The 114,465-nt window shown below is 59.3% G+C and carries 106 protein-coding genes (2 of these 106 cut by a window edge); 73 read left to right on the top strand and 33 right to left on the bottom strand.

The window, feature by feature from the left end:
- Positions 1-1,085, top strand: the 3' portion of a protein-coding gene (locus ACVHNU_RS16825; RefSeq protein ID WP_338802674.1) for an MFS transporter. The gene continues 220 nt to the left of window position 1, outside the view; the window shows 1,085 of its 1,305 coding nt (coding positions 221-1,305); the start codon falls outside the window, past its left edge; it ends in the stop codon at positions 1,083-1,085.
- A gap of 60 nt (positions 1,086-1,145) precedes the next feature.
- Positions 1,146-1,949, top strand: coding sequence for an IclR family transcriptional regulator (locus ACVHNU_RS16820; protein ID WP_473017872.1), 804 nt, complete (start codon positions 1,146-1,148; stop codon positions 1,947-1,949).
- On the opposite strand, the gene ACVHNU_RS16815 is transcribed toward ACVHNU_RS16820, so the two are convergent.
- The gene (locus tag ACVHNU_RS16815; protein WP_473017871.1) at positions 1,946-2,998 is read right to left on the bottom strand and encodes an NAD(P)-dependent alcohol dehydrogenase; all 1,053 of its coding nucleotides are present in this window, start codon (positions 2,996-2,998) and stop codon (positions 1,946-1,948) included. The two genes, ACVHNU_RS16820 and ACVHNU_RS16815, sit on opposite strands and share 4 nt — an antisense overlap.
- Before the next feature lie 190 nt (positions 2,999-3,188).
- Here ACVHNU_RS16815 and ACVHNU_RS16810 point away from each other — a divergent pair, with 190 nt between their 5' ends.
- Positions 3,189-4,079: an AraC family transcriptional regulator gene (locus tag ACVHNU_RS16810; protein ID WP_003226986.1), complete on the top strand. Its 891-nt coding sequence runs from the start codon at positions 3,189-3,191 to the stop codon at positions 4,077-4,079.
- A gap of 183 nt (positions 4,080-4,262) precedes the next feature.
- Here ACVHNU_RS16810 and ACVHNU_RS16805 read toward each other — a convergent pair whose 3' ends face one another.
- Positions 4,263-5,927 carry an electron transfer flavoprotein-ubiquinone oxidoreductase gene (locus ACVHNU_RS16805; protein WP_473017870.1) on the bottom strand — a complete coding sequence of 555 codons (1,665 nt, stop codon included), beginning with the start codon at positions 5,925-5,927 and terminating at the stop codon, positions 4,263-4,265.
- A gap of 525 nt (positions 5,928-6,452) precedes the next feature.
- Here ACVHNU_RS16805 and ACVHNU_RS16800 point away from each other — a divergent pair.
- The 10 genes from ACVHNU_RS16800 (at position 6,453) to ACVHNU_RS16755 (ending at position 15,894) form a co-directional block, all read left to right on the top strand.
- A complete protein-coding gene (locus ACVHNU_RS16800) occupies positions 6,453-7,202 on the top strand; it encodes an electron transfer flavoprotein subunit beta/FixA family protein (protein ID WP_003226982.1) in 750 nt (249 codons plus the stop codon).
- Positions 7,203-8,132, top strand: coding sequence for an electron transfer flavoprotein subunit alpha/FixB family protein (locus ACVHNU_RS16795; protein WP_007961977.1), 930 nt, complete (start codon positions 7,203-7,205; stop codon positions 8,130-8,132).
- 80 nt (positions 8,133-8,212) lie between these two features.
- Positions 8,213-9,034 (top strand): substrate-binding periplasmic protein, encoded by an 822-nt coding sequence (locus ACVHNU_RS16790; protein ID WP_103521832.1) that lies wholly within the window; start codon positions 8,213-8,215, stop codon positions 9,032-9,034.
- A 9-nt stretch (positions 9,035-9,043) separates the two neighbouring features.
- A complete protein-coding gene (locus ACVHNU_RS16785; RefSeq protein WP_201136892.1) occupies positions 9,044-9,400 on the top strand; it encodes a DUF4398 domain-containing protein in 357 nt (118 codons plus the stop codon).
- Complete coding sequence (locus ACVHNU_RS16780) at positions 9,397-10,209, top strand: OmpA family protein (protein ID WP_103484710.1); 813 nt, start codon at positions 9,397-9,399, stop codon at positions 10,207-10,209. The genes ACVHNU_RS16785 and ACVHNU_RS16780 overlap by 4 nt, the downstream gene beginning before the upstream one ends.
- Positions 10,210-10,410: 201 nt before the next feature.
- Positions 10,411-11,850 carry an aminotransferase-like domain-containing protein gene (locus tag ACVHNU_RS16775; RefSeq protein ID WP_003226969.1) on the top strand — a complete coding sequence of 480 codons (1,440 nt, stop codon included), beginning with the start codon at positions 10,411-10,413 and terminating at the stop codon, positions 11,848-11,850.
- Positions 11,851-11,928: 78 nt separating this feature from the next.
- The gene (locus ACVHNU_RS16770) at positions 11,929-12,420 is read left to right on the top strand and encodes a translation initiation factor 2 (RefSeq protein ID WP_201136893.1); all 492 of its coding nucleotides are present in this window, start codon (positions 11,929-11,931) and stop codon (positions 12,418-12,420) included.
- A gap of 164 nt (positions 12,421-12,584) precedes the next feature.
- Entirely contained in the window at positions 12,585-12,839 is a 255-nt protein-coding gene (locus ACVHNU_RS16765) for a YkgJ family cysteine cluster protein (RefSeq protein ID WP_473017869.1), read from the top strand.
- Between the two features lie 41 nt (positions 12,840-12,880).
- Entirely contained in the window at positions 12,881-13,486 is a 606-nt protein-coding gene (locus ACVHNU_RS16760) for an START domain-containing protein (RefSeq protein ID WP_003226964.1), read from the top strand.
- A 314-nt stretch (positions 13,487-13,800) separates the two neighbouring features.
- Complete coding sequence (locus ACVHNU_RS16755; protein WP_103521835.1) at positions 13,801-15,894, top strand: LTA synthase family protein; 2,094 nt, start codon at positions 13,801-13,803, stop codon at positions 15,892-15,894.
- Between the two features lie 57 nt (positions 15,895-15,951).
- On the opposite strand, the gene ACVHNU_RS16750 is transcribed toward ACVHNU_RS16755, so the two are convergent.
- A complete protein-coding gene (locus tag ACVHNU_RS16750) occupies positions 15,952-16,110 on the bottom strand; it encodes a DUF3309 family protein (protein ID WP_169432680.1) in 159 nt (52 codons plus the stop codon).
- A 258-nt stretch (positions 16,111-16,368) separates the two neighbouring features.
- On the opposite strand from ACVHNU_RS16750, the gene ACVHNU_RS16745 reads away from it, so the two are divergent.
- The 3 genes from ACVHNU_RS16745 to csrA all read left to right on the top strand — a co-directional run bounded on the left by ACVHNU_RS16745 (position 16,369) and on the right by csrA (position 17,912).
- Positions 16,369-17,184: an SDR family oxidoreductase gene (locus ACVHNU_RS16745; protein ID WP_003226958.1), complete on the top strand. Its 816-nt coding sequence runs from the start codon at positions 16,369-16,371 to the stop codon at positions 17,182-17,184.
- A 63-nt stretch (positions 17,185-17,247) separates the two neighbouring features.
- A complete protein-coding gene (locus ACVHNU_RS16740; protein WP_003226957.1) occupies positions 17,248-17,580 on the top strand; it encodes a YnfA family protein in 333 nt (110 codons plus the stop codon).
- Positions 17,581-17,726: 146 nt separating this feature from the next.
- Positions 17,727-17,912: a carbon storage regulator CsrA gene (csrA, locus tag ACVHNU_RS16735; protein WP_003226955.1), complete on the top strand. Its 186-nt coding sequence runs from the start codon at positions 17,727-17,729 to the stop codon at positions 17,910-17,912.
- A gap of 5 nt (positions 17,913-17,917) precedes the next feature.
- Here the strand turns inward: csrA and ACVHNU_RS16730 are convergent, their stop codons facing one another.
- The 5 genes from ACVHNU_RS16730 to mnmC form a co-directional block, all read right to left on the bottom strand.
- Positions 17,918-18,145, bottom strand: coding sequence for a YheU family protein (locus ACVHNU_RS16730; protein ID WP_003192759.1), 228 nt, complete (start codon positions 18,143-18,145; stop codon positions 17,918-17,920).
- Positions 18,146-18,309: 164 nt separating this feature from the next.
- Positions 18,310-19,500: an osmoprotectant NAGGN system M42 family peptidase gene (locus tag ACVHNU_RS16725; RefSeq protein ID WP_003226953.1), complete on the bottom strand. Its 1,191-nt coding sequence runs from the start codon at positions 19,498-19,500 to the stop codon at positions 18,310-18,312.
- A gap of 162 nt (positions 19,501-19,662) precedes the next feature.
- Complete coding sequence (ngg, locus tag ACVHNU_RS16720) at positions 19,663-21,411, bottom strand: N-acetylglutaminylglutamine synthetase (protein WP_108588841.1); 1,749 nt, start codon at positions 21,409-21,411, stop codon at positions 19,663-19,665.
- 3 nt (positions 21,412-21,414) lie between these two features.
- Complete coding sequence (locus ACVHNU_RS16715) at positions 21,415-23,187, bottom strand: N-acetylglutaminylglutamine amidotransferase (RefSeq protein ID WP_473017868.1); 1,773 nt, start codon at positions 23,185-23,187, stop codon at positions 21,415-21,417.
- A gap of 149 nt (positions 23,188-23,336) precedes the next feature.
- Entirely contained in the window at positions 23,337-25,316 is a 1,980-nt protein-coding gene (gene mnmC, locus ACVHNU_RS16710; protein ID WP_473017867.1) for a bifunctional tRNA (5-methylaminomethyl-2-thiouridine)(34)-methyltransferase MnmC2/FAD-dependent 5-carboxymethylaminomethyl-2-thiouridine(34) oxidoreductase MnmC1, read from the bottom strand.
- A 355-nt stretch (positions 25,317-25,671) separates the two neighbouring features.
- Between mnmC and pap the strand changes: the two genes are divergently transcribed.
- Positions 25,672-27,186: a polyphosphate:AMP phosphotransferase gene (gene pap, locus ACVHNU_RS16705; RefSeq protein ID WP_201136897.1), complete on the top strand. Its 1,515-nt coding sequence runs from the start codon at positions 25,672-25,674 to the stop codon at positions 27,184-27,186.
- 103 nt (positions 27,187-27,289) lie between these two features.
- Positions 27,290-28,474 carry a thiolase family protein gene (locus ACVHNU_RS16700; protein ID WP_473017866.1) on the top strand — a complete coding sequence of 395 codons (1,185 nt, stop codon included), beginning with the start codon at positions 27,290-27,292 and terminating at the stop codon, positions 28,472-28,474.
- Positions 28,475-28,593: 119 nt separating this feature from the next.
- Here the strand turns inward: ACVHNU_RS16700 and ACVHNU_RS16695 are convergent, their stop codons facing one another.
- Positions 28,594-28,788, bottom strand: a complete 195-nt coding sequence (locus ACVHNU_RS16695; RefSeq protein WP_003226944.1) for a DUF6316 family protein — start codon at positions 28,786-28,788, stop codon at positions 28,594-28,596.
- 209 nt (positions 28,789-28,997) lie between these two features.
- On the opposite strand from ACVHNU_RS16695, the gene ACVHNU_RS16690 reads away from it, so the two are divergent.
- Positions 28,998-29,957 (top strand): DMT family transporter, encoded by a 960-nt coding sequence (locus ACVHNU_RS16690; RefSeq protein ID WP_103521653.1) that lies wholly within the window; start codon positions 28,998-29,000, stop codon positions 29,955-29,957.
- A gap of 123 nt (positions 29,958-30,080) precedes the next feature.
- On the opposite strand, the gene ACVHNU_RS16685 is transcribed toward ACVHNU_RS16690, so the two are convergent.
- Positions 30,081-31,475, bottom strand: a complete 1,395-nt coding sequence (locus tag ACVHNU_RS16685) for a class II fumarate hydratase (RefSeq protein WP_473017865.1) — start codon at positions 31,473-31,475, stop codon at positions 30,081-30,083.
- Between the two features lie 193 nt (positions 31,476-31,668).
- Between ACVHNU_RS16685 and ACVHNU_RS16680 the strand changes: the two genes are divergently transcribed.
- The 5 genes from ACVHNU_RS16680 (at position 31,669) to ACVHNU_RS16660 (ending at position 36,127) form a co-directional block, all read left to right on the top strand.
- Positions 31,669-32,187, top strand: coding sequence for a DUF2059 domain-containing protein (locus ACVHNU_RS16680; protein WP_003226938.1), 519 nt, complete (start codon positions 31,669-31,671; stop codon positions 32,185-32,187).
- A 12-nt stretch (positions 32,188-32,199) separates the two neighbouring features.
- On the top strand, positions 32,200-32,499 hold the full coding sequence (locus ACVHNU_RS16675; protein ID WP_003226935.1) for a BolA family protein: 300 nt from the start codon (positions 32,200-32,202) through the stop codon (positions 32,497-32,499).
- 238 nt (positions 32,500-32,737) lie between these two features.
- The gene (gene trhO, locus ACVHNU_RS16670; protein ID WP_108592511.1) at positions 32,738-33,679 is read left to right on the top strand and encodes an oxygen-dependent tRNA uridine(34) hydroxylase TrhO; all 942 of its coding nucleotides are present in this window, start codon (positions 32,738-32,740) and stop codon (positions 33,677-33,679) included.
- A gap of 35 nt (positions 33,680-33,714) precedes the next feature.
- Positions 33,715-34,317, top strand: coding sequence for a DsbA family protein (locus ACVHNU_RS16665; protein WP_171061881.1), 603 nt, complete (start codon positions 33,715-33,717; stop codon positions 34,315-34,317).
- On the top strand, positions 34,310-36,127 hold the full coding sequence (locus ACVHNU_RS16660) for an ABC transporter ATP-binding protein (protein WP_003226931.1): 1,818 nt from the start codon (positions 34,310-34,312) through the stop codon (positions 36,125-36,127). The genes ACVHNU_RS16665 and ACVHNU_RS16660 overlap by 8 nt, the downstream gene beginning before the upstream one ends.
- On the opposite strand, the gene ACVHNU_RS16655 is transcribed toward ACVHNU_RS16660, so the two are convergent.
- The 3 genes from ACVHNU_RS16655 to ACVHNU_RS16645 all read right to left on the bottom strand — a co-directional run bounded on the left by ACVHNU_RS16655 (position 36,128) and on the right by ACVHNU_RS16645 (position 40,746).
- Entirely contained in the window at positions 36,128-38,014 is a 1,887-nt protein-coding gene (locus tag ACVHNU_RS16655) for a deaminase domain-containing protein (RefSeq protein ID WP_473017863.1), read from the bottom strand.
- The gene (locus ACVHNU_RS16650; protein WP_473017862.1) at positions 37,978-38,238 is read right to left on the bottom strand and encodes a hypothetical protein; all 261 of its coding nucleotides are present in this window, start codon (positions 38,236-38,238) and stop codon (positions 37,978-37,980) included. The genes ACVHNU_RS16655 and ACVHNU_RS16650 overlap by 37 nt, the downstream gene beginning before the upstream one ends.
- A 174-nt stretch (positions 38,239-38,412) precedes the next feature.
- Positions 38,413-40,746, bottom strand: a complete 2,334-nt coding sequence (locus ACVHNU_RS16645; RefSeq protein WP_473017861.1) for a hypothetical protein — start codon at positions 40,744-40,746, stop codon at positions 38,413-38,415.
- A 175-nt stretch (positions 40,747-40,921) separates the two neighbouring features.
- Between ACVHNU_RS16645 and ACVHNU_RS16640 the strand changes: the two genes are divergently transcribed.
- Both ACVHNU_RS16640 and ACVHNU_RS16635 read left to right on the top strand, forming a co-directional pair.
- A complete protein-coding gene (locus ACVHNU_RS16640) occupies positions 40,922-43,381 on the top strand; it encodes an EAL domain-containing protein (protein ID WP_003226926.1) in 2,460 nt (819 codons plus the stop codon).
- 79 nt (positions 43,382-43,460) lie between these two features.
- Entirely contained in the window at positions 43,461-44,222 is a 762-nt protein-coding gene (locus ACVHNU_RS16635) for a TenA family transcriptional regulator (protein WP_207199023.1), read from the top strand.
- Positions 44,223-44,360: 138 nt separating this feature from the next.
- Here the strand turns inward: ACVHNU_RS16635 and ACVHNU_RS16630 are convergent, their stop codons facing one another.
- The 5 genes from ACVHNU_RS16630 to ACVHNU_RS16610 form a co-directional block, all read right to left on the bottom strand.
- Entirely contained in the window at positions 44,361-45,287 is a 927-nt protein-coding gene (locus tag ACVHNU_RS16630; protein ID WP_473017859.1) for a GGDEF domain-containing protein, read from the bottom strand.
- A gap of 362 nt (positions 45,288-45,649) precedes the next feature.
- Positions 45,650-46,390, bottom strand: a complete 741-nt coding sequence (locus ACVHNU_RS16625; protein WP_003226924.1) for a YciK family oxidoreductase — start codon at positions 46,388-46,390, stop codon at positions 45,650-45,652.
- Positions 46,391-46,557: 167 nt separating this feature from the next.
- On the bottom strand, positions 46,558-47,229 hold the full coding sequence (gene mupP / locus ACVHNU_RS16620) for an N-acetylmuramic acid 6-phosphate phosphatase MupP (RefSeq protein WP_003226921.1): 672 nt from the start codon (positions 47,227-47,229) through the stop codon (positions 46,558-46,560).
- Positions 47,230-47,233: 4 nt separating this feature from the next.
- On the bottom strand, positions 47,234-47,932 hold the full coding sequence (gene ubiG / locus ACVHNU_RS16615; RefSeq protein ID WP_003226919.1) for a bifunctional 2-polyprenyl-6-hydroxyphenol methylase/3-demethylubiquinol 3-O-methyltransferase UbiG: 699 nt from the start codon (positions 47,930-47,932) through the stop codon (positions 47,234-47,236).
- Between the two features lie 58 nt (positions 47,933-47,990).
- Positions 47,991-49,325: a TRZ/ATZ family hydrolase gene (locus ACVHNU_RS16610; protein WP_103484387.1), complete on the bottom strand. Its 1,335-nt coding sequence runs from the start codon at positions 49,323-49,325 to the stop codon at positions 47,991-47,993.
- Positions 49,326-49,433: 108 nt separating this feature from the next.
- On the opposite strand from ACVHNU_RS16610, the gene mtnA reads away from it, so the two are divergent.
- From mtnA to ACVHNU_RS16525, 17 genes are all read left to right on the top strand, one after another.
- Positions 49,434-50,510 (top strand): S-methyl-5-thioribose-1-phosphate isomerase, encoded by a 1,077-nt coding sequence (gene mtnA / locus ACVHNU_RS16605; protein WP_003226912.1) that lies wholly within the window; start codon positions 49,434-49,436, stop codon positions 50,508-50,510.
- A 426-nt stretch (positions 50,511-50,936) separates the two neighbouring features.
- Positions 50,937-53,591: a DNA gyrase subunit A gene (gene gyrA / locus ACVHNU_RS16600; RefSeq protein WP_103484385.1), complete on the top strand. Its 2,655-nt coding sequence runs from the start codon at positions 50,937-50,939 to the stop codon at positions 53,589-53,591.
- 240 nt (positions 53,592-53,831) lie between these two features.
- Positions 53,832-54,917, top strand: coding sequence for a 3-phosphoserine/phosphohydroxythreonine transaminase (gene serC / locus ACVHNU_RS16595; RefSeq protein ID WP_103484384.1), 1,086 nt, complete (start codon positions 53,832-53,834; stop codon positions 54,915-54,917).
- On the top strand, positions 54,917-56,011 hold the full coding sequence (gene pheA, locus ACVHNU_RS16590; protein ID WP_003226907.1) for a prephenate dehydratase: 1,095 nt from the start codon (positions 54,917-54,919) through the stop codon (positions 56,009-56,011). Before serC ends, pheA begins: the two co-directional genes overlap by 1 nt.
- A 12-nt stretch (positions 56,012-56,023) precedes the next feature.
- Positions 56,024-57,136: a histidinol-phosphate transaminase gene (gene hisC, locus ACVHNU_RS16585; protein ID WP_003226905.1), complete on the top strand. Its 1,113-nt coding sequence runs from the start codon at positions 56,024-56,026 to the stop codon at positions 57,134-57,136.
- A gap of 28 nt (positions 57,137-57,164) precedes the next feature.
- Complete coding sequence (locus tag ACVHNU_RS16580; RefSeq protein ID WP_338802653.1) at positions 57,165-59,372, top strand: bifunctional prephenate dehydrogenase/3-phosphoshikimate 1-carboxyvinyltransferase; 2,208 nt, start codon at positions 57,165-57,167, stop codon at positions 59,370-59,372.
- Entirely contained in the window at positions 59,369-60,058 is a 690-nt protein-coding gene (cmk, locus tag ACVHNU_RS16575; RefSeq protein ID WP_473017857.1) for a (d)CMP kinase, read from the top strand. Before ACVHNU_RS16580 ends, cmk begins: the two co-directional genes overlap by 4 nt.
- Before the next feature lie 119 nt (positions 60,059-60,177).
- Entirely contained in the window at positions 60,178-61,866 is a 1,689-nt protein-coding gene (rpsA, locus tag ACVHNU_RS16570) for a 30S ribosomal protein S1 (protein ID WP_003226898.1), read from the top strand.
- A gap of 211 nt (positions 61,867-62,077) precedes the next feature.
- Positions 62,078-62,356, top strand: coding sequence for a hypothetical protein (locus ACVHNU_RS16565; RefSeq protein ID WP_473017855.1), 279 nt, complete (start codon positions 62,078-62,080; stop codon positions 62,354-62,356).
- Positions 62,357-62,508: 152 nt separating this feature from the next.
- On the top strand, positions 62,509-62,805 hold the full coding sequence (gene ihfB, locus ACVHNU_RS16560; protein ID WP_003189779.1) for an integration host factor subunit beta: 297 nt from the start codon (positions 62,509-62,511) through the stop codon (positions 62,803-62,805).
- A gap of 27 nt (positions 62,806-62,832) precedes the next feature.
- Entirely contained in the window at positions 62,833-63,072 is a 240-nt protein-coding gene (locus tag ACVHNU_RS16555) for a LapA family protein (protein ID WP_473017853.1), read from the top strand.
- Positions 63,073-63,297: 225 nt separating this feature from the next.
- On the top strand, positions 63,298-64,374 hold the full coding sequence (rfbB, locus tag ACVHNU_RS16550; protein WP_473017852.1) for a dTDP-glucose 4,6-dehydratase: 1,077 nt from the start codon (positions 63,298-63,300) through the stop codon (positions 64,372-64,374).
- Entirely contained in the window at positions 64,371-65,264 is an 894-nt protein-coding gene (rfbD, locus tag ACVHNU_RS16545; protein ID WP_473017851.1) for a dTDP-4-dehydrorhamnose reductase, read from the top strand. The genes rfbB and rfbD overlap by 4 nt, the downstream gene beginning before the upstream one ends.
- Positions 65,261-66,151 carry a glucose-1-phosphate thymidylyltransferase RfbA gene (gene rfbA, locus ACVHNU_RS16540; protein WP_473017850.1) on the top strand — a complete coding sequence of 297 codons (891 nt, stop codon included), beginning with the start codon at positions 65,261-65,263 and terminating at the stop codon, positions 66,149-66,151. Before rfbD ends, rfbA begins: the two co-directional genes overlap by 4 nt.
- A 53-nt stretch (positions 66,152-66,204) precedes the next feature.
- Positions 66,205-67,128 (top strand): glycosyltransferase, encoded by a 924-nt coding sequence (locus tag ACVHNU_RS16535; RefSeq protein WP_473017849.1) that lies wholly within the window; start codon positions 66,205-66,207, stop codon positions 67,126-67,128.
- Positions 67,125-68,087, top strand: a complete 963-nt coding sequence (locus ACVHNU_RS16530; protein ID WP_473017848.1) for a UDP-glucose 4-epimerase family protein — start codon at positions 67,125-67,127, stop codon at positions 68,085-68,087. The genes ACVHNU_RS16535 and ACVHNU_RS16530 overlap by 4 nt, the downstream gene beginning before the upstream one ends.
- The gene (locus tag ACVHNU_RS16525; protein ID WP_473017847.1) at positions 68,084-69,094 is read left to right on the top strand and encodes an MraY family glycosyltransferase; all 1,011 of its coding nucleotides are present in this window, start codon (positions 68,084-68,086) and stop codon (positions 69,092-69,094) included. The genes ACVHNU_RS16530 and ACVHNU_RS16525 overlap by 4 nt, the downstream gene beginning before the upstream one ends.
- A 31-nt stretch (positions 69,095-69,125) precedes the next feature.
- Here the strand turns inward: ACVHNU_RS16525 and ACVHNU_RS16520 are convergent, their stop codons facing one another.
- On the bottom strand, positions 69,126-70,115 hold the full coding sequence (locus ACVHNU_RS16520; RefSeq protein WP_473017846.1) for a glycosyltransferase family 2 protein: 990 nt from the start codon (positions 70,113-70,115) through the stop codon (positions 69,126-69,128).
- Positions 70,116-70,409: 294 nt separating this feature from the next.
- Here ACVHNU_RS16520 and ACVHNU_RS16515 point away from each other — a divergent pair, with 294 nt between their 5' ends.
- The 7 genes from ACVHNU_RS16515 to ACVHNU_RS16485 all read left to right on the top strand — a co-directional run bounded on the left by ACVHNU_RS16515 (position 70,410) and on the right by ACVHNU_RS16485 (position 79,120).
- Positions 70,410-72,404, top strand: coding sequence for a polysaccharide biosynthesis protein (locus ACVHNU_RS16515; protein ID WP_473017845.1), 1,995 nt, complete (start codon positions 70,410-70,412; stop codon positions 72,402-72,404).
- 416 nt (positions 72,405-72,820) lie between these two features.
- Positions 72,821-73,639 (top strand): ABC transporter permease, encoded by an 819-nt coding sequence (locus tag ACVHNU_RS16510; protein WP_473017844.1) that lies wholly within the window; start codon positions 72,821-72,823, stop codon positions 73,637-73,639.
- Positions 73,629-74,939: an ABC transporter ATP-binding protein gene (locus ACVHNU_RS16505; RefSeq protein WP_473017842.1), complete on the top strand. Its 1,311-nt coding sequence runs from the start codon at positions 73,629-73,631 to the stop codon at positions 74,937-74,939. Before ACVHNU_RS16510 ends, ACVHNU_RS16505 begins: the two co-directional genes overlap by 11 nt.
- Positions 74,932-75,840: a class I SAM-dependent methyltransferase gene (locus ACVHNU_RS16500; RefSeq protein WP_473017841.1), complete on the top strand. Its 909-nt coding sequence runs from the start codon at positions 74,932-74,934 to the stop codon at positions 75,838-75,840. Before ACVHNU_RS16505 ends, ACVHNU_RS16500 begins: the two co-directional genes overlap by 8 nt.
- Positions 75,841-75,862: 22 nt before the next feature.
- Entirely contained in the window at positions 75,863-76,945 is a 1,083-nt protein-coding gene (locus ACVHNU_RS16495; RefSeq protein WP_473017840.1) for a DegT/DnrJ/EryC1/StrS family aminotransferase, read from the top strand.
- Between the two features lie 142 nt (positions 76,946-77,087).
- Positions 77,088-78,044 carry a glycosyltransferase gene (locus tag ACVHNU_RS16490; protein WP_473017839.1) on the top strand — a complete coding sequence of 319 codons (957 nt, stop codon included), beginning with the start codon at positions 77,088-77,090 and terminating at the stop codon, positions 78,042-78,044.
- Positions 78,041-79,120: a glycosyltransferase gene (locus ACVHNU_RS16485; protein ID WP_473017838.1), complete on the top strand. Its 1,080-nt coding sequence runs from the start codon at positions 78,041-78,043 to the stop codon at positions 79,118-79,120. The genes ACVHNU_RS16490 and ACVHNU_RS16485 overlap by 4 nt, the downstream gene beginning before the upstream one ends.
- A gap of 63 nt (positions 79,121-79,183) precedes the next feature.
- On the opposite strand, the gene ACVHNU_RS16480 is transcribed toward ACVHNU_RS16485, so the two are convergent.
- Complete coding sequence (locus ACVHNU_RS16480) at positions 79,184-79,753, bottom strand: acyltransferase (protein WP_473017837.1); 570 nt, start codon at positions 79,751-79,753, stop codon at positions 79,184-79,186.
- Positions 79,754-80,052: 299 nt separating this feature from the next.
- On the opposite strand from ACVHNU_RS16480, the gene ACVHNU_RS16475 reads away from it, so the two are divergent.
- The 3 genes from ACVHNU_RS16475 (at position 80,053) to fabF (ending at position 82,681) form a co-directional block, all read left to right on the top strand.
- Positions 80,053-80,382, top strand: coding sequence for a ComEA family DNA-binding protein (locus tag ACVHNU_RS16475; RefSeq protein ID WP_473017836.1), 330 nt, complete (start codon positions 80,053-80,055; stop codon positions 80,380-80,382).
- A 209-nt stretch (positions 80,383-80,591) separates the two neighbouring features.
- Positions 80,592-81,389 (top strand): SDR family NAD(P)-dependent oxidoreductase, encoded by a 798-nt coding sequence (locus ACVHNU_RS16470; RefSeq protein WP_473017835.1) that lies wholly within the window; start codon positions 80,592-80,594, stop codon positions 81,387-81,389.
- Between the two features lie 17 nt (positions 81,390-81,406).
- Positions 81,407-82,681, top strand: a complete 1,275-nt coding sequence (gene fabF, locus ACVHNU_RS16465) for a beta-ketoacyl-ACP synthase II (protein WP_473017834.1) — start codon at positions 81,407-81,409, stop codon at positions 82,679-82,681.
- On the opposite strand, the gene ACVHNU_RS16460 is transcribed toward fabF, so the two are convergent.
- The 3 genes from ACVHNU_RS16460 to eat form a co-directional block, all read right to left on the bottom strand.
- The gene (locus ACVHNU_RS16460; RefSeq protein ID WP_473017832.1) at positions 82,678-83,235 is read right to left on the bottom strand and encodes a TetR/AcrR family transcriptional regulator; all 558 of its coding nucleotides are present in this window, start codon (positions 83,233-83,235) and stop codon (positions 82,678-82,680) included. The two genes, fabF and ACVHNU_RS16460, sit on opposite strands and share 4 nt — an antisense overlap.
- 136 nt (positions 83,236-83,371) lie before the next feature.
- Positions 83,372-83,539 (bottom strand): DUF2897 family protein, encoded by a 168-nt coding sequence (locus ACVHNU_RS16455; RefSeq protein ID WP_003226857.1) that lies wholly within the window; start codon positions 83,537-83,539, stop codon positions 83,372-83,374.
- Between the two features lie 230 nt (positions 83,540-83,769).
- Positions 83,770-85,134: an ethanolamine permease gene (eat, locus tag ACVHNU_RS16450; RefSeq protein ID WP_003226855.1), complete on the bottom strand. Its 1,365-nt coding sequence runs from the start codon at positions 85,132-85,134 to the stop codon at positions 83,770-83,772.
- Between the two features lie 414 nt (positions 85,135-85,548).
- On the opposite strand from eat, the gene kdpF reads away from it, so the two are divergent.
- The 6 genes from kdpF (at position 85,549) to ACVHNU_RS16420 (ending at position 93,709) form a co-directional block, all read left to right on the top strand.
- Complete coding sequence (gene kdpF, locus ACVHNU_RS16445) at positions 85,549-85,638, top strand: K(+)-transporting ATPase subunit F (protein ID WP_003226853.1); 90 nt, start codon at positions 85,549-85,551, stop codon at positions 85,636-85,638.
- An 8-nt stretch (positions 85,639-85,646) separates the two neighbouring features.
- Entirely contained in the window at positions 85,647-87,341 is a 1,695-nt protein-coding gene (gene kdpA, locus ACVHNU_RS16440; protein ID WP_473017831.1) for a potassium-transporting ATPase subunit KdpA, read from the top strand.
- A 10-nt stretch (positions 87,342-87,351) separates the two neighbouring features.
- On the top strand, positions 87,352-89,409 hold the full coding sequence (gene kdpB / locus ACVHNU_RS16435) for a potassium-transporting ATPase subunit KdpB (RefSeq protein WP_103484360.1): 2,058 nt from the start codon (positions 87,352-87,354) through the stop codon (positions 89,407-89,409).
- Between the two features lie 228 nt (positions 89,410-89,637).
- Positions 89,638-90,183 carry a potassium-transporting ATPase subunit KdpC gene (gene kdpC, locus ACVHNU_RS16430; protein WP_003226848.1) on the top strand — a complete coding sequence of 182 codons (546 nt, stop codon included), beginning with the start codon at positions 89,638-89,640 and terminating at the stop codon, positions 90,181-90,183.
- A 127-nt stretch (positions 90,184-90,310) separates the two neighbouring features.
- Complete coding sequence (locus tag ACVHNU_RS16425; protein WP_226499707.1) at positions 90,311-92,962, top strand: sensor histidine kinase; 2,652 nt, start codon at positions 90,311-90,313, stop codon at positions 92,960-92,962.
- Between the two features lie 48 nt (positions 92,963-93,010).
- On the top strand, positions 93,011-93,709 hold the full coding sequence (locus ACVHNU_RS16420; protein ID WP_123587451.1) for a response regulator: 699 nt from the start codon (positions 93,011-93,013) through the stop codon (positions 93,707-93,709).
- 142 nt (positions 93,710-93,851) lie between these two features.
- Here the strand turns inward: ACVHNU_RS16420 and ACVHNU_RS16415 are convergent, their stop codons facing one another.
- On the bottom strand, positions 93,852-94,898 hold the full coding sequence (locus tag ACVHNU_RS16415) for a patatin-like phospholipase family protein (protein WP_473017829.1): 1,047 nt from the start codon (positions 94,896-94,898) through the stop codon (positions 93,852-93,854).
- 216 nt (positions 94,899-95,114) lie between these two features.
- Between ACVHNU_RS16415 and ACVHNU_RS16410 the strand changes: the two genes are divergently transcribed.
- The 3 genes from ACVHNU_RS16410 to ACVHNU_RS16400 all read left to right on the top strand — a co-directional run bounded on the left by ACVHNU_RS16410 (position 95,115) and on the right by ACVHNU_RS16400 (position 97,261).
- Complete coding sequence (locus tag ACVHNU_RS16410; protein ID WP_007963692.1) at positions 95,115-95,393, top strand: hypothetical protein; 279 nt, start codon at positions 95,115-95,117, stop codon at positions 95,391-95,393.
- A gap of 79 nt (positions 95,394-95,472) precedes the next feature.
- Positions 95,473-96,240, top strand: coding sequence for a CHAD domain-containing protein (locus ACVHNU_RS16405; RefSeq protein WP_226499708.1), 768 nt, complete (start codon positions 95,473-95,475; stop codon positions 96,238-96,240).
- 226 nt (positions 96,241-96,466) lie between these two features.
- Positions 96,467-97,261: an acyl-CoA thioesterase gene (locus ACVHNU_RS16400; protein ID WP_003226833.1), complete on the top strand. Its 795-nt coding sequence runs from the start codon at positions 96,467-96,469 to the stop codon at positions 97,259-97,261.
- Position 97,262: 1 nt separating this feature from the next.
- Here ACVHNU_RS16400 and ACVHNU_RS16395 read toward each other — a convergent pair whose 3' ends face one another.
- The 3 genes from ACVHNU_RS16395 to ACVHNU_RS16385 form a co-directional block, all read right to left on the bottom strand.
- Positions 97,263-97,628 (bottom strand): Mpo1-like protein, encoded by a 366-nt coding sequence (locus ACVHNU_RS16395; RefSeq protein WP_473017828.1) that lies wholly within the window; start codon positions 97,626-97,628, stop codon positions 97,263-97,265.
- Positions 97,629-97,841: 213 nt separating this feature from the next.
- Positions 97,842-99,323 (bottom strand): methyl-accepting chemotaxis protein, encoded by a 1,482-nt coding sequence (locus ACVHNU_RS16390; RefSeq protein ID WP_003226828.1) that lies wholly within the window; start codon positions 99,321-99,323, stop codon positions 97,842-97,844.
- 213 nt (positions 99,324-99,536) lie between these two features.
- Complete coding sequence (locus ACVHNU_RS16385) at positions 99,537-100,343, bottom strand: TatD family hydrolase (protein ID WP_473017827.1); 807 nt, start codon at positions 100,341-100,343, stop codon at positions 99,537-99,539.
- 239 nt (positions 100,344-100,582) lie between these two features.
- Between ACVHNU_RS16385 and ACVHNU_RS16380 the strand changes: the two genes are divergently transcribed.
- The 3 genes from ACVHNU_RS16380 to ACVHNU_RS16370 all read left to right on the top strand — a co-directional run bounded on the left by ACVHNU_RS16380 (position 100,583) and on the right by ACVHNU_RS16370 (position 103,102).
- Positions 100,583-102,004: an MltF family protein gene (locus tag ACVHNU_RS16380; RefSeq protein ID WP_103483842.1), complete on the top strand. Its 1,422-nt coding sequence runs from the start codon at positions 100,583-100,585 to the stop codon at positions 102,002-102,004.
- Between the two features lie 106 nt (positions 102,005-102,110).
- A complete protein-coding gene (locus tag ACVHNU_RS16375; RefSeq protein WP_003226822.1) occupies positions 102,111-102,545 on the top strand; it encodes a DoxX family protein in 435 nt (144 codons plus the stop codon).
- A gap of 248 nt (positions 102,546-102,793) precedes the next feature.
- Complete coding sequence (locus tag ACVHNU_RS16370; RefSeq protein WP_103483841.1) at positions 102,794-103,102, top strand: hypothetical protein; 309 nt, start codon at positions 102,794-102,796, stop codon at positions 103,100-103,102.
- Between the two features lie 5 nt (positions 103,103-103,107).
- Here the strand turns inward: ACVHNU_RS16370 and greB are convergent, their stop codons facing one another.
- From greB to ACVHNU_RS16355, 3 genes are read right to left on the bottom strand one after another with little or no spacing between them, the layout of a single operon-like run.
- A complete protein-coding gene (greB, locus tag ACVHNU_RS16365; protein ID WP_003226818.1) occupies positions 103,108-103,605 on the bottom strand; it encodes a transcription elongation factor GreB in 498 nt (165 codons plus the stop codon).
- 34 nt (positions 103,606-103,639) lie between these two features.
- Positions 103,640-106,144, bottom strand: a complete 2,505-nt coding sequence (locus tag ACVHNU_RS16360; protein WP_473017826.1) for an ABC transporter permease — start codon at positions 106,142-106,144, stop codon at positions 103,640-103,642.
- Positions 106,144-106,827, bottom strand: a complete 684-nt coding sequence (locus tag ACVHNU_RS16355) for an ABC transporter ATP-binding protein (RefSeq protein ID WP_103483839.1) — start codon at positions 106,825-106,827, stop codon at positions 106,144-106,146. Before ACVHNU_RS16355 ends, ACVHNU_RS16360 begins: the two co-directional genes overlap by 1 nt.
- Positions 106,828-106,837: 10 nt before the next feature.
- On the opposite strand from ACVHNU_RS16355, the gene ACVHNU_RS16350 reads away from it, so the two are divergent.
- The 3 genes from ACVHNU_RS16350 to ACVHNU_RS16340 all read left to right on the top strand — a co-directional run bounded on the left by ACVHNU_RS16350 (position 106,838) and on the right by ACVHNU_RS16340 (position 108,902).
- Entirely contained in the window at positions 106,838-107,443 is a 606-nt protein-coding gene (locus ACVHNU_RS16350; RefSeq protein ID WP_003226814.1) for an arylesterase, read from the top strand.
- Between the two features lie 57 nt (positions 107,444-107,500).
- A complete protein-coding gene (locus tag ACVHNU_RS16345; RefSeq protein ID WP_003226812.1) occupies positions 107,501-107,794 on the top strand; it encodes a hypothetical protein in 294 nt (97 codons plus the stop codon).
- Between the two features lie 136 nt (positions 107,795-107,930).
- On the top strand, positions 107,931-108,902 hold the full coding sequence (locus ACVHNU_RS16340) for a L,D-transpeptidase family protein (RefSeq protein WP_262142622.1): 972 nt from the start codon (positions 107,931-107,933) through the stop codon (positions 108,900-108,902).
- 123 nt (positions 108,903-109,025) lie between these two features.
- Here ACVHNU_RS16340 and oprI read toward each other — a convergent pair whose 3' ends face one another.
- Positions 109,026-109,277 carry an outer membrane lipoprotei OprI gene (oprI, locus tag ACVHNU_RS16335; RefSeq protein WP_003199355.1) on the bottom strand — a complete coding sequence of 84 codons (252 nt, stop codon included), beginning with the start codon at positions 109,275-109,277 and terminating at the stop codon, positions 109,026-109,028.
- A gap of 635 nt (positions 109,278-109,912) precedes the next feature.
- Here oprI and ACVHNU_RS16330 point away from each other — a divergent pair.
- Complete coding sequence (locus ACVHNU_RS16330) at positions 109,913-110,194, top strand: GNAT family N-acetyltransferase (protein ID WP_003226804.1); 282 nt, start codon at positions 109,913-109,915, stop codon at positions 110,192-110,194.
- Positions 110,195-110,253: 59 nt separating this feature from the next.
- On the opposite strand, the gene ACVHNU_RS16325 is transcribed toward ACVHNU_RS16330, so the two are convergent.
- Together ACVHNU_RS16325 and ACVHNU_RS16320 are read right to left on the bottom strand one after the other, a co-directional pair.
- The gene (locus ACVHNU_RS16325; RefSeq protein WP_003226802.1) at positions 110,254-111,330 is read right to left on the bottom strand and encodes a 3-deoxy-7-phosphoheptulonate synthase; all 1,077 of its coding nucleotides are present in this window, start codon (positions 111,328-111,330) and stop codon (positions 110,254-110,256) included.
- Between the two features lie 129 nt (positions 111,331-111,459).
- A complete protein-coding gene (locus ACVHNU_RS16320; RefSeq protein ID WP_003226800.1) occupies positions 111,460-111,903 on the bottom strand; it encodes a PilZ domain-containing protein in 444 nt (147 codons plus the stop codon).
- On the opposite strand from ACVHNU_RS16320, the gene ACVHNU_RS16315 reads away from it, so the two are divergent.
- From ACVHNU_RS16315 to ACVHNU_RS16300, 4 genes are all read left to right on the top strand, one after another.
- Entirely contained in the window at positions 111,902-112,288 is a 387-nt protein-coding gene (locus ACVHNU_RS16315; RefSeq protein WP_473017824.1) for a YbbN family protein, read from the top strand. The two genes, ACVHNU_RS16320 and ACVHNU_RS16315, sit on opposite strands and share 2 nt — an antisense overlap.
- A complete protein-coding gene (locus ACVHNU_RS16310) occupies positions 112,289-113,245 on the top strand; it encodes a putative 2-dehydropantoate 2-reductase (protein WP_103483837.1) in 957 nt (318 codons plus the stop codon).
- Between the two features lie 29 nt (positions 113,246-113,274).
- A complete protein-coding gene (locus ACVHNU_RS16305) occupies positions 113,275-114,180 on the top strand; it encodes a 5'-nucleotidase (protein WP_103483836.1) in 906 nt (301 codons plus the stop codon).
- Positions 114,181-114,277: 97 nt separating this feature from the next.
- Positions 114,278-114,465, top strand: partial view of a universal stress protein gene (locus ACVHNU_RS16300; protein WP_003226793.1) — the beginning only. 316 nt of this gene lie beyond the right edge of the window; only the first 188 of its 504 coding nucleotides appear in the window; it begins with the start codon at positions 114,278-114,280; the stop codon falls past the right edge of the window.

Below are 114,465 nucleotides of genomic sequence, written 5' to 3'. Positions count from 1 at the left end.
TCCCCGGTGGCTGGCTGGTGGATCGGGTACCGCCGCGCATTTTGTATAGCGTCGCGCTGCTGCTGTGGTCACTGGCCACGGTGCTGCTCGGTTTTGCCGCGAGTTTCATTGCGCTGTTCGTCTTGCGCATGGCGGTCGGTGCGCTGGAAGCACCGGCCTATCCGATCAACAGCCGCGTGGTGACCACCTGGTTTCCCGAGCGTGAGCGGGCCACGGCGATTGGCTTCTACACCTCCGGGCAGTTTGTCGGCCTGGCGTTTCTGACTCCGGTGCTGGCCTGGCTGCAACATCAATTCGGCTGGCACATGGTGTTTGTCGCGACCGGTGTGGCGGGCATTATCTGGGCGGCCATCTGGTACGCGGTGTATCGCGAACCGCGTGATTTCAAAGGTGCCAACGACGCGGAAATCGATCTGATCCGCGAGGGCGGCGGACTGGTGGATATTCAAGCGCAAACGGCCAAGGCCTCGTTCAGCTGGACCGATCTCGGCATTGTCCTGAGCAAACGCAAGTTGTGGGGCATCTACCTCGGCCAGTTTTGCCTGAACTCGACGCTGTGGTTCTTCCTGACGTGGTTCCCGACTTATCTGGTGAAATATCGCGGCATGGACTTCATCAAGTCCGGCCTGTTGGCCTCGCTGCCGTTTCTCGCGGCGTTCGTGGGTGTGCTGTGCTCGGGGTTCTTTTCCGACCTGTTGATCCGCCGTGGCTGCAGCGTGGGCTTCGCGCGCAAGTTGCCGATCATTGGCGGACTGTTGATTTCCACTTCGATCATCGGCGCCAATTTCGTTGAGTCGACGCCGCTGGTGATTGCCTTCCTGGCGCTGGCGTTTTTCGGCAACGGGCTGGCTTCGATCACCTGGTCGCTGGTTTCGACCCTGGCTCCGGCGCGTTTGCTCGGCTTGACCGGCGGGGTGTTCAACTTCATCGGCAACCTGTCGGCGATTGCCACGCCGATCGTCATCGGTTTCCTCGCCAGCGGTGATTCGTTCGCTCCGGCGATCACCTACATCGCGGTGCTGGCGCTGATCGGTGCATTGTCTTACGTGCTGCTGGTAGGCAAGGTCGAGCGTATCGAGTTGTAGTCGTCTGCGTCGGGCGACCATAATGCCGCCCGTTCCCTCGCTCAACGGTAAAGGCTGGATATGCAGGAAGACGCCCCGGAAAAAACCAAGGACGCCGCGCCCACCGGCACCCAGACGCTGCTTCGCGGACTGGGTGTGGTGCAGGCGGTGGCCAGTGGCGCCCGCGATCTGAAAGAGATCGCCCGGCTGATCGGCACCACGCGCAGCACCACCCATCGTCTGGCCAGTTGCCTGGTCGACGAGCGCTACCTGCGCGTGGTGCCGCAAATCGGCTATCTGCTGGGGCCGAAGCTGATCGAGCTGGGGTTTCAGGCGCGCGAAGAGTTGCCGCTGGTGAGTCTGGCTGGGCCGTACCTGGACGAGTTGTCGGCGTTGACCGGGGACACCGTGCACCTGGGGATTCGTGAGGGCGACGAGGTGTTGTACCTGCTGAAGAATCCGGGGCGTAACGGCCCGGAAATGCGTTCGCGGGTCGGCCACCGGATGCCGTTGGCGCGCACCGGGATCGGCAAGGCGTTGATGCTCGATGATTCGCCGCAGGATTGGCAGCGCCTGTACGACGTCAGCCTGCCGGCGGGTGGGAAAAGTCAGTTCTGGCCGCAGCATCCGCAGCAGTCGTGGGAACAGCTCGAACAACGCATGACCGAGTACGTGGCCGGTGGCTACGCCTTCGATCTGGAAGACAACGAACCGTCGATCCGCTGTGTGGCGGCGCCGATTCGCGATGCGAGCAAGCGCATTGTGGCGGCGATCAGCATCGCCAGCACCGTGCCGTACATGCCGCTGGAAAAAATGGCCGAGCTGATTCCCCTGATCAAAGGGGTCACAGCCCGGCTCTCGGCAGAACTCGGTCTGAAGGTTTAAAGCTTCAGCGTCGCCATGTCGATCACGAAGCGATACTTCACGTCACCGGCGATCATCCGCGCGTAAGCCTCGTTGATCCGGCGGATGTCGAGCATTTCGATGTCGCAGGTGATGTTGTGTTCGGCGCAGAAATCCAGCACTTCCTGGGTTTCAGCGATGCCGCCGATCAACGAACCGGCCAGTACGCGGCGGCCCAGCACCAGGTTGGCAGCATGCACCGGCGGGTCGATCGGTTCGATCAGGCCGACCAGGATATGCACGCCATCAAAGCGCAGGGTTTGCAGGTACGGGTTGAGGTCGTGCTGCACCGGAATGGTGTCCAGCAGGAAGTCGAAGCGGCCTGCAGCGGCAGCCATTTGTTCGGCATCGGTGGAGACGATCACATGATCGGCGCCCTGCCGACGACCTTCCTCGGCCTTGCTCGCCGAACGGGTGAACAGCGTCACTTCCGCGCCCAGCGCCTTGGCGAACTTGATGCCCATGTGGCCGAGGCCGCCCATGCCGAGAATCCCGACCTTGTCACCGGCCTTGACCCCGTAGTGCTTGAGCGGCGAGTAGGTGGTGATGCCGGCGCAGAGAATCGGCGCAGCGCTGGCCAGATCCAGCTTTTCAGGGATGCGCACGACGAAGTGCTCGCTGACGACGATGCTGTCCGAATAACCGCCCATGGTGTTGCTGCCATCGACCCGGTCCGGGGTGGCGTAGGTCATGGTCGGGCCTTCGAGGCAGTATTGCTCAAGGTTCTGCTGGCAGGCGGCGCAGGTGCGGCAGGAGTCGACCATGCAGCCGACACCGACCAGATCGCCGACTTTATGTTGGGTGACATTCGCACCGATGGCGGTGACTTTTCCGACGATCTCATGGCCGGGCATCAACGGATAAACGGCGATGCCCCATTCGTTGCGGGCCTGGTGGATATCGGAGTGGCAGACGCCGCAGTAGAGGATCTCGATCGCCACGTCGTCAGCGCGTGGGCTGCGGCGTTCGAATTTCATCGGGGCGAGGGGAGTGGTGGCCGATTGGGCGGCATAACCGATAGCGGTGTACATGAGGAACCTCGCAGAAGCAGTGACAGGTGAGGTGGCGCATTTTGGGCGCCGTCTGCTGCTGCGGCCATGACGATTCCTCCGGGTCTCATGCCTAATCCTCCGGCATGCAGGTCTGGGCAAGCGCATTGGCAAAAGGATCTGCGATGATGCTTGCATGCCTTTTTCCGTGACTTTTTTGAAGACCCCTCCGATGCAGTTGACCCGTCACCTTGATGCCAATGCCACCCTGGTTTCGCTGATCGAGCCGCTGGCGCTCCGCGATGGTTACAGCCAGACCGGGCTGCCCGGCGTGCAGGTATTGCGTGCCAGTTGCGACGTGGCGCGTGGCCCGCACATTTATGAGCCGAGCCTGATGATCATCGCTCAGGGCAGCAAACTGGCGTTTCTCGGCCCGCGCACCATGGAGTATGGCGCCGGGCATTACCTGATTCAGGCGCTGCCGGTGCCGTTCGAGTGCGAAACCTTTGCCTTGCCGGATGCGCCGTTGCTCGGCGTGTCGGTAGCGATTGACCGGGTGTTGCTCGGCGAGCTGGTGCTGGCCATGGGGCTGGCGCCGGGGCGGCACATTCCGGCGCAGACCCCGGAGTCGATGACCTCGGTGGTGCTCGACGATGACATGCGTGGTTGTGTCGAACGCTTGCTGCGTTGCCTGCATGATCCGCTGGAGCGGCAGATTCTCGGGCCGGCGCGGGTGCGTGAATTGTTGTTCACCGCGCTGCGCGGACCGCAGGCCGATGTGTTGCGCGCGCTGGTGGAACAGCAGGGGCAGTTTGCCCGGGTGGCGGCGTCGATCAGCCATCTGCATGCGCATTACACCGAGCCGCTGAATGTCGAGACATTGGCCGGTTGCGCCAACATGAGTGTTTCGTCGTTCCATGAGCACTTCAAGCGCAGCACGCTGTTGTCGCCAGTGCAGTATCTGAAACGCTTGCGGTTGCTCAAGGCGCAGACGTTGCTGGTGGCCGAAGGGCTGGGCGTGGCGCAGGTGGCGCATCGGGTGGGGTATCAGAGTACGTCGCAGTTCAGTCGTGAGTACAAGCGCTATTTCGAGCGTAGCCCGGGGGACGAGCGCGTAGCCTGATTCGACGATGATCCCTGTGGGAGCGGGCTTGCTCGCGAAGGCTGCGTGTCAGGCAACCTATCCGTCAACTGACACACCGCATTCGCGAGCAAGCCCGCTCCCACATGAGTCATGCGCTGTGGAAAAAATCCTAGGCAACAAAAAGGCCCCCATTTCGGGAGCCTTGATGTTCAGCGGTTCAGCTTACATGTTCGGGTAAGTCGGGCCGCCAGCGCCTTCCGGCGTGACCCAGGTGATGTTCTGCGAAGGGTCCTTGATGTCACAGGTCTTGCAGTGCACGCAGTTCTGGGCGTTGATCTGGAAGCGTTTTTCGCCGTCTTCCTTGGTGATCACTTCGTACACGCCGGCCGGGCAGTAGCGCTGCGCCGGTTCATCGTACAGCGGCAGGTTCTTGCTGATCGGGATGCTCGGGTCGGTGAGCTTCAGGTGGCACGGCTGTTCTTCTTCGTGGTTGGTACCGGAGATGAACACCGAGCTCAGCTTGTCGAAGCTGAGTTTGCCGTCCGGCTTCGGATAGTCGATCTTCTTGCAGTCGGCCGCGAGCTTCAGGCAGGCGTAGTCCGGCTTGGTGTCGTGCAGGGTGAACGGCAGTTTGCCGCCGAAGATGTTCTGGTCCAGCCAGTTGAAACCGCCGCCGACGATCGCGCCGAACTTGTGGATCGCCGGGCCGAAGTTGCGGCTGGCGAACAATTCTTCGTAGAGCCAGCTCTTCTTGAACGCGTCGACGTAGGAGGTCAGCTCTTCAGTGCCATCCTTCTCGGCGAACAGTGCGTCGGCCACCGATTCAGCGGCGAGCATGCCGGACTTCATCGCGGTGTGGCTGCCTTTGATCTTGGCGAAGTTCAGGGTGCCGAGGTCGCAACCGATCAGCGCGCCGCCCTTGAAGACCATTTTCGGCAGCGAGTTCAGGCCACCCTTGCAGATCGCGCGGGCGCCGTAGCTGACGCGCTTGCCGCCTTCCAGGTACTGAGCCAGCACCGGGTGGTGCTTGAGGCGCTGGAACTCGTCGAACGGCGACAGGTAGGTGTTGCTGTAGGACAGGTCAACGATCAGGCCGACCACCACCTGGTTGTTTTCCAGGTGATAGAGGAACGAGCCACCGGTGTTTTCGGTGCCCATGATGTCCAGCGGCCAACCGGCGGTGTGCACCACCAGGCCTGGCTGGTGTTTGGCCGGGTCGATTTCCCAGATTTCTTTGAGGCCGATGCCGTAGTGCTGGGCGTCGGCATCGCTGTCGAGGTTGTAGCGCTTGATCAGTTGCTTGCCGATGTGACCACGGCAGCCTTCGGCGAACAGCGTGTACTTGCCACGCAGTTCCATGCCCGGGGTGTACAGGCCTTCTTTCGGGTTGCCTTCGCGGTCGACGCCCAGATCACCGGTGATGATCCCGCGCACGATGCCGTTTTCGTCGATCAGCGCTTCCTGAGCGGCGAAACCCGGGTAGATTTCCACACCCAGGTTCTCGGCCTGCTGGGCCAGCCAGCGGCACAGGTTGCCGAGGGAAATAATGTAGTTGCCTTCGTTGTGCATGGTCTTGGGCACAAAGAAGTCAGGAATTTTCTGCGCGCTTTCGGCGTTTTTCAGCACGAAAATGTCATCGCGGGTGACCGGGGTGTTCAGCGGGGCGCCGAGTTCTTTCCAGTCCGGGAACAGTTCGTTCAGAGCGCGTGGTTCGAACACGGCACCGGAAAGGATGTGTGCGCCGACTTCGGAGCCTTTTTCGACCACGCAGACGCTGATTTCCTTACCGGCTTCGGCGGCCTTCTGCTTCAGACGGCAGGCGGCGGACAGGCCAGCGGGGCCGGCACCGACGATGACCACGTCGAATTCCATGTATTCGCGTTCCACAGGCTATCTCCTACTCAAGGCTCAACAGTTTTTTTTCTAATTTGGAGGTTCGGTGTCGCATCCGTTATTGCCTTTACGTTAACGTCAAGGGTAATAATGGGAAACCACCTTTCTCTCTAGGCGGCGCATTATATCTACACCACTCTGAGCGTCCAATACAAACGTTTGTTTGAATCGGCTCCAGCCCAGAGAAATCAAAGAAGCGCGGCTTATGAACGACCATTTTGCCGTATTGACCGGAATAGGCGTTCCGGTCAAGATACGGGCGGTTTTGCGCTCGCCGTAGGCAGACTGGCGGTTTCAAGAGCACCTCTAAAGACAGGGCACAGGCAGTACAAGGTGATGCGCAGCGCAAGTCCGGCGCGCAGTTTACACACCGTGCAGATCCAATGACTTGTTGGTCACCACTGACGAACGGTCATCGCCCCCAGCCGGCGTTTTTAGAGGTGCCCTTGTGCTCGATGAGCATCAACCGCCAGGTTCGCCTAGGCGACTTTCTTTTCACCGGAGAGTAACGAGGAATCCATGAAGGTTCTTGTAGCTGTCAAACGCGTTGTGGATTACAACGTCAAGGTCCGCGTCAAGGCGGACAATTCCGGCGTAGACCTCGCCAACGTCAAGATGTCGATGAACCCGTTCTGCGAAATCGCAGTGGAAGAAGCCGTACGCCTGAAAGAGAAAGGTGTTGCGACTGAAATCGTCGTCGTCTCCATCGGCCCGTCCACCGCTCAGGAACAGCTGCGTACCGCACTGGCTCTGGGTGCCGACCGCGCCATCCTCGTCGAATCCGCTGAAGACCTGACTTCGCTGGCCGTGGCCAAGCTGCTCAAGGCAGTGGTCGACAAGGAACAGCCTCAGCTGGTGATCCTGGGCAAACAGGCGATCGACAGCGACAACAACCAGACCGGCCAGATGCTCGCTGCACTGAGCGGCTACGGTCAGGGCACTTTCGCCTCGAAAGTCGAAGTCTCCGGCGACAGCGTTGCCGTGACCCGCGAAATCGACGGCGGCGCGCAGACCGTTTCCCTAAAACTGCCAGCGATCGTCACCACCGACCTGCGTTTGAACGAGCCGCGTTATGCGTCCCTGCCAAACATCATGAAAGCCAAGAAGAAGCCTCTCGAAGTGCTGACTCCGGACGCTTTGGGCGTTTCCACCGCCTCCACCAACAAGACCCTGAAAGTCGAAGCGCCGGCTGCACGCAGCGCGGGCATCAAGGTCAAGTCGGTGGCTGAACTGGTCGAGAAACTGAAAAACGAAGCGAAGGTAATCTAAATGACTATCTTGGTTATTGCTGAACACGACAACAAAGTGCTGGCCCCGGCCACACTGAACACCGTGGCTGCTGCAGCCAAAATCGGCGGCGACATCCATGTGCTGGTTGCAGGTCAGGGCGCTGGCGCCGTGGCTGAAGCCGCTGCGAAAATCGCTGGCGTGAGCAAAGTCCTGAACGCTGACAATGCCGCTTACGCGCATCAGCTGCCGGAAAACGTCGCTCCTCTGGTTGCAGAGCTGGGCAAGGGCTACAGCCACATCCTGGCTGCCGCCACGTCCAACGGCAAAAACATCCTGCCGCGCGTTGCCGCTGCGCTGGACGTTGACCAGATCTCCGAGATCATCTCGGTAGAAAGCGCCGACACCTTCAAGCGTCCGATCTACGCCGGTAACGCCATCGCTACCGTGCAATCGACCGCAGCGATCAAAGTGATCACCGTGCGTGCCACCGGTTTCGACCCGGTTGCCGCTGAAGGTGGTTCGGCGGCTGTTGAAGCCGTAGCGGCTGCGCACGACGCCGGCACTTCCAGCTTCGTCAGCGAAGAACTGGCCAAGTCCGATCGTCCTGAGCTGACCGCTGCCAAGATCGTCGTTTCCGGCGGCCGCGGCATGCAGAACGGTGACAACTTCAAACACCTGTACGCCCTGGCCGACAAGCTGGGCGCTGCCGTCGGTGCTTCGCGCGCTGCGGTCGACGCAGGTTTCGTACCGAACGACATGCAGGTCGGTCAGACCGGCAAGATCGTTGCGCCACAGCTGTACATCGCCGTCGGTATCTCCGGCGCGATCCAGCACCTGGCCGGCATGAAAGACTCCAAAGTGATCGTTGCGATCAACAAGGACGAAGAAGCGCCGATCTTCCAGGTGGCCGATTACGGTCTGGTGGCGGATCTGTTCGAAGCGGTACCTGAGCTGGAGAAGCTGGTCTAATCCGGCGGCTTCACTTATAAAGAGCCCGACCTTCTGGTCGGGCTTTTTTTTGTCTCGGATTTGAGTGGGAGCGTTTTGCCATGGATCTGCGCCGCAGGTTGTTATTGGGATTGATCCTGTTGCCGGGGATGGCTGCGGCTGCCGGCAAGTGTGAACGCCTCGTCGTCACCGGCAGCCCGGATGCGCCGCCGTACCTGTGGCAGGATCCGCAGAATCCCAGGCACTTGATCGGCGCCAGTGCCGACCTGTTGCAGCAAGTGGCCAAGGATCTGGGGATCAAGGTCGAACTGCTCTACGCCGGCAAACGCTCGCAGGCCCTCGATGAGGTGCGCAGCGGGCGCATGGACATGCTGGCCGACACGCCGCTGATGTTCAACGAGCTGGAAAACCTCGACTACATCTATCCGCCGTTGCTGGAAAACGACTATCTGGTGTGGACACGCAAAGGCTCGACGCTGGTCTACAGCGAAGCCAAGGATCTGCACGGGCACACCGGCGGGTTGTCGGAAAAGTCTCGTATGACCCAGGCATTCGGCACTTTCGCCGAGCAGAATCTGACCCTGACCCGGACGGCAAACATCACTCAAGCCTTTCAGAAACTTCTGCTGGGTGAAGTCGAATATGTACTCGCCGGGCGCTACTCGGGCATGGCTGCCGCGCAGGCATTGGGCATGGCCAATGATCTGCTGGCCTTCGAGCAACCGATCGACCGACCGGGGCTGTTCCTCGCGGTTTCGCACAACTCGGCCTGCAACGATCCGTGGTTGCGCGGACAGCTCGCTAAAAAGATGACAGAATTGCCCGCGTCCGGACTGACCGAAGCCGCGCTGCAACGCAACATCGAGCGCTGGAAGGCTCAGCAGCAACAGCCGCAGCCATCTGTCAGTGCCCCAAAACAGTAGGGATTCTTAGTGAGTATTCGACCTCTTTTCGCGGCCATGGCCGTTCTGGCCCTGGCCGGCTGCGCCAACGATCCGGCACCCAACGAGCAAATGCGCCTGACCGAGCAGGCCATCACCCAGGCCAAGGCTGTCGGTGCGACCGCCGAAGAAATGCCGGAAATGAAACTGGCTGAAGACAAGTTCAACCGGGCCAAGGGCAACATGGCCGACGAGTCTTACAAGAACGCCCGCATGCGTTCCGAACAGGCCGAGCTGGACGCACGTCTGGCAGAAGCCAAGGTGCTGACGCAAAAGAGCGAAGAGCAACTGAACGTGCTGAATACCCGCATCATCCGCCTGCGCAAGCAACTGGGAGATGCCCAATGAGCCTCAAGTCCAAAGCCCTTGGCGGGTTGGTTCTGGCTGGCTGCGTGAGCCTTTTCGGGTGTGCCGGTCAGCACAGTGAAAGCGCATTGCAACAAGCCAGCAGCGACTTCCAGAAGGTCAAGGAAGACTCCAATGTGCTGCGCATCGCTCCCAAGGACGTGATCCGTGCCGGTGAGTCCCTGGCCCGTGCCGATCGCCTGTCGACCTATTGGGGCAGTGGCTCCGACGTGGTGCATTACGCCTACCTGAGTCAGCGTTACAGCGAAATCGCTCGCGAACACACCAATCTGGTGCTCAACGAAGAGCGCGCGGCGAAGCTCGAGCTGGAACGCCAGCGTCTGCAACTGGCTCTGCGTGAGTCCAAACTGCTGAGCGTGCAGCAGCAGGGCAAGTGGCTCGAAGAGCAGATTGTCGCGCTGGCCACCACGCAAACCGATCGCGGGCTGGTGATGACCCTCGGTGACGTGCTGTTCGACACTGGCGAGGCGGAGCTGAAGAACTCGGCCAATCGCGTGGTGTTGAAGATCGTGCAGTTCCTGCAGCTCAACCCGAAACGCGTGGTGCGTATCGAGGGCTACACCGACAGCACCGGTGGCAAACAGGAAAACCTCAAGCTGTCGCGTGATCGCGCGCAAGCCGTGGCCGATGTGTTGATGGACCTCGGAATTGAGGACAAGCGCATTCAGGTCGAAGGTTACGGCGACGAGTACCCGGTGGACGCCAACGCTTCCGAGCGCGGGCGGGCACAGAATCGTCGGGTGGAAATTGTATTTTCCGACGAAAAAGGCCAGCTCGGCGCCGCCCGCTGAGGGCTGCGTCTCTGGAAAGCCCGGCCTGTCATGCAGCGCCGGGCTTTTTTACGTCTGTCGAATAGCGCGCAAATCCGTACAGTTGTAGCTGACACTGCACTGTACGGTCGACTATGGTGGCAACTGTCCCAGTACACTTCTAAACTGTTCCGGTATTGTTTCACACAAGAATAAAATGCCCGTGAAATCGAGTGCTGCGTCATGACCAACCTCTTGCTCTACCAACGTATTGCTCAACAACTGGCGGAAGATATCCGGCGCGGCGTCTATCAGCCCGGCGAACGCGTGCCGTCGGTGCGCAAGATGAGTTCGCAGCTCAATGTCAGCCATGCAACGGTGTTGCAGGCTTACGCCAATCTTGAGGATCAGGGGCTGATCCGCGCACGGCCGCAGTCCGGTTACTACGTGCACCAGACCCCGGCCCTGACGGCGCCGACACCGGATATCGCCCGGGTCGAACGCCCAGGCCTGGTCACCCGCGCCAGCATTATTCAGCAAGTGTTGGTCGAATCGCGGCGCGAGGGGGTTTTCCCGTTGGGCGCGGCGGTGCCGAGTGTCGATTACCTGCCGGTGCGCGCATTGCATCAGCAGTTGGCCAAGGTCACCCGATTCCATAGCCCTCGCGCTTTCAGCTACATGTTCAGCCCCGGTTTCGAACCGCTGCGCCGTCAAGTGGCGATCCGCATGCGCGATGCTGGCGTGGTGGTCGATCCGTCGGAAGTGGTGATCACCCACGGTTGCGTCGATGCGCTGCAGATGTCGCTGCGGGTTTTGACTCGTCCGGGTGATCTGATCGCCGCCGAGTCGCCAACCTATTACGGCCTGCTGCAACTGGCCGACCTGCTGGGCCTGAAAGTGATCGAGATTCCCAGCGACCCGGCCACGGGCATGAGCCTGGAAGCCTTGCAACTGGCCGCCAACCAATGGTCGATCAAGGCGCTGGTGCTGACCACCCGGCTGAGCAATCCGCTGGGTGGCACCATGCCCGAAGAGCGGCAGAAACAACTGCTGCGTCTGGCCTCGGACTTCGATATCCAGATTGTCGAAGACGACATCTATGGCGAGTTGATGTTCGAACAGGGTCGCACCAAAGCCCTCAAGGCCTACGATCGACTGGATCGGGTGATCTACTGCTCGAGTTTTTCCAAGACCTTGTCGCCGGGCGTGCGGGTCGGCTGGATGATCGCCGGCAAGTATCAGCAAGAAATCCAGCGTCTGCAGACGTTCACCACGCATTCGGCGTGCAGCGTCACGCAGATGGCGATTGCCGCTTATCTGGAAAATGGCGGTTATGACCGGCATTTACGGTACATCCGCCAGGAATACCGGAAAAACCTCAGCGCGTTCCAGCTGGCGGTGCAGCAGTACTTCCCCGAAGGCACGCAAATGACCCGGCCCACGGGCGGTTTCATCCTCTGGGTGAGCCTGCCGGGCAGGGTCAACACCCAGGAATTGCACGTCCGCGCCTTGCAGCAGGGCATCAGCATTGCACCGGGGCTGATCTTCAGTAATACCGAGCAGTTCAACCACTGCATCCGCCTGAACTGCGGCACGCCGTGGAATCGCGAAGCGGAAAGGGCGCTGATGACCCTCGGCTTGCTGGCGACTCAACTGTGTCAGGAAACGGCTGGCGGATTCTGAACGAGCGGTGCGTCATGCTTGTCTTGTGACGCTCAACAGGCGAGCATATGGCCCTCTGCCGTTAGTGTTGTAGGGCTCATGAAAGCGATTTTGCCTGCTGCCTGGATTTTGTTTGGTGTGTTGACGATGGGCCATGCGCCCGGTGTCATGGCAGCCGCCGTTCAGGAAAAGCCTGCGGCGTCAGCACCGGCGAGCAAAACGGCCAGCAACAAAGCCGTTGCGGATAAGAAAGCTCAAGTTAAAAAAGCCCCGCAAAAGAAGGCTGCCCCGGTGAAGAAACGGCCCCCGGTCGCTTCCAAGTCGAAACCGGCCAGTGAGGTGGCGAAAACCCGATTGCCGCCGGCCAAGCTCGATCTGAGCCTGCCCAAGGACATGGTGCAGCAGCTCAAACCGGCCGGTACCGTCACGCTGCCTAAACACGACGCTATCCTGCCGCAGATGTTCGGCGAGAAGAACAGCGGCTTCCAGCTCAACGGCCGTCTGCTCAGTAACGAAATGCAGCTGCAACTGCGCAACGAAGAGCGTCGTGAAGTCGAAGGCGCGGCGCTGGATTTCGAATTCAAGCAGTAAATCAAATCGATCCGTGACCCGCAGACCAGACGCTTTGTCGGAGACTGGTCAGTCACTTTCGTTTCTGCGTAAAAACCCCGGTTCAGGGAATTTGAAACAACCGTTTTAGCGGTTACTCTGTGGCCGTCCCTTTAACACATTGCCCGTCGCGAGGACTCGTCGTCATGAAATGCCGTGAAGGCTGTGGCGCTTGCTGTATTGCCCCCTCCATCAGTTCTGCCATTCCAGGCATGCCCAATGGCAAACCTGCTGGCGAACGTTGCGTGCAACTCTCGGTCGAAAACCTGTGCAACATTTTCGGTCAGCCGGAACGCCCGGCGGTCTGCTCGGGATTTGCCGCCGATGTCGAAGTCTGTGGCAGCAGCCGGGAAGAGGCGATCAAGTTGATCGGCTGGTGGGAGCAGATGACGGCGGCGTGATGTGTCAAACGAACGGAACTTCAACAATAAGGAATAAGACTATGGGTTCGCTGCATCGTATCGCTGTGTTGTGTGGTTTGACGGCTGTGCTGGCCACTTCGGTTGCTCAGGCTGAGGACTGGAAAGTCGCCAAGGAGCAGGACGGGATCAAGGTCTCGCTGGCCGAAGTGCCGGGTTCGGATTACAAGTCCTATCAGGGTGTTGCCCTGATGAAGACCACCGTTGCCAAACTGCGTGCCTTGCAGGAAGACGTGTCCGGAGCCTGCGCCTGGATTCACGAGTGCAAAACCCAGAAGCTGCTCAAGCACGAGGGCGATCAGAGCTGGACCTACACCCAGTTCAATACGCCGTGGCCAGTCACCCCACGCGATTCGGTGCTGCACATCACCACCGTCGAAGGCGCTGATGGCAGCCTGACCCGCAACCTCGAAGGCGTGCCGAAGTACATTCCCGAAGAGAAAGGCTTTGTTCGCGTTGCGCAGGTCAAAGGCTTCTGGAAGTTCGTGCCCAAAGGTGATCAGGTCGAAGTGACCTATCAAGTGCACACCGAGCCAGGCGGCAGTGTGCCGAGCATGATTGCCAACAAGTTTGTGGTCGACGCGCCATTCAACACCCTGAAAGCCCTGAAAGAACGCGCCGAGAAGTAATTCGCGCGCTGACAGCAAAACGCCCCGACTGATTCGGGGCGTTTTGTTTTGTCGTTATATTGTGTTTCCAGATATGCGCTGCACGAAATTTTCACAAAGCGTTCCAGACAATTCGCCCGCGCTCTTTGCAGTTGTCCCCGTATCCCCGCGCCTTGAATGAAAGAGTCCGACGGTGGGACAGTAATCAATGGCAATGCTGCCGTTGATCGTGCAACATTTGCGCACCGCGCACGCCCCGGGGCCTGGAATGGCCAATAGAGGGCATGGCGCCGCCGTATTTTGCAACTTCAACTTCCAATGGGTCCTAAAACGACATGGCAAACCCGGACGCCCTGAATCAGCAGCGATCTTCCACTCGCCTGCTGCAACCGACCGTCAAATCGCATCTGGCCTACACGCTGCTGTGTGCCCTGGTCATGATGGTGATGTTTTCCGTGCTGCGCCTCGCGCTGCTGGTCTACAACCGCGAGATGATCCTCGATACCCCGGCTTCGACCTTCCTCGAAGCTTTCGCCAACGGCCTGCGTTTCGACCTGCGCCTGGTGGTCTACATCTGCGTTCCGCTGGTGCTGGCACTGTTCAGTGCCCGGGCGATGGCCGCGCGCGGCTTTTTCCGTCTGTGGCTGACCGTCGCCTCGAGCATCGCGCTGTTCCTCGGCCTGATGGAGATGGACTTCTACCGTGAGTTCCACCAGCGCCTCAACGGCCTGGTGTTCCAGTACGTGAAAGAAGACCCGAAAACCGTGATGAGCATGCTCTGGTACGGTTTCCCGGTGGTGCGTTACCTGCTGGCGTGGGTCGTCGGCACCGTGATCCTGACCCTGGCCTTCAAGGGCGCCGACCGTGCAACCCGTCCACGTGGCCCGTTCAGCGGCGGCAACGTCGGTACGCGTCAGGTGGCGCCGTGGTACACGCGTCTCGCGGTATTCGTGGTCTGCCTGCTGATCTGCGTGGTGGCTGCCCGTGGCACCCTGCGTCAGGGCCCGCCGCTGCGCTGGGGTGACGTCTACACCACCGAATCGAACTTCGCCAACCAGTTGGGTCTCAACGGCACGCTGTCGCTGATCGCCGCTGCCAAGGACCGCATGGGCGAGGATCGCGACAACATCTGGAAAGCCACACTGCCGCAGGAACAGGCGCAGAAAGTGGTTCGCGAGATGCTGGTGATGCCGGACGACAAACTGGTCGATGCCGACATCGCTGCCGTGCGTCGTGACTACACGCCACCGGCCGACAAGACCCTGCCGATCAAGAACGTGGTCGTGATCCTGATGGAAAGCATGGCCGGTCACTCGGTCGGCGCCCTGGGCGCACCGGGCAACATCACGCCGTACCTCGACAAACTGTCGAAGGAAGGCCTGCTGTTCGACCGTTTCTTCTCCAACGGCACCCACACCCACCAGGGCATGTTCGCCACGATGGCGTGCTTCCCGAACCTGCCGGGCTTCGAATACCTGATGCAGACACCGGAAGGCAGCCACAAGCTGTCCGGCCTGCCGCAGTTGCTCAGTGCGCGCAAGTATGACGACGTGTATGTCTATAACGGCGACTTCGCCTGGGACAACCAGTCGGGCTTCTTCAGCAACCAGGGCATGACCAACTTCGTTGGCCGTAACGACTTCGTCAATCCGGTGTTCTCCGATCCGACCTGGGGCGTGTCCGACCAGGACATGTTCGACCGTGGTCTGCAGGAGTTGAAGGCACGGGAAAACGGCAAGCCGTTCTACGCGCTGCTGCAAACCCTGTCCAACCACACGCCGTACGCCTTGCCGACGCCATTGCCGGTGGAGCGCGTGACCGATCGTGGCAGCCTCAACGAACACCTGACCGCCATGCGTTACGCCGACTGGGCACTGGGTCAGTTCTTCGAGAAGGCGCGTAAAGAGCCGTACTTCAAGGAAACCCTGTTCGTGATCGTCGGCGACCACGGTTTCGGCAACGAGCGCCAGATCACCGAAATGGACCTGGGCCGCTTCAACGTGCCGATGCTGATGATCGCGCCGGGCATCCAGGAGAAGTTCGGCACCCGCGACCACACCGTGGGCACCCAGATCGACATCGTGCCGACCATCATGGGCCGTCTGGGTGGCGAAGTACGTCATCAGTGCTGGGGCCGCGACCTGCTGAACCTGCCGGCCGGCGACACCGGTTTCGGTGTGATCAAGCCGTCGGGCAGCGAGCAGACCACGGCCATCGTCACCGCCGACCAGATCCTGGTGCTGCCGAAAGAGAAGGAAATGGCGCCGAAGATCTACCAGTACCAACTGGGCGCGAACCCTTCTGCCGAGATCATTCCGGACGCACCGCGTACCGCCGAACTGAAGCTCAAGCTTGAAGCGTTCCTGCAAACAGCGACCAAGAGCCTGATGGACAACACTGCCGGTGTTGTCAACGGCAAGCCTGACTGATAAAACCGCTGCATGAAAAAGAGGCCCCTGAGGGCCTCTTTTTTTTGTCTTGGGGTTTTATATCCTGCCAAGTAACAGCAAGACCAGCAGCACCACCAACACCACGCCGATAATGCCCGAAGGACCATAACCCCAACTTCTGGAGTGCGGGAAGACCGGCAGACCACCGATCAGCAACAGGATCAGGATAATGATAAGAATTGTGCCCATGTCGATTTTCCTTGTTAAAAGTGTTCGAGAAGTCTTGGTGTTCAAGGGCGACTGGAGGCTAACTAATTCCAGACGGCTTACAAATTCCGACTGGTGCGAATGAAAGAAAATTCAATGTTTTTTTAATGTATTTGGGCCGCAGACTTATTTCCTTTAAGCGCAAGATCTTTTGATCCTGTATTCAGCATTCTGATGGAGCGTGGGATACCCAGGTTCCTTCGCTACACTCCGCGTATCTCCTACGAAACAACAAGGCTGTCGGCTATGCAAAATCGCATGATGATCACTGGCGCGGGTTCAGGTTTGGGTCGCGAAATCGCGCTGCGCTGGGCGCGTGAAGGCTGGCAGTTGGCTTTGTCGGATGTCAGCGAGCCCGGCCTGCTGGAAACCCTGAAACGGGTGCGTGAGGCCGGTGGCGACGGTTTCACCCAGCGTTGCGATGTGCGTGATTACAGCCAGCTCACCGCGTTTGCCCAAGCCTGTGAAGTGAAGCTGGGAGGCATCGATGTCATCGTCAACAATGCTGGTGTGGCGTCAGGCGGATTTTTCAGCGAGTTGTCGCTTGAGGATTGGGACTGGCAGATCGCGATCAACCTGATGGGCGTGGTCAAGGGCTGCAAGGCGTTCCTGCCGCTGCTGGAACAGAGCAAAGGCAAGATCATCAACATCGCCTCGATGGCGGCCTTGATGCAAGGCCCGGCGATGAGCAACTACAACGTGGCCAAGGCCGGTGTGGTGGCGTTGTCGGAAAGTTTGCTGATCGAACTGGCGCAGCAGGAAGTCAGCGTGCATGTGGTTTGCCCGTCGTTCTTTCAGACCAACTTGCTCGATTCGTTCCGTGGCCCGACGCCGGCGATGAAAGCCCAGGTCGGCAAATTGCTGGAAAGTTCGCCGATCACTGCTGCTGACATCGCTGACTATATCTATCAGCAAGTATCCGCGGGCGAGTTCATGATTCTGCCGCACGAGCAAGGGCGCATGGCCTGGGCGATCAAGCAGAAGAACCCGCAACTGATCTACAACGAAATGACCACCATGGCCGATAAAATGCGCGCCAAGGCCAAACAAACCAACGGTTGAACTTGCCCGGCGGGTATCGCGTCGTTAGGGTGGCCGCATTGGTCACCCTGTCGAGACGCATCAATGCTCAATTACCTGTGGTTCTTCCTCGCGGCGCTGTTTGAAATCGCCGGTTGTTTCGCCTTTTTCATGTGGCTGCGTCAGGGCAAAAGTGCCTTGTGGGTGATCCCGGCACTGCTCAGCCTGACCCTGTTCGCGCTGTTGTTGACCCGGGTCGAAGCGGCTTACGCCGGGCGCGCCTATGCCGCGTATGGCGGAATCTACATCGTCGCGTCGATCGGCTGGCTGGCGGTGGTCGAGCGCGTGCGCCCGCTGGGTTCGGACTGGATCGGCGTGGCGTTATGCGTGATCGGTGCCAGTGTGATTCTGTTCGGGCCGCGATTTTCCGCCGCTTGAGGCGAGACTGTTTAGCCATTTGCAGGAAACGTCTGAAGGGCGCAGCGACTCACGGTGTAGGGCAAGACTGAATTGCTCGCGACCCATTGTAGAGCGCCCGTCCGCCGCGCATCTTCAGGGCTGGCTAACCCTGAAGGACGAACTCCATGCTTGTACTCAGCCGTGTTGTGGGCGAGTTGATTTCCATCGGTGACGATATTTCCGTGCGCGTATTGTCAGTCAACGGTTCCAGCGTGCGCTTCGGCGTCGAGGCGCCGCAGAAGGTCAATGTGCACCGCTCTGAAGTTTACGAGCGGATCCAGCGCAAACAGATCAGCGAAAAGGCTCGCTGAAGTTTTCAGTCGAACAGATGCTTGGGCACATCGTGCTTGAGCATCAACTGGCATTGCTCGCTTTCCGGGTCGAAAACAATCAGCGCCTGGCCTTTGGTCAGTGCCTGGCGGACGCGCAGTACACGGGTTTCCAATGGGGTGTCATCACCGTTGTCGGTACCGTCGCGAGTGACGAAATCCTCGATCAGGCGGGTGAGGGTGTCGACTTCAAGAGCGTCGTAGGGAATCAGCATGGGCACCTCGGCTAAATCAATGGCGGGATGCTACGGCGATTACGTTATCCCCGCCAGTTTTCGTGGCGTGCCAATTCGCGAGCAGGCTCGCTCCCACATTTGGAATGCGTGTCCCCTGTGGGAGCGAGCCTGCTCGCGAAGGTGCTTGGTCTGCCAACAAGGATTCAGCTGTCCGAGCGCTGCCCCACCAGACTGTCCACCGACGGCACCCGCGTATCGCTCTCCATCTGCGTCTCATGCTCGATCTGATGACTGAAGCGATCCAGCGAAGCATTGGCCGGCGCCGCATCGCTGGCGAATACCGGCGGACTCAGAATGTACGCCCCAAGCAAACGACTGAGCGCCGCCAGACTGTCGATGTGCGTACGTTCATAACCATGGGTTGCGTCGCAGCCAAAGGCGAGCAGGGCGGTGCGGATATCGTGCCCGGCAGTCACCGCCGAATGCGCATCGCTGAAGTAATAGCGGAACAGGTCGCGCCTTACCGGCAGTTCGTTTTCGCTGGCCAGACGCAGCAAATGCCGTGACAAGTGATAGTCATAAGGGCCACCGGAATCCTGCATCGCCACGCTCACCGCGTGTTCGCTGGAATGCTGGCCCGGCGCAACCGGGGCAATATCGATGCCGACGAATTCGCTGACATCCCACGGCAATGCCGCCGCCGCGCCACTGCCGGTTTCTTCGGTGATGGTGAACAGCGGGTGACAGTCGATCATCAACTCCTGACCGCTGTCGACGATGGCCTTGAGCGAGGCCAGCAACGCGGCAACGCCAGCCTTGTCATCGAGGTGACGGGCGCTGATGTGGCCGCTCTCGGTGAACTCCGGCAGCGGGTCGAACGCCACCACGTCGCCGACGCTGATGCCCAGCGATTCGCAATCGGCCTTGGTCGCGCAGTAGGCATCCAGACGCAGTTCGACGTGATCCCAGCTGATCGGCATCTCGTCCACCGCGGTGTTGAACGCGTGCCCGGACGCCATCAGCGGCAGCACGCTGCCACGAATCACGCCGTTGTCGGTGAACAGGCTGACCCGACTGCCCTCGGCAAACCGGCTCGACCAGCAACCGACCGGGGCCAGGGTCAGACGACCGTTGTCTTTCACCGCACGCACGGCGGCGCCGATGGTATCGAGGTGCGCGGAGACAGCGCGGTCGGGGCTGTTTTTCTTGCCCTTGAGCGTGGCGCGGATCGTGCCGCGACGGGTCATCTCGAAAGGGATGCCGAGTTCTTCCAGACGCTCGGCGACGTAACGCACGATGGTGTCGGTGAACCCGGTGGGGCTGGGAATGGCGAGCATTTCCAGCAGGACTTTTTGCAGGTAGTTGAGATCCGGTTCAGGGATTTGAGTGGTCATGGAAACTCCTGATGAGTTGAGGCGCATCGATGGTTTCGATGAGGGGTGATTTAGGGTGTCTGTTGCGGCCCCTTCGCGAGCAAGCCCGCTCCCACATTTGGAATGCGTTCAACCTGTGGGAGCGGGCTTGCTCGCGAAGGCGTCAGTCCAGACGCCTCGGAATCAAGAAACAGCCGGCTGACTGTGCGGAAACAACAAATCGACAAAGCGCTCCGCCGTCGGCTGCGGCTCATGATTGGCCAGCCCCGCGCGTTCGTTGGCTTCGATAAACACGTACTCCGCTTGATCCGCCGCCGGCACCATCAGGTCGAGGCCGACCATCGGAATGTCCAGCGCTCGCGCCGCACGGACGGCGGCATCGACCAGGGTCGGATGCAGAATCGCCGTAACGTCTTCCAGCGTGCCACCGGTGTGCAGATTGGCGGTGCGGCGCACGAACAGATGTTCGCCCGCCGGCAGGATGCTGCTGTAGTCATAACCGGCCGCATGCAGGGTGCGCTGGGTTTCATGATCCAGCGGAATCTTGCTCTCGCCACTGGTGGCGGCTTGCCGACGGCGGCTCTGGGCCTCGATCAATGCACCGATCGAATGATGGCCGTCACCGACCACTTCCGCGGGACGGCGAATCGCAGCGGCCACCACTTCAAAACCGATCACCAGAATCCGCAGGTCGAGACCTTCGTGGAAGCTTTCGAGCAGCACACGGCTGTCAAAATGTTTGGCGGCTTCGATGGCCTGCTGCACCTCTTCGATGCTCTGCAGATCGACCGCCACACCCTGGCCCTGTTCGCCGTCGAGCGGCTTGACCACCACACGTTGATGCTCGTCGAGAAACGCCAGGTTGTCGTCGGCGTTACCTGCCAGTTGCTGCGAAGGCAGTTTCAGCCCGGCGGCCTTCAACACCTTGTGGGTCAGGCTCTTGTCCTGGCACAGACTCATGCTGATTGCGCTGGTCAGGTCGCTCAGCGATTCGCGGCAACGCACCCGGCGCCCACCGTGGCTGAGGGTGAACAGCCCGGCTTCGGCATCATCCACCTGCACGTCGATGCCGCGCCGATGGGCTTCCTCGACGATGATCCGCGCATAAGGGTTGAAGTTGGCTTCCGGGCCGGGACCGAGGAACAGCGTCTGGTTGATGCCGTTCTTGCGCTTGATCGCGAAGGTCGAGAGGTTGCGAAAACCGAGTTTGGCGTAGAGGTTCTTCGCCTGACGGTTGTCATGCAGCACCGACAGATCCAGATAACTCAGGCCGCGACTCATGAAGTGCTCGATCAAATGCCGCACCAGCACTTCACCGACACCGGGCCGCGAGCACTGCGGATCCACCGCCAGGCACCACAGGCTGCTGCCGTGTTCCGGATCGTTGAAGGCTTTCTGGTGATTGAGGCCCATGACGCTGCCGATCACCGCGCCGCTGTCTTCGTCTTCGGCGAGCCAATAAACCGGGCCGCCCTGATGATGCGGAGTCAGCCGCGTGGCATCGATCGGCAGCATGCCGCGTGCCTGATACAGCAGATTGATCGCCTGCCAGTCGGCTTCGCTCTGTGCGCGGCGAATGCGGAAGCCGCGAAACACGCGGGTGGCCTGGCGGTAATCGCTGAACCACAGGCGCAGGGTGTCGGAAGGGTCGAGAAACAGTTGTGTCGGTTCCAGACCGAGAATCTGCTGCGGCGCGGCGACGTACAGGGCAATATCGCGCTCGCCGGGTTGTTCGTTGAGCAGTTCCTGCGCCAGCGTCGCCGGGTCAGGAAAGGTGTGACCGATCAGCAGTCGGCCCCAGCCGCAATGCACGGCAATGGGGTCGGCGCCGAGTTCGCTGCCGTCTTCGGCCAGACGCGCCTGCAAGCGTTCATACGACGGTGTCTGACCGCGTAACAGACGTTGGTTGATCGCCGTGGCGTGAGGTTTCATCAATCAGATTCCTTGTTCACTGAGCCACAGGTTCAGGGCCGCCAGTTGCCACAGTTTCGAGCCGCGCAGCGGCGTCAGTTGGCCTTGCGGATCAGTCAGCAGTTTGTCGAGCATGGCCGGGTTGAACAGGCCGCGATCCTGACTCGGATCCAGCAGCAGTTCGCGCACCCAGTTCAGCGTGTCGCCCTGCAAATGCTTGAGGCCCGGTACCGGGAAGTAACCTTTCTTGCGGTCGATCACTTCGCTCGGAATCACCAGGCGCGCGGCTTCTTTCAACACTTGTTTGCCGCCATCGGGCAGCTTGAACTGGCCGGGAATTCGCGCCGACAGTTCCACCAGGCGATAGTCGAGAAACGGCGTGCGCGCTTCCAGGCCCCAGGCCATGGTCATGTTGTCGACGCGTTTGACCGGGTCGTCCACCAGCATCACCATGCTGTCCAGACGCAGGGCTTTATCCACCGCCGCATCAGCGCCGGGTTGTGCGAAGTGTTGCTTGACGAAGTCGCCGGCCGCGTCATTCGCGGTCAGCCATTTCGGCTGTACGGTGGCCGCGTAGTCGTCGTAGCTGCGGTCGAAGAACGCCGCGCGATAGGCTGCATACGGATCTGCTGCGCCGTCGACTTGCGGATACCAGTGATAACCGGCGAACAGCTCATCCGCGCCCTGGCCGCTCTGCACCACTTTGCAGTGCTTGGCCACTTCGCGGGACAACAGGTAGAAGGCGATGCAGTCGTGGCTGACCATCGGCTCGCTCATCGCGCGGAACGCGGCGGGCAATTGCTCGATGATCTCTTTTTCGTCGATGCGCAATTGATGGTGTTGGGTGCCGTAGTGCTTGGCGATCAGATCGGAATACTGGAATTCATCACCACGCTCGCCGCCGGCATCCTGGAAACCGATGGAAAAGGTCGACAGGTTCTCCACGCCGACTTCGCGCAGCAGGCCGACGAGCATGCTCGAATCGACACCGCCGGAGAGCAGCACACCGACATCCACCGCCGCCCGTTGCCGAATCGCTACCGCTTCACGGGTGCTGTCGAGCACACGGTCGCGCCAGTCTTCGAGCGTCAGGTTTTTCTCGTCGTCGTGTGGGCCGTAGGGCAGGGTCCACCAGGTTTTCTGTTCGGTGCGACCATCGGCTTCGACGCGCATCCAGGTCGCTGGCGGCAGCTTTTCGATGCCCGCGAGCAAGGTGCGTGGAGCCGGCACTACTGCATGGAAATTCAGGTAGTGATTGAGCGCCACCGGATCGAGGATCGGGTTGATGTCGCCGCCCTTGAGCAGCGCCGGCAGGGCCGAGGCAAAGCGCAAACGCTGGCCGGTGCGCGACAGGTACAAAGGCTTCACGCCGAGACGGTCACGGGCGATGAACAGGCGCTGGGCATCGCGCTCCCAGATGGCGAACGCGAACATGCCGTTGAGTTTCGGCAGCAGTGCTTCGCCCCAGGCGTGATAGCCCTTGAGCAGCACTTCGGTGTCACCGCCGGAATAGAACGCATAACCCAGCGCTTCGAGCTCGGCGCGCAGTTCCGGGAAGTTGTAGATCGCGCCGTTGAAGGCCAGCGACAAGCCCAATTGGCTGTCGATCATCGGCTGCGCCGAGCCATCCGACAGGTCCATGATTTTCAGGCGACGATGGCCCAGGGCAATCGGTCCTTGGGCATGGAAGCCCCACGCGTCGGGGCCGCGGGGGGCCAGGTGATGGGTGATTCGCTCAACCGCTGCAAGGTCTGCAGGTTGATGATCAAAACGTAACTCGCCAGCTAGTCCGCACATAAAGTCCTTACCGGTTTTTCCGTTGGGGAGGGGTGATTCAAGTCAGGCCAAAATGGCCGCTACTCAGAAACTGACCCGCTGCAGATGTGGGAGTTTTAGAACGATGAGTTATAAGAGGGGGCGACTGACCAGCGGCCAGTCGCGATTTTTCATTTGCCGCGAATCAACGTGCGCAGTGCAAAACGATTGGGGTGGCAGGCTTCGGCGACGCTTCTGGGCAGTGGCAGCGGCTCGTTGTCCAGCCACGCCGCGAGCAGTTCGCCAGACAGCGGCGCGGTGATCAGCCCGCGTGAACCGTGGCCGCTGTTGACGTACAGGCCATCGAGCCACGGGCAGGCGATGTCCGGCACTTGTCGTGCATCCTTGCTCAACGCGGCATAGGCCTGAGCGAAAGCTGCGCGGTCGGCAAGCGGGCCGACGATCGGCAGGTAGTCGGGGCTGGTGCAGCGGAACGCGGCGCGTCCCTCCAGTGTTTCCGGGGGCAGTTCATCGACGTGCAGGCGCGCCACCAGATCGCTGGAAATCTCTTCGAGCATCGCCAGATTGCCGAGGTGTTCGGCGGTGGTCGGGGTCAAGTCGTCACTGTTGAAGTCGAAACTCGCGCCGAGTGTGTGTTCGCCCAAGCGAGCCGGCGCGACATAACCTTCGGCGCAGACCACGGTGCGCAGCGCCTGACTCTCGGCAGTTTGCGGCAGGCGCGTGATCTGCCCGCGGATGCGTTTGAGCGGCAGCTCGGCACTTTGCGCAAAGCGTTTTATTTCCGCAGCACCGGCTAATACCACGACCGGGGCGCTGGCGAGCAGGCGGTCGCCGTCGAAGGCTTGCCACTGATCATCGACCTTGCGCAGTTCCAGCACGTCGTGATGCTTGAGCAGTTCGATGTTCGCTTGCGCGGCTTGTGCCTGGCACAGCGCCGGCGGATGCACCCAGCCGCCTTCGGGGTAGAACAGCCCGCCATGGGCCACGGCGATACCGGCCTGAGTTTCGGCCTGGGGCTGATCAAGCCAGTGCACCAGATCCTCCGGGAACGCCGCGGCAAGTTGTGCCTGACGCTCGGCTTCCTTGGTATTGAAGGCCAGTTGCAGCACACCGCAATCGTCCCAGTCGGTGCCGCGTTGCAGGGTTTCCAGCAGACGGCGGGTGTAGCCGAAACCGCTGACGATCAGTTGCGACAACGCGGTGCCGTGGGCCGACAATTTCAGATAGAGCACGCCCTGCGGATTGCCCGACGCCTCCTGCGCCACGGCCTCGTGACGCTCCAGCAGGCTGACTTGCCAGCCGCGTGCGGCGAGGCTGGCAGCGGTCGCACAACCGGCCAACCCGGCGCCGATCACCAGCGCGCGGCGTTCGCCGGTCAGCGGGGCAGGGCGGGCAAACCACGGTTTGTCCGGCAGCGGTGGCGCGACGTCCTGTGGCCAGCCGAGAAACTCGCCACGCAGGATTTCCCATTTGTGGCCGATGCCCGGGGTGCGCTTCATCTTGAACCCGGCGGCGTTGAGCAAGCGTCGCACCCAACCGGTGCTGGTGAAGGTGCTGATGGTCGAGCCGGGCGCGGCCAGCCGCGCCAGTTCGGCGAACAGTTCGGCGGTCCACATGTCGGGGTTTCTCGCCGGGGCGAAACCGTCGAGAAACCACGCGTCGATCTGCGCATCGAGTTGCGGCAGTTGTTCCAGCGCATCGCCGATCAGCAGCGTCAGCGTGACCCGGCCATTACCCAGAATGATCCGCTGAAAGCCCTGATGGATCGCCACGTAATGCGTCAACAACTGATCGGCCAGCGGCTTCAGATCCGGCCACAAGGCCAGTGCCCGTTGCAGATCCGCCGGGCTCAGCGGGTACTTTTCGACGCTGACAAAATGCAGCCGCGCACCGGCCACCGCGTGCTGCTCGAACAGCTGCCAGGCGCAGAGAAAATTCAGCCCGGTGCCGAAGCCGGTTTCGCCGATCACCAGTCGACCATTGGCCGGCAGCGCGGCAAAACGCTCGGCCAGACGGTTCTGTTCGAGGAACACGTAGCGGGTTTCATCCAGCCCCGACTGGTCGGAAAAATACACATCATCGAACACCCGCGAGCGCGGACGTCCGTGGTCATCCCAGTCAAGTTGGGCGTGGGGCAATACAGGTTTCATGGCAGGCTCGGCAACGACAAGGCGGCCATTCTAGCTGATCGGGCGCAGGGTGCTTGATCCATGGCAAGGCTGGGTTGAGGGGGTTCAAGGACAATTCACTGTTTGTGGCTGAAAGTGAGCTTTTCTGTGGCGAGGGAGCTTGCTCCCGCTCGGCTGCGCAGCAGTCGTAAAGCCGGCGCACGCGGGTTAACTGGAGTAACCGGGGTGAAAGGTTTTTCGGGTTGCTGCGCAACCCAGCGGGAGCAAGCTCCCTCGCCACAGGGTTCGTTCCTTCAGCTTGTTGTGGTGGGGAATTTCTGCCCTGCATCTGTGCCCAATCCGCTAGTCTTGCTGAATCCTGGAAGGAGCCGTCCCCATGTTTGAATCCGCCGAAATCGGCCATGCCATCGACAAAGAGACTTACGACGCGGCGGTGCCTGCGCTGCGTGAAGCACTGCTGGAAGCGCAGTTCGAGTTGCAGCAGCAGAAACGTTTTCCGGTGATCGTGTTGATCAACGGCATCGAGGGCGCCGGCAAGGGCGAGACCGTCAAGTTGCTCAACGAGTGGATGGACCCGCGCCTGATCGAGGTGCGCACCTTCGATCAGCAGACTGACGAAGAACTGGCGCGGCCACCCGCGTGGCGTTACTGGCGGATGCTGCCGGCCAAGGGCCGGATGGGGATTTTCTTCGGCAACTGGTACAGCCAGATGCTCCAGGGCCGGGTCCACGGTCTGTTCAAGGATCCACGGCTGGATCAGGCAATCAACGCCGCCGAGCGTCTGGAAAAGATGCTCTGCGATGAAGGCGCGCTGATCTTCAAGTTCTGGTTCCACCTGTCGAAGAAACAGATGAAGGCGCGGCTCAAGGCGCTGGCCGATGATCCACTGCACAGTTGGCGCATCAGTCCGTTGGACTGGCAGCAATCGCAGACTTACGACAAGGTCGTCAAATACGGCGAGCGCGTGTTGCGCCGTACCAGTCGCGACTATGCACCGTGGCACATCATCGAAGGGATGGACGCCAATTACCGCAGCCTCGCGGTCGGCAAGATTCTGCTCGAAGGTCTGCAGAACGCCCTCAAGCGTCCGCAAGTAGAGGCCGATGAGGTCAATGCCGCGCCGCTGAGCACGGCTGTCGATCAGTTGAACCTGCTCGACAGTCTTGATCTGACCCAGCGTCTGGAAAAGAAAGACTATGAAGAACAATTGATCACCGAGCAGGCGCGGCTGTCCGGGCTGATGCGCGATAAACGCATGCGCCGTCACGCCTTGGTGGCGGTGTTCGAAGGCAACGACGCGGCGGGCAAGGGCGGGGCGATTCGGCGGGTGGCGGCGGCGCTCGATCCGCGTCAGTACAACATCGTGCCGATTGCCGCGCCGACCGAAGAGGAGCGCGCGCAACCGTATCTGTGGCGCTTCTGGCGACACCTGCCGGCACGGGGCAAATTCACCGTGTTCGACCGTTCCTGGTATGGCCGGGTGCTGGTCGAGCGGATCGAGGGCTTTTGCAGTCCGGCCGACTGGCTGCGGGCCTACAGCGAGATCAACGACTTCGAAGAGCAGATCGCCGACGCCGGGGTGATCGTCGTCAAGTTCTGGCTGGCGATCGACAAGGAGACGCAGATGGAGCGTTTTCAGGCCCGGGAGCAGATCCCCTTCAAGCGCTTCAAGATTACCGAGGACGACTGGCGCAATCGCGAAAAGTGGGATGCCTACCGCGCCGCCGTGGGCGACATGGTCGACCGCACCAGCACCGAGATCTCGCCGTGGACGCTGGTCGAGGCCAATGACAAGCGCTGGGCCCGGGTAAAGGTGCTGCGCACGATCAACCGGGCGCTCGAAGAGGCGTTCGCGAAGTCCGACAAGCACGCGAAAAAACACAAGGACTGAAGCGATGGACGCGCATACGCGGGGTGAATGATTGTCGCGGTCGGCGGCAGGGTGGACTTATGCTCGGTTCACTCTCCTGCGACAACAACAATTGAGGTATGCCATGCGTGAAGTGGTGATCGTCGACAGCGTGCGGACCGGCCTGGCCAAGTCCTTTCGCGGCAAGTTCAACCAGACCCGTCCCGACGACATGGCGGCCCATTGCGTCAACGCGCTGCTGTCGCGCAACGACGTCGATCCGGCCAGCGTCGAGGATTGCATCGTCGGTGCCGGCTCCAACGAGGGTGCGCAGGGTTACAACATCGGGCGCAACGTCGCGGTGTTGTCGCGTCTGGGCACTGGTGTTGCCGGCATGACCCTTAATCGCTTTTGCTCCTCGGGGTTGCAGGCGATCGCGATTGCCGCCAACCAGATCGCTTCCGGTTGCAGCGACATCATTGTTGCCGGTGGCGTCGAGTCGATCAGCCTGACCCTCAAGAGCGTCAACACCGATCACCTGATCAACCCGCTGCTCAAGCAGCAGGTGCCGGGCATCTACTACACGATGGGCCAGACCGCGGAAGTGGTCGCGCGCCGTTATGGCGTCAGCCGCGAGGCACAGGATCGTTACGCGCTGCAAAGCCAACTGCGCACCGCCCAGGCGCAGGCGGCCGGGCTGTTCGATGATGAAATCGTGCCGATGGCGGTCAAGTATCGGGTCGAGGACAAGAACAGTGGCGATGTACAGATCCTCGACGGCATCGTCGATCGCGACGACTGCAACCGCCCGGATACCACTTATGAAAGCCTCGCCGGGCTGAAACCGGTGTTTGCCGAGGACGGCTCGGTAACGGCCGGCAACTCGTCGCAGCTGTCGGACGGCGCGTCGATGACCCTGGTGATGAGCCTGGAAAAAGCCCTGCAACTGGGACTCAAACCGAAGGCGTTTTTCCGTGGCTTCACCGTGGCCGGTTGCGAGCCGGACGAAATGGGCATCGGCCCGGTGTTCTCGGTGCCGAAACTGCTCAAGGCCAAGGGCTTGCAAGTGGCGGATATTGATCTGTGGGAGCTGAACGAGGCGTTTGCTTCGCAATGCCTGTATGCCCGCGATCGTCTGGAGATCGATAACAGCAAGTACAACGTCAATGGCGGCTCGATTTCCATCGGCCACCCGTTCGGCATGACCGGGTCGCGGCAGGTCGGGCATCTGGTGCGCGAGTTGCAGCGGCGTGATTTGCGTTACGGCATTGTGACCATGTGCGTGGGGGGCGGGATGGGGGCGACGGGGTTGTTTGAGGCGGTGCGCTGACCCTGCAGATTTGTATTGCCTGTCAGGATGCCTTCGCGAGCAAGCCCGCTCCCACATTGGTACGGTGTACACCGATCAAAATGTGGGAGCGGGCTTGCTCGCGAAGGCTTCAACTCGGTTCATCGGTTGGAATCCACACCCTGCATCCGCGCGATATACGCCTGAATTTCCTGCTCAGCCTTTTCGGCGCTGTCGAACGGCCCCTCAAGGGTGTTCTCCCGCGTGCAGAAAAACAGCTCTCCATTGACCCGACACATCCGCTCGCTGCGAAAGTGTGTGGCGGGGGCGCTGTCCTGGGCGCGCATTCCGTACATGATCCGGCTCCTTGAGTGATCCGTTGCAGGGATCCAATCAGCTTATGCCTGAAGCACTTGGCGCGCCTCACCAGCCGATCAACGGCAAAGCGTCAATTTAATGCTGCGACCTGCACAGTTTCATTAGCGGCCTGGCCCGAACTGTCCCTGTGTTGCATCTGGCGCCGGGCCTAGAATGATCGCTCTCGTCAGCAGGCATTGGGGTTCGCATGCACATTTCATCCGGTCGCTGGGTCTACGGTCTGTTCCTGGCACTGCTGACGGCGGTTTTGTGGGGCATCCTGCCGATCAAGCTCAAGCAGGTGCTGCTGGTGATGGACCCGATCACGGTGACCTGGTTTCGCCTGTTGGTGTCGGGTGGCTGCCTGTTCATCTACCTGGCGGCCACACGCCGCCTGCCGAGCCGCAAAATGCTCGGTCCCCGAGGCGGCTGGCTGGTGTTGATGGCGGTGCTCGGGCTGGTAGGCAACTACGTGCTGTACCTGATGGGCCTCAATCTGCTCAGCCCCGGCACCGCGCAACTGGTGGTGCAGATGGGGCCGATCATGTTGCTGATTGCCAGTCTGTTCGTATTCAAGGAGCGCTTCAGCATCGGTCAGGGCATGGGGCTGGCGGTGTTGCTGATCGGCTTCGTGCTGTTCTTCAACCAACGGCTGGCCGAATTGCTCACCTCGTTGTCGGACTATACCGCCGGCGTATTGCTGGTGCTGTTGGCCTCGACGGTTTGGACCTTCTATGCGCTGGGCCAGAAGCAATTGCTCACGGTGTGGAATTCGTTGCAGGTGATGATGGTGATCTACCTGTTCTGCGCGCTGTTGCTGACACCGTGGGTGCATCCGCTCGAAGCACTGGAACTGAGCCCGGTGCAGGGCTGGCTGCTGCTGGCGTGCTGCATGAATACCCTGATTGCCTATGGCGCATTTGCCGAGGCGCTGGCGCACTGGGAGGCTTCACGGGTCAGTGCGACGCTGGCGATCACGCCGCTGGTGACCTTTGGCGCGGTAGCGATTGCCGCCGGGGTGTGGCCGGAATATGTGCATGCCGAGCAGATCAATGGACTGGGTTATGGCGGAGCGGTGCTGGTGGTGCTGGGGTCGGCGCTGGTGGCGTTGGGGCCGTCGTTGATTGCCGGGTTGAAGGCGCGGCGGATGAAGATGGCTGCCAGTTAAACCGCGTTGGCCTTATTCGCGAGCAAGCTCGCTCCCACAATTGACCGCGATCCCATGTCAGGAATGCGATCGAATGTGGGAGCGAGCTTGCTCGCGAAGGCGGCCTGTCAGGCGCTACAAATCTCAGCCCTTGGCGCCAGCCTCGATCATGTTCTCCGGCCGCACCCAGGCATCGAACTCTTCACTGGTCAGATACCCCAGCTGCAGCGCCGCCTTGCGCAATGTCAGGCCTTCACCGTAAGCCTTCTTGGCGATTTCCGCCGACTTGTCGTAACCGATGTGCGGATTCAGCGCGGTCACCAGCATCAGACCGCGTTCCAGGTGCTGGGCCATGACCTGCGCGTCCGGTTCAAGACCGGCGATGCAGTGCTGCTGGAAGTTGCTGCAGCCATCGGCGAGCAGGCGGATCGATTGCAGCACATTGTGGATGATCACCGGTTTGTAGACGTTCAGTTGCAGGTGACCCTGACTCGCCGCGATGCCGATGGTGACATCGTTGCCCAACACCTGACAGGCCAGCATCGACAGCGCTTCGCACTGGGTCGGGTTGACCTTGCCGGGCATGATTGAACTGCCCGGCTCGTTGGCCGGCAGCCTCACTTCGGCCAAACCTGCGCGAGGACCGGAGCCGAGCAGACGCAGGTCGTTGGCGATTTTCATCAGCGCCACGGCGAGGGTCTTCAGGGCGCCGGACAGGCTGGTCAGCGGCTCATGCCCGGCCAGCGCGGCAAACTTGTTCGGCGCGGTGACGAACGGCAGACCGGACAGCGCGGCGAGTTCTGCAGCAATCGCTTCGCCAAAGCCGTGCGGCGAATTCAGACCGGTGCCGACGGCAGTGCCGCCCTGCGCCAGTTCACACACCGCCGGCAGTGCGGCGCGAATCGCCCGTTCGGCGTAATCCAGCTGCGCGATGAACCCTGACAGCTCCTGACCGAAGGTGATCGGCGTCGCATCCATCATGTGCGTGCGGCCGGTCTTCACCAGTTTCATATGACGTGCGGCCAGTTCGGCCAGGCCGCCGGACAGCTCGGCGATCGCCGGCAGCAATTGCTCCTGCACGGCTTTGGCGGTGGCGATGCTCATGGCGGTGGGGAAGCAGTCGTTGGAGCTTTGCGAGCGGTTGACGTGATCGTTCGGGTGCACCGGCGACTTGCCGCCGCGCGGGTTGCCGGCCAGCTCGTTGGCACGGCCGGCGATCACTTCGTTGACGTTCATGTTGCTCTGGGTGCCGCTGCCGGTCTGCCAGACCACCAGCGGAAACTGGTCGTCATGCTGACCGTCGAGCACTTCGTCGGCGGCTTGTTCGATCAGGCGGGCGATGTCGGCGGGCAAATCGCCGTTGCGGTCGTTGACCCGGGCAGCGGCTTTCTTGATCAGGGCCAGGGCGTGCAGGACCGGCAGCGGCATGCGTTCCTGACCGATGGCGAAGTTGATCAGCGAGCGTTGCGTCTGAGCACCCCAGTAGGCGTCGTCCGGGACTTCGATCTGGCCCAGGCTGTCGGTTTCGATACGGCTCATCGTGCACACTCCTGTTGGTCTGTTTGCGCAGTTTAGGCCCGGTCGGGGCCAGGTGGTTCCATCGAGCTGATTGTTGACCGCTGCGGCATGGCCAATCAAGCGCGGCAAGGCTCGGGGGTTGAGCCGTGGCGTTATTCAGGCGCAGAATGGGCGCCCTTGGGGTTTTACCTCGCCTGCTAGAAAAGGAAACTCGATGACTCGTCTTCGTGCCATCTGTACCGCGGTTGCACTGGTTTGCGCCAGCGGCCAGGTGCTTGCCGATACCGCCAGCCACAACGCCAGTGCCGAAGCTTTCCTGACCCTGGCGCACGCGGACAAACTGGGTACGCCGGTTTACATGCAAGTGCAGCAAATGTTCGCCCAGCGCTTTGAACAGACCAAAGCCCCGGAATCCAAGAAAGCCGTACTGGAAACCTACCAGGCCAAGGCCAATGCCGCTCTGGACCAGGCCATCGGCTGGAACAAGCTCAAGCCTGACATGGTCAAGCTCTACACCAGCAACTTCAGCGAATCCGAGCTGAAAGATCTGGTCGCGTTCTACCAGTCGCCACTGGGCAAGAAAGTCCTGGAAAAAATGCCGCAGCTGACCCAGCAATCGGCCCAGATGACCCAGGCCAAGCTGGAAAGCGCCGTGCCGGTGGTCAACAAGCTGCTCGACGACATGACCAACGAGCTGGCACCGAAAGGCGCAGCCCCGGCCAAGAAGAAGTAAGCGGAGTTCGTGATGACCATGCAACAACGCATCGAATCGACGCTGGGCCTGCTGCAGCCTGAGCATCTGCAAGTGCTGGACGAAAGCCACATGCACAGTCGCGGGTTACAGACGCACTTCAAGGCAGTGGTGGTCAGCGCGCAGTTCGAAGGCCTGAACCGGGTCAAGCGCCACCAGAAAGTCTACGGCACGCTCGGCGAGCTGATGGGCGAGTTCCATGCGTTGGCGCTGCACACCTACACCCCGCAGGAATGGGCAGAAGTCGGCGCCGCCCCGGCGTCGCCGACCTGTGCCGGCGGTAGCAAACACTGAGGATTGCGAGGGCTGCTGTGGCGAGGGAGCTTGCTCCCGCTGGAGTGCGCAGCACTCCCAAGATCCGAGTTTTGCGACTGCTTCGCAGCCGAGCGGGAGCAAGCTCCCTCGCCACAGGGTTTCGTCAGATCCTAAAACTGCTGTGTTTTTGCTAGAATCCGCAACGCGCCGCTCAGCCGGCGCGTTTTTTTTGAATCCGGTTCACCCTTTGCGAGGGTAGCCACCTGGAGAATTACCCATGACACAACCGATTGTCGTGGCGGCACTGTATAAGTTCGTCACCCTCGAAGATTACGTCAACCTGCGCGAGCCACTGCTGCAAGCGATGGTCGACAACGGTATCAAAGGCACCCTGCTGATCGCCGAAGAAGGCATCAACGGCACCGTGTCCGGCAGCCGCGAAGGCATCGATGGCCTGCTCGCCTGGCTGAAGAACGACCCGCGCATGATCGACATCGATCACAAAGAGTCGTATTGCGACGAGCAGCCGTTCTACCGCACCAAGGTCAAGCTGAAGAAAGAGATCGTCACCCTCGGCGTCGAAGGCGTGGACCCGAACAAAAAGGTCGGCACCTACGTCGAGCCGCAGGACTGGAACGCGCTGATCAGCGACCCGGAAGTGCTGCTGATCGACACCCGCAACGACTACGAAGTGTCGATCGGCACCTTCGAAGGCGCCATCGATCCGAAAACCACCAGTTTTCGCGAATTCCCTGATTACATCAAAGAACACTTCGACCCGGCCGTGCACAAGAAGGTCGCGATGTTCTGCACCGGCGGCATTCGCTGCGAGAAAGCCTCCAGCTACATGCTGGGCGAGGGTTTCGAAGAGGTTTACCACCTCAAGGGTGGCATCCTGAAGTACCTCGAAGAAGTGCCGCAGGAAGAAACCAAGTGGCAGGGCGACTGCTTCGTGTTCGACAACCGGGTGACCGTGCGTCACGACCTCAGCGAAGGCGACTACGATCAATGTCATGCCTGCCGCACACCGGTCAGTGTTGAAGATCGTGCTTCCGAACATTACGTGGCCGGCATCAGCTGCCCGCATTGCTGGGACAAGCTGAGCGAGAAAACCCGCCGCAGCGCCATCGATCGGCAGAAGCAGATCGAACTGGCCAAGGCGCGCAACATGCCGCACCCGATCGGCTACAACTATAAACAAGCATCCACCGAGGCTTAATCATGTCTGCGCGCCTGCTCTATGTGATGGATCCGATGTGTTCCTGGTGCTGGGGGTTCGCCCCGGTCGCCAAGGCATTGGTCGAGCAGGCGCAGGCAGCCGGCGTCGAGTTGCACCTGGTGGTCGGCGGGCTGCGCACCGGCAGCGGTGCGGCGCTGGAACCGACCACGCGGCGCTACATCCTCGAGCACTGGCAAGCGGTCACCGAAGCCACCGGCCAGCCGTTCAAATTCGACGGCGCGTTGCCCGACGGTTTCGTCTACGACACCGAGCCAGCCTGCCGGGCGATTGTCACCGCGCGCAGTCTGGCGCCGGATTGTGCGTGGACACTGGTCGGGCTGATCCAGCAGGCGTTTTACGCTGAAGGTCGCGATGTCACCCAGGCCAGCGTGTTGGTCGAGCTGGCGGAGCAGGCCGGCGTGCCGCGTATCGAGTTTGCCGCGCTGTTCGATCATGCCGATCAGCACAAAGCGACTCAGGCTGATTTCAGCTGGGTGCAGGATCTGGGCATCGCCGGGTTCCCGACCCTGCTCGCCGAGCGCAATGGCCAACTGGCGCTGCTGACCAACGGCTATCAACCGCTCAGCGAACTCTCGCCGCTGCTTGGTCGCTGGCTGGAGCGCGCCGCCTGTGCCTGACCTGGCCGATGACACGCCAGCCGTAAAGCGTGTCGACCGGCTGAGCTGGGCAGAAGTCCGGCGTCTGGCGCTACATCACAAGAAATCCCTGTGGATCGCCAACGGCGTGGCCGTGCTGGCGACGCTGTGCAGCGTGCCGATTCCGTTGCTGCTGCCATTGCTGGTGGACGAAGTCCTGCTCGGCCATGGCGACGCTGCGTTGAAAGTCATGAACCATGTGTTGCCGTCGATGTGGCAACAGGCGGCGGGCTACATCGGCCTGATGCTGGTGGTCACTCTGACCCTGCGTTGCAGTGCCCTGTGCTTTGGCGTGTTGCAGGCGCGGCTGTTTGCGCGGCTGGCCAAGGACATCGTCTACCGCATTCGTGTGCGGCTGATCGAGCGCCTGAAAAGGATTTCCCTCGGCGAATACGAAAGCCTCGGCAGCGGCACCGTGACCACGCATCTGGTCACTGACCTCGACACTCTCGACAAATTTGTCGGCGAAACCCTCAGCCGTTTTCTGGTGGCGATGCTGACCCTGGTCGGCACCGCGAGCATCCTGATGTGGATGCACTGGAAGCTGGCGCTGCTGATCCTGCTGTTCAACCCGTTGGTGATCTACGCCACGGTGCAATTGGGCAAACGGGTCAAGCACCTGAAGAAGCTGGAGAACGACAGCACCTCGCGTTTCACTCAGGCCTTGAGCGAAACCCTCGATGCGATCCAGGAAGTGCGCGCCGGCAACCGTCAGGGTTTCTTCCTCGGCCGCCTCGGTCTGCGCGCGCAGGAAGTGCGCAATTACGCGGTCAACTCGCAGTGGAAAACCGACGCTTCGAACCGTGCCAGCGGTCTGCTGTTCCAGTTCGGTATCGACATCTTCCGCGCGGCGGCGATGCTCACCGTGCTGTTCTCCGACCTGTCGATCGGCCAGATGCTCGCGGTGTTCAGTTACCTGTGGTTCATGATCGGTCCGGTCGAACAACTGCTCAATCTGCAATACGCCTACTACGCGGCGGGCGGGGCGCTGGCACGGATCAACGAACTGCTGGCGCGGGCCGACGAGCCGCAATATCCCGGTGGTGTCGATCCGTTCAAGGGCCGGGAAACCGTGGGCATTGAGGTGCAGGGGTTGAGCTTCGGTTACGGCGATGAGCTGGTGGTGGACCAGATGAACCTGTCCATCGCCCCCGGTGAGAAAGTCGCGATTGTCGGCGCCAGCGGCGGCGGCAAAAGCACTTTGGTGCAACTGTTGTTGGGGCTGTACACGCCGTTGTCCGGGACCATCCGTTTCGGCGGTTCGACCCAGCAGGAAATCGGCCTCGAACTGATTCGCGAAAACGTCGCGGTGGTGCTGCAACACCCGGCGCTGTTCAACGACAGCGTGCGCGCCAACCTGACCATGGGCCGTGATCGCAGCGACGAAGCCTGCTGGCAGGCGCTGGAAATCGCCCAACTGGAAGCGACGATCCGCGCCTTGCCCGACGGTCTGGACAGCATCGTCGGACGTTCCGGCGTACGCCTCTCCGGTGGTCAGCGCCAGCGTCTGGCGATTGCGCGGATGATCCTCGCCGAACCGAAAGTGGTGATTCTCGACGAGGCTACTTCGGCCCTCGACGCCGCCACCGAATACAACCTGCATCAGGCCATGGCGCGCTTCCTCAGCGGCCGCACCACGCTGATCATTGCCCATCGCCTGTCAGCGGTGAAGCAGGCAGACCGCGTGCTGGTGTTCGACGGCGGGCAGGTGGCCGAGGATGGCGACCACCAGCAACTGATCGCCGATGGCGGTCTCTACGCCAAGCTTTACGGCCACTTGCAGCGCCTGTAATCAGGCCCAGAGCACTTGCAATGCGGCATCCCCGCCGTCGTGGGCGAACTGTTTCATCAGCACCGAACAGGACCTGCACGGCTCCAGGGTCGTCGCGATGTCGATGGAGCGGTACTCCGCAGGATCGGGATATTTTTCGCGCAGGACCCGAATCAGCTTGCTTTCACTGTCCAGTGAAGTCGGGCGAAAGGTTTTTGTCTGCTCATAGGCCTCCAACTCCTTGATCGTCAGCGGCACGGCCAGCAGGTGCTCCTGTTCGTTCACGTCCAGCGAGGTTCGCGGAAAGCTCGGGTTGTAGTCGATATTGATGTAGGTCGTTTGGCCAATGCGCACAGATTCGGGGCCCAGGTGCCGAAACAACGGCAAGCGCTGGGTGGTGCCCTGGGCACCGGAAACGCTGACGTAGATTTCCCGCTGGCCGCTCGCAGTGATGACTTCGGCGTAGGCAATGTTGCGCATGTTGGACGTTTTTTCACTCACAGGCAGCAGTTTCTGTAGCTCGCGCATGGCGTTATCGATGCGCAGCGCTGTTTTTTTGATCCCGGTAATGGTCGACGACAAGAAGAGGGTTTCGAAAATCTCTGCGGTTTTGAGTTGAAAGGCTGCCGGTGCGTCTTTTTTACGCGACCAGGTCGCGGCCCCTTCAGGCAACTGGGCAACGATCATCCGGGTCAATTCATCGAACATCACCGCCTCGCCCGGGCTGGTGTCGAGCTTCAGCCATTTCATGTTGGCGGGAGGATTGGCCGTGCCGCCGATGGGGATCGCGATCCGTTCCATGGTGCGCACCGCACGCTGCACTTTTTCCAGACCGTGCAGGCGCACCATGGTGTTGGCATGCAGCGAGCCGGAGTAGGCCCTCACCAGTTCCGAGCCGCATGTGCCCTCGGCCAGCTCTTGCTCGGAGAGACGATTAAAGGTCAATCGATTGGGCGGTACTTCGCCTTTGGCGATGGTGGCCTGGTAGTTCTCCATGCGATTGACCCGGAAGAATACGTAGTCGGCCGAGTCGTCGATGGCCGGCACCAGGATTGCGCCGACCTGATGCGAATCATCGATCCCCTCATACGTGCCGCCAGTCTTGATCCGGGCAAAAATCCCTTTGCGAAACTGCAGCGTCGCTTGAATCTGCTGCCTCGGTACCAGACGGCTACTACCGAACCCAAGATGTTTGAGGTCGCCAGTGAGCAGTTTCGGTCTGTTGCCGATGATCTGGTAAAGCTTGGCATCGACCGCCAGGAATGTGCCTCGATGTTCGGGCAGGCCGCCAGGCTCCGAGATCCGCTCGCCGAACCATGGTGCGTAGCCTTTTTCCTTGTCGATGGAGCCGAGCGGTGGCACAGGTGCCGGCTCACCGGTGATGTAACTGACGCGGCAATCACCCCCGCTACCCGGCGCACGGCGGATCCGGCAGGGCAGCGTGGTCCAGTGCGCACTTTCGTCGAGCAGATCGACCCGGCGCAGTTCATCGCCGTCGAGTCGGTAGGGCACGTCGTCGATCAGCAACGTGGTACGCCCGTCGACCTCAGGCAGGTGCTCTATCCGGCTGTTTTGCGGGAGTTCGATGACGATCTGCTCATCGCCTTTGCGGGTGCCACTGTAGTGCGAGCGACCCAGCGACAGGTCGTGGTCCTGCACGGTCAGCCGGGGGCCGTAGGGCTGGCCAGAGAACGGATCCAGCACGTGATGGCGCGTGCCGTCCACCGCCACATTGCGCACCGGTACGTCATCAATGCCCTTGACCACCGCGAGTTGGTCGGCCTGACTCAGCGGTTTCCAGTGTCCCGCCTCAAGCGTCTGCGGCAACCCCTGCAAAAGATCATAGCTGCCGCTCCTGCCGGCGAGTCTTTTCAGGCGCGACACGGCGAGGCGTTCGGCATGCGCCACGGCCCGCACCGCACCGTGCCGCGCAACGCGAGCTTGAGCAGGGCGGGGGCGGCGTCCAGTGGATTGAGGTTGCGCAGGCTGGAAACCAGCAGGGTTTTGCTCAGTTGCGCCATGCTCGGCAGCGCCGCGCGAATCGCCAGTTTGCCGGCCGAGACCGCCAGGCGAATACTGCCGGCGACGAATTTGCCCAGGGGGATCGCGAACGAAACGATGTCGAGCAGCAAGCCGATGGCCCCCAGCAGGCGTGTGCCGGGCTTGTCCGATTGCAGATCGTCGAGGCTGCCCCAGAACGGAATGAACGCTTTGAGTACGTGGATCCAGTGTTGCTTTTTGTCCTCTCGCTCGAAGCGGGTTTCTCCCCATGCTTCGCGGCGCAGTGCCTGCTCGTCGATGTAGAGCTACCGGGTGGCGATGAAACGGCTGATCTGTGCGGTCCGGGCCGAGGTGAAGGTCAGACTCGGCAGGCTCTCGTGATGGATGGGAGGCAGCGCTGACGCTTTGAGGGCGTCGCCCAGCGGCTCAAGAATCGCCGTGCATTTGGCGCCGGTTTTGGGGGGTGCGCCGTCCTTGTGCGCATTGCGATCGAACGGCAGCGTGCGTGCGACGATACGGGTGATGCTCTGGCCTTTGGTTCTGCCGCGTTTTGGCGGCAGGGGCGGTATGCGTTGACCACCGATATGCCACGTCGTCACGTCCCCGCGCTTGCGGATGATGCCGGCGCGAGGCAGGCATTCGTAGAAATGTGAGACTGTCTGATAAGTCGCCTGCAGGACGAAGCCCATGCGCATGCGCAGCGGCAGGTGAATCTCGGCGGTTTCGAGGTCGGCATGCAGGTGCCGGGTCTCGTTCCTGAGGCTGAGAATCCGTACTTCGCCGTGCTCCAGGGCGCGTCGGTCGGTCGAGGGCAGGGTGACCAGCAGGCTTTTGATCAGGTATTCATAAGCGGCTCGGGTATCGCTCAGGTACTTGTCGAACTGCTCGTCGAATGCTTTTTTGACATCGGGTAATTTGCGCTTGCGTGGAAATCGCGACAGCGGCCGCCCCGGGCCTTTGCTGGCGACGAAACCGCTGTCGAGTGTGCGTTCGGCGCTCAGGCTGATCCATTCCTGGGCGATCTTGCCGTCGTCACTGACATACCACTTCATGTCGGGTTCGAGCCCGCCGCTGGCATAGACCTCCAGCAGCGGCCAGGCGGGTTGCTTCACGTCCGGGGTGTCGATAATGCTGCGGCGCACGCGCCTGGTATCTTCATGAGGGTGACGCTTGAGCTGGATGTTGCTGTGTTCGTACAGGTCGTTGGCCAGCGCGCGCTCCAGCATTTGTTTCGCCAGGGGCAGGCGTTGCGGTGGTTCGACATCCAGTTGCAGGATCGCCGTGTTCATCTGCTTGCGGTGATCCTCCAGCGCTTGCAGGGCGAGGGTCGCGGTGGGTGCTTCGTCTGAAGGTGCCAATGCGCCGGTCGCCAGGGCCCAGGTATGCGCAGCCGCCACGCGTGAGACGGCGATCAGGGCTTGCAGGTCATTGCTGGCGTTTTCGCTTTTCTTCAGCGGCAGGCCGACCAGTTGTTCAAAGTTCAGAAAGTGCAGCAGCTCTGGATCAAGGGCATGGGCGAGGTGGACGCCATGCACGAAATTGACCCAGACCGCCGAGCTGGCGTAGGGCAAGTCGTCCGGAATGTCGCGCAACTGAAACTCCAGCGGAAACCGCGTCAGGCAAAGCCATCCCAACAGGTGTTGCTCGGTTTCTGTCGAAGTCCGCTTTGAGGTATCGAGATGGAACAAAAAATCCCTGCGGATGGCTGCGTAGCTTTTCCCGTATTGCGCGCGAGATTGCGGGGCGAAACCGGCGACTTGGGGCGAGCCGCGCTCTTCGGGCACCTCGTACCACAGGCACAGCGCTTCGAGCAGCAGGCGCGCACCGATGTCCGGGACGGTCTGTTCATCGGCTCGGGCGCCGTACCACTGCAGTTTTTGCAGCAGGCGCTGGCCCAGATCCCGGGCCTGGGCGCTGTCGAGCAGGCGTTCCAGGCAAGTGGCGGGATGCCTGGCAATCTGCATGCGCGTCAGCGAGGGGGTTGTCGCATTGGCGAGGCAGTCGAGGGCTGACAGGGTTTTACCGTTGAGCCAATCGCCGATTACATCGTGGATCGCCGCTTTATCGTCCGCACTCATCAATATTGCGAGCGCCGGGGCCTGTCGCAGATTCAGGCGGTGGCTGGCGCGCTGTTCTTCGACGGCGTCGATCAGGCTGGTCAGCGCCAGGGCATCCACGGTGCCCGGCAAGGTGAACCCGGACTCGCGCAACAGCTGCGACAGCGGCAGCAGCCTGTCGGAACGCAGGTGTGCGCCTATACTCAGCAACGCTTGGTGGAAGCGGCGAATCGCCGCCGATGCCTTGGCCATGTCCTTGAGGGTGTGGCTGGCAATGCTTTGATCGCGACGGGTGAAGGTAAAGCTGCATTGATCGGCCACGGCGCTGACTTGCAGCAGTGAGCCTTTGGACGCTTGCAGGTGCGCGGTCAAGGCGGGTGCGCCGCTGTCTGCGAACAGTGCTTGCAGCAGGTTTTGCGCCTGGTCATGGGCTGTACCCAGGCGTGAATGGGTCTGGGGCGCGAGGTAATAGGTCTCCAGTGAACTCGAAGCGCTGAGCACGGCGCGCAGGGCGCTGGTCATTGCGCGGTATTCGCTCTGTTGGGCGGTATGGCGTTGCAGCGCGGAAGCAGGTGACGGCATGGGAAACGGCTCTTGAATGATTGAAAGCCGTCAGTGTCGAAGTATCGCTGACCCGGGGTGCGGTACATATGTATCGTCGCTTGAAAGTGTTCCGGCTTGCCGGAAGGGGGATCGCCCCCTAGTCTGGCTCTAGCGGTCTCCTCTTGATGATGGCAGTGCATGTGCAAAGGACCTCATGAAGCAAAAAAGGACTCTCGGAACGCCACGGTTGTTGGGCATCGTCTGGCCATTTATTGCCGTCGTGTTATTTCAGGCTTTATTGGGGGGCGTGAGTCTTTACGTCCTGTCGGCCGTTCGCGGCTATGTCGCCGGTGAAAGTCTTTGGTCCAAGGGCCAGAAGGACGCCATCTATTATCTGAACCTCTACGCCGACAGCCGTGACGAGGCGATCTTCCTCAAGTACAAGGAAGCGATTGCCGTGCCGCAGGGTGGTCACCAGTTGCGCCTGGCGCTCGATCGTCAACCGCCGGATCTGCAGGCGGCGCGCGAAGGTATTCTCAAGGGCGGCAACCACCCCGACGACGTCTCGAGCCTGATCTGGCTGTACCTCAATTTCCGCCATTTCAGTTATCTGGAAACCGCGATCGACCGTTGGACGATTGGCGATGCCTATCTGGTCGAGCTGGACAATGTCGCTCGCGAGATGCATCAGCGCATCAGCGACAACGCTGCGACGCCGGCTGACATTCAGCGCTGGAAGGCGCGGATTTTCGCCATCAATGACGGTGTGACACCGGCGGCCAGAGCGTTCAGCGATGCTTTGGGCGAAGGCTCGCGGATGATCCTGCGCCTGCTGTTGTTCACCAACCTGGCCACAGCGCTGGGGTTGATCGTGCTGGCATTGTTGCGCACCCACAAACTGCTCAAGCAGCGCCATGCCTTTGCCCAGGCGCTGCAGCTGGAGAAGGATCGGGCGCACATCACTCTGCAATCGATTGGCGACGGGGTGATCACCACCGATGTCAACGGCGCGATCGATTACATGAACCCTGCGGCCGAAGCCATGACGCACTGGAAGTCCGAGCACGCAGCGGGCCTGCCTCTGGCCGCGTTGTTCAATCTCCTGGACGACAACGCGCAGGCCGAAGGGCTGACGCTGATCGAACATATTCTCAGCGGCCAACTGGTCGGCGGCAGCGAGCACTCCAAGCTGATCCAGCGCCTGGACGGCAGTACGGTTTCTGTGACACTGGTGGGCGCGCCGATCCGCAATGCCGAGAAAGTCAGTGGCACGGTGCTGGTGCTGCATGACATGACTCAGGAACGGCAGTACATCGCCAACCTGTCATGGCAGGCGACCCACGATGCCCTGACCGGTCTGGCCAACCGCCGCGAATTCGAGTATCGCCTGGAGCAGGCCCTGCACAATCTGACGCGCCAGCCCGGTCGGCATGCGCTGATGTTCCTTGATCTGGACCAGTTCAAACTGGTCAACGACACCTGTGGTCACGCCGCCGGCGATGAGTTGCTGCGGCATATCTGCACGCTGTTGCAATCGGGCTTGCGCGAGAGCGACACCCTCGCGCGGCTCGGCGGTGACGAGTTCGGTATTCTGCTGGAGAACTGCGCCCCGGAAGCCGCCGAGAAAATCGCCGAGAGCCTGCGCCAGACCGTGCAGAACCTGCACTTCGTATGGAAGGGGCGGCCGTTCCTCACCACCGTGAGTCTCGGCTTGGTGCACATCGCCCAGACCCCGACCACCCTCGAAGCGTCATTGCGCGCGGCCGACATGGCTTGCTACATGGCCAAGGAAAAGGGCCGCAACCGGGTGCAGGTCTATCACGCCGATGATTCCGAACTGTCCCTGCGTTTCGGCGAAATGGCCTGGGTGCAGCGCCTGCACATGGCACTGGAAGAAAACCGCTTCTGCCTTTATGCCCAGGAAATCGCTCCGCTGGGTTCCACGGCGGAGGGCGGCGGGCACATCGAAATACTCCTGCGTCTGCATGACGAGGCCGGGCGGATGATCCTGCCGGACAGTTTCATCCCGGCGGCCGAACGATATGGCCTGATGAGTCAACTGGACCGTTGGGTCGTCGAGAATGTTTTTAAAGTCATTGCCCAATGTATTGCCGAACAACATGAAGGTCCGTTGGCAATGTGTGCGATTAATCTTTCAGGCATTACTATCGGAGATGACGCGTTCTTGCACTTCCTGCGTGAACAGTTTGTTGTTTACGCCATACCACCTGAAATGATTTGTTTTGAAATTACTGAAACCAGTGCAATTGCAAATCTCGGGAGTGCAATTCGATTTATTAATGAACTCAAAGGCTTAGGTTGTTACTTCTCCCTTGATGACTTTTGTGCCGGAATGTCTTCATTCGCTTATTTGAAACATTTGCCTGTAGACTTCCTGAAGATCGACGGGAGTTTCGTAAAGGATATGCTGGACGACCCGATTAACCGCGCTATGGTCGAAGTGATCAATCACATCGGGCATGTCATGGGTAAGCAGACAATTGCCGAGTTTGTCGAGACAACCCAGATCGAGCAGGCATTGCTTGAAATCGGGGTGGATTACGCTCAGGGTTATGTCATCGAACGCCCGCAGTTGTTTACCTGCGACAGTTTGCAAAGTCGGCCCGCCAGACCGCAGCCGTTGTTGTTCAAGGCGCCTGGCACGTTCCGTTGAAAGCTCTTGCCGATCCTTACAATCACAAATCAAAAGGAGCCGAACAGTGATCGACACATTCAACCGAACCGGACCACTCATGGAAGCTGCAAGTTATCCTGCCTGGGCACAACAGCTCATTACGGATTGCAGCGAGAGCAAGCGCCGGGTTGTCGAACATGAACTGTACATGCGCATGCGCGATAACAAGCTCAGCGCGAAAACCATGCGCCAGTACCTGATCGGGGGCTGGCCAGTTGTTGAACAGTTTGCGTTGTATATGGCACAGAACCTGACCAAGACCAAGTTTGCCCGTCATCCTGGGGAGGATATGGCGCGCCGCTGGCTGATGCGCAACATCCGCGTCGAACTCAATCATGCCGACTACTGGCTGAACTGGAGTCGCGCGCATGGCGTCAGCCTGGAGGATCTGCAGGCCCAGCAAGTCCCGCCGGAACTGCATGCCCTGAGCCACTGGTGCTGGCATACGAGCTCGGCAGATTCGCTGATCGTCGCCATCGCCGCCACCAACTACGCCATCGAGGGTGCGACCGGGGAGTGGTCGGCGCTGGTCTGCTCTACCGGGGTGTACGCCGCGGCGTTCCCGGAAGAAGACCGCAAGCGTGCGATGAAGTGGCTGAAGATGCATGCCCAGTACGACGACGCCCACCCATGGGAAGCGCTGGAAATCATCTGCACGCTGGCAGGCATGAACCCGAGCAAGGCGTTGCAGACCGAACTGCGTCAGGCGGTGTGCAAGAGTTACGACTACATGTACCTGTTCCTTGAGCGCTGCATGCAACTGGAAACCGCCGAGCGGGCGTTGCATGGACGTGAGCGTCGGGCGCTCGTAGAGAGCTGATTTTCGGCAAAACGCCAAACCAAATGTGGGAGCGGGCTTGCTCGCGAAAGCGCTGTGTCAGTCAGCAATTGTTTGACTGACACAGCGCTTTCGCGAGCAAGCCCGCTCCCACAGTGGTTTTTGGGTGTCTGGAAGAACTCAGCCAGCCATCGCCAGGCGGTTACGCCCCTCGCGCTTGGCCACATACAGCGCACTGTCGGCCCGGCGCAGCAGGCTGTCGGCCGATTCCCCGGGCAGCAGCGTCGAGCAGCCAAGGCTCACGGTCAGGTCGATCAACTGGCCGTCCGCGAAGTATTCCGCAGTCTGTGCGGCATGGCGCAGACGTTCGCCCACCATGGCCGCCGCGTCCCGGCCGGTGTTGGACAGCAGGATCACAAACTCTTCCCCGCCATAGCGAAACACCATGTCGACGTTACGCAACTGACCCTTGATCGACGCCGCCACCGCTTTGAGTACGCTATCCCCGGCGCTGTGCCCGTGGCTGTCGTTGACCCGTTTGAAGTGATCGATGTCGAGCATCAGCACCGACAACGGTTGCAGGTGTCGACGTGACATGTCGATCTCACGTTGCAGGGTCTGCTCCATGGCGATGCGGTTGCCGGTTCCGGTCAACGGGTCGCGCAGCGCACTTTGCGTCGCGGCGCGATAGAGCAGGGCGTTGCGCATCGGGAATAACAGCGACGACAGCAGGGACTCGAGGTTGCCCTGGTCCTGCTCGCTGAAACGCTGGTTACGACGAAACACCAGTTCGCCCAAGTGCTCGCCTTCGTGGCTGAGGCTGTAGCTGACCGAATGGTGACCGCGCGCACCGAATTCCAGGCGCAGATCACTGGCCGAATGCACATACACCAAGGCATCCAGCGGCACTAGGCGCTGAACTTCGCGAAAAAACAGACCGAGTATTCGTTGCGGCTCAAGACTGGTTTGCAGTTGCAGGCTCATTTGCTGACGCAATTGCGCCAGGCTGGCCGGGCGTTCCAGAAGCGGAGGCAGCTGACCAAAGCCCAGGCGTTGCAATTTGGCACTGTCAAAGTCAATTGCATTGGTCTGGGAAGGTGATTTCATATGGCGTGAGCCCCTAAGCAGTAAGTCTGTCTTACAGGCTGGGTGAGAGCGGCTATGGGCTGCGCGTCATACTGATCCATCAGTCCCGTAGGACATTTGGCGTAAGTTTAGTCTGCCTGATGACGATTAGTCAGCTATCGAAATCGGCCTTGCCCCAGTGCCTTCACACGGCATGCTTTGAGGAAAATTAGAGCGAAAGTCGTGCCATTCGGTTCATCTAAATTAAAACCGTTATGAATCAACAGGATGGCGTTTTTCTTTGGGGTTGGGTGGCGGATATTTGACTGGGATGTGACGCTGGCAGGCGGCAAATGTATGCCGCGACGGGAATCCGCCACGGCAACAAAAGCGACGTATGGCAGTTATTGCGCGTTGAACGCCTGGCCGTTGATGCCCGTGCTGTCCGGGCCCATCAGATACAGATACACGGGCATGATCTCTTCCGGGGTCGGATTGTTCAGCGGATTTTCCCCTGGGTAGGCTTGAGCGCGCATGCTCGTACGAGTGCCGCCCGGATTGATGCTGTTGGAGCGTACCGGTGCCACGCCGTCGACTTCGTCGGCCAGGGTTTGCATCAGGCCTTCGGTGGCGAACTTCGAAACCCCGTAGGCGCCCCAGTAAGCGCGACCCTTGCGCCCGACGCTGCTGGAGGTGAACACCACCGAGGCATCCTGCGACAGCTTGAGCAGCGGCAGCAGAGTGCTGGTCAGCATGAACATGGCGTTGACGTTGACCTGCATGACGCGCATGAAGTTTTCGCCTGACAGCTGTTCGATCGGCGTGCGTGGACCAATGATCGAGGCATTATGCAGCAGGCCGTCGAGGTGGCCGAACTCGGTTTCGATCATCGCCGCCAGTTCATCGTACTGATGGGGCAGGGCGGTCTCGAGGTTGAACGGGATCACCGCTGGCTGCGGATGGCCCGCTGCTTCGATCTCGTCGTAGACCTGAGTCAGATTGGCCTCGGTCTTGCCCAGCAGCAGCACGGTGGCGCCATGGGCGGCGTAGGTTTTGGCGGCAGCCGCACCGATGCCACGACCGGCACCGGTGACCAGAATGACCCGATCCTTGAGCAATTCGGGACGGGCGGTGTAATCAAACATAAAAACCTCACAATCCATTCATGAAGACCTGCTTCCCTGTGGTGAGGGGATTTATCCCCGACCGGCTGCGAAGCAGTCGTAAACCTGCATGGCGAATCGACCTGAAAGAATGCGGGGGCTGCTTCGCAACCCATCGGGGATGAATCCCCTCGCCACAGGGGCCGTTTTCAGCAGCTGCAGAGCGCGCTGTCGAGCACCTTGCGCAATTCCAGCGGATGATCCACCACCACGTCCGCGCCCCAGTGCCGCGGGTTGTCGTCCGGGTGGATATAGCCGTAAGTCACGGCGCAGGTCTTGGTGCCGGCATCGCGGCCCGATTCGATATCGCGCAGATCATCGCCCACAAACAGGACTGTCGATGGATCCAGATCAAGCATCTTGCACGCGAGGATCAGCGGCTCCGGATCCGGCTTGCTGTTCTTCACGTGATCCGGGCAGATCAGCAGCGCCGAGCGCTCGGCCAGCCCCAGTTGCTGCATGATCGGCTCGGCAAACCGTACCGGTTTGTTGGTGACCACGCCCCAGATCAGGTTGGCCCGCTCGATGTCGGCCAGCAGCTCGCCCATGCCGTCGAACAGCTTGCTGTGTACGGCGCAACCGGCCAGGTAGCGTTCGAGGAATTCCTGGCGCAGTTCTTCGAAGCCCGGCGATTCCGGGTCCATCGAGAACGTCACCGCGACCATGGCCTTGGCGCCGCCGGAGATCTCGTCGCGGATGTGCTTGTCGTTCATCGGCGGCAAACCGCGATCCGCGCGCATCGCCTGACAGATGGCGATGAAGTCCGGCGCGGTGTCGAGCAGGGTGCCGTCCATGTCGAAAAGGACTGCTCTGATGGCCATCGGCTTACTCCTCGCGCAGGGTCTGGATCATGTAGTTGACGTCAACGTCGCTGGCCAGCTTGTAGTGTTTGGTCAGCGGGTTGTAGGTCAGGCCGATGATGTCTTTGACGGTCAGGCCGGCAACGCGGCTCCAGGCGCCCAGCTCGGACGGACGAATGAATTTCTTGAAGTCGTGGGTGCCGCGCGGCAGCAGCTTCATGATGTATTCGGCGCCGATGATGGCGAACAGGTACGCCTTCGGGTTGCGGTTGATGGTCGAGAAGAACACCTGGCCGCCGGGCTTGACCATGCGGTAGCAGGCGCGGATCACCGACGACGGATCCGGTACGTGCTCGAGCATTTCCAGGCAAGTGACCACGTCGAACTGCTCGGGCATTTCCTCGGCCAGGGCTTCGGCGGTGATCTGTCGGTATTCGACGCTGACGCCGGATTCCAGCTGATGCAGTTGCGCGACCGCCAGTGGCGCTTCGCCCATGTCGATGCCCATGACCGTGGCGCCGCGTTGGGCCATGGCTTCGCTGAGGATGCCGCCGCCGCAACCGACGTCGAGGACTTTCTTGCCGGCCAGGTTGACCCGCTCGTCAATCCAGTTGACCCGCAACGGGTTGATATCGTGCAGCGGTTTGAATTCGCTCTCACGATCCCACCAGCGATGGGCCAGGGCTTCGAATTTGGCGATTTCGGCGTGGTCGACGTTGCTCATGATCTATTCCTCGAAAAACTTGAAAAGGGCTGTAGCCGCAGAGTCCGCTCCGCGGTGTTTACGATTCGGTGTGGCCGCTGATGCGCTGGCCCCAGGCCCGGGCAGTGACGCCCAGCTGTTGTTCGTCCAGGCGGGTCAGGCGCCGGTCGTCGAGTAACTGTTTGCCGGCGACCCACAGGTGTTTCACGCAGTCGCGGCCGGTGGCATAGATAAGCTGCGACACCGGGTCGTAGACCGGTTGCTGGGCCAGGCCGGACAGGTCGAACGCGACGATGTCCGCAGCCTTGCCGATCTCCAGCGAGCCGACCTGCGCCTCGATGCCCAGGGCACGGGCGCCGTTGAGCGTGGCCATGCGCAGCGCGCGATGGGCGTCCAGCGCGGTGGCCGAGCCAGCGACGGCTTTGGCCAGCAGCGCGGCGGTGCGGGTTTCGCCGAGCAGGTCGAGGTCGTTGTTGCTGGCGGCGCCATCGGTGCCGACGGCGACGTTCACGCCAGCCTGCCACAGACGCTCGACCGGGCAGAAACCGCTGGCCAGCTTCAGGTTCGATTCCGGGCAGTGGATCACGCTGGTGTTGCTTTCTACCAGCAATGCCAGATCGTCATCGCTGATCTGAGTCATGTGCACGGCCTGGAAGCGCGGGCCGAGCAGGCCGAGACGACCGAGACGGGCCAAGGGGCGCTCGCCGCGATGCTCCAGCGATTGCTGGACTTCGAAGGCAGTTTCGTGGACGTGCATGTGGATCGACGCGTCCAGCTCTTCGGCGATCACACGGATTTTTTCCAGGTTCTCGTCGCCCACGGTGTAGGGTGCATGTGGGCCGAAGGTGATCTTGATCCGTTCGTGATGCTTCAGATCGCCGAACAGCTCGACGCCCTGACGAATGGCCTCGTCGGCACTGGCGGCGCCGGGGATCGGGAAATCGAGGATCGGAATCGCGATCTGCGCGCGAATGCCGCTGTTGTGCACGCGCTCGCTGGCGACTTTCGGGAAGAAATACATGTCGGAAAAGCAGGTGATGCCACCCTTGATCTGCTCGGCAATCGCCAGATCGGTGCCATCACGGACGAACTCTTCATCGACCCATTTGGCTTCGGCCGGCCAGATGTGATTTTCCAGCCAGGTCATCAGCGGCAGATCGTCGGCCAGGCCACGGAACAATGTCATCGCCGCGTGGCCGTGGGCGTTGATCAGGCCCGGGCTGAGCAGCACGTCCGGCAACTCGCGGATTTCCGTGGCGTTACACTTCAATGCTTCGGCGCGCGGGCCGATAAACACGATGCGACCGTCGCGAATGCCCAGGCCATGCTCCTTGAGCACAACGCCTGCGGGTTCGACGGGTACCAGCCAGGTCGGCAGCAATAATAAGTCGAGCGCAATGGCAGGTTTCGGCATCGAGGGTCGGTTCCAGTGCTTTTGTAAAGGATGGCGAAGTATACCCGAGCGTCTTCGCGGGGGGATCGCTATAATCGGCGGCTTTTGTTCATGAGTGCGGGGTGAGGGATGCGCGATCGACTGTTGGCTGCGGAGAAAGTAAAGGCCATCGATTGGCGTGACGGCGCGCTTTACCTGCTGGATCAGCGTATTTTGCCGTTCGAGGAAACCTGGATTGCCTACACCAGCGCCGCCGGCGTGGCTGAGGCCATTCGCTCGATGGTGGTGCGTGGCGCGCCGGCCATCGGCATCAGCGCGGCTTATGGCATTGTGCTGGCGGCCCGTGCCCGGGTGGCCGAGGGCGGTGACTGGTACGCGGCGCTGGAGGAGGATTTCGCGCTGCTGGCCGATTCCCGCCCGACGGCGGTCAATCTGTTCTGGGCGCTCAATCGCATGCACGATCGACTGGATCGCCTGAAGGACAATGCCGATCCGCTGGCGGCGCTGGAAGCCGAGGCCATCGCCATTCATGAAAGTGATCGCGAAGCCAACCTGACCATGGCTCAGCTCGGTGTCGACCTGATCCGCAAACACCAGGGCAATGCCCAGGCGATTCTCACCCACTGCAATACCGGCGCCCTGGCCACTGGCGGTTTCGGTACGGCGCTGGGGGTGATTCGCGCCGCTTATCTTGAAGGCATGGTCGAACGCGTCTACGCCGATGAAACCCGGCCATGGCTGCAGGGCTCGCGCCTGACCGCGTGGGAGTTGGCGAACGAAGGCATCCCGGTAACGCTCAACGCCGACTCGGCTGCTGCGCACATCATGAAAACCAAGGGCGTGACCTGGGTGATCGTCGGCGCTGACCGCATCACCGCCAATGGCGACGTGGCGAACAAGATCGGCACCTATCAACTGGCGGTCAACGCCATGCACCACGGTGTGCGTTTCATGGTGGTGGCGCCGAGTTCGACCATCGACATGCATCTGGCCAGTGGCGACGACATCCCGATCGAGGAGCGTGACGGCGCCGAGCTGCTGGAAGTCGGTGGCAAGCGCGTGGGGGCGGACGTCGAGGCGTTCAACCCGGTGTTCGATGTGACGCCGGCGGATCTGATCGATGCGATCGTTACCGAGAAGGGCATCGTCGAGCGACCGGATACGGCGAAGATGGCCCAGTTGATGTGCCGCAAGCGCCTGCATTGATGGGCTGTGGCGTCTGAAAGGACGCCATCGCCAGCAGGCTGGCTCCTACATTGATTGGTGTCGAGCGCAAACCCTGTAGGAGTGAGCCTGCTCGCGATGGGGCCATCAAAGTCAATAAACATCTCCAAATCAAGCCCCAAATCTGCATTCAAAGAAGCTCTGAGCCTCTCTCGTCCCCTTTACGCCTGTCATCGGTCAACTAACTATGCTCCATGCGCATCTGGGGGATAGGTGCGTGGCGGCTCTTGTGATAACATCCGGCGTTTTCCGAGGCAGCTTCACGGAGCTGTCTTTACTGCGCAAATCCACGGTCCGAATTGTTGATTTGTCGTAAGTCGGCGCATGGCACTCAGCCTGCCCCGACGAGCTTCGTACATCCCATATGGATATGACGAAGTTTCACCAGAAAAAGGAATCAGGCTTCTCATGGGCGAACTGGCCAAAGAAATCCTCCCGGTCAATATCGAAGACGAGCTGAAACAGTCCTATCTCGACTACGCGATGAGCGTAATCGTCGGCCGTGCACTGCCGGATGCGCGCGATGGCCTCAAGCCCGTGCACCGTCGCGTACTGTTCGCGATGAGCGAGCTGGGCAACGACTTCAACAAGCCGTACAAGAAATCTGCCCGTGTTGTCGGTGACGTAATCGGTAAGTATCACCCGCACGGTGATACCGCGGTGTACGACACCATCGTCCGCATGGCTCAGCCTTTCTCCCTGCGCTACCTGCTGGTTGACGGTCAGGGCAACTTCGGTTCGGTCGACGGCGACAACGCCGCCGCCATGCGATACACCGAAGTGCGCATGACCAAGCTGGCGCACGAGCTGCTGGCCGACCTGCACAAGGAAACCGTGGACTGGGTGCCGAACTACGACGGCACCGAAATGATCCCGGCGGTGATGCCGACGCGTATCCCCAACTTGCTGGTCAACGGTTCCAGCGGTATCGCCGTGGGCATGGCGACCAACATTCCGCCGCACAACCTCGGTGAAGTCATCGACGGTTGCCTGGCCCTCATCGACAACCCTGAGCTGACCGTCGATGAGCTGATGCAGTACATCCCCGGTCCGGACTTCCCGACTGCCGCGATCATCAACGGTCGCGCCGGCATCATCGAAGCCTATCGCACCGGTCGCGGCCGCATTTACATGCGTGCCCGCTCGATCATCGAAGACATCGACAAGGTCGGTGGCCGTCAGCAGATCGTCATTACCGAACTCCCTTACCAGCTGAACAAGGCGCGTCTGATCGAGAAGATCGCCGAGCTGGTAAAAGAGAAGAAACTCGAAGGCATCACCGAGCTGCGCGACGAGTCCGACAAGGACGGTATGCGCGTCGTGATCGAACTGCGTCGCGGCGAAGTGCCTGAGGTGATCCTCAACAACCTCTACGCCCAGACCCAGCTGCAATCGGTATTCGGCATCAACATCGTCGCGCTGATCGACGGCCGTCCACGTATCCTGAACCTCAAGGATCTGCTGGAAGCCTTCGTCCGTCACCGTCGCGAAGTCGTCACCCGTCGTACCGTGTTCGAGCTGCGCAAGGCCCGCGAGCGTGGTCATATCCTCGAAGGCCAGGCCGTTGCCCTGTCGAACATCGACCCGGTGATCGCCCTGATCAAGGCGTCGCCGACCCCGTCGGAAGCCAAGGAAGCGCTGGTCAGCACGCCTTGGGAATCTTCGGCGGTGGTGGCGATGGTGGAGCGTGCCGGTGCCGATTCGTGCCGTCCGGAAAACCTCGATCCGCAATACGGTCTGCGCGAAGGCAAGTACTTCCTGTCGCCAGAGCAGGCGCAAGCCATTCTGGAACTGCGTCTGCACCGTCTGACCGGTCTGGAACACGAGAAGCTGCTGGCCGAGTATCAAGAGATCCTCAACCAGATCGGCGAGCTGATCCGCATCCTCAACAGCGCCGTGCGCCTGATGGAAGTGATCCGCGAAGAGCTGGAAGTGATCCGCGCCGAATACGGCGACGTGCGCCGCACCGAGATTCTCGATGCGCGCCTCGATCTGACTCTGGGTGACATGATCCCGGAAGAAGAGCGCGTCGTGACCATCTCCCACGGTGGCTACGCCAAGACCCAGCCGCTGGCTGCGTACCAGGCTCAGCGTCGTGGCGGTAAAGGCAAGTCGGCGACCGGCGTCAAGGATGAGGACTACATCGCTCACCTGCTGGTCGCCAACAGCCACACCACGCTGCTGCTGTTCTCCAGCAAGGGCAAGGTGTACTGGCTGAAGACTTACGAAATTCCGGAAGCGTCCCGCGCCGCCCGTGGTCGTCCGCTGGTCAACCTGCTGCCGCTGGATGACGGTGAATACATCACCACCATGCTGCCGGTCGAGGAATACACCGAAGGTCACTTCATCTTCATGGCGACCGCCAACGGCACCGTCAAGAAGACCCCGCTGGAATCCTTCAGCCGTCAGCGCAGCGTCGGTCTGATCGCGCTGGAGCTGGACGAAGGCGACGTGCTGATCTCCGCGGCCATCACCGATGGCGAGCGCGAAGTGATGCTGTTCTCCGACGGCGGCAAGGTGACGCGCTTCAAAGAGTCCGATGTACGTGCCATGGGCCGTACCGCCCGCGGTGTGCGCGGCATGCGTCTGCCGGAAGGGCAGAAGCTGATTTCGATGCTGATCCCGGAAGAAGGCAGCCAGATCCTCACCGCTTCCGAGCGTGGTTATGGCAAGCGCACCGCGATCACCGAGTTCCCTGAGTACAAGCGTGGCGGCCAGGGCGTGATCGCCATGGTCAGCAACGAGCGTAACGGCCGTCTGGTCGGTGCGGTGCAGGTGCTCGACGGCGAAGAAATCATGCTGATCTCCGATCAGGGCACTCTGGTGCGTACCCGTGTCGACGAAGTGTCGAGCCTGGGTCGTAACACCCAGGGCGTGACCCTGATCAAACTGGCCAAGGATGAAACCCTGGTCGGTCTGGAGCGGGTTCAGGAGCCATCGGAAGTCGAAGGCGAAGAGCTGGAAGGTGAAGAGGGTGCCGTGTTCGAGGGGGATGTCGTGATCGACGACGTTGCCGAGGACCAGCAACTCGACGCCGCAGCTGACGAAGAGCCGCAGGAATAAGCGGACAAGCGAGGGGGCGGATGAAAATTCGCCCCCTTGTTATTTGTCCGGTATGAAACATCGGAGATCTCTTGTAGGAGTGAGCCTGCTCGCGATGCAGGCGCCGCGGTGCATCTGAACTACCGCAGTGATGCAATCGCGAGCAGGCTCACTCCTACAGGTTGATGCGCTTCCCGGCCGTTCCGGTGTCGACGATTAATGCGATTTAATGCGTGATATCAAATCAGAGCGAGATTGGATGTGAGCAAGCGAGCCTATAACTTCTGTGCCGGTCCTGCGGCGCTTCCTGAAGCTGTACTGCAACGTGCCCAGGGTGAACTCCTTGATTGGCACGGCAAGGGGCTGTCGGTCATGGAAATGAGCCATCGCAGTGATGAGTTCGTGTCCATTGCCACCCAGGCCGAGCAGGACCTGCGTGACCTGCTGAATATCCCGTCGAACTATAAAGTGCTGTTTCTGCAGGGTGGCGCCAGTCAGCAGTTTGCGCAGATCCCGCTGAATCTGTTGCCGGAAAACGGCAGCGCCGACTATATCGACACCGGTATCTGGTCGCAGAAAGCCATCGAAGAAGCCTCGCGCTACGGCCACGTCAACGTTGCCGCCACCGCCAAGCCTTATGACTATTTCGCCATTCCGGGCCAGAACGAGTGGAGCCTGTCGAAAGACGCCGCTTACGTTCACTACGCGCCGAACGAAACCATCGGTGGTCTGGAATTCCAGTGGATCCCGGAAACCGGCGACGTACCGCTGGTGGCCGACATGTCGTCGGACATTCTCTCGCGTCCGGTCGATATCTCGCGTTTCGGCATGATCTACGCCGGCGCGCAGAAGAACATCGGCCCGAGCGGCATCGTCGTCAACATCATCCGTGAAGACCTGCTGGGCAAAGCGCGTTCGCTGTGCCCGACCATGCTCAACTACAAGGTCGCGGCCGATAACGGCTCGATGTACAACACGCCGCCGACCCTGGCCTGGTACCTGTCCGGCCTGGTATTCCAGTGGCTGAAGGAGCAGGGCGGCGTCGAAGCGATCGCTAAACTCAATGACGTCAAGCAGCGCACGCTGTACGACTTCATCGATGCCAGCGGTCTCTACAGCAACCCGATCAACAAGTCGGACCGCTCGTGGATGAACGTGCCGTTCCGTCTGGCTGACGATCGTCTGGACAAGCCGTTCCTCGCCGGTGCCGACGCGCGTGGCTTGCTCAACCTCAAGGGCCACCGCTCCGTGGGCGGTATGCGCGCCTCCATCTACAACGCCGTCGACATCACCGCCGTCAATGCGCTGGTGGCGTACATGGCTGAATTCGAGAAGGAACACGGCTGATGTCCGAGCAAGAACTCAAGGCACTGCGCGTTCGCATCGATGCTCTGGACAGCAAGGTCCTCGAGCTGATCAGCGAGCGTGCCCGCTGCGCCCAGGAAGTCGCGCGAGTAAAGATGGCCTCGCTGGCCGAAGGCGAAGTGCCGGTGTTCTATCGTCCCGAGCGTGAAGCTCAGGTGCTCAAGCGCGTGATGGAGCGCAATCAGGGGCCGCTGGGTAACGAAGAGATGGCGCGGTTGTTCCGCGAAATCATGTCCTCGTGCCTGGCGCTCGAGCAGCCGCTGAAAGTGGCTTACCTCGGCCCTGAAGGCACCTTTACCCAGGCGGCGGCCATGAAGCACTTCGGTCACGCGGTGATCAGCAAGCCGATGGCGGCGATCGACGAAGTGTTCCGTGAGGTGGCGGCGGGGGCGGTGAACTTTGGCGTGGTGCCGGTGGAAAACTCCACCGAAGGTGCGGTCAACCACACCCTCGACAGCTTCCTTGAGCACGACATGGTGATCTGCGGCGAAGTCGAGCTGCGCATTCACCATCATTTGCTGGTCGGTGAAAACACCAAGACTGACAGCATCAGTCGCATCTACTCCCATGCGCAATCGCTGGCCCAGTGCCGCAAATGGCTGGACGCGCATTACCCGAATGTCGAGCGCGTTGCGGTATCGAGCAACGCCGAAGCGGCCAAGCGGGTCAAGGGTGAGTGGAACTCGGCGGCGATTGCCGGCGACATGGCGGCAGGCCTGTATGGCCTGACCCGTCTGGCCGAGAAGATCGAAGACCGTCCGGACAACTCGACGCGCTTCCTGATGATCGGTAACCAGGAAGTGCCGCCGACCGGCGACGACAAGACCTCGATCATCGTCTCGATGAGCAACAAGCCCGGTGCGCTGCATGAGCTGCTGGTGCCGTTCCATGACAACGGGATCGACCTGACCCGGATCGAAACCCGTCCGTCGCGCAGCGGCAAATGGACTTACGTGTTCTTCATCGACTTCGTCGGCCACCACCGTGATCCGTTGATCAAGGGCGTGCTGGAAAAGATCAGTCAGGAAGCAGTAGCACTCAAAGTGCTGGGTTCCTACCCGAAAGCAGTTCTCTAAGGGCGTTAGCAAATGAGTGGCAACTTCCTCGCTCTGGCACAGCCGGGCGTGCAACAACTTTCGCCGTACGTTCCGGGCAAGCCTGTGGACGAACTGGCGCGCGAGCTGGATCTGGATCCGGCGAAAATCGTCAAACTGGCGAGCAATGAAAACCCGTTGGGCGCCAGCCCGAAAGCGCTGGCAGCGATTCGCGAAGAGCTGGCCGAGCTGACCCGTTATCCGGACGGCAACGGCTTTGCGCTGAAATCGCTGCTGGCCGAGCAGTGCCGTGTCGAGCTGAATCAGGTGACCCTGGGCAACGGCTCCAACGACATTCTTGAGCTGGTAGCGCGCGCCTATCTGGCGCCGGGCCTCAACGCCGTGTTCAGTGAGCATGCGTTTGCGGTGTATCCGATTGCCACTCAGGCGGTCGGCGCGCAGGCCAAAGTGGTTCCGGCCAAGGATTGGGGGCATGACCTGCCTGCGATGCTCGCGGCCATCGACGCCAATACTCGTGTGGTGTTTATCGCCAACCCGAACAACCCGACCGGCACCTGGTTCGGCGCCGAAGCGCTGGACGAGTTCCTGCAGGACGTGCCGGAGCACGTGCTGGTGGTGCTGGACGAGGCGTACATCGAATACGCCGAAGGCAGCGATCTGCCAGACGGTCTGGACTTCCTCGCGGCGTACCCGAATCTGCTGGTATCGCGCACGTTCTCCAAGGCCTACGGTCTGGCGGCGCTGCGCGTAGGTTATGGCCTGTCCACTGCGGTGGTGGCGGACGTGCTGAACCGCGTGCGCCAGCCGTTCAACGTCAACAGCCTGGCCCTGGCCGCGGCCTGTGCGGCGTTGAAGGACGAGGAGTATCTGGCGCAAAGCCGTCAGCTCAACGAATCCGGCATGCAGCAGCTGCAGGATGGTTTCCGTGAGCTGGGCCTGAGCTGGATCGAGTCCAAAGGCAACTTTATTTGCGTCGACCTCGGTCAGGTGGCAGCGCCGATTTTCCAGGGCCTGCTGCGTGAAGGCGTGATCGTGCGTCCGGTGGCCAACTACGGCATGCCGAACCACCTGCGGGTGACCATCGGTCTGCCGGCGGAAAACAGCCGCTTCCTCGAAGCGCTGCGTAAGGTTCTGGCTCGTGGGTGATGTCACTGCTCTGCAATCTGCTGCACCTATGATCGGTCGCCTTGTGGTCGTCGGTCTGGGATTGATCGGTGGTTCGTTTGCCAAAGGTTTGCGTGAAAGCGGTATCTGCCGTGAGGTGGTCGGGGTCGATCTCGACCCGCAATCGCGCAAGCTGGCGGTCGAGTTGGGCGTGGTGGATCGTTGCGAGGATGACCTGATCGCTGCGTGTCAGGGCGCCGACGTGATTCAACTGGCGGTGCCGATTCTGGCCATGGAGAAGGTGCTGGCCCGTCTGGCGAGCGTCGATCTGGGTCAGGCGATTCTGACCGATGTCGGCAGCGCCAAGGGCAATGTGGTGCGCGCGGCGACCGAGGCGTTCGGCGGCATGCCGGCGCGTTTCGTCCCGGGGCATCCGATTGCCGGTTCCGAGCAGAGTGGGGTGGAAGCTTCCAATGCCGAGCTGTTCCGTCGGCACAAAGTGATTCTGACGCCGCTCGAGCAAACCGACCCGGCCGCACTGGCGGTGGTCGATCGCTTGTGGCGCGAACTGGGTGCCGACGTCGAGCACATGCAGGTCGAGCGCCACGATGAAGTGTTGGCCGCGACCAGTCATCTGCCGCACCTGCTGGCCTTCGGTCTGGTCGACTCGTTGGCCAAACGCAATGAAAACCTTGAGATCTTCCGTTACGCTGCGGGCGGTTTCCGCGATTTCACAAGAATCGCCGGAAGCGACCCGGTGATGTGGCACGACATCTTCCTCGCCAACCGCGAGGCTGTCCTGCGCACACTCGATACATTTCGCAGCGACCTCGACGCCTTGCGCGACGCGGTCGATGCAGGGGATGGGCACCAATTGTTGGGCGTCTTCACGCGCGCCCGGGTTGCCCGCGAGCATTTCAGTAAAATCCTGGCCCGCAGGGCCTATGTGGACGCTATGAATTCCAACGATCTGATTTTCCTGGCTCAACCTGGTGGCCGCCTGTCCGGTCGGATTCGCGTACCAGGTGACAAATCGATTTCCCACCGTTCGATCATGCTCGGCTCGCTGGCCGAAGGCGTGACCGAGGTTGAAGGGTTCCTCGAGGGCGAAGATGCCCTGGCGACCTTGCAGGCATTTCGCGACATGGGCGTGGTCATCGAAGGCCCGCACCACGGTCGTGTGACCATTCACGGCGTCGGCCTGCATGGCTTGAAGCCGGCGCCGGGTCCGATCTATCTGGGCAACTCCGGCACTTCGATGCGTCTGTTGTCCGGCCTGCTGGCGGCGCAGAACTTCGACAGTACCCTGACCGGCGATGCGTCGCTGTCCAAGCGTCCGATGAATCGCGTGGCCAACCCGCTGCGTGAAATGGGCGCCGTGATCGAAACCGCTGCCGAAGGTCGTCCGCCGATGACCATTCGTGGCGGTCACAAGCTCAAGGGGCTGACCTACACCATGCCGATGGCCAGTGCTCAGGTGAAGTCCTGTCTGCTGCTGGCGGGCCTGTACGCCGAAGGCAAGACCACCGTCACTGAACCGGCTCCGACCCGCGACCACACCGAGCGCATGCTGCGTGGTTTCGGCTATCCGGTAAGCGTCGATGGCGCTACGGCGTCGGTCGAATCCGGCGGCAAGCTGACTGCGACCCACATCGAAGTGCCGGGCGACATCTCGTCGTCGGCGTTCTTCCTGGTGGCGGCCTCGATCGCCGAAGGTTCCGAGCTGGTGCTGGAACACGTCGGCATCAACCCGACCCGTACCGGTGTGATCGACATCCTGCGCCTGATGGGCGCTGATATCACCCTGGAAAACCAGCGTGAAGTCGGCGGCGAACCTGTAGCTGACCTGCGCGTGCGAGCGGCTAAACTGAAAGGTATCGAGATTCCGGAAGCGCTGGTGCCACTGGCCATCGACGAATTCCCGGTGCTGTTCGTGGCGGCGGCCTGCGCCGAAGGCCGTACCGTGCTGACCGGTGCCGAAGAGCTGCGCGTCAAGGAATCGGATCGTATTCAAGTCATGGCGGACGGCTTGCTGGCGCTGGGCGTCAAGTGCCAGCCGACCCCGGACGGCATCATCATCGATGGCGGCCAGATCGGTGGTGGCGAAGTGCATGGTCACGGTGATCACCGTATCGCCATGGCTTTCAGCGTCGCTTCGCTGCGCGCCACTGCCCCGATCCGCATTCATGATTGCGCCAACGTCGCGACGTCGTTCCCGAACTTCCTCGCGCTGTGCGCGCAGGTCGGCATTCGTGTGGCTCAAGAGGCTCAGTCGTGAAAAACATTGCACCGGTCATCACCATCGATGGGCCAAGCGGTTCGGGCAAAGGCACGGTCGCCGGGATTCTGGCCAAGCGTCTGGGCTGGAACCTGCTGGATTCCGGTGCGCTGTATCGCCTGCTGGCGTTCGCTGCGCACAATCATGGTGTCGACCTGACCAATGAAGAACTGTTGAAGAAACTGGCCGCTCATCTGGATGTGCAGTTCATCGCGGCGACCGACGGTCAGCTGCAGCGCATCATTCTGGAGGGTGATGAAGTCAGCGATGTCATCCGCACTGAAAGCGTCGGTTCCGGTGCTTCTCAGGTGGCCGCGTTGCCGGCAGTCCGCGAGGCGCTGCTGCAGCGCCAGCGTGCTTTTCAGGAGGTGCCGGGCCTGGTGGCCGATGGTCGTGACATGGGTACTGTGGTTTTTCCTGATGCACCGTTGAAGATTTTCCTCACCGCCAGTGCCGAGGAACGGGCGCGCCGCCGATATTTGCAGTTGAAGGGCAAAGTCGAGGGTGTTAGTCTGTCGAGTCTGCTAGATGAGATCCGTGCACGCGACGAGCGTGATATCCAGCGCGCAGTAGCCCCGCTCAAACCGGCGGCAGACGCGATACAGCTGGATTCCACGGAGTTGTCCATCGATCAGGTGCTTGAACGCATCATGAGCGAGATCGCCATTCGCGATATCGCCGGGTGACCAAGAAGGCCGCAGGGGACCAGTCATAGTCCTGCAGCGCTTCTTTTAAATGAAACTAACCCACGCCGTCTGGGGTGTGGAGATGGGCGTATTCTTCGCCCTCATCTACAGGAATTAAAATGAGCGAAAGCTTTGCGGAACTCTTTGAAGAAAGCCTAAAGACCCTGAACCTTCAGGCAGGCTCCATCATCACCGGTGTTATCGTTGATATCGATTACCAGGCTCGCTGGGTAACCGTTCACGCTGGTCTGAAGTCTGAAGCACTCATCCCGCTGGAACAGTTCTACAACGATGCTGGTGACCTGACTATCAATGTCGGTGACGAAGTTCACGTTGCTCTGGATTCGGTTGAAGACGGTTTCGGTGAAACCAAGCTGTCCCGTGAAAAAGCCAAGCGCGCTGAATGCTGGATCGTTCTGGAAGCAGCCTTCGCAGCTGAGGAAGTGGTCAAGGGCGTTATCAACGGTAAGGTTAAAGGCGGCTTCACTGTCGACGTTAACGGCATCCGTGCGTTCCTGCCAGGTTCCCTGGTTGACGTCCGTCCAGTGCGCGACACCACGCACCTGGAAGGCAAAGAGCTGGAATTCAAGGTCATCAAGCTGGACCAGAAGCGCAACAACGTTGTCGTTTCCCGTCGCAGCGTCCTGGAAGCCGAGAACTCCGCCGAGCGTGAAGCTCTGCTGGAATCCCTGCAGGAAGGCCAGCAAGTCAAAGGTATCGTCAAAAACCTCACCGATTACGGCGCATTCGTCGATCTGGGTGGCGTGGACGGCCTGCTGCACATCACCGACATGGCCTGGAAGCGCATCAAGCATCCTTCCGAGATCGTCAACGTTGGTGACGAAATCGACGTCAAGGTTCTGAAATACGATCGCGAACGCAACCGTGTTTCCCTGGGCCTGAAGCAACTGGGCGAAGATCCATGGGTTGCTATCAAAGCCCGTTACCCAGAAAGCACTCGCGTTACCGCTCGTGTAACCAACCTGACCGACTACGGCTGCTTCGCTGAGCTGGAAGAAGGCGTTGAAGGTCTGGTACACGTTTCGGAAATGGACTGGACCAACAAGAACATCCACCCTTCGAAAGTCGTACAAGTCGGCGACGAAGTGGAAGTCATGGTTCTGGACATCGACGAAGAGCGTCGTCGTATCTCCCTGGGCATCAAGCAGTGCAAGTCGAACCCATGGGAAGACTTCTCTGGCCAGTTCAACAAGGGCGACAAGATCTCCGGCACCATCAAGTCGATCACCGATTTCGGTATCTTCATTGGTCTGGACGGCGGCATCGACGGTCTGGTTCACCTGTCCGACATCTCCTGGAACGAAGTGGGCGAAGAAGCCGTACGTCGTTTCAAGAAGGGCGACGAGCTGGACACCGTCATCCTGTCGGTTGACCCAGAGCGCGAGCGCATCTCCCTGGGCATCAAGCAACTGGAAAGCGATCCGTTCTCCGAGTACGTCTCGGTTAACGACAAAGGCGCTATCGTTACTGGCACCGTGAAAGAAGTTGACGCCAAAGGCGCCATCATCGTTCTGGCTGACGACATCGAAGCGACTCTGAAAGCCTCCGAAATCAGCCGTGACCGCGTTGAAGACGCGCGCAACGTTCTGAAAGAAGGCCAGGAAGTTGAAGCCAAGATCATCAGCGTTGATCGCAAGAGCCGCGTAATCCAGCTCTCGATCAAGTCGAAAGACGATGCTGAAGAGAAAGAAGCTATCCAGAGCCTGAAATCGGCTCCGGCAGCTGAAGGCGAAGCAGACACCACTATGGCTGCACTGCTGCGTCAAGCAATGGCCAAACAGAACTAAGTTCTGCTTGATCATGAAAAAGGGCGACTTCGGTCGCCCTTTTTTGTGCCTGCGATTTGGTAGAGAAGGGTGCTTGAGATGTATCCGGTTTGTCGTGAAACCAATCCTTCTGCCTGGTTGTCTGTTTCTTTAATCGGATCAATCGCCTATTCGCGACTAAGCTGGGTATTAGTCGTGCAGTAGTCGGGCATTGCCTGACATAAGGAAGTGGATGAACAGATTTATTGTCTTGATGGCGTTGTTGGTATTGGCTGGCTGTACCACGAGTGCCAAGACTCATGCTGTGCGAGGTGCCAGTGGTATAGAAATTGACTGCTCTGGTCTGGGGTCAGGGTGGGAAAAATGTCAAAGGCGCGCGGCGAAGGAGTGCAAGGGGGCAGGTTACAAAGTGATCACCCGATCTGATCAGGCGAAGGATGAAGATGAATATCCGTTTGGCTTCAATCCCGCAGGCTACGTCACTCGAACCATGCTGGTCATGTGCCGTTGAGTGTGCGCGGCTTCGGCTTGTGCTTTTGTGCGCTGAAAACGGGCGTTTCGGCGCCAGGGAAGATATGTCAATCCCTGGGCTGTTCAAAATCTTCCGGGCGTGCTAAAACCTTTCAAGCGCTGATCTAGCTGCTTGAAAAAGAAGGGAAAAATATGACGAAGTCGGAGTTGATCGAACGAATTGTCACCCATCAAGGGCTACTCTCATCCAAGGATGTGGAGCTGGCCATCAAGACCATGCTTGAACAAATGTCCCAGTGCCTGGCTACCGGTGATCGCATCGAGATCCGTGGGTTTGGCAGCTTTTCTCTGCACTATCGTGCGCCGCGCGTAGGTCGCAATCCGAAGACTGGTCAGTCGGTCAGTCTGGACGGCAAGTTCGTTCCGCATTTCAAGCCGGGCAAGGAATTGCGTGACCGGGTGAATGAGGAAGAGGAGGAGGGGGTTTGACAGTCGCTAGCCTGAAGGGAGTTAGTCATGCGTAACATCAAGCGCATACTTCTTGGCGCTTTCAGTATTTTGCTTGTATTGGTGGTTCTGGCGTTTGTGCTTGAGAATCAGCAGTCAATTTCGTTGATGTTTCTGGGATTGACCGGGCCGCAGCTTCCAGTGTCATTGGTGGTGGTCATCGCACTGCTCGTTGGCATGCTGATTGGTCCGATTCTGGGGTGGTTTCTGGGACGTTCGTCCAGAGCGGCGCGCAAGCGTCTGGTCTGAGGTCGACGGCCACTGGCTATCATTCAAATTTGGTTCGTCGCCTGTCCATATCCATTAGTAAAAGATTCATTAAGCTGTAAAATGTTACCCTTGTTCGATAGTGGCATATTCCCACATCGATTTAGACTGACTCTGACGGAAGTCTCAGGTTTGATGGCTTCTGCATTCATGGATTAGACGGTGCTCGTTGGTGTCACTGTCCGCAGCTCAAGGGTATGGTTTCGCGTGAAAATTCTAGTTACCGGCGGCGCCGGGTTCATCGGCTCGGCAGTCATCCGTCACATCATTTCCAACACTACCGACTCTGTGGTCAACGTCGATAAGTTGACTTATGCCGGTAACCTGGAGTCCTTGGCAGAAGTTAGCCAGGATCCGCGTTATGCATTTGAGCGCGTTGATATCTGCGATCGTGATCAGATCGACCGTGTTCTGCGTGAACATCAGCCGGATGCGATAATGCACCTGGCTGCTGAGTCCCACGTAGATCGTTCGATTACTGGTCCATCCGAGTTTATCCAAACCAATATCATTGGCACCTACACACTGTTGGAAGCTGCACGCCAATATTGGATGGCGCTGGATGATGTGCGCAAGGCCAGCTTCCGCTTCCATCACATTTCTACTGATGAAGTTTACGGAGATCTTGAAGGTCCGGAGGACCTCTTCACGGAAACGACGCCATATCAGCCAAGCTCACCGTACTCGGCGAGCAAGGCCAGTTCTGACCACCTCGTTCGCGCTTGGGCCCGTACGTATGGCTTGCCGACATTGGTCACGAACTGCTCGAACAACTACGGTCCTTGCCATTTCCCTGAGAAGTTGATCCCGCTGATCATTCTCAATGCGCTTGAAGGAAAACCATTGCCGGTTTATGGCAAAGGTAATCAAGTACGTGACTGGTTATACGTAGAAGATCATGCGCGTGCGTTGTACAAAGTTGTTACCGAGGGTGTCATCGGTGAGACGTACAACATCGGTGGACACAACGAAAAACAGAACATAGAAGTGGTTCACACTCTCTGTGTACTGCTGGACGAATTACGTCCTGACTCTGCGCATCGCCCGCACGCCAGCCTGATCACATACGTGCAAGATCGCCCGGGGCATGACCAGCGCTATGCGATCGATGCGAGCAAGATTCAGCGTGAGCTGGGTTGGACGCCGCAAGAGACGTTTGAAACCGGTATTCGCAAGACCGTCGAGTGGTACCTGAACAATGCCGAGTGGGTAGCCCATGTAAAGAGCGGAAGTTATCAGCAGTGGATCGACGAGAACTACGCGGATCGCTCGAGCAAGGCATGAAAATCCTTCTGCTGGGTAAGAATGGTCAGGTAGGCTGGGAGCTGCAACGCTCCCTTGCCCCACTTGGTGAATTGGTCGCTTTGGATCGTTCCGTTGTCGATGGGTTGACTGGTGATTTGTCTGATCTGGAGGCTTTGCGTGCAACGATTCGTCAGGTAAAACCCGACTTGATTGTTAACGCAGCGGCCTATACGGCGGTCGATAAAGCTGAGTCAGAAACCGACTTGGCTGAGCGTGTGAACGCTCATGCACCTGGTGTCTTGGCAAAAGAGGCCGCGTTGCTGGGGGCATGGCTGGTCCATTACTCAACGGATTACGTCTTCAGCGGTGAAGGTCTGGAGCCGTGGCAGGAGATGGATCCCGTCAATCCGGTCAATTACTACGGTGCCAGCAAACAGGCTGGCGAGCAGGAAATCATTGCCTCCGGTTGTAAATACCTTATTTTCCGGACTAGCTGGGTCTATGCTGCCCGTGGCAATAATTTCGCCAAGACAATGTTGCGTCTGGCAAAGGATCGCGAAACTCTCAATGTCATTGCCGATCAGATTGGTGCGCCGACCGGTGCTGATCTTATTGCCGACGTGACGGCATTGGCAGTTCAGCAGGTCTTGCGATCCCCTGAGTTGACGGGGGTCTATAATCTGGCGGCCGCTGGCGAAGTGTCATGGCACGGGTATGCGTGCTACGTGATCGATCTGGCGAGAACCTATAATGAAGAGCTTGCTGTTACTGCGGTCAATCCGATTGATACAACTGCTTACCCAACACCTGCGCGCCGCCCTCTGAATTCTCGACTGAATACTCAGAAGTTGCGCGACAATTTTTCTCTACACTTGCCGGATTGGCAAAGTGGCGTAAATCGAATGTTAAGGGAAGTTCTGAACAAATGACCACGACAAATCGTAAAGGTATCATCCTCGCTGGCGGTTCGGGCACGCGCTTGCATCCGCTGACCCTTGGTGTTTCCAAGCAGATGCTGCCGATTTACGACAAGCCGATGATCTTCTATCCGTTGTCGGTATTGATGCTCGCCGGCATGCGCGAAATCCTGATTATCTCTACGCCGGAAGACCTGCCGTGCTTTAAAAAGTTGCTTGGTGATGGCAGCCTTTATGGTATCAAGTTGAGCTATGCCGAACAGCCGTCTCCGGATGGTCTGGCACAGGCATTCATCATTGGCGAAGAATTCATCGGCAAGGATCCCTGCTGTTTGATTCTGGGCGACAACATTTTTTATGGTCAGCACTTCTCGGATAACCTGCGTTCTGCCAGCGTCCAGGCCTCGGGTGCAACCGTGTTTGGCTATCACGTTTCCGATCCGGAGCGTTTTGGTGTCGTCGAGTTCGACGAAACGGGCCAGGCGCTGAGCATTGAAGAGAAGCCTCTGAAGCCGAAGTCCAATTATGCTGTGACCGGCCTGTATTTCTACGACAATGATGTGGTTAAGATCGCCAAAAGCATCAAGCCGTCTGAGCGCGGTGAGCTGGAAATCACTGACGTCAATCGTGCCTATCTCGAGCAGAAAACGCTCAAGGTCGAAATGTTGGGTCGTGGTTTTGCCTGGCTCGATACTGGTACACATGACTCGTTGCTTGAGGCCAGTCATTTCGTCCACACAATCGAGCAGCGCCAGGGTCTGAAAGTCGCGTGCCTTGAAGAGATTGCCTACCACAATGGTTGGATCACGGCCGAGCAGCTGTCCGCTCAAGCCGACGCTCTGAAAAAAACTGGATACGGGCAGTATCTGCAGAAATTGCTGGATTCACCAGCTCGCTGATTAGAAAGTCGTCTTTTTTTCAACGCTACGTTTAACCGGTAAGCAGAATAGGCATGCCAGTAAAACCTACTAAAGTTGCCGTTTTGCTGGCGGCCTACAATGGCATGCAATGGATCGAAGAGCAGCTCTGCTCGATCCTTTCACAAGAAGACGTTGATGTGAGCATTCACATCAGCGTCGACCCCTCTAATGATGGCACCGAATCATGGTGTGCATCTTTTGCTGCCGTGTATTCGAATGTTGTGCTGCTGCCATCCGCAGGACCTTTCGGAGGGGCATCGCGCAACTTTTTTCGCTTGATGCGTGATGTTGACCTGAGTATCTATGACTATGTCGCTTTTGCCGATCAGGACGATATTTGGCATATCGATAAGTTGGGGCGTGCCTGTCGTCTATTGCAACAGGTGGGTGCGGATGCCTATTCAAGTAACGTCCTGGCTTTTTGGCCGGATGGTCACACTCGCTTGCTGGACAAGGCGCAGGCTCAAGTTGAGTGGGATTATCTTTTTGAAGCTGCCGGCCCGGGCTGCACTTATGTTTTTACTCAGTCATTAGCAAGTGCGATCAAGGCCTCGATGGTCGCCAACTGGCAGTTATTGCAGGGGGTCAGTTTGCATGACTGGTATTGTTATGCGTTTGCCCGTAGTCATCGGTACACATGGCTGATTGATCGTGAACCGACCTTGCATTATCGACAGCATGAGCGCAATCAGGTGGGAGCCAATACCGGATTTGGTTCAAAGATTGCCCGATACAAAACCATCCACAATGGCTGGTGGTTTTCCCAGGCTCGACTGATTGCCGTGTTGATCGGGAGGGAGCAGGATCCTTTTGTTCGTGGGTGGCAGGATCTTCGCCGTCATCAGTTGCTGAAGCTGTCGTTGAGTGCCAACAAGTGTCGGCGCAGAGGCAGGGATAAACTGTTTTTTTTCATTGTGTGCTGGCTTACCGCACTGTTTGGGAACAAGGCTCAATGAACGCACCGCGGGTGTTGGTGACCGGCGCTCGAGGGTTTGTCGGTGAGGCAGTGGTTTTCAGATTGCTGCTTGATCGGCGATTTATTCCGGTGGCCGCCACCAGAGGCGAGACGCGCCTCAAAGGTTTGTGCTCGATCGTGTTGCTGGATCTGGCGGGGCGTAATGCGCTGCCTGATTTGAAAGGGATTGATGTCATTATTCATGCAGCTGCGCGGGTTCACGTCATGGACGAATCTTCTTCGGATCCACTCGCCGAATATCGGCGGATCAATGTCGAGGGCACTGTCCAACTGGCCCTAAAGGCGGCGGCGAGTGGAGTGAAGCGGTTCATTTTTATCAGCAGCATCAAGGTTAATGGCGAGCAGACGGAAGTTGGCAGACCGTTTACAGCGCTGGATCAGCCAGCACCTCAAGATTCGTATGGTTTGTCCAAGTTCGAGGCCGAGATTGCCTTGCAGGAAATCGCTCAAGACACCGGGATGGAGGTGGTCATTATCCGACCGCCTCTGGTGTATGGGCCGGGAGTCAGAGCCAATTTTCTCAGCATGATGCGTTGGCTGGATAAAGGCGTCCCGTTACCGCTTGGTGCGATTGGCAATCTCCGTAGTATGGTTTCTCTGGCCAATCTTGTTGATCTCGTGGTGATCTGTATCGATCATTCAAGGGCAGGTGGACAGGTGTTTCTGGTCAGTGACGGTGAGGACCTTTCAATAACCGCACTCCTGAAAAGCATGGCGCATGCACTCGGCAGAAAAGCCTCGCTGATACCGCTGCCTGCGGCAATGCTGATATGGCCTGCGACGTTGCTCGGAAGAAAAGCATTGGCTCAGAGACTCTGCGGCTCTTTGCAAGTCGATATCAGTCATACGCGAAAGATTTTGGGCTGGGCGCCACCTTTCGCGATGGAAAGGATCCTCCGTCAGACTGCCGACCATTACCTGGATAATAAGAACAGATGATTTTCTGGAGCATTTTGCTGGTCGTTTTTTTCCTGTCTTGGTGGCTGACACTGTTGTTGCGACGTTATGCGTTGGCCAGAAGTATGATGGACGTACCCAATGAGCGCAGTTCTCATTCTGTTCCAACACCCAGGGGGGGCGGTGTAGCCATAGTGGCGGCATTTACTTTGGCCTTACCGGTGCTTGCCTCTATAGGTCTTATGGATCAGGCTGCGATGATCGGTATTCTGGGGGGGGGAGGGCTGGTCGCCGTAATTGGTTTTGCTGATGATCATGGGCATATCGCTGCCCGATGGCGGCTGCTCGGGCACTTTGTTGGTGCAGGCTGGGTGTTGTTCTGGATCAAAGGCTTGGCGCCTGTACCGCTGTTTGGGGAGCTGGTCGACCTGAGATGGCTGGGTGACCTGCTCGCCTTGATCTATCTGGTCTGGATGCTCAATCTCTATAACTTCATGGATGGCATTGATGGCTTGGCCAGCGCTGAAGCGATCAGTGTTGGTGTGGCGGCCTGCCTGGTTTACGCAGGGTGCGGACATTCCGACTTGATGTGGAGTGTCTTGGTTCTGGCGGCAGCCGTCGCGGGTTTTCTTTGCTGGAATTTCCCTCCCGCACGGATCTTCATGGGGGATGCTGGCAGCGGATTTCTCGGGGTGGTGCTGGGAGCCGTGGCGCTTCAGGCGGCTTGGGAAAAACCGGAGTTGCTGTGGAGTTGGTTGATTCTGCTGGGAGTGTTCATTGTCGACGCTACTTGGACGCTGTTGCGGCGATTGCTCAGAGGTGACAAGGTGTATCAGGCTCACCGCAGTCATGCCTACCAACATGCTACTCGGCGAACTTCCAGCCATCTGGTCGTGACTTCAACTGTAGTGTTGATAAATGTAGTCTGGCTACTACCGTGGGCGTTGCTGGTAGGAATCGGCCTCATACCGGGTGTTCTGGGTTGTTTGATAGCCTACGTGCCCTTGGCATTCATCGCCTGGAAGTTCAAAGCGGGTATAGCTGCGTAAATCAGGGCGCCGGCGGGCGCGGCGCGGTCGGTCAAATCTTGTTCATTAGCGTAGCAACGATCAGGCTGATGTTGCCCCTCAGCGTCTGGCGATGAACACCACTTTTGCGCATCCAATAAATTCGTGAAAACAGGTTGCCGTGCCGGGCTGTTTCGAAAAGCTTGAGTATATGCCTGTTTCTATCTGTAAGCTGGTCGCGGACGGCATTCAGAATGCTCAGGTTCTGGGTGCTCCACTGGCTGAAACGACCGGTCAGCATTTTGCGCAGTCTCAGTATCTGGTTTTTCAGGTTGGCATTGGCACCAATCAGATTCCCTTCATGCTGGCGGTAATGAAGGGATGGTCTCGGATCGTAAATCACCTGTCCGCCGCAACCGGTCACTAATAAATAGGCCAACCAGTCATGCGCGACGACCGGGGCGTCGTCAGCTACTTGCAGTATGAGTGCGCGAGCTGCAGTATTGATCAGCATTGTGTTGGCTCCGGCAATGCTCTGAACCAGTGCATTCTCGAAACAAGGCGTTCGCAAAAACAGCGGCGAATATCCGATAGGTTTCAGGTCCGAATTTACCAGCGCTGTTCGGGAGCAATAGAGCGCCGGAGTATTTCCAAGTTCGAGTAATAAGTCGAGACTTCGGGTCAGTTTGTCTTTAAACCATATATCGTCTTGATCGCTGAAGCAGAAGTAGTCCGCGGCTACTGTTGGGTTTTTTACAAGGGACAGAAAGTTTTTGGCAAAACCCTGTCGGGGGCCGTGCAAAATTACCAATCGTTCAGGGTTGAGCCGAAGTTGGTAGCATTTTAATATATCGAGAGTTTCGTCAGTCGAGCCGTCATCCGAAACATAAATCACCCAGTTTTGATGGGATTGCTCAATAAAAGAATCGAGTTGCTCTTTCAGAAAGCGAGCGCCGTTATAGGTGCAGATCAATATTGCAATTTTTTTGTTGTTTTTGTCTGGCTTGTTGGTGGTTGAGGTGTGCTGCATTTCGGGGCTGAATTCTTTGTTCGGCTTATCCATGATCTTAATCTCTGGCTCCCTGATCATGCAGCGGTTTGTCATGAAAACATTGCAGGGCGAAAAAGGCGGTATTGGCAAACTTTGAAGTTTAGCGGTGCGCGGAGCTGCGGGCGTCGAATGCCCGCGAAGGGCACCAGCTTAACAGACGCGCTTGGGCGCTGACGAGCGGTTAGGGCGCAGAAGGTGTGGCTGAGAGTATCTACTGGTCACTTGGCAGTCGTATTCTCGGACTGAAGAGGGCTACAATGCGACCAGGTTTGAGTTCATGGAGTGGGACGGTGATCGGGCGAGTCAATGGATAAAGTGCGAGTGTATTTGCTGGGATTGCCGCGTCGTCAAAAACGACTGCTGCAGGTGGCTACCGACGTCGTTCTCGTCTGGGGGGCGCTGTGGCTGGCGTTCATCGTTCGCCTCGGAATCGATGACATGTACAACCCCATCAAGGTTCATGCCTGGCTCTTCGCATGTGCCCCGCTTGTTGCCATCCCCCTGTTTATTCGTTTTGGCATGTACCGCGCGGTCATGCGTTACTTTGGCAACGACGCACTTATCGCCATCATCAAAGCGGTCAGCCTTTCTTCGCTGATACTTGCAGTAGTTGTCTATTGGTATAGCAACCATGAAAGCGTTGTCCCCAGATCCATAATTTTCAACTATTGGTGGCTGAGTCTGGTGATCATTGGCGGATTGCGCTTGTGCATGCGTCAGTATTTCATGGGTGACTGGTTTACCGCAGCCCGGCACGTACCGTTCACCAGTCGTGACGACGGTCTGACCAAAGTGGCCATCTACGGGGCAGGTGTCGCTGGCAATCAGTTAGTTGCTGCTCTGCGAATGGGACGGGCGATGCGGCCGGTAGCCTTCATCGACGATGATGCGAGTATCGCTGATCGGTCCATATCAGGTCTGCAAGTCTATAAGCCCAAGCATATTCAGCAAATGATTGATGTGACCGGGGCGCAGGAAATTCTCTTGGCCTTGCCTTCCTCCACCCGAGCCCGTCGCCGAGAAATTCTCAATTTTCTGGAAGGTTTTCCGCTGCATATCCGCAGCGTGCCTAACTTTACCGACTTGGCTAGCGGGCGGGTAAAGGTCGACGACATTCAGGAAGTGGACATCGCGGATCTGCTGGGGCGCGATTCCGTCCCTGCTCAATCGGACCTGCTGGCTCACTGCATAGCCGGCAAAGTGGTACTGGTGACGGGGGCGGGGGGGTCGATCGGCTCTGAACTCTGCCGGCAGATTTTTCTGCTGGGCCCGATCACACTTCTGCTGTTCGACCATAGTGAATTCAATCTTTACAGTATTTTGTCCGAGCTGGAGCGGCGTATCGCGCGCGAATCCGTTTCCATTCGTCTGCTGCCGATACTGGGGTCCATCCGGCACCCCCACAAGTTACTGGATGTGATGAAAACGTGGCGTGTGGATACGGTTTATCACGCTGCCGCCTACAAGCATGTGCCGATGGTCGAACACAATATTGCCGAAGGCGTGCTTAATAATGTGATTGGTACCTTGTATACCGCACAGGCTGCATTACAGGCTGGTGTTTCCAACTTTGTACTGATTTCCACCGACAAGGCTGTCCGTCCCACCAATGTTATGGGGAGTACCAAACGACTTGCTGAATTGACCTTGCAGGCTCTGAGTCGCGAGATGGCTCCGGTGTTATTTGGTGACAAGGCCAACGTGTCTCGTGTCAACAAGACGCGTTTTACCATGGTGCGGTTCGGAAATGTGCTGGGTTCTTCGGGGTCGGTGATCCCGCTGTTTCATAGTCAGATCAAGTCCGGTGGCCCTCTGACGGTCACTCATCCCAAGATCACTCGCTACTTCATGACAATTCCGGAAGCTGCGCAGTTGGTGATTCAGGCCGGTTCCATGGGTCAGGGCGGGGATGTTTTTGTATTGGATATGGGAGACCCAGTCAAAATCGTCGAGCTTGCGGAAAAGATGATTCACCTGTCTGGTCTCAGTGTTCGCTCCGAAAAGAATGTGCATGGTGATATTGCCATCGAATTCACCGGATTGCGGCCTGGGGAAAAACTCTACGAAGAGCTTCTGATTGGCGACAATGTTTCGGCCACAGAACATCCGATGATCATGAGCGCCAATGAAGATCTCATTTCCTGGGATGTGCTCAAGATTCGCCTGGCGGAATTGCTGGCTGCGGTCGAAGAGGACGACTACTCGCGAGTTCGGCAAATTCTTCGGGACACGGTCAGTGGTTATTCGCCTGATGGTGAGATTGTCGACTGGATCCACCAGCAGCGTCGTCTCGATCCCTGACCCGCACTTGCTGCAAAGGGATGCCTGCAAGCTTGCAAGCGTACCTTGGGTCATTGTCTGGAGAGCGGAGTCAAGTCCGTTATCCGGTGTTCTGCGGAGGCGTTTTACGGTATCCTCGACGGTCATTCTGACCGTGGTCGGAACGCCGATTTTTATATTCTCAAAGGGTAGCGCGGATGTTCAGATTCAAAAAACTCAAGCTTTTCTGTAATATCGGTGGCATGGGTTTTTTATGTTCCGAAAAACTTTCGAGCCGCGAACAATAATTACTTTTTCTCGCTCAGGGACTCCAATAGGAGAGGCGCTGTTGTTATGTTTTTGTTGTTCGAATTTATATACAAAGAATGGAAGAAGCGCGGTATGACAGGCAGTGCGGTCCAGCGTAAGTTCGGTATCAACTCAGAGGCCATTGCCTGATGCAAGATTTTTCTACATTGCCGCGAGAAATGTTTGCCAGTCTTGTTCGTAATCGAACATTGATAAAAGCGTCGATCAAGCGGGAAGTATTGGGACGGTACCGAGGTTCGGTTCTTGGGGTGCTCTGGTCGTTCTTCAATCCGGTCTTCATGCTCGCAGTTTACACATTTGTCTTCAGCGTTGTGTTCAAAGCGCGGTGGAGCGGTGGCAGTGATTCTAAAACTGAGTTTGCCCTGATTCTGTTCGCTGGTCTGATGGTGTTCAGTCTCTTCGCGGAGTGTATCAATCGGGCGCCCGGTCTTATCGTCTCCAATGCTAACTACGTCAAAAAGGTAGTTTATCCCCTGGAAATTCTTCCCTGGGTCAGCCTCGGTGCAGCCATGTTTCATGCGTTGATCAGCCTGGGTGTATGGATCCTGGCCTACCTGATTTTCTTTGGGATGCCGCACCTCACTGTCTTGTATCTGCCCTTGGTGGTCATGCCTTTGGTATTAGTGATGATGGGGCTCTCCTGGGGATTGGCGTCTCTGGGTGTCTATTTGCGAGATATCGCCCAATTCATCGGTATCCTCACATCCGTACTAATGTTTCTGTCGCCGATTTTCTATCCGGCGAGCGCATTGCCTGAGGCGTACAGGCCGGTACTGATGCTGAACCCGCTCACCCCTGTCATCGAGCAAGCTAGGGATGTGCTGTTTTTCGGTCGTGCTCCGGACTTTTCGATTATTGGAATCTATTTCCTTATAGGACTGTTGGTCATGTGGTTAGGCTTCGCCTGGTTCCAGAAAACACGTAAGGGGTTTGCCGATGTCATCTAATTCTGATATCGCAATCAAGGTTGAGAACCTCAGCAAGTGTTATCAGATTTACGATCAGCCCCATGATCGTCTGAAACAGTTTCTGGTGAAGGGCCGTAAATTCTATCGAGAGTTCTGGGCGCTCAACGACGTCTCTTTTGAAATCAAGAAGGGCGAAACGGTTGGAATTATCGGGCGTAATGGCAGTGGCAAGTCCACGCTGTTGCAGATGATCTGCGGCACGCTCAATCCGACCAGTGGCAGTGTGCAGACGAATGGTCGAATCGCCGCGCTTCTGGAACTCGGTTCTGGGTTCAATCCCGAGTTTACGGGCCGTGAAAACATTTATATGAACGCCGCTGTATTGGGGCTGAGCATCGGTGAGACCGATGCCCGCTACGACAAGATCGTCGAGTTCGCAGACATCGGTAACTTCATCGGGCAGCCGGTTAAAACCTATTCCAGCGGGATGATGGTGCGCTTGGCGTTTTCGGTGGCAATTCATGTCGAGCCGGACATCCTGATCGTCGATGAGGCGCTGTCGGTTGGTGATGCCTACTTTCAGGCCAAGTGCGCAAAAATGATTCAGGGGATCATTGCCAAAGGGTCGACGGTGCTATTTGTCAGCCATGACACTGCTTCGGTAAAGTCTCTCTGCAGTCGCGCACTTTTACTTGAGTCTGGACGTAGCAGATATCTAGGTGATGTGAATACTGCTGTAGAGAAATATTATTCTGCCCTGATCGAAAGTCAGCGTACTGATCGTGGTGCTGAAGAGTTCACGCCCCAAGTAAAGCTTGTGTCTTCCGAATTTACTGACGGTGTGGAATCATTTCAATCCATGGCCAGTTTTCAGCGAATTCAGAATGGTGCTGCCGAATTCGTCAATGTGGGACTAGTAAACGAAAACGGCCAATTAATTGATTCTGCCGATTTCGGGCAGACGGTAGTGCTGCGTCAGATAGTGCAAGCCCATAAAGATCTCCCAATTCTTGGTCTGGCATATCACATTAGAGATAAAAACGGCCAGGATATTATCTATTCAGACACCGGTATTGAAGGCAATAAACATTTGATCGATGTCCGCGCCGGTAGCGTGTACGTGGTTGAATGGGCATTTACCGCTTATTTGCGGGAAGGCAGTTATGTCATTTCTTCGATGCTCGCTGAACCAGTCAACTTAAATATTGGCGATGTCGTGGTTGTGGATTTTGTCCCTATTTCGACGAAGTTCACCCTATCCAGTGCAGGGCACCCGCAAATCTATGCAGCTGCGTACTGGAACAATAAGATCAGCGTGCGAGAAATTCAAAATGACTGATACGGATAAGAAGCTTCACCTCGGATGTGGTTCTGTCACATTTCCAGGCTGGGTCAATATTGATCTTGATTCGCCAGAGGCTGACCTATTACTGGATCTCACTGAGCCTCTGCCTTTCGCCGAGTCATCCGTCAGCCACATGTTCAATGAGCATTTCATTGAGCATATTACTCGTGAGCAAGCAGTCTCGTTCCTGAAAGAGTGTTTTCGGGTGTTAACGCCGGAAGGCGCGATACGAATTACCACACCCAATCTGCGTTTTTTGACCCATTGCTATTTTTCAGACAGCATCAACGAGTGGGGTGATCTTTGGCAACCCAACTCAAGGTGTCAAATGATGAACGAAGGAATGCGTTCTTGGGGCCATCAGTTCGTATACGACGCTGAAGAGCTTGCAAGAGTGATCACTGAGGCTGGGTTCAAATCAATTATCTTCCAGACGTATCGTCAGAGCGATGACAAGGATTTATCCGGGCTTGAGTCCCGCCCATTTCATAATGAATTGATTGTTGAAGCACGTAAGTCGTCGGCTGTCGAAGTCACTATCGATTTTCACGCCGTTAACGATAATGAAGCTGCATGGGCAGAGCAAAGTGGCGTTAGCGAGCAGGCAGCAGTTGCCGCGGAGTCTGCGGCACGAGCTGAATATATTGAGCACCAGTCCAACCATATACGGGAGCTGGAAGCCGCGTTAGCTCAAAAGGACAAAGCAATTCAGCATCAGTTGGAGTGTTTCGCGGCACAAGCAGCGGAGATCGCCAAAGCGAACGAATCGCTCGCTACGCAAATGCAAGCGAATGACGCGCTGCGGTCTCAATTTGATAATGCCGACGCCCAGCTCAAGGTTTTTCAATCTTCCTGGTACGGAAGACTAAAGTCTTTTTTTAACAGAACTGCATAATAGTTTCGCTTTCGGGGCGCACATGAATATTACTGTTACGAAGCCGTTTATACCTCCTTTTGCTGAGTATCAAAAATACCTTCAGGGGGTTTGGGAGCGTGAATGGTTCACCAATAACGGGCCATTGGTGAACGAACTTGAGTTAAAGCTCAAGGAGAAGCTCGAGGTTGACCATTTGCTGTTTCTGAGCAATGGCACCATAGCGCTTCAAATTGCAATTCGTGCGCTTGATCTGCAAGGCGAAATCATCACTACACCCTTCAGCTACGTAGCAACAACGTCCAGTATCGTCTGGGAGCGTTGTATTCCGGTGATGGTGGATATTTGCCCGGATACATTAAATATCGATCCTGAAAAAATAGAAAAGGCGATCACTACGGAGACTTCGGCAATTCTGGCCACCCACGTTTTCGGTAACCCTTGTGATGTCGAAGCTATTGAGGGCATCGCAAAAAAGCACGGCCTTAAAGTCATCTACGATGCCGCACACGCTTTCGGCACGAAATACAAAGGTCGCTCCTTGCTGGCATATGGAGACATTGCCACCTGTAGTTTCCATGCTACTAAGCTTTTTCACACAATCGAGGGTGGCGCCGTAGCGACTTCCAATCCCGCGATTCTGAAAAGTATGGCGATGATGCGAAACTTTGGGCACTCCTCGTTGACTGAGTTTGGTGGCGTTGGTGTAAACGCCAAGAACTCAGAGGTTCATGCGGCGATGGGGCTTACCAATCTCAAGTATGTTGATGAGATTCTGCGTGTCAGGAAGGAGTTGTGCGACCACTACAAATTGTCTCTGAATGGGTTGCCATTAAAATTCCAGAAGATCGCTGATGGCGCGGAGTACAATAACTCCTACTTTCCAATAGTGGTTGAAAGTGAAGAAGTGCTGTTGCGAATTATTGAGGCTCTAAATCTGAGCAGTGTTTATCCGCGTCGGTACTTTTACCCTTCGCTTTCCGAGTTGCCTTATGTTCATGAGCAGAGTTCTCCTGTTTCTGAAGATATCTCGCGGCGAATCATTTGTTTGCCGCTTTATCACACTCTCTCCTTCGAGGAGATAGACATGATATGTCGTGTAATAAAAAGAATAATAAGGTACTAAGTCTTTTTTTGACTGTTTGTATGATGGCTGTCGATGCCGTTTGCCAGTTTATGAAAGGGTAAGCAGCACAAGTGAGTTTTTACGAAATGTAAGTTTTTCGGTTCAGTCTTAGATTGGATTGGCCGATCAGAGGAATATTTAAGTGCTAAACGATATGGTCGGTGTGTCGGTTCTTCTGGTTACCTATAATCATGAGAAACATATTCGACGAGCGCTAGATGCGTTGTTGGGGCAGGAGTTGCCGGGCACGGTCGAAGTTGTTGTTGCAGATGATGCTTCTACAGACAGTACTCGCGCTATTATTAAAGAATACGAAAGTCTGAATGAGCGTTTTTTGTTCAAGTATTTGGATTCAACTGTAAATCTTGGGATTACTAAGAATTATCAACGTGGTTTTGCAGCGTGCAGTGGTAAATACGTAGCGGTATTGGAGGGTGATGACTATTGGGTAAACCCTTTCAAGCTGAAGCGTCAAGTCGAGTTTCTGGAGAATCACTGGGAGTGTAATCTCTGCTCGGTAAACTATTTTGTGTTTGAAGAGACTCGGTCTCAGTTTACTCCACGCACACCTATCGGTACAGGGCATCGCTTTTTTGGTGCGCGTGATTTGATCGCTGATAATATTGTCGGAAACTTTTCCACCTGCATGTATCGGCGGAGTGCTCTCAATACGTTGCCGTCTGAACTTTTCGAAATCAAGTCGTATGACTGGATCACAAATATTTACTTGGCCCGTGAAAGTTTGATTGGCTATTTAGATGAGCCAATGTCTGTATATCGACTTCATGATGCCGGTGTCTGGACGCAGACTCCACATATTGAAAAATTGAAGTCACAACTCGAAATTCTTCCTGCGTATGACGAATTGACAGATTATCTGTTCCATGATGATTTTGAACATCTGGCCAGTCGTTTGCGTCACGTGATAACCGCTTCGCAAATTGGCAATGTTACTGAAAACCTCAGTCAGCCAGTATTGAGGGTTATACCCTTTATTATCAGCTGTACGCCACCCTTTATCATGAGCATCTTGCGTGCCGTCATTCCTGTCGCTGTAAAGAATTTTCTTGTCAAGATTATAAAGAGGAGTCGGGCATGAGTAAGCCAACGATTTCCGTCATTATGGCGACTTACAACCATGCGGGATTTGTGGCGCAAGCAATAGAAAGTGTGCTGGGGCAGCTTGGTGTGGATTTCGAGTTTCTCATCACAGATGACGGTTCTTCTGATGAGACCAGAGACGTAGTAGCTGCTATACATGATGAGCGAATCAAGTTCTATCCTAATGAAGTCAATCGTGGCGCTTGCGTAGTAACAAACGAGTTGATCGAGCGCGCGTCCGGAGAGTTTATCGCACTTATCAATTCGGACGATTACTGGTGTGATGCCGATAAGCTGGCGTATCAGCTCGAATTTATGCGTGAAAACCCGGAAGTGGGTGCGTGTTTCGGCCAGGCACGATTTGTGGACAAGGATGGCACACCCATCGAAAAGTCAGCGTTGCCTTTTGGTAGTGTGTTCAACCAAGAGAACCGTTCTCAAGGTGCTTGGTTGAGGCGCTTTTTTGAATTGGGTAATTGCATTTGTCACCCTTCGATGCTGATTCGGAAGGCGTGCTTTGATGAGCTGGGCATGTACAATAACCGGTTGCGTCAGTTGCCTGATTTGGATATGTGGATTCGATTGGTTAAAAAGTATCCGATTCATATTTCTGATCGAGAGCTTATAAACTTTCGAATTATGCCCGGTGAAAATGCGAGCAGTCAGACAGTCACTAACTCGATTCGCACAATTAATGAACATTACCTGATTGCAGATACTTTTTTTGATGGGGTGACTGCGGAGCAAGTAGCTGACGGATTTGGTGATTTGCTCGAAGGGCGAAGCATCCAAAGTCCTGAACATCTGGACATTGAAAAGGCATTGTTGTTTATGAAATACAATCAATGGCTTGGAAAACCTTACCAGATGATAGGGCTCTTGAAGCTGAATAAATGTCTGAACAGTCCTTTACATCATGATATCATGGTTAATGAATTTGGCTTGACTGATCGTTGGTTTCAGAATGAGTTGGGCAATGTCGATGTATTGCGCCCTAAAGTAGTTGCCGTGATGAGTCAGCAAAAATCCAAAATCCTAAGCATGTGGAGCAAAATTTCATCACGTTTGAAGTAAAATTAAGAGTTGCTATTTAAAGTGGCAAGATGCTCTTGAGCTCTTGCCATTTTTTATTTTTTTTCAGACTTTCAAACTCTCGATGAGTTTCTCTTCAATCTCCAAGAGTTTTTTGCTTCGCTCTGAAATTCTTTTAGCTGGTGTTCCTGAGTATATTCCAAAGGCGTGGCAGTGTTTCGTAACCATACTGAGTGCACCGACTGCGACACCTTCCTCTAGATTTACGCCTGGAAGAATGATACTTCCGCAACCAATGATGACATGGCGGCCAATAATGATTTCTTTGGTTTTTACGTTTGTAAATTCCGCAGGTACAGTTGGATTGGTCATGCTCGAACCACTGTAATCATCACTGCTGCTATACACTGAAACTCGGGAAGATAGCCCGCTGTAATCTTCAAGCGTAATTTTGGCAGCGCCTTGCAGCAAACTATACACAGCAATATGTACGTAATTACCTATTCTGATTCCGCCTTCTCCGGCCGAGATAACCGAAAAGTCATCGATGCGCACATTATCCCCCAGTGAAATGTTTCCACAGTTGTAATAAGAGGCTTTATCAGACAGGCGTGGATTTTTACCTACATGTAAAAAACCCATTTTTTCAATCTGTTCCAAGCTGAGCATGCCCATTTGAGTATCCTTGATGTATGGGATGAAAGTGTCGTAATTATACCGTCCTCTACGTCTTTTGAGAAAGCACGTCGGGTTGCGGCTATTTCCTTCCTATGAGGAAAGTCGTCAAGATTAATGTGTTTCAGATCCCTTCGCTCAGACGTTTGTGTAGTAGCTCTGCCTTCCGACGAATACTCGCAGATTAAGACTATTACATATTCTGCAAAGAATGCATTTTTGACAGCTACCCACCGTGGCCTAAGTTTAGGGAGCAGCTGCGGAAAGCTGTATTCTTAAACGATGATGGAGCGTCACTTATGCGTAACGGCTACTTTTATTCTCTGATTTTCACCCTGCTCACCAGTGCGTCGATTGCTTCAATTGCGGCGCCCGTGACACCTTCAGAGCCTGCAAGCGTAACCAGTGCGGCAACGATGATGTCGCAAGGTGAAAAAGTCGATCTCAACGGCGCCGACGCAGCAACTCTGCAAAAACAGTTGTCCGGAGTAGGCGAGGCGAAAGCCAAAGCGATTGTTGCGTATCGTGATACTAATGGGCCATTCGCCTCGGTGGATGAGCTGCTGGAAGTGAAGGGCATCGGCAAGGCGATCCTGGATCGCAATCGCGACAAGCTGGAAGTGAACTAAGCTGATTATTCAACGCCAAGGGGCCGGTCATTGACCGGCCTTTCTGCTTTCTAGTGGCAGATATGCGACAGAGGGAGCGGCGTCGCGTTTGTCGGTGAGCTGAAAATTATGGGTATCATATTGCCGTGAGATTATGCATATAATAATTTCCGCCGCCTTCATGCAAACAACGCTGAGGGCCAATCCCAAAGTATTTCAGGAGCGCTCTCATGAGTTCAGTCCAGTCTCAAGGTACGGCCGTCGTCACCGGGGCATCATCAGGTATCGGTGCCATCTACGCGCAGCGGTTGGCAGCACGTGGCTTTGATTTGCTGTTGGTCGCCCGCGATCAGCAGCGTCTGGAAAATGCTGCGAGCCAGTTGCGCGAGACCCATGGTGTCCAGGTCGAAGTGCTCAAAGCCGACCTGACGCAAAAGGATGATGTCCTCAAACTCCAGCAACGCCTGCGCAGTGATTCGCGCATCAGCCTGTTGGTGAATAACGCCGGGGTTGCAGCCGATGGTTTGCTGGCCAATTCCGACGCCGAGCAACTGGAGCGTCTGATCCAGTTGAACGTCACCGCCGTTACGTTGCTGGCCTCAGCAGCAGCCGCCAGTTTCGCCAAGGCTGGACGCGGCACGATCATCAACATCGCGTCGGTGGTGGCGCTGTTTCCTGAACGCTTCAACGCGACCTACAGCGCCAGCAAAGCCTACGTGTTGAGCCTGACTCAATCGCTCAACGCCGAACTCGAAGGTACTGGCGTCAAGGTGCAAGCGGTGTTGCCCGGTGTTACCCGTACTGAAATCTGGGAGCGCTCGGGCATCGACGCCAGTGGTATTCCGGCGGAGATGGTGATGGAGGCCGGTGAGATGGTGGATGCGGCGCTGGCCGGTCTGGATCAGGGTGAGTTGATCACCATCCCGTCGCTGCCTGACGAAGGTGAATGGCAGGCATTCGTGCGTGCACGGCATGTCATGGCGCCGAATCTGTCGCGCAGCTCGGCGGCGCAACGCTACAAAAATTGATCAGAGGTAACTGCGGTATGAGTCAGCGTCGAATTGTTGTCACCGGTATGGGCCTGGTTTCTCCTTTGGGCAGTAACGTCGAGGTTGTCTGGCAGCGCTTGCTGGACGGGCGCTCCGGCTTGCGCAATTTGCCGGACGCGGTGAGTGCAGATCTGCCGACCCGGGTCGCCGGGATGGTGCCAACGGCGGCAGAGGACGTCGAGGCCGGTTTCGATCCGGACCTTGCCACGCCACCCAAAGAGCAGAAGAAGATGGACCGCTTCATCCTGTTCGCCATGGAAGCGGCGCGCCAGGCGTTGGCGCAGGCCGAATGGCAGCCGTCCGAGGCCAGGGATCAGGAGCGCACCGCAACGATCATCGGCTCCGGTGTTGGCGGGTTCGGGGCAATAGCCGACGCCGTGCGCACCACCGACAGTCGTGGCCCGCGTCGTCTGTCGCCGTTCACCATCCCATCGTTTCTGGTCAATCTGGCGGCCGGGCATGTGTCGATCCAGCATGCTTTGAAAGGCCCGTTGGGTGCACCGGTAACTGCTTGTGCTGCCGGGGTCCAGGCGATCGGCGATGCTGCACGGATGATTCGTGCCGGTGAAGCGGATATCGCGGTTTGCGGCGGGGCGGAAGCCTGCATCGATCGGGTCAGCCTGGCCGGTTTTGCCGCCGCGCGAGCGCTGTCCAGTGGCTACAACGACACTCCCGAGCGCGCTTCGCGGCCCTTTGACAGCGGTCGCGATGGCTTTGTGATGGGGGAGGGCGCGGGTTTGCTGGTGATCGAGTCGCTTGAGCATGCGCTGGCACGTGGTGCACAGCCATTGGCCGAGTTGGTGGGTTATGGCACCAGTGCCGACGCCTATCATCTGACCGCCGGTCCGGAGGACGGCAGTGGTGCACGACGGGCGATGCAGTTGGCGCTGGCTCAGGCCGGTATCGCGCCGGATCAGGTGCAACATCTCAACGCACATGCCACCTCCACCCCGGTCGGCGATCTGGGAGAGTTGGCGGCGATCAAAAGTGTGTTTGGCGAGCAGAACAAAATCGCCGTCACTTCCACCAAGTCCGCTACCGGGCATTTGCTCGGCGCGGCCGGCGGGCTGGAGGCGATCTTCACGTTACTGGCCATCCGCGATCAGGTGGTGCCGCCGACGCTCAACTTCGACAATCCCGATCCGGCGAGCGAGGGCGTGGACATCGTTCACGGCCAGGCGCGGTCGATGCCGATTGAGTATGCGTTGTCCAACGGCTTCGGTTTTGGCGGGGTGAATGCCAGCGTGCTGTTCAAGCGCTGGGAAGGCTAGTCCTGATCTTTCTTCAGGGCGTCACGTGTGACGTCGAGAATCCGTTGGGCCAACTGCGGATTTTCGACGCTGCGTGCGAGCACCAGTGCACCAACCAGTGTGGCCATGATGACAATGCTGCGATCAGCGGCGGATGGGCCTTCCAGCGTGTTTTGCACTTGTTCCAGTCGACTGTTGAGCATCGCGTCGGTGGTCGGGCTGGGCTGACCGCGCAGACCCATTTCCGAGGACATGGTCGGCAAAGGGCAGCCTTCGTGCGCAGAGCTGTAGTGCCATTCGGAGAGGTAACTGTCGATGAACGCCTCCAGCGGGCGTTCCTCGGAGAACAGCATGGCGCAATGCGCGTCCAGCTGCGCGCCAGCCTCCTGCAAGGCTTTTTCCACCAATTCGTCCTTAGACTTGAAATGCGAATAGAACCCGCCATGGGTCAGCCCGAGCGCTTTCATCAATGGTTGCAAACCGGTGGCGCCGATACCGTCCTGGCGAAAGCGTGCCGAGGCTTCCTTGATGATGCGCTGATGGGTCTGGGCTTTGTGATCCTGCGAGTAACGCATTTCGACTCTCCGCGACAAGGCCACCATCTTAACCACGGAAAATTAAATGGTGACTGTACTTCTACTTCTAAAAAGCGTGCGGATAAGTCCAAAGCCATAAAAAACAAACCCCGCCGATTCAGGCGGGGTTTTTCATTCAGCGATCCTGCGCGTCCTTGATGTCCGCTTCGGCGTTGCGCTGCGCAACGCGTTTGCGTTCTTCATCGGTCAGTTCAACCTTGTTGGCGGTGTCGCGCAACATCATCAATCCGCCAACGATCGAGCCGATTGCAACGACCAGAATCAACCAGGCATACCAGGGCATAACGGCTCTCCTTAAGGGCAGTTCGACGGGCGAGGATTTCGCCGTGCGACGCTGCATACCACTTTTGAGCGAAGTGAGTTCGCAGTGGTTCCATTCTAGGTCCGATATCCCCGGTGCACCTTAAATCCCTGTAGGAGCTGTCGAGTGAAACGAGGCTGCGATCTTTTGATCTTTAAACATCAAAGGATCGCAGCCTCGTTTCACTCGACAGCTCCTACAGGAGGCATGGGTTATCGTCCCGTGAGCATCGCATCGGCCGGAGCGTCAGCGCGCAACTGCCCGGTGAGCAGGAAGTAGCCGAAGCCGACCGCCATGAAACCGAGGAAAATCAGCCCGATCAGTGCGTTGAACCAGGCCATGGCGATCAGGCACACCACCGCCAGCACCAGTGCGATCAGCGGAATCAGCGGGTAGCACGGCGCACGGAAAGTACGCTCGAGATTCGGTTCGGATTTGCGCAGTTTGAACAGGCTGAGCATGCTCATGATGTACATCACGATCGCGCCGAACACGGCCATGGTGATCATCGCGGCGGTGAGGGTCATGCCGCCGAGATTGATCAAGCCGTCGCTGTAAATCGCGGCGATGCCAATGATGCCGCCGGCGATGATCGCCCGGTGCGGGGTCTGGAAGCGCGAGAGTTTCGCCAGCGACGCCGGCAGGTAGCCGGCGCGGGCGAGGGCAAAGAACTGCCGCGAGTAGCCGAGGATGATCCCGTGGAAACTCGCCACCAGACCGAACAGGCCAATCCACACCAGCATGTGCAACCAGCCGGAGTTGTCGCCGACCACAGTCTTCATCGCCTGCGGCAACGGATCGTTGATGTTCGCCAGGGTGCGCCAGTCACCGACGCCGCCCGCGAAGAACATCACGCCCATCGCCAGCAACACCAGGGTCAGGATCCCGCTGATGTAGGCCTTGGGGATCGTGCGTTTGGGATCCTTGGCTTCTTCGGCGGCCATCGCCGCGCCTTCGATGGCGAGGAAAAACCAGATCGCAAACGGAATCGCGGCGAACATCCCGGCAATTGCCGGCACACCGAACACATCGGAACCGGCCCAGCCGTTCAACGCAAAACTGCTGAAGCTGAACGCTGGCGCGACCACGCCCATGAACACCAGCAATTCGATTACCGCCAGCACGCAGACGATCAGCTCGAACGTCGCGGCCAGTTTCACACCAAGAATGTTCAAACCCATAAAGACGATATATGCGCCGACCGCTGCATGTTTCGGATCGAGCGCCGGAAACTGCACATTCAGATAAGCGCCGATCGCCAGGGCGATGGCCGGCGGCGCGAAGACGAATTCGATCAGCGTGGCCAGCCCGGCGATCAGCCCGCCTTTCTCACCGAACGCACGACGGCTGTAGGCGAACGGCCCACCCGCATGAGGAATCGCGGTGGTCAGTTCGGTGAAGCTGAAAATGAAGCAGGTGTACATGGTCGCGACCATGAACGAGGTCACCAGAAAGCCCAGTGTACCGGCCACGCCCCAGCCGTAACTCCAGCCGAAATACTCGCCGGAAATCACCAGCCCGACAGCGATTCCCCACAGGTGCAAGGTGCCCAGCGTTGGTTTGAGTTGTGTGTTCATGCGCATGCTCCCTGAACGGTTTGGAAAGCTCGGGGGAGGGCGTGTGCAGTGGGCGTGCCAGTCCTGTGAATCAGGTCGCAATAGGCTGAAAGCTGTCGTTATCCAAGATGTTCATTACCGGATGGGCACATTTTCGTGCGCCAGTTGGGTGCGACGTCGTTAGTGCTGCCGTCTTCGCGGGCAAGCCCGCTCCCACAGGTTTGGCGTTGGAATCAAACTCTGCGGACCACGCAAGCCGGGCTTGCTCGCGAAGGGGCCCGCCAACACGACGCAAAACCCACCTGTAACGAACGCATAAACCCACTCTTTACGCTTTCTTTATGCCCAGCCAACCCCCTCGGTATCGCGCCTTTACAGCCTCCTTTCCGACAATGCCCCGACAAGCGGCAATACGCCGTAACACGGAGATCTTCCATGAGCGTTCTGGACGGGGTGTCCCTGCTGTTGGCAGCCGGGCTGTTCATTTATCTGTTGGTTGCGCTATTGCGCGCGGATCGGGGCTAGGAGCGGCTATGCACAGTTATGACTATTGGCTGATCCTCGCGTTTTTTGCGGTGGTGTTGTTGCCGGCGCCGTTCCTCGGGCGCTTTTACTACAAGGTGATGGAAGGTCAGAGCACCTGGCTGACGCCGATTCTGGGCCCGGTCGAACGTGGCTGTTATCGCATTTCCGGGGTTGATCCGCAGGCTGAACAGAGCTGGCAGAAGTACACGCTGGCCTTGCTGGCGTTCAACCTCGCCGGTTTCCTGCTGCTGTTTGCGATCCTGTTGTTCCAGGATCACCTGCCGCTGAACCCGCAAAACCTGCCGGGCCAGGAATGGACTCAGGCGTTCAACACCGCGGTCAGTTTCATGACCAACACCAACTGGCAGTCCTACAGCGGTGAAGCGACCCTCAGCTACCTGAGCCAGATGGTCGGCCTCACTGTGCAGAACTTCGTCAGCGCCGCTACTGGTCTGGCCGTGCTGGTTGCACTGTGCCGTGGCATCGGTCGCAAGTCGGCGAAGACCCTGGGCAACTTCTGGGTCGACATGACCCGCGCCACCCTCTATGGCCTGCTGCCGCTGTGCCTGCTGCTGGCGCTGTACCTGGTGTGGCAGGGCGTACCGCAGACCTTCGCGCAATATGTGAACGCGGTGACCATGCAGGGCGTTGATCAAGTGATCCCGCTCGGCCCGGCGGCCAGTCAGATTGCGATCAAGCAATTGGGCACCAACGGCGGTGGCTTCTTCGGTGTCAACTCGGCGCATCCGTTCGAGAACCCGACCGCGTGGAGCAACCTGTTCGAAGTCACTTCGATCATCTTGATCCCGATGGCGCTGGTGTTCACCTTCGGCCACTACGTCAAAGACCTGCGTCAGAGCCGCGCGATCATCGCCTGCATGCTCGCACTGTTCCTGATCGGCGGCGCGACTTCGCTGTGGGCCGAATATCAGCCTAACCCTGCGCTGAACAACGTTGCCGTCGAGCAGACCGCGCCGCTGGAAGGCAAGGAAGCGCGCTTCGGCACCACCGCCACCGTGCTGTGGTCGGTGACCACCACCGCGGCGTCGAACGGTTCGGTCAACGGCATGCACGACAGCCTCAATCCGCTCAGCGGCATGGTCGCGCTGGTCAACATGATGGTCGGCGAAGTGATCTTCGGCGGCGTCGGTGCCGGGCTCTACGGCATGTTACTCAACGTGCTCATCGCGGTGTTCCTCGCCGGCCTGATGATTGGTCGCACCCCGGAATACCTCGGCAAGAAACTGCAGGCGCGGGAAGTGCAATTGCTGGTCGTCACCCTGCTGGTGATGCCGGTCGGCGTGCTGGTGCTCGGTGCGATTGCCGCCACTCTGCCTGGCCCGGCGGCGACTATCAGTAACCCCGGCCCGCACGGTTTCAGTCAGTTGCTCTATGCCTACACCTCGGCCAGTGCGAACAACGGTTCGGCCTTCGGTGGCCTGAGCGCCAACACGCCGTTCCACAACCTGATGCTCGGTCTGGGCATGTTGATCGGTCGCTTCGGTTACATCCTTCCGGTACTGGCTTTGGCCGGCAGCCTGGCGATGAAGAAAACCGCACCGATCGGCCAGAACAGCTTCCCGACCCATGGCCCGCTGTTCGTGACTCTGTTGACCGTGACCATTTTGCTGGTGGGCGGCCTGACGTTCTTGCCGACTCTGGCGCTGGGTCCGATTGCTGAACACCTGAGCATGGGTTTCTAAGGAATAGATCATGAATATGCCTGCAATCAAACCCGCTGCCGTCAAGGCACCGGAACAAGCGAAAACCGCGATCTCGGCCCTGTGGCGTCCGGCGCTGCTGCAAGCCTTCGTCAAGCTTGACCCGCGCCAGTTGGTGCGTTCGCCGGTGATGCTGGTGGTCGAACTGACGGCGATCTTCACCACCGTGCTGTGCTTCATCCCGGACAACGTCGTGCCGACGTTCGTCGCCGCGCAGATTGCCCTGTGGCTGTGGTTCACCGTGCTGTTCGCCAACTTCGCCGAAGCCTTGGCCGAAGGTCGCGGCAAGGCCCGCGCCGACAGCCTCAAGGCTGGCAGCGAAGGCCTCAGCGCACGACGCAAAATGGCCAATGGCAGCTTCCAGGTGGTGCCCGCCGCCAACCTGCGCAAAGGCGATGTGGTGCGCGTCGAAGCGGGAGAGATGATCCCCGGTGACGGCGAAGTCATCGAAGGCATCGCCGCGGTCAACGAAGCGGCGATTACCGGTGAATCGGCGCCGGTGATTCGCGAGTCCGGCGGCGACCGCTCGGCGGTCACCGGCAACACGCGCCTGGTGTCCGATTGGCTGCTGGTGAAGATCACCGCCAACCCCGGTGAATCGACCCTTGACCGCATGATCGCGCTGGTCGAAGGCGCCAAACGCCAGAAGACCCCCAACGAAATCGCGCTGGATATCCTGCTGATCGGCCTGACCCTGATCTTCCTGCTGGTGGTCGTGACCCTGCAACCGTTCGCCCACTTCGCCAATGGCAGCCTGCCGCTGGTGTTCCTGGTGGCGCTGTTGGTCACGCTGATTCCGACCACCATCGGTGGCCTGTTGTCGGCGATCGGTATCGCCGGGATGGATCGACTGGTACGGCTGAACGTGATTGCCAAATCCGGGCGTGCAGTGGAAGCGGCCGGTGACGTGCACGTGCTGCTGCTGGACAAGACTGGCACCATCACCTTCGGTAACCGCCGTTGCAGCGCGGTGTATGCCGCGCCGGGCGTGAGTGGTCGCGAGTTGGCCGAAGGCGCGTTGTTCGCCTCGCTGGCGGACGAAACCGCCGAAGGCAAATCCATCGTCGAGTACCTGCGCGGTCTGCACCCGCAAACCGAGCCGGCGCTGGATAGCCTGACAGCGGTGCCGTTCAGCGCGGAAACCCGCTTGTCCGGTATCGACTATCAGGGCCGCGTGTACCGCAAGGGCGCAGTCGATTCGCTGCTGGCGTTCCTCGGTCAACAACGCTCCGATCTGGCCCCGGCGCTGTCGCGGGAAATCGACAAGATCGCGCAGAGCGGCGGTACGCCGTTGCTGGTCTGCGCCGACGGCAAACTGCTCGGTGCGATCCACCTCAAGGACGTGGTCAAGCCAGGCATTCGTGAGCGTTTCGCCGAGCTGCGCAAACTCGGGATTCGCACGGTGATGGTCACCGGTGACAACCCGTTGACCGCTGCGGCCATTGCGGCAGAAGCGGGCGTCGATGACGTACTCGCCGAAGCCACCCCGGAGAAGAAACTCGCACGCATTCGTCATGAGCAGAACGATGGTCGTCTGGTGGCGATGTGTGGCGACGGCGCCAACGATGCTCCGGCGCTGGCCCAGGCTGACGTCGGCATGGCGATGAACGACGGCACGCAAGCCGCACGCGAAGCCGCAAACATGGTCGACCTCGACAGCGACCCGACCAAGCTGCTGGACGTGGTACAGATCGGCAAGGAATTGCTGGTGACCCGTGGCGCGCTGACGACTTTCTCCATCGCCAACGACGTCGCCAAGTACTTCGCGATTCTGCCGGCGCTGTTCGCCGCGATCTACCCGCAACTGGGGGTGCTGAACATCATGCACCTGACCAGTCCGCAGAGCGCGATCCTTTCGGCCATCGTCTTCAACGCCCTGATCATCGTGGTGCTGATTCCACTGGCATTGCGTGGCGTACGCGTACAGGCAGCGAGTGCCGCGGCACTGCTGCGGCGCAATCTGCTGATCTACGGACTGGGCGGGATTCTGGTGCCGTTCGTGGGGATCAAGGCGATCGACATGCTGCTCACGGCTTTGCATTTGGTTTGAGGTTGGAAGAGCCCCTCACCCTAACCCTCTCCCGGGGGGAGAGGGGACTGACCGAGTGGTTTATCAGAGGTGCATCGACCTGAGATACCGAGCTGAACTCAGGTCTGGAAAAGCGCAGAGATCGGCTCCCTTTCCCCTCGCCCCCTTGGGGGAGAGGGCTGGGGTGAGGGGGAAAAGATCTCCCTGGCACCCCGCAAAAGTTTGCCCAACGAATTCGAGGATTTTGCAATGTCCACAATGATACGTCCGGCCCTGAGCCTGCTGGTGCTGATGACCCTGATCACCGGCGTGGCCTATCCACTGGTGGTGACTGGCGTTGCGCAGGTCGCTTTCCCTGAACAGGCCAATGGCAGCCTGGTGCACGATGCCGATGGCAAGGTGCGCGGCTCGTCCCTGATCGCTCAGGATTTCGTCGGTGATGCGTGGTTCCATCCACGTCCTTCGGCGGGCGCCTTCGCGACCGTTTCCAGCAGCGCCAGCAACCTGGCGCCGAGCAATCCGGCACTCGCCACACGGGTGATCGACGACGCCAACAAGTTGCAGGTGCCCGGCCAGGGGCCGGTGCCATTGGCGCTGCTGACCACCTCCGGCAGCGGCCTCGATCCGCACTTGCCACCGGCGGCAATTGCCTATCAACTGGCGCGTGTCGCGCAAGCGCGCAATCTCCCGGTGTCGACCTTGCAGCAACTGCTTGATGCGCACATCGAACAGCCGCTGGTGGGGCCACCGGTGGTGAATGTGCTGGAGCTGAACATGGCGCTGGAAAAACTGTAATTCTGCGGCGCTGCCATTCGCGAGCAAGCTCGCTCCCACAAGAGCAACACTGAACCTGTGGGAGCGAGCTTGCTCGCGAAGAGGCCATAACTGGCAACACATCAACATCTGACTGAAGAGATCAAGCATGAGCGACGCCGGCCGCGCCGACGCATTGTTAGCAGAACTGCCCCGCGACGGCCGTGGCCGACTCAAGGTTTTCCTTGGCGCCGCCCCCGGTGTCGGCAAGACCTACGCCATGCTCCAGGCCGCGCACACGCAATTGCGTCAGGGCGTGAAAATCATTGCCGGCGTCGTCGAAACCCATGGCCGAGCGGAAACCGAAGCGCTGCTCGGTGGTTTGCCGCAGCAGCCGCTGGTGCGCTCGGAATACCGTGGCGTGATGCTCGAAGAAATGGACCTCGACGGCTTGCTCGCGGCCAAACCGAAACTGGTGCTGGTGGACGAACTGGCGCACACCAATGCCCCCGGCAGTCGCCACGCCAAGCGCTGGCAGGATATTCAGGAACTGCTCGCCGCCGGCATCGACGTGTACACCACGGTCAACGTCCAGCACCTGGAAAGTCTCAACGATCAGGTGCGCGGGATCACCGGTGTGCAGGTGCGCGAAACCCTGCCGGACTGGGTGCTGCAGGAAGCCTACGAACTGCTGCTGATCGACCTGCCACCGCGTGAATTGCTGGAGCGTCTGCGCGAAGGCAAGGTCTACGTGCCGGAACAGGCGCGGGCGGCGATCGATGCGTTTTTCACCCAGACCAACCTCACCGCGTTGCGTGAACTGGCGATGCAGACTGCCGCCGCGCAGGTCGATAACGATCTCGCTCAAGGCTATCGCCAACTCGGTCAGGCGGCGCCGGCGGTGCGCGGGCGTTTGCTGGTCGGCGTCGATGGCGATGCGCACGCCGAACGCCTGGTGCGCCACGCCAGCCGGGTGGCCCAGCGTCGGCATCTGCCGTGGAGTCTGGTGCATGTCGACAACGGCACGGTGCGCGACGAGCAATCGCGCCTGCGCCTGCAAAATGCCCAGCAACTGGCCGAACGCCTCGGCGGCGAAGTGGTGTTGCTGCGCGCCGGCGAAGTGGCGAAAACCCTGATCCAGCATGCCGCCGAACGCCGGGCAAGTCTGGTGCTGGTCGGCCAGTCGCGGCCGAGTCTGCGCCGTCGCCTGTTCGGCGGTGGTCTGGCGGCGCGTTTGCTGCGTCAGGCCCACGGTCTGGAAATCAACGTGCTCGACAATGATCGCGAGCAGCCTGCGCCGCGCCTTCGCGTCACGCCGACGCTGGTGTGGTTCGATTACGCGCTGGCACTGGTCGCCACGGTATTGGCCAGTGCGCTGGCGTGGGCGGTGTCGAGTATTTTGCCGCTGCCGAACATCTCGCTGGTGTTCCTCGCCGCGGTGCTGCTGGTGGCGGTGCGCAGCAGCCTGGGGCCAGCGCTGGCGTGCGCGGCGCTGTCGTTTCTGACCTACGATTTCCTGTTCATTCCGCCGAATTTTTCCTTCGCCATCCAGCGCGAAGAAGACGTTCTGACCTTGCTGTTCTTCCTGCTGATGGCGGCGCTCACCGGCAATCTCGCGGCGCGTCAGCGGCGTCAGTTGCAGGCCCTGCGCGATACGCAGGAGGAAACCAGCGAACTGCTCGACCTGTCACGCAAACTGACTGCCGCGACGGATCGTCAGGCGGTGATCAGCGCTGCGGCCCAGCACCTCAATGGCTGGAGCGATTTGCAGTTGTGCCTGCTCAATCGGGACGGGCAGGGCGGCTGGAAAGTCGAGACCGGCGGGCCGCTGGAGTTCACCGAGGCGGAACGGGCTGCGGCCGATTGGGCCTGGCAGCACGATCAACCGGCCGGCATGGGCACCGGCACGCTGCCGTTCGGTCGCTGGTGGTGGTGGCCGCTGTCGGTGGAGGACGGGCCGCTGGCGCTGCTCGGGGTCTGCGCCAAAGAGGGCCAGACCTTGAGCGGCCAGCGCCGACGCCTGCTCACCGCGTTGAGTCAGCCACTGGCTCAGGCATTGTCCCGGGCGCAACTGGCCGATGATCTGGAAGCCGCGCGCCTGCACGGCGAAACCGAACAACTGCGCAGTGCGCTGCTGGCCTCGGTGTCCCACGATCTGCGTACACCGCTGACGTCCATGCGCGGCAGTATCGACAGCCTGTTGGCCCTCGGCGAAGCCATTCCGCTGGAGGATCGCCGCGAGTTGCTCGAAGGCACACGCGATGAAGCCGAACGCCTCGATCGCTATATCCAGAATCTGCTCGACATGACGCGCCTCGGCCACGGTGCGTTGAAGCTGGCGCGGGACTGGGTGTCGCCGGCAGACATCGTCGGCAGTTCGCTCAATCGCCTGCGTGCGGTGCTGGCGCCGCTGCAGGTCAGCACCGACGTGCCCGCCGAGCTGCCGCTGCTGTTCGTGCACGCGGCGCTGATCGAACAGGCGCTGGTCAATGTGCTGGAAAACGCTGCGCGGTTCTCGCCGGCCCATGGGCGTTTGCAACTGCGTGCCGGCGCCAGTGACGAAGAGATTTTCTTCTCGGTCAGCGACGAAGGCCCGGGGATTCCCGAGGACGAGCGGGCGAAGATTTTCGACATGTTCTACACCGCCGCGCGGGGTGATCGCGGAGGGCAGGGCACGGGGCTGGGGCTGGCGATCTGTCAGGGCATGGTCGGCGCGCATGGCGGGCGGATCAGCGTGGCCGACGGCATCGACGGCCGCGGCACCTGCATTACTCTGCACCTGCCGTTGCAGACGCAACCGGGGATGGACAATGAAGCCTGATCGCGACTGCGCTACTCTCTTGCCAATCTTTTGTGTCGATGTGAATTCATGAGCCAGACCGCGACCATTTTGGTCATTGATGACGAACCACAGATCCGTAAATTCCTGCGCATCAGCCTCGCCTCGCAAGGCTACAAAGTGCTGGAGGCCGGCACCGGCGCCGAGGGCCTGGCCCAGGCGGCGTTGAACAAACCCGACCTGCTGGTGCTCGACCTCGGCTTGCCGGACATGGACGGCCAGCAGGTGCTGCGCGAGTTTCGCGAGTGGGCCACCGCGCCCGTGCTGGTGCTCTCGGTGCGCGCCAGTGAGGGGCAGAAAGTCCAGGCGCTGGATGGCGGCGCCAACGACTACGTGACCAAGCCGTTCGGCATTCAGGAATTTCTCGCCCGGGTCCGCGCGTTGTTGCGTCAGGCGCCGGCCGGCGAGGCCCAGCAAGCGGCGCTGACGTTCGGCCCGCTGACCGTGGATCTGGCTTATCGGCGGGTGTTGCTCGACGGTGTTGAAGTGGCGCTGACCCGCAAGGAATACGCGGTGCTGGCGCAACTGGCGCGGCATCCGGGACGGGTGATCACCCAGCAGCAATTGCTCAAGGATATCTGGGGGCCGACGCATACCGAGGACAGTCATTACCTGCGGATTGTGGTCGGGCATTTGCGTCAGAAGCTGGCGGATGATCCGACCCGGCCGCGGTTTATTGTGACGGAGGCGGGGGTTGGGTATCGGCTGTTGAGTGATAACAGTCTGTAGGTTTTGTGTTGCCTGGTCTGGCCCCTTCGCGAGCAAGCCCGCTCCCACAGTGGTCGGTGTGATACACAAATTTCAATAACACCCCAGAACCCTGTGGGAGCGGGCTTGCCCGCGAAGAGGCCCTGACAGGCAACCGAGAACTTCAGGGCTCTCTGCTCTGCTCACTTTCATACCGATCCAGCGTATCCCGCGCAATCTCCCGTCCCAGTGCGATCAACTCCGGCGCCTTGTAGAACTCGAAAAACCGGCACACGCGCTTCGGCACGTTGATCAGGATGTCCGGCGGATAGCCGGCGATCTTGTATTGCGCCAGCGAGGTCTGCATCACCTCGAAACTCTGGTTGATCAGGTCCAGCAGTGACGCCGGCCCGACGTTGTCGATGATGAACGAGCCGGTGGCGGATTTCGGCGCGCCTTCGCGCTCGGGGGCCGCTGCCGGTTGCTGACTTTCCGGCTCGCTGCCCTCGAGCCACGGGTTGATCTCGGCCGCCTCGGCGCGCAGGGCTTCCTGTTCGAGCAACAGCAATTGTTCGGCCTGTTTGCGCCGGAACGGCATCTTCGAACCCAGCGAACTGAGCAGGCTGTCAAAGCGCGAACGAAACGCTGGCGGACGCTCGATCACCGGCAGTTTGTAGTGGCGCTGGTTGGTCGCGTTGAGGTTGACCGCGATGATCAGGTCGCAGTGGCTGGAGACTACCGGCACGATCGGCAACGGGTTGAGAATGCCGCCGTCCACCAGCATCCGGTTGCCCTGCATCACCGGAGTGAACAGGCTGGGAATCGCCGCCGAGGCGCGCATTGCCTGATGCAGGCAGCCTTCCTGGAACCAGATTTCCTGCTGGTTGGTGAGGTCGGCGGCGACGGCGGTGTAGGGAATGCGCAGGTCTTCGATATTGATCTCGCCGACGATCTTGCGGATCTGCCCGAAGACTTTCTCGCCGCGAATCGCCCCGAGGCGAAAGCTCACGTCCACCAGACGCAGCACATCCAGATAATCGAGCGTTTCGATCCAGGTGCGGTACTCGTCGAGTTTGCCCGCCGCATAGATCCCGCCGACCACTGCGCCCATCGAACAACCGGCAATGCAGGCAATGTCGTAACCGCGTCTTTCGATCTCCTCAATGACCCCGATATGGGCGTAGCCCCGGGCGCCTCCGGAGCCCAGCACCAGTGCGACACGCTTTTTCATCAAACTTCCTCCCCCGACAAGGCACCACAATGCACCCATCCATGGGCGGGCGACAATCGCCAGAGTCGTTCGGGGCGGCAGCAGAGTCGTTTTCCGATACTGTGTGACCCGTCGGGGTTATCTTTTCGTCACCGCAGATTCACCGGGCGCCAAGGCACTTTTTTCGCGCCGTAACGTCTTACCTGCACGACTGTTGACCTATTTGAGGAGTTAGTGATGAAAGCCTGGATCTGTGTGCCGTTGATCGCGCTGGCATTGGCCGGTTGCGCTGGCAAGACTGCTTATCGCGACAGCTGCGGCAGTCAGCTCGATGCGGCGTGGCATGAACTGGATCTGGCCAAGGCCGAAGGTTTCGCCGGTACGGTCAGTTACTCCAAGGCGCTGTCGTTGCTGACGGCGGCCAAGACCCAACAGCAATTCGAAGGTTTCGAGGGCTGCAGCAACAAAGCCGAGAAGGCGCGTTTCTATATTCGCGAATCCCGCGCCGGGCGCTAAGCTGCTGACTTGACGCAAGGATGCGGCTGGCCGACCACGGCAGACTCATCTTTCAAGCCATGTGAATCAGGAGCAAGCGATGTCTGCGTTGGTTGACCGGTTGGTGGCTCATGTCCTGAGTCTGGAAGTGCGTTTGCTGGCCTGTCAGGCGCGTATGACCGCGCGTACCGACCCCGAGGCGCTGCACGACTTGCGCACCACGGTGCGCCGTTTGCGCAGCCTGTTGCGGCCCTTGCGTGGCTTGCCGGGTGTAGAACAACTGGAGGGCGCCGCATCGGCGGTCGGTCAGTTGACCACACCGTGGCGCGATCGCGAGGTGTTGGCCGCCTACCTGCTCCAGCACGATCAACCGCAGGCCGCGCAGCGGCGCATGGCACAGATGGCGGAAGCGTATCCGACGCTGGCGGCGAGTGCCGAGGTGGCTTCGCTGCTGATCATCCTCGACGCGTTCCCGCGATTCCTGCGCGCCTCCGAGCGTCAGGGATTGCTCAAGGGCCTGGCCAAACGCATCGAAAAACGCCTGCACAAACAATGGAAAAAACTCGACCAGGCCCTGCACGATCCTGCCCACGATCGGCATCGCCTGCGCTTGCTGATCAAGCGCGTGCGCTATGGCATCGAAGCCTATCCGGAACTGGATCGCCTGCCTGAAGCGGCGCTGGCACGGCTGAAGTCGGCGCAGGGCGCGCTGGGCGACTGGCACGATTGCTGGCAGTGGCTGGCGCGGGCCAAGCTGGAAAGTGATCTGCAACCGTGCGTCGCGACCTGGCAGGCGGGCCTGATCAAGGCTGAAGCCAAGGCGGATCGGGTGCTCGACAAACTCAGCACTGCCTGCTTCAAATCCTGAATTCTCCATTGACCCTTTGTGGGAGCGGGCTTGCTCGCGAAAGCGCTGTATCACTAGACACATCGGTGACTGACACAGCGCTTTCGCGAGCAAGCCCGCTCCCACATTCGAATATCTTCCTGACCTTAAGGCCTTTCTGTCAGTCCATTTGACCGGAATAGACGCTGCGGCGCTCTCTCATGCTGGTTAAGATCGCAGCATTCAATTTTCGCTTGCTGAGGTTGTCATGCGCTTTTCCGATCTGCTCGATGCGGTCCGTCGCGATCCAGAACTGACCATTCCCGCCGAGTGGGGCCAGGGTCGGGCCAGTTTTGGTGGCCTGGTCGCGGCGCTGCAATACGAAGCCATGCGCGCGAAAGTGCCAGCCGAGCGCCCGGTGCGTTCGCTGGCGATCACCTTTGTCGGCCCGGTCGAGCCGGAAGTACCGGTGAGTTTCGAAGTCGATGTGTTGCGCGAAGGCAAAGCAGTCAGCCAGGTGCTGGGGCGGGCCATGCAGAACGGTCAGGTGGTAACGATCGTGCAGGGCAGTTTCGGCGCTTCGCGGCCCTCGGAGGTGGCGGTTGAGGCCTATCCCGCTGCTGAAATGAAACACTGGGATGAATGCCAGGAGTTGCCCTATATCAAAGGCGTGACCCCGGAGTTCATGCGGCATCTATCGATGCGCTGGAGTGTCGGCGGCATGCCGTTCACCGGCAATAAATCGCGGCAGATGGGCGGTTGGGTGCGTTTGCGTGGCGATGTGAAGGAAGAGCCGGTCAATGAGGCGCATCTGTTGGCACTGGTGGATGCGTGGCCACCGGCATTGTTGCCGTATCTGAAGAAACCGGCACCGGGCAGCACGCTGACCTGGACCATTGAATTCGTTCAGCCATTACGCGACCTGAGCACCCTGGACTGGTGCAAATACCTGGCAGACATCGAATACGCCGCCGACGGTTACGGCCATGTCGCCGCCAAGCTGTGGAGTGCGGACGGGGAGTTGATCGCCATGAGTCGTCAGACCGTAACGATTTTTGCCTGAATCAATGCCGACGGTGCCGCTCCCGCCAGGCGCGCCACCAGCCACCGGTGAGCAAGAACCGCGGAAAGGTCAGGAACTGCTCGACCAGCAAGCGTGACACTGCATCCTGGCGGTCGCTGAACGGCTCGGAGGCTTGCGCCTCCAGACTGTGGCCGTGGCGCTGCAAAGCCAGCGCCGCGACAATACCAATCACGCCGATGGCGACACTGGCCAGACTCAGGCTGAACACGCCAGAGACGATCAACAGAAACGCGACGATGAACAACGGTACGGCAATCAGGTGCAACACCAGATTGGTCGGGTGCTGGTGATTGTTCGGGTACGCGCGCCATTGCCACGCGGGAAGGTTGGGATGACGTTTGCCCATGTTTGCTACTCCTCGATCCATGTTGAACACATGGTTGGAGAATAGGCCGGGGCGGGTGGGGCGGCGAATCAAGGTTGGCTATGGCGATGATAGGCGTCATCGCCGGATTCGATGTTGACCCGGTTGACGCCTTCGCGAGCAAGCTCGCTCCCACAGGGGATTGGTGTACGCCACAGATTCCCTGTGGGAGCGAGCTTGCTCGCGAAGGCGTCGTCAGAGTTTCAACTGACCAATAGCCTTGTTGAGCTCCCCGGCCAACGTCGCCAACTCATTACTGGTGGTCGCCGAATCCACTGTCTGCTGCACGGTATTCTCGGTCACATCACGAATGCTCACCACCGCCCGATTCATCTCTTCCGCGACCTGACTCTGCTGTTCCGCCGCCACCGCAATCTGCGTGTTGCTCTCGCGCATCTGCGCCACGGCGCCAGTGATTTCCGCCAGCGCCTCGCCAGCCTCCTGCGCCTGCTGCACGCAGTCGTCGGCCTTGTACGAACTCTCCTGCATGAAGTCCACCGCATCGCGCGTGCCGGCCTGCAGTGCCGAGACCATGGTGGTGATTTCATCGGTGGAGGTCTGCACGCGCTTGGCGAGGTTGCGCACCTCATCGGCGACCACCGCAAAACCGCGGCCCATCTCGCCGGCACGCGCCGCTTCGATGGCGGCGTTCAGCGCCAGCAGATTGGTCTGCTCGGCGATACTGTGAATCACGCTGACCACACCGTTGATTTTCTGGCTGTCCTCGGCCAGACGCTGAATCATCTCGGCGGTTTGCTGCACGCCGCTGGAGAGTCCGGCAATCGACTGCTGCACACGGCTGACCACTTGCTGGCCGCTGCCGGCCAGACTGTCGGCGGTTTGCGACAGGTCGCGAGTGGCACCGGCGTGCTGCGCGATGTGATAAACCGTGGCGGTCATTTCGTTGATCGCGGTGGCGGCCTGATCGGTCTCGCTCTGTTGACCGAGCATGCCGTGGCGCACGTCGTTCATGCTCGCCGCCAGACGTGCGGCACCGACGTCCAGTTGCCGCGCGGTGTTGGCGACGGTGGTGACCACGCGCTGATAACCGGCCTGCATCGCATTGAACGCATTGGCCATCTGCCCGACTTCGTCCTTGCAGGCCAGCGGCACGCGGGCCGAGAGGTCACCGCTTTTTTCGACGTGCAGCATCACGTCTTTCAGCGTGTTGAGCTGACTGAGCAGGAAACGGATCAGCAGCTGTGAGGCGCAAAGCATGGCGAACATCAGGATGAACACCGCCACGGCGTAGTTGGCAAAACGCTCGCTGAACACTTGCGCCAGGCTTGGGCCATAGGCAATGACCGCGACTTGCTGGCCGTCGGCGCGACTGAACACTTCGGCACCCATCAGCGGGTTGTTGCCGAACAGCGGCAGATGATTGATCTCGTTCCAGCCGTTGCTTTCGCTGATCTCCAGCACAGGTTGGTCGTTGAGGCGCGGCGCTTCACCGCGTTTGAACGTCAGCACCTGGTCAGCCTTGGGCAACGCCTGCCCGGCCGGCCAGGCCTTGAGCAATTGCGCCTGAGCCTGAGCAGATGCTTGTGAGGCTTGGCTGCGGGCCTGCTGCTCGAGTTGCACGGCGTACAGCACCAGCAGCAGGGTGGTGACGAAAGCGACCGCATTGACCGCCCAGAATTTGTATTTCAGCGAGATATTGCTAAGCCAGGCACCCATGGAGGTCTTCTCTGATAGCGGAAACAGTTTTGGCAAGGTGCCAGTATTGTGCCGCTATGCAGATATCGGGATGTTGATATGGGTCAACAGGTTCTACGCTGATCCCCCTGTGGGAGCGGGCTTGCTCGCGAAGGCAGTGTGTCAGTCATTGTTAATTAACTGAACCACCGCCTTCGCGAGCAAGCCCGCTCCCACAATGGGATTTGAGGTGTATCAGGGCAGGGTGGGCAGGTTGAAGAATGCGCGGGCGCACGCTGTGGTATGTGCTGCCAGATCTTCCTCGGCTTCGCCCCGATGCAGCGCCACTTCGCGCAGCACTTCGGTCAGATACGCCGGTTCATTACGCCCGTTCTTCGGCTTTGGGCGCAAGGTGCGGGGCAGCAGGTACGGCGCGTCGCTTTCGAGCATCAGCCGTCCGCGCTTGATCTCCTTGACCAGCGGATGCAGGTGCGTGCCCCGGCGCTCGTCGCAGATCCAGCCGGTGATGCCGATGTGCAGGTCCAGATCCAGGTAACTGAACAAGGCTTTTTGCTCGCCGGTAAAGCAGTGCACCACGGCGGCGGGCAATTGATCGCGGAAGTCCCTGAGGATTTCCAGCAGACGCTGACTGGCGTCACGCTCGTGCAGGAACACCGGTAACTGCAGTTCTGCGGCCAGCGCCAGATGTTCTTCGAGGACTTTTTCCTGCTGCGGACGCGGCGAGAAATCCCGGTTGAAATCCAGCCCGCATTCGCCCACGGCGACCACGTTTGCTTCTTGCAGCAGACTGCGCAAACGGCGCGCGCTGTCAGCGTTCCAGTCACTGGCCGAATGCGGGTGAATGCCGGCGGTAGCGAACAGGCGCTGGCCGCTTTGATCCAGTTGCCGGCACAGCTCCAGCGCCTGTTCGCTGCCCTCGACGCTGGTGCCGGTCAGCACCAGTTGGCAGACCCCGGCAGCGTAGGCGCGGTCGAGCACGGCCTGATGTTTTTCGGCGAAACTTGGGTTGGTCAGGTTGACGCCGATATCGATGAGTTGCATGGTTGCTACCTCGGGCCGAAGGCCGGAAAGCATACCAGAGCTGTAGATTCATAAGAAAAGCCAAGAACTACAACGAGTTATAGCTGTCTTTTGATGCCGCGAGACTGCTCGGGTTGGCGCAAATGCCATCCTCGTGCCAGTCTCTTGCACTTTGTCAGCGCTCCAGGCGCTCTGTTTTCGTCGGCGATTTCGACCGTTCAGCGGTTGGAAAACGCCCCCGTATTCTTTCCGGAGAGTGGATGCATCGTCCCTCGGTTTTGCTCCTGTTGTGTGCGTCGCTGCTGCTGCCGATAACGGCGGTTGCGCGCTTGCCCGGGCCACTGCAAGCCGTGCCGGCCGCCAAGGTCCGCGACCTGTCGGAGATACGCAGTAGTCGCGTGTTGCGCGTGCTGGTCAACCAGAGTCGCAACAGCTCCGGTGAAGTCCAGGGCCAGGCCATCGGTGTCGAATACCATCGCCTGCGCGCCTTCGAGCAATACCTCAATGGCCACGCCCGCGATGGCCAGGAAATCACCCTAAAAATCATTCCCAAAGCCAAGGATCAACTGCTCGGCGCGTTGCAGCGCGGCGAAGGTGATCTGGTCGCGCCCGGCGAACTGCTCGATCTGCAACCCGGCCACGCGGTGGCCAGCAGCGAGCCGATCGCCAGCAACGTGCCGCTGGTGCTGGTCGGCATCAAGGGCGAGCGTCGCTACACCAAGGTCGAACAGCTTTCCGGCAAGACCCTGGCCTTGCCGACCGGCAGTGCGGCGGGGGAGGCGGTCAGTCAGCTCAATCAGAAACTGGCGCTGCGCAAACTGGCACCGATCAAGATCGAATGGGTCGATCCGACCCTGGCGGTCGAGGACGTGCTGGAGATGGTGCAGGGCGGGATTTTTCATCTGACCATCGTCGAGCAACCGATCGCCGAACGCTGGGGCAAGATCCTGCCCAAGCTGCGTTTCGATCGGCAATTGATGATCAGCGAGCCGGGTGAGGAATACTGGTTTGTGCGCCGTGATGCCTCGATGCTGCGGGCAAGCATTGATCGCTTCCTGGTCGGGTATAAGAAACCGGCGAACGAGGATGCCGAGTTTCTGCGGATCTATCGGCGCCTTTACCAAGTGCACTATCCGTTGGCCAAGGCTGATCGTCAGCGTCTGGAAAAACTGCGCCCCACCCTGCAAAAACACGCCGACGCGCAAAGCATGGACTGGCTGAATCTGGCGGCGCTGGCCTTCAAGGAATCGGCCCTGCAACCCAGCGCCCGCAGCGGCAGTGGGCCGACCGGGCTGATGCAGATCACCCCGTCCGCCGCGCAGCGAGTCGGGGTGAACAACATCCAGAATCTTGATGCGAATGTGCAGGCCGGGGCCAAGTACCTGGCGATGATCCGTCGCAAGTTTTTCAACAGTCCGAAGCTCAATGAGCGTGAGCGCATGGCGTTCACCCTGGCGGCCTACAACATCGGCCCGGAGCGTGTGCAAGGCATGCGCGCCGAGGCACGGCGGCGCGGGCTGAATCCGAACCAGTGGTTTTTTCAGGTCGAGCGCATCGCCATGGAGCAGGTGGGCATGGGGCCGGTCAGCTATGTTAATAGCGTGAACAAGTATTACCTGGCGTTCGACCGGGAGCGGGAGTCGTTGGAGCCCCGGGGACAGAAAGTAGCCTCACGCAAATAATCAAATAAATCGATTGGTATGGTGGAATATTTCCGCTTTTAACATGAAATTAACTGATTAATATGGCGGCCAACCAACACACACTTCTCCAAAAGGAATGACCCACATGAGCTCTCTGATCAACAAGGTACTGTTCACCCGCGCCGGTTACGGCCTGACCATTCTGCGTATCGCTGTTGGCGTGATCTTCGCCGCTCACGGTTCGCAAAAGCTGTTTGGTCTGTTTGGTGGTTACGGTCTGGCGGGGACTGCGCAGTACATGGACAGCCTCGGTCTGCACCCGGGTTACCTGATGGCCACACTGGCCGGCGGTACCGAGTTCTTTGCCGGTCTGGCGCTGATCATCGGCCTGCTGGTGCGTCCGGCAGCCTTGGGTCTGACCTTCCTGTCGCTGGTGGCGATCTTCACCGTTCACATCAGCAACGGTCTGTTCATGGCCAACAACGGTTACGAATTTGCCCTGGCGCTGCTGGGTGGCAGTCTTGCGGTGATGATCGAAGGCGCCGGCAAGCTGTCGGTGGATCGCGCCATCGCCGGTTGAGCGCTCTGGCTCAAGCAAAAGGCCCGCATTGTGCGGGCCTTTTTTGTTGCGGCCGATTCTTGACACTCATCGGTCACGTTATCTAGGATGTTGCTCATGCGCCGATTTAAACAGCTACTTGCGGGGCGCCAGGTGACTTCTACAGTTGCCGTCAGAAGCCGGAACAGGGCTTCGAAATACCGCTAAAGCGCTGGTTCGGTGTTGCCTCTCACCTGCCATGCAGACTTTTGAGGCAGAGACACGACACGATGAATGCACTACGCCCTCCAGCACGTCCCGCGCCGATCACGGCTCATATCACCCAGCGCAACCCAAAAATCCTGCTTGGCGGCAAACACCAGCCGACGCTGTTGCGTTATCTCGATGGCTGGCCACGTCGCAGCGGCGGTCCTGCCGCGTTCCTGATCCAGTTTGTCGAAGATGGTGAATCGCTGGCGCGCTTTGCCAGTGACAGTTTCGATCTGGCAGTGATTCAGGCACCGACCCAGGAAGATGCCCCGGAAATGATCAAGCAACTGGTTCGCGTCGCGCGGCAGGGTTTGATCACCCGCCGCTGAAACGCTCAGGGATAGTCGATCGCCACGATATAGACAAATTGCTCACCGGTTGGCGTCTGTACCCGGACTTCGGCGTCCAGCGCCTTGCCGATCAAGGCGCGGGCCAGCGGTGAGTCGATGCTGATCAGGCCGAGTTTCAGATCCAGCTCATCCGGGCCGACGATGCGGTAGCGCGACTGCTTGCCGTCTTCGTCCTCGATGGTCACCCATGCACCGAAGTAGACCTTGTTCGGATCGCTGGGTTTTTCGCTGACGACCTTCAAGGCTTCGAGCCGCTTGGTGAGAAAACGCACGCGGCTGTCGATCTCGCGCAGCATTTTCTTGCCATAGGTGTACTCGGCGTTTTCCGAACGATCACCCTGGGCCGCTGCCTCGCTGACTGACTGCGTCACCTGCGGGCGGCGCACATGCCACAGCTCATGGAATTCGGCGCGCATCCGCGCTTCACCTTCAGGGGTGATCAGCGCGGTGCCGGCGGTGCGGGGAGGGCGATAACGGCTCATGGCAGCTTCTTGTGGTGACGAAGACAGGAGTCTATCAACCCTCGCGCAGGACTGTCAGCGGACTCGCATTCAACGCCCGGCGTGTGCCGAATACACCCGCACCACCAATCAGCACGGCGCCGATCAATGGCAGCACCAGCAACCATGGATGTGGATGCCACGGCAGATCGAACGCATAGCGATACAGCACCAGGCTCACCACCTCCGAACCAATGGCTGCCAGCAAACCGCTGAACGCCCCGAGCAAGCCGAACTCGATGCGCCGGGCCTTGACCAGCAACTGCCGTTGCGCCCCCAGCGCACGTAACAGCGCGCCTTGGCGAATGCGTTCATCCAGGGTTGCCTGCAAGCCGGAGAACAGCACGGCCATCCCCGCCGCCAACACAAACAACAACACGTATTCCACCGCCAGGGTGACCTGGGCGAGGATGCTGCGCAGTTGTTCCAGCAGAGCTTCGACCTGAAGAATGGTCACTGCCGGAAATGCCCGTGACAGTTCGACGATCTGCTGATCGTGACCGGGTGCCAGATAAAAACTGGTCAGGTAGGTGGCCGGCAGATCCTTCAGGGTGCCGGGCTGGAAGATCATGAAGAAGTTCGGCTGGAAGTTGTCCCAGTTGATCTCGCGCAGGCTGGTGACTTTCGCTTCACGATTGACCCCGCCCACGCTGAACACCATGTGATCGCCGAGTTTGAGCTTGAGGCTTTCCGCGACTTTGCCTTCAACTGAAACGCCCGGCACGTCATCCGAGGGTTGCTCGGTCCACCAGGTACCGGCGGTGAGCTTGTTGCCGGCCGGAAGGTCAGCCGCCCAGGTCAGGCTCAAGTCACGCTGCACCGCGCGGTCGCCGGCCGAATCCTTGCTGACGATCTGCTGCACCGGTTCGCCGTTGATGCTGATCAGCCGTCCCGGCACCACTGGATACAGCGGCGCCGCTTGTGCGGACACCTTGATCAAATGATCGGTGAAGGCCTGTTTGTCCGCCGGCAGGATGTTCAGGGCGAAGTAGTTGGGGGCGTTTTTCGGCAACTGGTTTTGCCAGGTGTCGAGCAATTCACCGCGCAGCAGGGCGATCAGCGCCATCGACAGCAGTATCAGACCGAACGCCAGCGCTTGCCCGGCCGCCGCCAGCGGATGACGCAGCAACTGACCCAGACCGAGGCGCCACGGCAGAGGCGCACGGGCGAGCATCCGCCGCAGGCTGTTGAGCAACAACAGCAGCAAGCCTCCCAATAGCAGCGCAGCGACCACACCACCGCCCAGCAGGGCGAAAGTCAGCAACAGATCCAGACTCAGGCGCCACATGATCAGGCCCAGCGCACCCAGCGCTGCGCCATAAACCATCCAGGTGCTCGACGGAATCGGCAGCATGTCGCGTCGCAGTACGCGCAACGGTGGCACCCGGCCCAGCGCGGCAAGCGGTGGCAGGGCGAAACCAGCCAGTGCCACCAGCCCGGTGCCGATCCCGGCGAGCGCCGGAAACAGGCCGCCCGGTGGCACATCGGCGGGTAGCAGATCATGCAACAGAGCGAACAGTCCCAGTTGCGCCAGCCAGCCGAGCACGGCACCACTGAGGGCGGCGAACAGGCCCAGCACGGTCAGCTGAATACTGAACAGCGCCATGGTTTCCCGGCGCGACAGCCCGAGGCAGCGCAACAGCGCGCTGGCATCGAAGCGGCGGCTGGCGAAGCGGTTGGCCGATAACGCTACGGCCACGCCGGCCAGCAACACCGCGACCAGACTGGCCATGTTCAGATAACGCTCGGCCTTGCCCAGTGCACCGCCAATCTGCCGATTGCCGTCGCGCGCATCTTCGATTCGCTGGTTGGCCGCCAACCCCGGTTTGATCAATTGCCGGTAGGTCTCCAGCGCCTGCGGTTGACCGCGCCACAACTCGCGGTAGCTCACGCGGCTACCGGGCTGCACCACGCCGGTGGCGGCGAGGTCGTCGAGGTTGATCATCACCCGAGGCGTGAGGCTGTAGAAGTTGCCGGCGCGATCCGGTTCGTAGGTCAGCACGCGGGTCAGCTTCAGGGTTTTCATGCCGACGTCGATGCTGTCGCCGATCTTCAGATCCAGGGCGGTCAGCAGACGTGCTTCGACCCAGGCTTCACCGGGTTGCGGTTCGCCGCCGGCTGTTTCAACGGCAAACGGGGCCGGGGCGCTTTTCAGTTCGCCGCGCAGTGGGTAGGCGCGGTCGACGGCTTTGATGCTCGATAACTGAATGCCGTTGTCAGTGGCGATTACACTGGAAAATTCCACCACCTGCGCATGATTCAAGCGCAGCTCGGTGCCGCTGCGGATCTGTTCGTCGCGGGCCGGCGAGCTGCCCTCAAGCACCAGGTCGGCGCCAAGGAACTCGGTGGCGCGCAGCATCATTGCGCCGTTGAGGCGGGCGCCGAAGTAGCCGATGGCGGTACTCGCCGCGACCGCCACCACCAGCGCGAAAAACAACACTCGCAATTCCCCGGCGCGGGCATCGCGCATGAGTTGACGTAGCGCGAGACTGAACAGACGCAACAGCGGCAAACGTGCCATCAAGGCTCCAGAGGGGCGACCAGCAGCCCGGCTTCAAGTCGGATCAGACGCCGGCAGCGATGGGCCAGGCGTTCGTCGTGGGTCACCAGCACCAGGGTGGTGCCGCGCTCCTTGTTCAATTCAAAGAGCAAATCGCTGATGCGCTCGCCGGTGTGGCTGTCGAGGTTGCCTGTGGGTTCGTCGGCGAACAGCACGTCCGGCTCGGCAGCGAAGGCCCGGGCAATCGCCACGCGCTGTTGTTCGCCACCGGAGAGCTGGCGCGGCGAGTGCGTCAGGCGCTGGCCGAGGCCGACCCGTTGCAGCAGTTCAGTAGCGCGCTCACGGGCGTCTTTGCGGCCATCGAGTTCCAGCGGCAGCATGACGTTTTCCAGCGCGTTGAGACTGTCGAGCAACTGGAATGACTGAAAGACGAACCCCACGTGTTCGGCACGGATGCGCGCGCGCTGGTCTTCGTCGAGGTTGCCCAGGGATTGCCCGGCGAGGATGACTTCGCCGCTGCTTGGCAGGTCGAGGCCGGCGAGCAGGCCGAGCAGGGTGGATTTGCCGGAACCGGACGCGCCGACGATGGCCAGGCTGTCGCCCTTGTTCAGTTCCAGGCTGAGTTCGTGCAGGATAGTCAGTTCACCTTCCGCGCTGGGAACCACTTTGCTGAGGTTCTTCGCGGTGAGAATGCTTGCGCCCATGGAGAATCCGATGCGTGTTTGGTTTTTGAGTGCTGGCCTGGCCTTGATGTGCATGGCCCAGAACGCAGCGGCGGGTACTGTCCTGATCGTTGGCGATAGTATCAGCGCCGGTTTCGGACTGGATACCCGCCTGGGGTGGGTATCGCTGCTCGAGCAACGGCTCAAGCAGGAGGGTTTTGACGACAAAGTGGTCAATGCCTCCATCAGCGGCGACACCAGTGCCGGAGGCCAGGCACGCCTGCCGGCGCTGCTTGCAGAGCATAAGCCGGCACTGGTGATCCTCGAGCTTGGGGGCAATGATGGCCTGCGCGGAATGCCGCCAACGCAATTGCAACAAAACCTTGCGGCGATGATCGACAGCTCGCGTCAGAGCGGCGCCAAGGTGCTGCTGCTGGGCATGCAATTACCGCCCAACTACGGCAAGCGTTACACCGATGCCTTCGCCGAGGTCTATGGCAAAGTTGCGGACGATAAAAAGATCCCGCTGGTGCCGTTTTTCCTCGACGGCGTGGGCGGGCATCCCGATCTGATGCAAGCCGATGGTCTGCACCCGGCAGCCGGGGCTCAGGGCAAGTTGCTGGAAAATGTCTGGCCGACGCTAAAACCGCTGTTATGAGGCTTTTCTAGTGACAGGCTTTCGGCTAATGTGGCGCCCCCTTATTTGGAGCCCCCGATGCCGCGTCCTGCCTGGTCCCTGTTTGCCTACCAACTGATCGAGCCTGACGAACAGCTGGATCTGTTCGCCTGCCAGGAAGTGCGGGTGCATCTGGTGACCCGTCAACTGGAACTCGGTGGCTCGGCAGACCGCACGTTGTGTGGCAGTCTGCTGCCGGCACAACCGCGCTGGTCGAGTGTGGATCGCCGGGTGTTCCAGGATCAGCGCCTGTGTTCGTTATGCCGGGCGATCCTTGAGTCGCAGAAACGCGGGACGTCGCCGATCTGGCCAGAGTTGCGTTTCGAGCTTTAGGATCAAAAGATCGCAGCCTGCGGCAGCTCCTACATGAAGACTTCTGGCTGCCCATCGGCGCATCTCCCCGAATTATCGAGGTGCGGTGTACAATCGCGCTCTTATACCCTTGTTGATCATGCGAAGGATTTTCCGGATGTTGCCGCGCTTTCCTGCCGTCACCCGCTGCCTGTCACTTGCCGCCCTGTGTGTGGCCGGTCCCGTTGCTGCATTGGAGTTTCCCCTGCCACCACCCGGTGAGGACATCATCGGCCAGGTGCAGGTGATCAAGGCCAAGTACGAAGATACCTTCGCTGACCTGGGCACCACCTACGATCTGGGTTATTCGGAAATGGTCGCGGCCAACCCGGGCGTTGACGCCTGGCTGCCGGGCGCCGGTACCGAAATCGTCCTGCCGACCCGCTTCATTCTGCCGCCGGGTCCGCGCGAAGGCATCGTGATCAACCTCGCCGAGTACCGCCTCTACTACTACCCGAAAGGCCGGAACGTGGTGTACACCTTCCCGCTGGGGATCGGGCGTGAAGGTTGGGGTTCGCCGATCGCGCATACCACCATCACCGCGAAGACACCGAACCCGACCTGGACGCCTCCGGCGTCGATCAAGGCCGAGCACGCTGCTGATGGTGATCCGCTGCCGAACGTAGTGCCGGCCGGTCCTGACAACCCGCTGGGCCCGTTCAAGTTCAGTCTTGGCACGCCGGGTTACCTGATCCACGGTTCGAACAAGAAGTTCGGCATCGGCATGCGCACCAGCCATGGTTGCTTCCGCATGTTCAACAACAACGTGCTGGAAATGGCTGCAATGGTGCCGGTTGGTACCTCGGTGCGCATTCTCAACGACGCGTACAAGTTCGGTCGCAGTGGCGGCAAGGTGTATCTGGAAGCGCACACGCCGATCGATGACAAGGGCAACCCGTCGGTGGTCGACAAGCACACGGCGGTCATCAATGCGCTGCTCAAGCGTGAGGATATTGCCAATAACGTGCGGGTGAATTGGGATGTGGTGCGCGATGTAGTCGCGGCTGAAGACGGCTTGCCTACCGAAATCGGTACGCCGGGTGCGGCAGCGCCGATGGTTTCGAGCACACCGATCGACCTGCAGCAGTAAGTTCGATCCAGACCCGCCGATGCGTGAAGCGTCGGCGGGTTTTTTATTGCCCGGACAAAAGTACCGGCCATAAAAAAGCCGACCCAAAAAATGGGTCGGCTTGATAACAATCCCGAGGGATTATTACTTGCGGCTAGCTTTGTCCAGCATGCGCAGAGCACGCTCGTTAGCTTCGTCAGCAGTCTGTTGTGCTTTTTGAGCAGCAGCCAGAGCTTCATCAGCTTTACGGTAAGCTTCGTCTGCACGAGCCTGGGAGCGAGCAGCTGCGTCTTCAGTAGCGGTCAGACGTGCTTCGGTTTCTTTCGATGCGCTGCTGCAACCGGTAGCCAGAACTGCGGCCAGAGCCAGAGCAGAGAATTTCAGAACGTTGTTCATCGTGTTCCCCTTCAAGGACTTTCAATTAAGTGGCTTTCTCCTCCGATTGAGGAAATAGCCGGCGTACATACTACCCATTACTTGTAGTAAGTAAACTGACCTAACGCAAGAAGCAAAAAAAATTGTAGGCGCTGATTCTTTTTCGAGCAACTTTTAACTGGGCTGTATAAAAAATATCCAGCTGCAAGCCCCGGCTTGAGCGTGTTAATGAGAAAAAGTTCCCTTGGCCCGGTGCTGTTTCTGCGTCTTGCACCAAGTCTGCCTAGATGAATTCGTCTACACTTTTGTTCCGATTTTGCATGACGCCTCACATATCTTTGTCGCTCTTGAGGTGACTTTAAAGAAGAGGCTGCGTCTTAAGTCTCGACATTCGGCAATGTTCCGGCGAGCGCTTCGGGAAGATCTTCCCCGCGCCCGCCGCTGCGTCCATCGGAGTCACCCGGTCAACGAGCACGATGACGAGCGCACCTTGAGCATTTTCGCCAATGGTGCCTACTATTTATCACGTGCTCGGTTGCGCGAGATCGGTGTGGTTTTTCTCGGTGTCCATCAGGCACGGGGTGGCGTAGATGTTCCTTCGCCGGAAAAACATCGGTAAGGTAGGGGTCAGAATTCAAGACCCGCGAGGAGTAGTGATGAGCGAGGCGTTGTCCATCCACCATGACCAGGCTGGTCATCAGTTCGAGACCAATGTGGACGGTCATCGTGCCTACCTGACCTATATGGATCTGGGGAAACAGACCCTGGATATCTATCGCACCTTCGTGCCCAACGCCCTGCGCGGTCGAGGCATCGCCGCCGCGCTGACTGAAAGTGCGCTGCAGTACGCCGAAGAAATGGGCTACACGGTGATCCCGTCGTGCTCCTACGTCGAGCGCTACATGGAACGTCATCAGCGTCGCGCCGCCAAGATCTGAATCGCACACACAAAAACGCCGGGCAATGCCCGGCGTTTTTTATGCCTGTGAAACGCTGATCAGCTGCGCTGACGTTTCGGCAGAACATCCTTGAGCTTGGCGTGCATGCTGCGCAGGGTGTTCTCGGTGGCGGACCAGTCGATGCAGGCATCGGTGATCGACACGCCGTATTGCAGGTCGGCGAGGTCTTTCGGGATCGCCTGGCAGCCCCAGTTCAGATGACTTTCGACCATCAGGCCGATGATCGACTGGTTGCCTTCGAGGATCTGGTTGGCGACGTTTTCCATCACCAGCGGTTGCAGGGCCGGGTCCTTGTTGGAGTTGGCGTGGCTGCAATCGACCATGATGTTCGGCTTGATCTTCGCCTTGTTCAGCGCCTGCTCGCACAGGGCGACGCTGACCGAGTCGTAGTTCGGCTTGCCGTTGCCGCCACGCAGCACCACGTGACCGTAGGCGTTGCCCTTGGTGGTGACGATCGACACGCCACCTTCCTGGTTGATCCCCAGGAAGCGGTGCGGGCTGGAAACCGACTGCAGGGCATTGATCGCCACGGTCAGGCCGCCGTCGGTGCCGTTCTTGAAGCCGACAGCCGAAGACAGGCCGGAAGCCATTTCACGGTGGGTCTGGGATTCGGTGGTACGCGCGCCGATGGCCGACCAGCTGATCAGGTCCTGCAGGTACTGCGGGGAGATCGGGTCGAGGGCTTCGGTGGCGGTCGGCAGGCCTTTTTCGGCCAGGTCCAGCAGCAACTGGCGACCGATGTGCAGGCCGTCCTGAATCTTGAACGAGTCATCCAGGTACGGATCGTTGATCAGGCCTTTCCAGCCGACGGTGGTCCGTGGCTTCTCGAAATACACGCGCATGACCAGATACAGGGTGTCGGAGACTTCCTCCGCGAGCACCTTGAGGCGATCGGCGTATTCGTGGGCAGCCTTGATATCGTGGATCGAGCACGGGCCGATCACTACGAACAGACGGTGGTCGGTGCCATCAAGAATGTTGCGAATGACTTCGCGGCCCTTGGTGACGGTGCGCAGCGCAGCATCGCTCAGAGGGATATCACGCTTGAGCTGATCGGGAGTGATCAGGGTCTCGTTAGAGGCGACGTTTAGGTCGTTGATCGGTAAATCAGCCATCGTTTACTCGTCAGGTCACGGGTGCCGGCCGCCAGCGATCCCCGCGCGGCGGAGCACAGCAGATTTAAGCGCGTCGGGGAGCCGAACCTTAGCGCGTCAGACGCGGCTCGACAATGGGCAAGCGCCGCTTTAATCCAGCACTGGCTGGGCAAAAGCCTTGCGCACGCTATCGTGGGAGAACTCGTCGGCGTGTTGTTCGACCCATTGCAGGGCCAGCGCCTGGATATCCTGCAGATCGTCGTGGGCCTCGTTCATGCGGCAATAACGCTCGATCTGGCACACCTGTTCGCCCATTCGGGCGCTGAACAGCGTCTGCTCATCGGTGAACGCGATCCCCACCAAATAGCCCTTTTTGCGCCGCAGGCACCACGCGACATAGCCCGGATAACAGATCTCGGCATTGAGTGTCGGCATGCGCACTTGCAGCGCCGTGCCGTGGCGCCACGCGCGGTGGTAATTGCAAGCGATCCCGCCGAGGCTGATAGTGTGCAGCTGTTGCCTGGAAATACACTCGGGCTTGAGCAAGGTTAATTCAACCGGCACTTCGTCCGGATGAGGAATGAAACGTCCCATGAGCACAGACTCCCTGTGTCGGCCATTTGACATTGTTTCACCCAGTATAGTGGTCGAATCCGAGCTGACCGATTTCGACGCCGACCAGCGGCTGCTGGCGATGAGTGGCGTTTCGCTGCTGATTTTCACCAGTGTCGGCTGTTCCCGCTGCCGCTATGCCAGAGAGGTTTTGCCCGGGTTCGAGCTGGCGGTTGATCGCCTGTGCTGGATCGATGCCGGCAACAACGGCGGGTTGGTGGAGCGCTATCAGGTCTTTCATTTGCCGGCGCTGTTTGTGGTGCGCGACGGCGAGTTCTTCGGGGCATTGCACACGCGCCTGACCGCCGATGCGCTGAACGCAGCAGTGGTGCAGGCACTGGTTCGAATTGCAGAGGAGTTGCCATAGATGGTGGGAGCAGACAGCAAACCGGTGATCGGGATTATCGGCACCGGTGCAATTGGCGGGTTCTACGGTTTGATGCTGGCGCGGGCCGGTTTCGATGTGCACTTTTTACTGCGCAGTGAATTCGCCGCAGTGGCCGAACGTGGTTTGCAGGTGGACAGTGCCGTGCATGGCACGCTGACGTTGAACCCGGTGCAAGCCTATGCCAAGGCCGAGGACATGCCGGCCTGCGACTGGTTGCTGGTCGGCGCCAAGACCACCAGCAGTGCCGGTCTGGCCCCGGCGATCATTGCTGCGGCCAGGCCCGGCGCGAAAGTGCTGGTGCTGCAAAACGGTCTGGACGTCGAAGACAGCCTGCGCGAGTTGCTGCCCGATTCCCTGCATCTGCTCGGTGGTCTGTGCCTGATCTGCGTGCATCGCGAAGGGCCGGGGCACATCACCCATCAGGCACTGGGGGCGGTGAACATCGGCTATCACAGTGGCCCGGCGGCAGGCGACGCGGCGCGCATGGCGCTGGTCGAGGAGGGCGCCAGTCTGTTCCGCGCGGCCGGTATCGATTCGCAGGCGATGCCCAATCTGCAACAGGCACGCTGGCAGAAACTGGTCTGGAATATTCCCTATAACGGTCTTTCGGTGCTGCTCGGTGCCGGCACCACGCCGCTGATGGCCGACGCGGACAGTCGCGCGCTGATTCAGGCGTTGATGGCCGAAGTGGTGCAGGGCGCCAAGGCTTGTGGTCACGACATGCCGCCCGGTTACGCCGAGTACCTGTTCATGATGACCGAGAAAATGCCCGACTACTGGCCGAGCATGTACCACGATTTCCTGCACAAACGGCCGCTGGAACTGGAGGCAATTTATGCCCGGCCACTGGCTGCCGCCAAAGCCGTGGGGTTCGAATTGCCGCGGATCGAGGCGCTGTATCGCACGTTGAGTTTCATCGACCGACGCAACACCTGAGTCGGTTTTCTGGGGGAGTGGGGGAAGGCATGGCCAAGAACATCGATGACAAACTGGTGCTGGCGATTTCGTCTCGTGCCCTGTTCGACCTGAGCGAGAGTCACAAGGTCTACCTGGCGAGCGGTGTCGAAGCCTATCGGCAATATCAGATCGAACACGAAGACGAGATCCTCGCGCCCGGTGATGCCTTTCCTCTGGTGGAAAAACTCCTCAGCCTCAACAGTCGCCTCGACCGCGCCCGGGTCGAGGTGATTCTGGTTTCGCGCAACAGCGCCGACACCGGCCTGCGCGCCTTCAATTCGATTCACCACTACGGGCTGGATATCTCGCGGGCGGCATTCGTCGGTGGGCGCAGTCCGTATCCCTACCTCAAGGCTTTTGGCTGTGACTTGTTCCTGTCGACGCATGCCGAGGACGTGCGCGCCGCGCTGGACGCCGGTTTTGCCGCCGCGACGATTCTCTCCGGTGGCGCCAGTCGTGCCGCCAGTGACGAACTGCGGATCGCCTTCGACGGCGACGCGGTGCTGTTTTCCGATGAGTCCGAACGCGTATATCAGTCCGGCGGGCTGCTGGCGTTTCAGGCCAAGGAACGTGAATCGGCGCGCGAGCCGTTGCGCGGTGGGCCGTTCAAAGGTTTTCTGGCGGCGCTCAATGCGCTGCAACGCGAGTTCCCCGAGGACGACTGCCCGATCCGCACGGCGCTGGTCACCGCGCGTTCGGCACCGGCGCATGAGCGGGTGATTCGTACATTGCGCGAGTGGGACATCCGCCTCGACGAGTCGCTGTTCCTTGGCGGGCTGACCAAATCGGCGTTTCTCGAAGCCTTCGCTGCCGATGTGTTTTTTGACGATCAGGCCGGCCACTGCGAGGCCGCCCGCGAAGTGGTCGCCACCGGTCACGTACCGCACGGCATCAGCAACGAACCATCGATCTAAAGCCCCTGTGCTTCAAGACGTTGCGTCGCACGTCGTACTCGCCAAGGCACTGCTAAGCTGAATCAATCTCCGCCATGTTGGCACGCGAGGAGGTCATATGATTCGTTCGATGCTGTATGCCACTGACCTCGGTCTGTACGCACCTTTAGTGATGCAGCATGCCCTGGCGCTGGCGCGGACATTCAATGCCGACTTGTATGTGGTGCATGCAGTGGAACCCATGGGACTGTTTGCCGAATCGGTGTTGCAGAGCTATCTCGACGAACAGGCATTGAACGAATTTCA

This window comes from Pseudomonas sp. Ors-4-3C, from assembly GCF_055755035.1.
Note: the sequence above shows the minus strand (reverse complement) of the source record. Positions and strands in the feature narration are given on the sequence as shown.

Coding starts and splice junctions, on each gene's coding strand:
- ACVHNU_RS16820 (WP_473017872.1), top strand. CDS start 1,146: ATGCAGGAAGACGCCCCGGAAAAAACCAAGGACGCCGCGCCCACCGGC.
- ACVHNU_RS16815 (WP_473017871.1), bottom strand. CDS start 2,998: ATGTACACCGCTATCGGTTATGCCGCCCAATCGGCCACCACTCCCCTC.
- ACVHNU_RS16810 (WP_003226986.1), top strand. CDS start 3,189: ATGCAGTTGACCCGTCACCTTGATGCCAATGCCACCCTGGTTTCGCTG.
- ACVHNU_RS16800 (WP_003226982.1), top strand. CDS start 6,453: ATGAAGGTTCTTGTAGCTGTCAAACGCGTTGTGGATTACAACGTCAAG.
- ACVHNU_RS16795 (WP_007961977.1), top strand. CDS start 7,203: ATGACTATCTTGGTTATTGCTGAACACGACAACAAAGTGCTGGCCCCG.
- ACVHNU_RS16790 (WP_103521832.1), top strand. CDS start 8,213: ATGGATCTGCGCCGCAGGTTGTTATTGGGATTGATCCTGTTGCCGGGG.
- ACVHNU_RS16780 (WP_103484710.1), top strand. CDS start 9,397: ATGAGCCTCAAGTCCAAAGCCCTTGGCGGGTTGGTTCTGGCTGGCTGC.
- ACVHNU_RS16775 (WP_003226969.1), top strand. CDS start 10,411: ATGACCAACCTCTTGCTCTACCAACGTATTGCTCAACAACTGGCGGAA.
- ACVHNU_RS16770 (WP_201136893.1), top strand. CDS start 11,929: ATGAAAGCGATTTTGCCTGCTGCCTGGATTTTGTTTGGTGTGTTGACG.
- ACVHNU_RS16765 (WP_473017869.1), top strand. CDS start 12,585: ATGAAATGCCGTGAAGGCTGTGGCGCTTGCTGTATTGCCCCCTCCATC.
- ACVHNU_RS16760 (WP_003226964.1), top strand. CDS start 12,881: ATGGGTTCGCTGCATCGTATCGCTGTGTTGTGTGGTTTGACGGCTGTG.
- ACVHNU_RS16755 (WP_103521835.1), top strand. CDS start 13,801: ATGGCAAACCCGGACGCCCTGAATCAGCAGCGATCTTCCACTCGCCTG.
- ACVHNU_RS16745 (WP_003226958.1), top strand. CDS start 16,369: ATGCAAAATCGCATGATGATCACTGGCGCGGGTTCAGGTTTGGGTCGC.
- ACVHNU_RS16740 (WP_003226957.1), top strand. CDS start 17,248: ATGCTCAATTACCTGTGGTTCTTCCTCGCGGCGCTGTTTGAAATCGCC.
- csrA (WP_003226955.1), top strand. CDS start 17,727: ATGCTTGTACTCAGCCGTGTTGTGGGCGAGTTGATTTCCATCGGTGAC.
- ACVHNU_RS16730 (WP_003192759.1), bottom strand. CDS start 18,145: ATGCTGATTCCCTACGACGCTCTTGAAGTCGACACCCTCACCCGCCTG.
- ACVHNU_RS16725 (WP_003226953.1), bottom strand. CDS start 19,500: ATGACCACTCAAATCCCTGAACCGGATCTCAACTACCTGCAAAAAGTC.
- ngg (WP_108588841.1), bottom strand. CDS start 21,411: ATGAAACCTCACGCCACGGCGATCAACCAACGTCTGTTACGCGGTCAG.
- ACVHNU_RS16715 (WP_473017868.1), bottom strand. CDS start 23,187: ATGTGCGGACTAGCTGGCGAGTTACGTTTTGATCATCAACCTGCAGAC.
- mnmC (WP_473017867.1), bottom strand. CDS start 25,316: ATGAAACCTGTATTGCCCCACGCCCAACTTGACTGGGATGACCACGGA.
- pap (WP_201136897.1), top strand. CDS start 25,672: ATGTTTGAATCCGCCGAAATCGGCCATGCCATCGACAAAGAGACTTAC.
- ACVHNU_RS16700 (WP_473017866.1), top strand. CDS start 27,290: ATGCGTGAAGTGGTGATCGTCGACAGCGTGCGGACCGGCCTGGCCAAG.
- ACVHNU_RS16695 (WP_003226944.1), bottom strand. CDS start 28,788: ATGTACGGAATGCGCGCCCAGGACAGCGCCCCCGCCACACACTTTCGC.
- ACVHNU_RS16690 (WP_103521653.1), top strand. CDS start 28,998: ATGCACATTTCATCCGGTCGCTGGGTCTACGGTCTGTTCCTGGCACTG.
- ACVHNU_RS16685 (WP_473017865.1), bottom strand. CDS start 31,475: ATGAGCCGTATCGAAACCGACAGCCTGGGCCAGATCGAAGTCCCGGAC.
- ACVHNU_RS16680 (WP_003226938.1), top strand. CDS start 31,669: ATGACTCGTCTTCGTGCCATCTGTACCGCGGTTGCACTGGTTTGCGCC.
- ACVHNU_RS16675 (WP_003226935.1), top strand. CDS start 32,200: ATGACCATGCAACAACGCATCGAATCGACGCTGGGCCTGCTGCAGCCT.
- trhO (WP_108592511.1), top strand. CDS start 32,738: ATGACACAACCGATTGTCGTGGCGGCACTGTATAAGTTCGTCACCCTC.
- ACVHNU_RS16665 (WP_171061881.1), top strand. CDS start 33,715: ATGTGTTCCTGGTGCTGGGGGTTCGCCCCGGTCGCCAAGGCATTGGTC.
- ACVHNU_RS16645 (WP_473017861.1), bottom strand. CDS start 40,746: ATGCCGTCACCTGCTTCCGCGCTGCAACGCCATACCGCCCAACAGAGC.
- ACVHNU_RS16640 (WP_003226926.1), top strand. CDS start 40,922: ATGAAGCAAAAAAGGACTCTCGGAACGCCACGGTTGTTGGGCATCGTC.
- ACVHNU_RS16635 (WP_207199023.1), top strand. CDS start 43,461: ATGGAAGCTGCAAGTTATCCTGCCTGGGCACAACAGCTCATTACGGAT.
- ACVHNU_RS16630 (WP_473017859.1), bottom strand. CDS start 45,287: ATGAAATCACCTTCCCAGACCAATGCAATTGACTTTGACAGTGCCAAA.
- ACVHNU_RS16625 (WP_003226924.1), bottom strand. CDS start 46,390: ATGTTTGATTACACCGCCCGTCCCGAATTGCTCAAGGATCGGGTCATT.
- mupP (WP_003226921.1), bottom strand. CDS start 47,229: ATGGCCATCAGAGCAGTCCTTTTCGACATGGACGGCACCCTGCTCGAC.
- ubiG (WP_003226919.1), bottom strand. CDS start 47,932: ATGAGCAACGTCGACCACGCCGAAATCGCCAAATTCGAAGCCCTGGCC.
- ACVHNU_RS16610 (WP_103484387.1), bottom strand. CDS start 49,325: ATGCCGAAACCTGCCATTGCGCTCGACTTATTATTGCTGCCGACCTGG.
- mtnA (WP_003226912.1), top strand. CDS start 49,434: ATGCGCGATCGACTGTTGGCTGCGGAGAAAGTAAAGGCCATCGATTGG.
- gyrA (WP_103484385.1), top strand. CDS start 50,937: ATGGGCGAACTGGCCAAAGAAATCCTCCCGGTCAATATCGAAGACGAG.
- pheA (WP_003226907.1), top strand. CDS start 54,917: ATGTCCGAGCAAGAACTCAAGGCACTGCGCGTTCGCATCGATGCTCTG.
- hisC (WP_003226905.1), top strand. CDS start 56,024: ATGAGTGGCAACTTCCTCGCTCTGGCACAGCCGGGCGTGCAACAACTT.
- ACVHNU_RS16580 (WP_338802653.1), top strand. CDS start 57,165: ATGATCGGTCGCCTTGTGGTCGTCGGTCTGGGATTGATCGGTGGTTCG.
- rpsA (WP_003226898.1), top strand. CDS start 60,178: ATGAGCGAAAGCTTTGCGGAACTCTTTGAAGAAAGCCTAAAGACCCTG.
- ACVHNU_RS16565 (WP_473017855.1), top strand. CDS start 62,078: ATGAACAGATTTATTGTCTTGATGGCGTTGTTGGTATTGGCTGGCTGT.
- ihfB (WP_003189779.1), top strand. CDS start 62,509: ATGACGAAGTCGGAGTTGATCGAACGAATTGTCACCCATCAAGGGCTA.
- ACVHNU_RS16555 (WP_473017853.1), top strand. CDS start 62,833: ATGCGTAACATCAAGCGCATACTTCTTGGCGCTTTCAGTATTTTGCTT.
- rfbD (WP_473017851.1), top strand. CDS start 64,371: ATGAAAATCCTTCTGCTGGGTAAGAATGGTCAGGTAGGCTGGGAGCTG.
- rfbA (WP_473017850.1), top strand. CDS start 65,261: ATGACCACGACAAATCGTAAAGGTATCATCCTCGCTGGCGGTTCGGGC.
- ACVHNU_RS16535 (WP_473017849.1), top strand. CDS start 66,205: ATGCCAGTAAAACCTACTAAAGTTGCCGTTTTGCTGGCGGCCTACAAT.
- ACVHNU_RS16530 (WP_473017848.1), top strand. CDS start 67,125: ATGAACGCACCGCGGGTGTTGGTGACCGGCGCTCGAGGGTTTGTCGGT.
- ACVHNU_RS16525 (WP_473017847.1), top strand. CDS start 68,084: ATGATTTTCTGGAGCATTTTGCTGGTCGTTTTTTTCCTGTCTTGGTGG.
- ACVHNU_RS16520 (WP_473017846.1), bottom strand. CDS start 70,115: ATGGATAAGCCGAACAAAGAATTCAGCCCCGAAATGCAGCACACCTCA.
- ACVHNU_RS16515 (WP_473017845.1), top strand. CDS start 70,410: ATGGATAAAGTGCGAGTGTATTTGCTGGGATTGCCGCGTCGTCAAAAA.
- ACVHNU_RS16510 (WP_473017844.1), top strand. CDS start 72,821: ATGCAAGATTTTTCTACATTGCCGCGAGAAATGTTTGCCAGTCTTGTT.
- ACVHNU_RS16505 (WP_473017842.1), top strand. CDS start 73,629: ATGTCATCTAATTCTGATATCGCAATCAAGGTTGAGAACCTCAGCAAG.
- ACVHNU_RS16500 (WP_473017841.1), top strand. CDS start 74,932: ATGACTGATACGGATAAGAAGCTTCACCTCGGATGTGGTTCTGTCACA.
- ACVHNU_RS16495 (WP_473017840.1), top strand. CDS start 75,863: ATGAATATTACTGTTACGAAGCCGTTTATACCTCCTTTTGCTGAGTAT.
- ACVHNU_RS16485 (WP_473017838.1), top strand. CDS start 78,041: ATGAGTAAGCCAACGATTTCCGTCATTATGGCGACTTACAACCATGCG.
- ACVHNU_RS16480 (WP_473017837.1), bottom strand. CDS start 79,753: ATGGGCATGCTCAGCTTGGAACAGATTGAAAAAATGGGTTTTTTACAT.
- ACVHNU_RS16475 (WP_473017836.1), top strand. CDS start 80,053: ATGCGTAACGGCTACTTTTATTCTCTGATTTTCACCCTGCTCACCAGT.
- ACVHNU_RS16470 (WP_473017835.1), top strand. CDS start 80,592: ATGAGTTCAGTCCAGTCTCAAGGTACGGCCGTCGTCACCGGGGCATCA.
- fabF (WP_473017834.1), top strand. CDS start 81,407: ATGAGTCAGCGTCGAATTGTTGTCACCGGTATGGGCCTGGTTTCTCCT.
- ACVHNU_RS16460 (WP_473017832.1), bottom strand. CDS start 83,235: ATGCGTTACTCGCAGGATCACAAAGCCCAGACCCATCAGCGCATCATC.
- ACVHNU_RS16455 (WP_003226857.1), bottom strand. CDS start 83,539: ATGCCCTGGTATGCCTGGTTGATTCTGGTCGTTGCAATCGGCTCGATC.
- eat (WP_003226855.1), bottom strand. CDS start 85,134: ATGAACACACAACTCAAACCAACGCTGGGCACCTTGCACCTGTGGGGA.
- kdpF (WP_003226853.1), top strand. CDS start 85,549: ATGAGCGTTCTGGACGGGGTGTCCCTGCTGTTGGCAGCCGGGCTGTTC.
- kdpA (WP_473017831.1), top strand. CDS start 85,647: ATGCACAGTTATGACTATTGGCTGATCCTCGCGTTTTTTGCGGTGGTG.
- kdpB (WP_103484360.1), top strand. CDS start 87,352: ATGAATATGCCTGCAATCAAACCCGCTGCCGTCAAGGCACCGGAACAA.
- kdpC (WP_003226848.1), top strand. CDS start 89,638: ATGTCCACAATGATACGTCCGGCCCTGAGCCTGCTGGTGCTGATGACC.
- ACVHNU_RS16425 (WP_226499707.1), top strand. CDS start 90,311: ATGAGCGACGCCGGCCGCGCCGACGCATTGTTAGCAGAACTGCCCCGC.
- ACVHNU_RS16420 (WP_123587451.1), top strand. CDS start 93,011: ATGAGCCAGACCGCGACCATTTTGGTCATTGATGACGAACCACAGATC.
- ACVHNU_RS16415 (WP_473017829.1), bottom strand. CDS start 94,898: ATGAAAAAGCGTGTCGCACTGGTGCTGGGCTCCGGAGGCGCCCGGGGC.
- ACVHNU_RS16410 (WP_007963692.1), top strand. CDS start 95,115: ATGAAAGCCTGGATCTGTGTGCCGTTGATCGCGCTGGCATTGGCCGGT.
- ACVHNU_RS16405 (WP_226499708.1), top strand. CDS start 95,473: ATGTCTGCGTTGGTTGACCGGTTGGTGGCTCATGTCCTGAGTCTGGAA.
- ACVHNU_RS16400 (WP_003226833.1), top strand. CDS start 96,467: ATGCGCTTTTCCGATCTGCTCGATGCGGTCCGTCGCGATCCAGAACTG.
- ACVHNU_RS16395 (WP_473017828.1), bottom strand. CDS start 97,628: ATGGGCAAACGTCATCCCAACCTTCCCGCGTGGCAATGGCGCGCGTAC.
- ACVHNU_RS16390 (WP_003226828.1), bottom strand. CDS start 99,323: ATGGGTGCCTGGCTTAGCAATATCTCGCTGAAATACAAATTCTGGGCG.
- ACVHNU_RS16385 (WP_473017827.1), bottom strand. CDS start 100,343: ATGCAACTCATCGATATCGGCGTCAACCTGACCAACCCAAGTTTCGCC.
- ACVHNU_RS16380 (WP_103483842.1), top strand. CDS start 100,583: ATGCATCGTCCCTCGGTTTTGCTCCTGTTGTGTGCGTCGCTGCTGCTG.
- ACVHNU_RS16375 (WP_003226822.1), top strand. CDS start 102,111: ATGAGCTCTCTGATCAACAAGGTACTGTTCACCCGCGCCGGTTACGGC.
- ACVHNU_RS16370 (WP_103483841.1), top strand. CDS start 102,794: ATGAATGCACTACGCCCTCCAGCACGTCCCGCGCCGATCACGGCTCAT.
- greB (WP_003226818.1), bottom strand. CDS start 103,605: ATGAGCCGTTATCGCCCTCCCCGCACCGCCGGCACCGCGCTGATCACC.
- ACVHNU_RS16360 (WP_473017826.1), bottom strand. CDS start 106,144: ATGGCACGTTTGCCGCTGTTGCGTCTGTTCAGTCTCGCGCTACGTCAA.
- ACVHNU_RS16355 (WP_103483839.1), bottom strand. CDS start 106,827: ATGGGCGCAAGCATTCTCACCGCGAAGAACCTCAGCAAAGTGGTTCCC.
- ACVHNU_RS16350 (WP_003226814.1), top strand. CDS start 106,838: ATGCGTGTTTGGTTTTTGAGTGCTGGCCTGGCCTTGATGTGCATGGCC.
- ACVHNU_RS16345 (WP_003226812.1), top strand. CDS start 107,501: ATGCCGCGTCCTGCCTGGTCCCTGTTTGCCTACCAACTGATCGAGCCT.
- ACVHNU_RS16340 (WP_262142622.1), top strand. CDS start 107,931: ATGTTGCCGCGCTTTCCTGCCGTCACCCGCTGCCTGTCACTTGCCGCC.
- oprI (WP_003199355.1), bottom strand. CDS start 109,277: ATGAACAACGTTCTGAAATTCTCTGCTCTGGCTCTGGCCGCAGTTCTG.
- ACVHNU_RS16330 (WP_003226804.1), top strand. CDS start 109,913: ATGAGCGAGGCGTTGTCCATCCACCATGACCAGGCTGGTCATCAGTTC.
- ACVHNU_RS16325 (WP_003226802.1), bottom strand. CDS start 111,330: ATGGCTGATTTACCGATCAACGACCTAAACGTCGCCTCTAACGAGACC.
- ACVHNU_RS16315 (WP_473017824.1), top strand. CDS start 111,902: ATGAGCACAGACTCCCTGTGTCGGCCATTTGACATTGTTTCACCCAGT.
- ACVHNU_RS16320 (WP_003226800.1), bottom strand. CDS start 111,903: ATGGGACGTTTCATTCCTCATCCGGACGAAGTGCCGGTTGAATTAACC.
- ACVHNU_RS16310 (WP_103483837.1), top strand. CDS start 112,289: ATGGTGGGAGCAGACAGCAAACCGGTGATCGGGATTATCGGCACCGGT.
- ACVHNU_RS16305 (WP_103483836.1), top strand. CDS start 113,275: ATGGCCAAGAACATCGATGACAAACTGGTGCTGGCGATTTCGTCTCGT.